118 protein-coding genes (2 of these 118 only partly in view) are annotated in these 110,343 nt (G+C 68.9%); 61 read left to right on the top strand and 57 right to left on the bottom strand.

Annotated elements, in window-relative coordinates; genetic code table 11:
- The 3 genes from ACIA58_RS36555 to ACIA58_RS36545 form a co-directional block, all read left to right on the top strand.
- Positions 1-313: the 3' portion of a Bax inhibitor-1/YccA family protein gene (locus ACIA58_RS36555; RefSeq protein ID WP_396408429.1), read on the top strand. 512 nt of this gene lie to the left of the window's left edge; 313 of the gene's 825 nt are visible here — the last part of the coding sequence; the start codon falls outside the window, past its left edge; its stop codon occupies positions 311-313.
- Positions 314-452: 139 nt separating this feature from the next.
- Positions 453-1,595, top strand: a complete 1,143-nt coding sequence (locus ACIA58_RS36550; protein WP_396408428.1) for a VOC family protein — start codon at positions 453-455, stop codon at positions 1,593-1,595.
- 5 nt (positions 1,596-1,600) lie between these two features.
- On the top strand, positions 1,601-2,440 hold the full coding sequence (locus tag ACIA58_RS36545; RefSeq protein ID WP_396408427.1) for an LLM class F420-dependent oxidoreductase: 840 nt from the start codon (positions 1,601-1,603) through the stop codon (positions 2,438-2,440).
- A 99-nt stretch (positions 2,441-2,539) separates the two neighbouring features.
- Here the strand turns inward: ACIA58_RS36545 and ACIA58_RS36540 are convergent, their stop codons facing one another.
- Both ACIA58_RS36540 and ACIA58_RS36535 read right to left on the bottom strand, forming a co-directional pair.
- Entirely contained in the window at positions 2,540-2,770 is a 231-nt protein-coding gene (locus ACIA58_RS36540) for a DUF4287 domain-containing protein (protein WP_396408426.1), read from the bottom strand.
- A gap of 114 nt (positions 2,771-2,884) precedes the next feature.
- A complete protein-coding gene (locus ACIA58_RS36535) occupies positions 2,885-3,913 on the bottom strand; it encodes an SGNH/GDSL hydrolase family protein (RefSeq protein ID WP_396408425.1) in 1,029 nt (342 codons plus the stop codon).
- Between the two features lie 90 nt (positions 3,914-4,003).
- Here ACIA58_RS36535 and ACIA58_RS36530 point away from each other — a divergent pair, with 90 nt between their 5' ends.
- Positions 4,004-5,377 (top strand): cystathionine beta-synthase, encoded by a 1,374-nt coding sequence (locus tag ACIA58_RS36530; RefSeq protein WP_396408424.1) that lies wholly within the window; start codon positions 4,004-4,006, stop codon positions 5,375-5,377.
- Between the two features lie 248 nt (positions 5,378-5,625).
- Here ACIA58_RS36530 and ACIA58_RS36525 read toward each other — a convergent pair whose 3' ends face one another.
- Both ACIA58_RS36525 and ACIA58_RS36520 read right to left on the bottom strand, forming a co-directional pair.
- Positions 5,626-7,077 (bottom strand): flavin-containing monooxygenase, encoded by a 1,452-nt coding sequence (locus ACIA58_RS36525; RefSeq protein ID WP_396408423.1) that lies wholly within the window; start codon positions 7,075-7,077, stop codon positions 5,626-5,628.
- A 22-nt stretch (positions 7,078-7,099) separates the two neighbouring features.
- A complete protein-coding gene (locus ACIA58_RS36520; RefSeq protein WP_396408422.1) occupies positions 7,100-8,323 on the bottom strand; it encodes a lactate racemase domain-containing protein in 1,224 nt (407 codons plus the stop codon).
- A 78-nt stretch (positions 8,324-8,401) separates the two neighbouring features.
- Here ACIA58_RS36520 and ACIA58_RS36515 point away from each other — a divergent pair, with 78 nt between their 5' ends.
- Entirely contained in the window at positions 8,402-9,757 is a 1,356-nt protein-coding gene (locus ACIA58_RS36515; protein WP_396408421.1) for an FAD-binding oxidoreductase, read from the top strand.
- On the opposite strand, the gene ACIA58_RS36510 is transcribed toward ACIA58_RS36515, so the two are convergent.
- Entirely contained in the window at positions 9,723-10,472 is a 750-nt protein-coding gene (locus ACIA58_RS36510) for a hypothetical protein (protein ID WP_396408420.1), read from the bottom strand. The two genes, ACIA58_RS36515 and ACIA58_RS36510, sit on opposite strands and share 35 nt — an antisense overlap.
- Positions 10,473-10,491: 19 nt before the next feature.
- Here ACIA58_RS36510 and ACIA58_RS36505 point away from each other — a divergent pair, with 19 nt between their 5' ends.
- Positions 10,492-10,971, top strand: coding sequence for an NUDIX domain-containing protein (locus ACIA58_RS36505; RefSeq protein WP_396408419.1), 480 nt, complete (start codon positions 10,492-10,494; stop codon positions 10,969-10,971).
- 30 nt (positions 10,972-11,001) lie between these two features.
- Positions 11,002-11,841 (top strand): AAC(3) family N-acetyltransferase, encoded by an 840-nt coding sequence (locus tag ACIA58_RS36500; protein WP_396408418.1) that lies wholly within the window; start codon positions 11,002-11,004, stop codon positions 11,839-11,841.
- On the opposite strand, the gene ACIA58_RS36495 is transcribed toward ACIA58_RS36500, so the two are convergent.
- From ACIA58_RS36495 to ACIA58_RS36480, 4 genes are all read right to left on the bottom strand, one after another.
- A complete protein-coding gene (locus ACIA58_RS36495; RefSeq protein WP_396408417.1) occupies positions 11,825-12,847 on the bottom strand; it encodes an NADPH:quinone reductase in 1,023 nt (340 codons plus the stop codon). The two genes, ACIA58_RS36500 and ACIA58_RS36495, sit on opposite strands and share 17 nt — an antisense overlap.
- A 9-nt stretch (positions 12,848-12,856) precedes the next feature.
- The gene (locus tag ACIA58_RS36490) at positions 12,857-13,357 is read right to left on the bottom strand and encodes a GNAT family N-acetyltransferase (protein WP_396408416.1); all 501 of its coding nucleotides are present in this window, start codon (positions 13,355-13,357) and stop codon (positions 12,857-12,859) included.
- Between the two features lie 152 nt (positions 13,358-13,509).
- Positions 13,510-14,325, bottom strand: coding sequence for an alpha/beta fold hydrolase (locus ACIA58_RS36485; RefSeq protein WP_396408415.1), 816 nt, complete (start codon positions 14,323-14,325; stop codon positions 13,510-13,512).
- A 73-nt stretch (positions 14,326-14,398) separates the two neighbouring features.
- Positions 14,399-15,223: an alpha/beta fold hydrolase gene (locus tag ACIA58_RS36480; protein ID WP_396408414.1), complete on the bottom strand. Its 825-nt coding sequence runs from the start codon at positions 15,221-15,223 to the stop codon at positions 14,399-14,401.
- Between the two features lie 303 nt (positions 15,224-15,526).
- On the opposite strand from ACIA58_RS36480, the gene ACIA58_RS36475 reads away from it, so the two are divergent.
- Entirely contained in the window at positions 15,527-15,667 is a 141-nt protein-coding gene (locus tag ACIA58_RS36475) for a hypothetical protein (RefSeq protein WP_396408413.1), read from the top strand.
- Between the two features lie 74 nt (positions 15,668-15,741).
- Positions 15,742-16,260, top strand: a complete 519-nt coding sequence (locus ACIA58_RS36470) for a DinB family protein (RefSeq protein ID WP_396408412.1) — start codon at positions 15,742-15,744, stop codon at positions 16,258-16,260.
- On the opposite strand, the gene ACIA58_RS36465 is transcribed toward ACIA58_RS36470, so the two are convergent.
- Positions 16,231-16,836: a chloramphenicol phosphotransferase CPT family protein gene (locus tag ACIA58_RS36465; RefSeq protein ID WP_396408411.1), complete on the bottom strand. Its 606-nt coding sequence runs from the start codon at positions 16,834-16,836 to the stop codon at positions 16,231-16,233. The two genes, ACIA58_RS36470 and ACIA58_RS36465, sit on opposite strands and share 30 nt — an antisense overlap.
- A 136-nt stretch (positions 16,837-16,972) precedes the next feature.
- On the opposite strand from ACIA58_RS36465, the gene ACIA58_RS36460 reads away from it, so the two are divergent.
- The 5 genes from ACIA58_RS36460 to bfr all read left to right on the top strand — a co-directional run bounded on the left by ACIA58_RS36460 (position 16,973) and on the right by bfr (position 21,321).
- Entirely contained in the window at positions 16,973-18,925 is a 1,953-nt protein-coding gene (locus ACIA58_RS36460; RefSeq protein ID WP_396408410.1) for a heparinase II/III family protein, read from the top strand.
- A 218-nt stretch (positions 18,926-19,143) separates the two neighbouring features.
- Positions 19,144-19,914, top strand: a complete 771-nt coding sequence (locus ACIA58_RS36455) for a class I SAM-dependent methyltransferase (RefSeq protein ID WP_396408409.1) — start codon at positions 19,144-19,146, stop codon at positions 19,912-19,914.
- Positions 19,915-19,973: 59 nt separating this feature from the next.
- On the top strand, positions 19,974-20,597 hold the full coding sequence (locus ACIA58_RS36450; protein ID WP_396408408.1) for a histidine phosphatase family protein: 624 nt from the start codon (positions 19,974-19,976) through the stop codon (positions 20,595-20,597).
- 48 nt (positions 20,598-20,645) lie between these two features.
- On the top strand, positions 20,646-20,855 hold the full coding sequence (locus ACIA58_RS36445) for a bacterioferritin-associated ferredoxin (RefSeq protein ID WP_396408407.1): 210 nt from the start codon (positions 20,646-20,648) through the stop codon (positions 20,853-20,855).
- Positions 20,842-21,321 carry a bacterioferritin gene (bfr, locus tag ACIA58_RS36440; protein ID WP_396408406.1) on the top strand — a complete coding sequence of 160 codons (480 nt, stop codon included), beginning with the start codon at positions 20,842-20,844 and terminating at the stop codon, positions 21,319-21,321. The genes ACIA58_RS36445 and bfr overlap by 14 nt, the downstream gene beginning before the upstream one ends.
- A 42-nt stretch (positions 21,322-21,363) precedes the next feature.
- Here the strand turns inward: bfr and ACIA58_RS36435 are convergent, their stop codons facing one another.
- The gene (locus tag ACIA58_RS36435) at positions 21,364-23,664 is read right to left on the bottom strand and encodes a CDP-alcohol phosphatidyltransferase family protein (protein ID WP_396408405.1); all 2,301 of its coding nucleotides are present in this window, start codon (positions 23,662-23,664) and stop codon (positions 21,364-21,366) included.
- Between the two features lie 135 nt (positions 23,665-23,799).
- Between ACIA58_RS36435 and ACIA58_RS36430 the strand changes: the two genes are divergently transcribed.
- Positions 23,800-24,834, top strand: a complete 1,035-nt coding sequence (locus ACIA58_RS36430) for a glycosyltransferase family 4 protein (RefSeq protein ID WP_396408404.1) — start codon at positions 23,800-23,802, stop codon at positions 24,832-24,834.
- Between the two features lie 90 nt (positions 24,835-24,924).
- Positions 24,925-25,836 carry a YbhN family protein gene (locus tag ACIA58_RS36425; protein ID WP_396408403.1) on the top strand — a complete coding sequence of 304 codons (912 nt, stop codon included), beginning with the start codon at positions 24,925-24,927 and terminating at the stop codon, positions 25,834-25,836.
- Between the two features lie 43 nt (positions 25,837-25,879).
- On the opposite strand, the gene msrA is transcribed toward ACIA58_RS36425, so the two are convergent.
- Positions 25,880-26,524, bottom strand: coding sequence for a peptide-methionine (S)-S-oxide reductase MsrA (msrA, locus tag ACIA58_RS36420; protein ID WP_396408402.1), 645 nt, complete (start codon positions 26,522-26,524; stop codon positions 25,880-25,882).
- 88 nt (positions 26,525-26,612) lie between these two features.
- Positions 26,613-28,055, bottom strand: a complete 1,443-nt coding sequence (locus ACIA58_RS36415; protein WP_396408401.1) for a PLP-dependent aminotransferase family protein — start codon at positions 28,053-28,055, stop codon at positions 26,613-26,615.
- Positions 28,056-28,119: 64 nt separating this feature from the next.
- On the opposite strand from ACIA58_RS36415, the gene ACIA58_RS36410 reads away from it, so the two are divergent.
- Positions 28,120-28,782 (top strand): YitT family protein, encoded by a 663-nt coding sequence (locus ACIA58_RS36410; RefSeq protein ID WP_396408400.1) that lies wholly within the window; start codon positions 28,120-28,122, stop codon positions 28,780-28,782.
- An 86-nt stretch (positions 28,783-28,868) separates the two neighbouring features.
- Here the strand turns inward: ACIA58_RS36410 and ACIA58_RS36405 are convergent, their stop codons facing one another.
- Positions 28,869-29,450 carry a TetR/AcrR family transcriptional regulator gene (locus ACIA58_RS36405; protein ID WP_396408399.1) on the bottom strand — a complete coding sequence of 194 codons (582 nt, stop codon included), beginning with the start codon at positions 29,448-29,450 and terminating at the stop codon, positions 28,869-28,871.
- Positions 29,451-29,553: 103 nt separating this feature from the next.
- Between ACIA58_RS36405 and ACIA58_RS36400 the strand changes: the two genes are divergently transcribed.
- Together ACIA58_RS36400 and ACIA58_RS36395 are read left to right on the top strand one after the other, a co-directional pair.
- Positions 29,554-30,627, top strand: a complete 1,074-nt coding sequence (locus ACIA58_RS36400) for a Gfo/Idh/MocA family protein (protein ID WP_396408398.1) — start codon at positions 29,554-29,556, stop codon at positions 30,625-30,627.
- A gap of 424 nt (positions 30,628-31,051) precedes the next feature.
- Complete coding sequence (locus ACIA58_RS36395; protein ID WP_396408397.1) at positions 31,052-31,453, top strand: hypothetical protein; 402 nt, start codon at positions 31,052-31,054, stop codon at positions 31,451-31,453.
- Between the two features lie 319 nt (positions 31,454-31,772).
- On the opposite strand, the gene ACIA58_RS36390 is transcribed toward ACIA58_RS36395, so the two are convergent.
- Both ACIA58_RS36390 and ACIA58_RS36385 read right to left on the bottom strand, forming a co-directional pair.
- A complete protein-coding gene (locus ACIA58_RS36390; RefSeq protein ID WP_396408396.1) occupies positions 31,773-33,569 on the bottom strand; it encodes a hypothetical protein in 1,797 nt (598 codons plus the stop codon).
- Positions 33,570-33,579: 10 nt separating this feature from the next.
- Positions 33,580-34,161 (bottom strand): hypothetical protein, encoded by a 582-nt coding sequence (locus ACIA58_RS36385; protein WP_396408395.1) that lies wholly within the window; start codon positions 34,159-34,161, stop codon positions 33,580-33,582.
- Positions 34,162-34,339: 178 nt separating this feature from the next.
- On the opposite strand from ACIA58_RS36385, the gene ACIA58_RS36380 reads away from it, so the two are divergent.
- From ACIA58_RS36380 to ACIA58_RS36370, 3 genes are all read left to right on the top strand, one after another.
- Positions 34,340-35,494: a cystathionine gamma-synthase gene (locus tag ACIA58_RS36380; RefSeq protein ID WP_396408394.1), complete on the top strand. Its 1,155-nt coding sequence runs from the start codon at positions 34,340-34,342 to the stop codon at positions 35,492-35,494.
- Between the two features lie 302 nt (positions 35,495-35,796).
- Positions 35,797-37,167, top strand: a complete 1,371-nt coding sequence (locus tag ACIA58_RS36375; protein WP_396408393.1) for a glutamate mutase L — start codon at positions 35,797-35,799, stop codon at positions 37,165-37,167.
- 30 nt (positions 37,168-37,197) lie between these two features.
- A complete protein-coding gene (locus ACIA58_RS36370; protein ID WP_396408392.1) occupies positions 37,198-38,418 on the top strand; it encodes an AI-2E family transporter in 1,221 nt (406 codons plus the stop codon).
- A 71-nt stretch (positions 38,419-38,489) separates the two neighbouring features.
- Here ACIA58_RS36370 and ACIA58_RS36365 read toward each other — a convergent pair whose 3' ends face one another.
- From ACIA58_RS36365 to ACIA58_RS36330, 8 genes are all read right to left on the bottom strand, one after another.
- On the bottom strand, positions 38,490-38,846 hold the full coding sequence (locus tag ACIA58_RS36365; RefSeq protein WP_396408391.1) for a hypothetical protein: 357 nt from the start codon (positions 38,844-38,846) through the stop codon (positions 38,490-38,492).
- A gap of 12 nt (positions 38,847-38,858) precedes the next feature.
- Positions 38,859-39,509 carry a nucleotidyl transferase AbiEii/AbiGii toxin family protein gene (locus ACIA58_RS36360; protein ID WP_396408390.1) on the bottom strand — a complete coding sequence of 217 codons (651 nt, stop codon included), beginning with the start codon at positions 39,507-39,509 and terminating at the stop codon, positions 38,859-38,861.
- Positions 39,510-39,583: 74 nt separating this feature from the next.
- The gene (locus tag ACIA58_RS36355) at positions 39,584-40,759 is read right to left on the bottom strand and encodes a hypothetical protein (protein ID WP_396408389.1); all 1,176 of its coding nucleotides are present in this window, start codon (positions 40,757-40,759) and stop codon (positions 39,584-39,586) included.
- An 8-nt stretch (positions 40,760-40,767) separates the two neighbouring features.
- A complete protein-coding gene (locus tag ACIA58_RS36350) occupies positions 40,768-41,349 on the bottom strand; it encodes a hypothetical protein (RefSeq protein WP_396408388.1) in 582 nt (193 codons plus the stop codon).
- Between the two features lie 111 nt (positions 41,350-41,460).
- On the bottom strand, positions 41,461-41,763 hold the full coding sequence (locus ACIA58_RS36345; RefSeq protein ID WP_396408387.1) for a hypothetical protein: 303 nt from the start codon (positions 41,761-41,763) through the stop codon (positions 41,461-41,463).
- The gene (locus ACIA58_RS36340; protein WP_396408386.1) at positions 41,760-42,347 is read right to left on the bottom strand and encodes a hypothetical protein; all 588 of its coding nucleotides are present in this window, start codon (positions 42,345-42,347) and stop codon (positions 41,760-41,762) included. Before ACIA58_RS36340 ends, ACIA58_RS36345 begins: the two co-directional genes overlap by 4 nt.
- A gap of 201 nt (positions 42,348-42,548) precedes the next feature.
- Positions 42,549-44,168 (bottom strand): MDR family MFS transporter, encoded by a 1,620-nt coding sequence (locus tag ACIA58_RS36335; RefSeq protein ID WP_396408385.1) that lies wholly within the window; start codon positions 44,166-44,168, stop codon positions 42,549-42,551.
- Complete coding sequence (locus ACIA58_RS36330) at positions 44,165-44,764, bottom strand: MarR family winged helix-turn-helix transcriptional regulator (protein ID WP_396408384.1); 600 nt, start codon at positions 44,762-44,764, stop codon at positions 44,165-44,167. The genes ACIA58_RS36335 and ACIA58_RS36330 overlap by 4 nt, the downstream gene beginning before the upstream one ends.
- A 239-nt stretch (positions 44,765-45,003) precedes the next feature.
- Between ACIA58_RS36330 and ACIA58_RS36325 the strand changes: the two genes are divergently transcribed.
- Both ACIA58_RS36325 and ACIA58_RS36320 read left to right on the top strand, forming a co-directional pair.
- Positions 45,004-45,780, top strand: coding sequence for a type II CAAX prenyl endopeptidase Rce1 family protein (locus ACIA58_RS36325; protein WP_396408383.1), 777 nt, complete (start codon positions 45,004-45,006; stop codon positions 45,778-45,780).
- Entirely contained in the window at positions 45,777-46,556 is a 780-nt protein-coding gene (locus ACIA58_RS36320; protein ID WP_396408382.1) for an SDR family oxidoreductase, read from the top strand. Before ACIA58_RS36325 ends, ACIA58_RS36320 begins: the two co-directional genes overlap by 4 nt.
- Here ACIA58_RS36320 and ACIA58_RS36315 read toward each other — a convergent pair whose 3' ends face one another.
- Entirely contained in the window at positions 46,557-48,143 is a 1,587-nt protein-coding gene (locus ACIA58_RS36315) for an amidohydrolase family protein (protein ID WP_396408381.1), read from the bottom strand. It lies immediately after the preceding gene.
- Between the two features lie 58 nt (positions 48,144-48,201).
- Here ACIA58_RS36315 and ACIA58_RS36310 point away from each other — a divergent pair, with 58 nt between their 5' ends.
- The 7 genes from ACIA58_RS36310 (at position 48,202) to ACIA58_RS36280 (ending at position 54,630) form a co-directional block, all read left to right on the top strand.
- Entirely contained in the window at positions 48,202-48,999 is a 798-nt protein-coding gene (locus ACIA58_RS36310; RefSeq protein WP_396408380.1) for a MerR family transcriptional regulator, read from the top strand.
- Between the two features lie 10 nt (positions 49,000-49,009).
- Positions 49,010-49,957 carry an ABC transporter ATP-binding protein gene (locus ACIA58_RS36305; protein WP_396408379.1) on the top strand — a complete coding sequence of 316 codons (948 nt, stop codon included), beginning with the start codon at positions 49,010-49,012 and terminating at the stop codon, positions 49,955-49,957.
- On the top strand, positions 49,957-50,742 hold the full coding sequence (locus ACIA58_RS36300; protein ID WP_396408378.1) for an ABC transporter permease: 786 nt from the start codon (positions 49,957-49,959) through the stop codon (positions 50,740-50,742). Before ACIA58_RS36305 ends, ACIA58_RS36300 begins: the two co-directional genes overlap by 1 nt.
- On the top strand, positions 50,742-51,545 hold the full coding sequence (locus ACIA58_RS36295; protein WP_396408377.1) for an ABC transporter permease: 804 nt from the start codon (positions 50,742-50,744) through the stop codon (positions 51,543-51,545). Before ACIA58_RS36300 ends, ACIA58_RS36295 begins: the two co-directional genes overlap by 1 nt.
- A 38-nt stretch (positions 51,546-51,583) precedes the next feature.
- Positions 51,584-52,705, top strand: coding sequence for a hypothetical protein (locus ACIA58_RS36290; protein ID WP_396408376.1), 1,122 nt, complete (start codon positions 51,584-51,586; stop codon positions 52,703-52,705).
- A gap of 56 nt (positions 52,706-52,761) precedes the next feature.
- Positions 52,762-53,805, top strand: a complete 1,044-nt coding sequence (locus tag ACIA58_RS36285; RefSeq protein ID WP_396408375.1) for a hypothetical protein — start codon at positions 52,762-52,764, stop codon at positions 53,803-53,805.
- Positions 53,806-53,874: 69 nt separating this feature from the next.
- Positions 53,875-54,630, top strand: a complete 756-nt coding sequence (locus ACIA58_RS36280; protein ID WP_396408374.1) for a hypothetical protein — start codon at positions 53,875-53,877, stop codon at positions 54,628-54,630.
- Here the strand turns inward: ACIA58_RS36280 and ACIA58_RS36275 are convergent.
- Entirely contained in the window at positions 54,627-55,775 is a 1,149-nt protein-coding gene (locus ACIA58_RS36275) for a phosphotransferase (RefSeq protein WP_396408373.1), read from the bottom strand. The two genes, ACIA58_RS36280 and ACIA58_RS36275, sit on opposite strands and share 4 nt — an antisense overlap.
- 43 nt (positions 55,776-55,818) lie before the next feature.
- On the opposite strand from ACIA58_RS36275, the gene ilvA reads away from it, so the two are divergent.
- Complete coding sequence (gene ilvA, locus ACIA58_RS36270; protein ID WP_396408372.1) at positions 55,819-57,021, top strand: threonine ammonia-lyase; 1,203 nt, start codon at positions 55,819-55,821, stop codon at positions 57,019-57,021.
- Here ilvA and ACIA58_RS36265 read toward each other — a convergent pair.
- Positions 57,006-58,025, bottom strand: coding sequence for an alpha/beta fold hydrolase (locus ACIA58_RS36265; protein ID WP_396408371.1), 1,020 nt, complete (start codon positions 58,023-58,025; stop codon positions 57,006-57,008). The two genes, ilvA and ACIA58_RS36265, sit on opposite strands and share 16 nt — an antisense overlap.
- A complete protein-coding gene (locus ACIA58_RS36260) occupies positions 58,018-58,461 on the bottom strand; it encodes a MarR family winged helix-turn-helix transcriptional regulator (RefSeq protein WP_396408370.1) in 444 nt (147 codons plus the stop codon). The genes ACIA58_RS36265 and ACIA58_RS36260 overlap by 8 nt, the downstream gene beginning before the upstream one ends.
- A gap of 133 nt (positions 58,462-58,594) precedes the next feature.
- On the opposite strand from ACIA58_RS36260, the gene ACIA58_RS36255 reads away from it, so the two are divergent.
- Positions 58,595-60,058, top strand: a complete 1,464-nt coding sequence (locus tag ACIA58_RS36255; RefSeq protein ID WP_396408369.1) for an MFS transporter — start codon at positions 58,595-58,597, stop codon at positions 60,056-60,058.
- A 131-nt stretch (positions 60,059-60,189) separates the two neighbouring features.
- A complete protein-coding gene (locus ACIA58_RS36250) occupies positions 60,190-61,239 on the top strand; it encodes a hypothetical protein (protein WP_396408368.1) in 1,050 nt (349 codons plus the stop codon).
- A gap of 156 nt (positions 61,240-61,395) precedes the next feature.
- Here the strand turns inward: ACIA58_RS36250 and ACIA58_RS36245 are convergent, their stop codons facing one another.
- Positions 61,396-62,625, bottom strand: a complete 1,230-nt coding sequence (locus ACIA58_RS36245; RefSeq protein ID WP_396408367.1) for an MFS transporter — start codon at positions 62,623-62,625, stop codon at positions 61,396-61,398.
- 136 nt (positions 62,626-62,761) lie between these two features.
- Here ACIA58_RS36245 and ACIA58_RS36240 point away from each other — a divergent pair, with 136 nt between their 5' ends.
- Both ACIA58_RS36240 and ACIA58_RS36235 read left to right on the top strand, forming a co-directional pair.
- Positions 62,762-63,370: a TetR/AcrR family transcriptional regulator gene (locus ACIA58_RS36240; RefSeq protein WP_396408366.1), complete on the top strand. Its 609-nt coding sequence runs from the start codon at positions 62,762-62,764 to the stop codon at positions 63,368-63,370.
- A complete protein-coding gene (locus ACIA58_RS36235) occupies positions 63,367-63,801 on the top strand; it encodes a VOC family protein (protein ID WP_396408365.1) in 435 nt (144 codons plus the stop codon). Before ACIA58_RS36240 ends, ACIA58_RS36235 begins: the two co-directional genes overlap by 4 nt.
- An 84-nt stretch (positions 63,802-63,885) precedes the next feature.
- On the opposite strand, the gene greA is transcribed toward ACIA58_RS36235, so the two are convergent.
- Both greA and ACIA58_RS36225 read right to left on the bottom strand, forming a co-directional pair.
- Entirely contained in the window at positions 63,886-64,398 is a 513-nt protein-coding gene (greA, locus tag ACIA58_RS36230) for a transcription elongation factor GreA (RefSeq protein WP_396408364.1), read from the bottom strand.
- 217 nt (positions 64,399-64,615) lie between these two features.
- Positions 64,616-65,056 carry a DUF4307 domain-containing protein gene (locus tag ACIA58_RS36225; RefSeq protein WP_396408363.1) on the bottom strand — a complete coding sequence of 147 codons (441 nt, stop codon included), beginning with the start codon at positions 65,054-65,056 and terminating at the stop codon, positions 64,616-64,618.
- A 58-nt stretch (positions 65,057-65,114) separates the two neighbouring features.
- Between ACIA58_RS36225 and mca the strand changes: the two genes are divergently transcribed.
- From mca to ACIA58_RS36210, 3 genes are all read left to right on the top strand, one after another.
- Positions 65,115-65,978, top strand: coding sequence for a mycothiol conjugate amidase Mca (gene mca, locus ACIA58_RS36220; protein WP_396408362.1), 864 nt, complete (start codon positions 65,115-65,117; stop codon positions 65,976-65,978).
- 31 nt (positions 65,979-66,009) lie between these two features.
- Entirely contained in the window at positions 66,010-66,327 is a 318-nt protein-coding gene (locus ACIA58_RS36215) for a hypothetical protein (RefSeq protein ID WP_396408361.1), read from the top strand.
- A 138-nt stretch (positions 66,328-66,465) separates the two neighbouring features.
- The gene (locus ACIA58_RS36210) at positions 66,466-67,500 is read left to right on the top strand and encodes a copper resistance D family protein (protein ID WP_396408360.1); all 1,035 of its coding nucleotides are present in this window, start codon (positions 66,466-66,468) and stop codon (positions 67,498-67,500) included.
- An 11-nt stretch (positions 67,501-67,511) separates the two neighbouring features.
- Here the strand turns inward: ACIA58_RS36210 and ACIA58_RS36205 are convergent, their stop codons facing one another.
- Positions 67,512-68,039: a nitroreductase family protein gene (locus tag ACIA58_RS36205; RefSeq protein WP_396408359.1), complete on the bottom strand. Its 528-nt coding sequence runs from the start codon at positions 68,037-68,039 to the stop codon at positions 67,512-67,514.
- Positions 68,040-68,088: 49 nt separating this feature from the next.
- On the opposite strand from ACIA58_RS36205, the gene ACIA58_RS36200 reads away from it, so the two are divergent.
- The 3 genes from ACIA58_RS36200 to ACIA58_RS36190 all read left to right on the top strand — a co-directional run bounded on the left by ACIA58_RS36200 (position 68,089) and on the right by ACIA58_RS36190 (position 73,857).
- Positions 68,089-70,050 carry a thioredoxin domain-containing protein gene (locus ACIA58_RS36200; protein WP_396408358.1) on the top strand — a complete coding sequence of 654 codons (1,962 nt, stop codon included), beginning with the start codon at positions 68,089-68,091 and terminating at the stop codon, positions 70,048-70,050.
- Positions 70,051-70,275: 225 nt separating this feature from the next.
- Entirely contained in the window at positions 70,276-72,357 is a 2,082-nt protein-coding gene (locus ACIA58_RS36195; protein ID WP_396408357.1) for a M4 family metallopeptidase, read from the top strand.
- 84 nt (positions 72,358-72,441) lie between these two features.
- Entirely contained in the window at positions 72,442-73,857 is a 1,416-nt protein-coding gene (locus ACIA58_RS36190; RefSeq protein ID WP_396408356.1) for a M28 family metallopeptidase, read from the top strand.
- Here ACIA58_RS36190 and ACIA58_RS36185 read toward each other — a convergent pair.
- The gene (locus tag ACIA58_RS36185) at positions 73,854-74,342 is read right to left on the bottom strand and encodes a hypothetical protein (RefSeq protein ID WP_396408355.1); all 489 of its coding nucleotides are present in this window, start codon (positions 74,340-74,342) and stop codon (positions 73,854-73,856) included. The two genes, ACIA58_RS36190 and ACIA58_RS36185, sit on opposite strands and share 4 nt — an antisense overlap.
- 93 nt (positions 74,343-74,435) lie before the next feature.
- On the bottom strand, positions 74,436-75,587 hold the full coding sequence (locus ACIA58_RS36180; protein ID WP_396408354.1) for a phosphotransferase: 1,152 nt from the start codon (positions 75,585-75,587) through the stop codon (positions 74,436-74,438).
- A 53-nt stretch (positions 75,588-75,640) separates the two neighbouring features.
- Between ACIA58_RS36180 and ACIA58_RS36175 the strand changes: the two genes are divergently transcribed.
- On the top strand, positions 75,641-76,090 hold the full coding sequence (locus ACIA58_RS36175; protein WP_396408353.1) for a MarR family winged helix-turn-helix transcriptional regulator: 450 nt from the start codon (positions 75,641-75,643) through the stop codon (positions 76,088-76,090).
- 143 nt (positions 76,091-76,233) lie between these two features.
- Here ACIA58_RS36175 and ACIA58_RS36170 read toward each other — a convergent pair whose 3' ends face one another.
- On the bottom strand, positions 76,234-76,929 hold the full coding sequence (locus ACIA58_RS36170) for a hemolysin III family protein (protein ID WP_396408352.1): 696 nt from the start codon (positions 76,927-76,929) through the stop codon (positions 76,234-76,236).
- Positions 76,930-77,189: 260 nt separating this feature from the next.
- Between ACIA58_RS36170 and ACIA58_RS36165 the strand changes: the two genes are divergently transcribed.
- The 4 genes from ACIA58_RS36165 to ACIA58_RS36150 all read left to right on the top strand — a co-directional run bounded on the left by ACIA58_RS36165 (position 77,190) and on the right by ACIA58_RS36150 (position 82,279).
- On the top strand, positions 77,190-77,969 hold the full coding sequence (locus ACIA58_RS36165) for an isoprenyl transferase (protein WP_396408351.1): 780 nt from the start codon (positions 77,190-77,192) through the stop codon (positions 77,967-77,969).
- 1,430 nt (positions 77,970-79,399) lie between these two features.
- Positions 79,400-80,731 (top strand): PhoH family protein, encoded by a 1,332-nt coding sequence (locus ACIA58_RS36160; RefSeq protein ID WP_396408350.1) that lies wholly within the window; start codon positions 79,400-79,402, stop codon positions 80,729-80,731.
- Positions 80,732-80,927: 196 nt separating this feature from the next.
- Positions 80,928-81,620 (top strand): hypothetical protein, encoded by a 693-nt coding sequence (locus ACIA58_RS36155; RefSeq protein WP_396408349.1) that lies wholly within the window; start codon positions 80,928-80,930, stop codon positions 81,618-81,620.
- A 17-nt stretch (positions 81,621-81,637) separates the two neighbouring features.
- Positions 81,638-82,279, top strand: a complete 642-nt coding sequence (locus ACIA58_RS36150; protein ID WP_396408348.1) for a hypothetical protein — start codon at positions 81,638-81,640, stop codon at positions 82,277-82,279.
- Here the strand turns inward: ACIA58_RS36150 and ACIA58_RS36145 are convergent.
- Positions 82,264-82,641: a DUF3224 domain-containing protein gene (locus ACIA58_RS36145; RefSeq protein ID WP_396408347.1), complete on the bottom strand. Its 378-nt coding sequence runs from the start codon at positions 82,639-82,641 to the stop codon at positions 82,264-82,266. The genes ACIA58_RS36150 and ACIA58_RS36145 overlap by 16 nt on opposite strands.
- A 78-nt stretch (positions 82,642-82,719) precedes the next feature.
- On the opposite strand from ACIA58_RS36145, the gene ACIA58_RS36140 reads away from it, so the two are divergent.
- The 4 genes from ACIA58_RS36140 to ACIA58_RS36125 all read left to right on the top strand — a co-directional run bounded on the left by ACIA58_RS36140 (position 82,720) and on the right by ACIA58_RS36125 (position 85,517).
- Positions 82,720-84,123 carry a class II fumarate hydratase gene (locus ACIA58_RS36140; RefSeq protein ID WP_396408346.1) on the top strand — a complete coding sequence of 468 codons (1,404 nt, stop codon included), beginning with the start codon at positions 82,720-82,722 and terminating at the stop codon, positions 84,121-84,123.
- Positions 84,124-84,206: 83 nt separating this feature from the next.
- Positions 84,207-84,785, top strand: coding sequence for a DUF402 domain-containing protein (locus ACIA58_RS36135; RefSeq protein ID WP_396408345.1), 579 nt, complete (start codon positions 84,207-84,209; stop codon positions 84,783-84,785).
- Entirely contained in the window at positions 84,785-85,303 is a 519-nt protein-coding gene (locus ACIA58_RS36130) for a hypothetical protein (protein ID WP_396408344.1), read from the top strand. The genes ACIA58_RS36135 and ACIA58_RS36130 overlap by 1 nt, the downstream gene beginning before the upstream one ends.
- Before the next feature lie 55 nt (positions 85,304-85,358).
- Positions 85,359-85,517 (top strand): hypothetical protein, encoded by a 159-nt coding sequence (locus tag ACIA58_RS36125; RefSeq protein WP_396408343.1) that lies wholly within the window; start codon positions 85,359-85,361, stop codon positions 85,515-85,517.
- A gap of 2 nt (positions 85,518-85,519) precedes the next feature.
- On the opposite strand, the gene ACIA58_RS36120 is transcribed toward ACIA58_RS36125, so the two are convergent.
- Positions 85,520-85,846 carry a nitroreductase/quinone reductase family protein gene (locus ACIA58_RS36120; RefSeq protein WP_396408342.1) on the bottom strand — a complete coding sequence of 109 codons (327 nt, stop codon included), beginning with the start codon at positions 85,844-85,846 and terminating at the stop codon, positions 85,520-85,522.
- 26 nt (positions 85,847-85,872) lie between these two features.
- Positions 85,873-87,540 (bottom strand): fumarate hydratase, encoded by a 1,668-nt coding sequence (locus ACIA58_RS36115; RefSeq protein ID WP_396408341.1) that lies wholly within the window; start codon positions 87,538-87,540, stop codon positions 85,873-85,875.
- 164 nt (positions 87,541-87,704) lie between these two features.
- Here ACIA58_RS36115 and ACIA58_RS36110 point away from each other — a divergent pair, with 164 nt between their 5' ends.
- Both ACIA58_RS36110 and ACIA58_RS36105 read left to right on the top strand, forming a co-directional pair.
- Entirely contained in the window at positions 87,705-88,409 is a 705-nt protein-coding gene (locus tag ACIA58_RS36110) for a DUF1707 domain-containing protein (RefSeq protein WP_396408340.1), read from the top strand.
- Positions 88,410-88,519: 110 nt separating this feature from the next.
- The gene (locus tag ACIA58_RS36105; RefSeq protein ID WP_396408339.1) at positions 88,520-88,876 is read left to right on the top strand and encodes a helix-turn-helix domain-containing protein; all 357 of its coding nucleotides are present in this window, start codon (positions 88,520-88,522) and stop codon (positions 88,874-88,876) included.
- Positions 88,877-88,892: 16 nt separating this feature from the next.
- On the opposite strand, the gene ACIA58_RS36100 is transcribed toward ACIA58_RS36105, so the two are convergent.
- On the bottom strand, positions 88,893-89,669 hold the full coding sequence (locus ACIA58_RS36100) for an ABC transporter ATP-binding protein (RefSeq protein WP_396408338.1): 777 nt from the start codon (positions 89,667-89,669) through the stop codon (positions 88,893-88,895).
- The gene (locus ACIA58_RS36095; protein ID WP_396408337.1) at positions 89,657-90,985 is read right to left on the bottom strand and encodes a 2-isopropylmalate synthase; all 1,329 of its coding nucleotides are present in this window, start codon (positions 90,983-90,985) and stop codon (positions 89,657-89,659) included. The genes ACIA58_RS36100 and ACIA58_RS36095 overlap by 13 nt, the downstream gene beginning before the upstream one ends.
- A gap of 193 nt (positions 90,986-91,178) precedes the next feature.
- On the opposite strand from ACIA58_RS36095, the gene ACIA58_RS36090 reads away from it, so the two are divergent.
- Entirely contained in the window at positions 91,179-91,847 is a 669-nt protein-coding gene (locus ACIA58_RS36090; RefSeq protein ID WP_396408336.1) for a FadR/GntR family transcriptional regulator, read from the top strand.
- Here ACIA58_RS36090 and ACIA58_RS36085 read toward each other — a convergent pair.
- The 3 genes from ACIA58_RS36085 to glpX are packed head-to-tail and all read right to left on the bottom strand — an operon-like array spanning position 91,844 to position 94,294.
- Positions 91,844-92,314, bottom strand: a complete 471-nt coding sequence (locus ACIA58_RS36085; protein ID WP_396408335.1) for a hypothetical protein — start codon at positions 92,312-92,314, stop codon at positions 91,844-91,846. The genes ACIA58_RS36090 and ACIA58_RS36085 overlap by 4 nt on opposite strands.
- Before the next feature lies 1 nt (position 92,315).
- Positions 92,316-93,263 (bottom strand): carbohydrate kinase, encoded by a 948-nt coding sequence (locus ACIA58_RS36080; protein ID WP_396408334.1) that lies wholly within the window; start codon positions 93,261-93,263, stop codon positions 92,316-92,318.
- Positions 93,260-94,294 (bottom strand): class II fructose-bisphosphatase, encoded by a 1,035-nt coding sequence (gene glpX / locus ACIA58_RS36075; RefSeq protein ID WP_396408333.1) that lies wholly within the window; start codon positions 94,292-94,294, stop codon positions 93,260-93,262. Before glpX ends, ACIA58_RS36080 begins: the two co-directional genes overlap by 4 nt.
- A gap of 229 nt (positions 94,295-94,523) precedes the next feature.
- Here glpX and ACIA58_RS36070 point away from each other — a divergent pair, with 229 nt between their 5' ends.
- Positions 94,524-95,138 carry a DUF4245 domain-containing protein gene (locus ACIA58_RS36070; protein ID WP_396408332.1) on the top strand — a complete coding sequence of 205 codons (615 nt, stop codon included), beginning with the start codon at positions 94,524-94,526 and terminating at the stop codon, positions 95,136-95,138.
- 166 nt (positions 95,139-95,304) lie between these two features.
- Complete coding sequence (locus ACIA58_RS36065) at positions 95,305-95,961, top strand: NTP transferase domain-containing protein (protein WP_396408331.1); 657 nt, start codon at positions 95,305-95,307, stop codon at positions 95,959-95,961.
- A 108-nt stretch (positions 95,962-96,069) separates the two neighbouring features.
- Here ACIA58_RS36065 and ACIA58_RS36060 read toward each other — a convergent pair whose 3' ends face one another.
- Complete coding sequence (locus ACIA58_RS36060) at positions 96,070-96,390, bottom strand: DMT family transporter (RefSeq protein ID WP_396408330.1); 321 nt, start codon at positions 96,388-96,390, stop codon at positions 96,070-96,072.
- Positions 96,391-96,415: 25 nt separating this feature from the next.
- Entirely contained in the window at positions 96,416-97,021 is a 606-nt protein-coding gene (locus tag ACIA58_RS36055) for a flavodoxin family protein (RefSeq protein WP_396408329.1), read from the bottom strand.
- A 40-nt stretch (positions 97,022-97,061) separates the two neighbouring features.
- On the opposite strand from ACIA58_RS36055, the gene ACIA58_RS36050 reads away from it, so the two are divergent.
- Positions 97,062-97,688 (top strand): TetR/AcrR family transcriptional regulator, encoded by a 627-nt coding sequence (locus ACIA58_RS36050; RefSeq protein ID WP_396408328.1) that lies wholly within the window; start codon positions 97,062-97,064, stop codon positions 97,686-97,688.
- On the opposite strand, the gene ACIA58_RS36045 is transcribed toward ACIA58_RS36050, so the two are convergent.
- From ACIA58_RS36045 to xseA, 3 genes are read right to left on the bottom strand one after another with little or no spacing between them, the layout of a single operon-like run.
- Complete coding sequence (locus tag ACIA58_RS36045; RefSeq protein ID WP_396408718.1) at positions 97,666-98,196, bottom strand: GNAT family N-acetyltransferase; 531 nt, start codon at positions 98,194-98,196, stop codon at positions 97,666-97,668. The two genes, ACIA58_RS36050 and ACIA58_RS36045, sit on opposite strands and share 23 nt — an antisense overlap.
- A complete protein-coding gene (locus ACIA58_RS36040) occupies positions 98,193-98,387 on the bottom strand; it encodes an exodeoxyribonuclease VII small subunit (protein WP_396408717.1) in 195 nt (64 codons plus the stop codon). Before ACIA58_RS36040 ends, ACIA58_RS36045 begins: the two co-directional genes overlap by 4 nt.
- A 17-nt stretch (positions 98,388-98,404) precedes the next feature.
- Positions 98,405-99,622 (bottom strand): exodeoxyribonuclease VII large subunit, encoded by a 1,218-nt coding sequence (xseA, locus tag ACIA58_RS36035; RefSeq protein WP_396408327.1) that lies wholly within the window; start codon positions 99,620-99,622, stop codon positions 98,405-98,407.
- A gap of 45 nt (positions 99,623-99,667) precedes the next feature.
- Between xseA and ACIA58_RS36030 the strand changes: the two genes are divergently transcribed.
- Together ACIA58_RS36030 and ACIA58_RS36025 are read left to right on the top strand one after the other, a co-directional pair.
- Positions 99,668-100,189, top strand: coding sequence for an HAD domain-containing protein (locus ACIA58_RS36030; protein ID WP_396408326.1), 522 nt, complete (start codon positions 99,668-99,670; stop codon positions 100,187-100,189).
- Positions 100,190-100,349: 160 nt separating this feature from the next.
- Positions 100,350-101,390 (top strand): 4-hydroxy-3-methylbut-2-enyl diphosphate reductase, encoded by a 1,041-nt coding sequence (locus ACIA58_RS36025; protein WP_396408325.1) that lies wholly within the window; start codon positions 100,350-100,352, stop codon positions 101,388-101,390.
- On the opposite strand, the gene ACIA58_RS36020 is transcribed toward ACIA58_RS36025, so the two are convergent.
- From ACIA58_RS36020 to ACIA58_RS36010, 3 genes are all read right to left on the bottom strand, one after another.
- Entirely contained in the window at positions 101,383-102,024 is a 642-nt protein-coding gene (locus tag ACIA58_RS36020) for a hypothetical protein (RefSeq protein WP_396408324.1), read from the bottom strand. The two genes, ACIA58_RS36025 and ACIA58_RS36020, sit on opposite strands and share 8 nt — an antisense overlap.
- A 3-nt stretch (positions 102,025-102,027) precedes the next feature.
- The gene (locus ACIA58_RS36015) at positions 102,028-102,558 is read right to left on the bottom strand and encodes a SigE family RNA polymerase sigma factor (protein WP_396408323.1); all 531 of its coding nucleotides are present in this window, start codon (positions 102,556-102,558) and stop codon (positions 102,028-102,030) included.
- A 94-nt stretch (positions 102,559-102,652) separates the two neighbouring features.
- Entirely contained in the window at positions 102,653-103,012 is a 360-nt protein-coding gene (locus ACIA58_RS36010; RefSeq protein WP_396408322.1) for a winged helix-turn-helix transcriptional regulator, read from the bottom strand.
- A 36-nt stretch (positions 103,013-103,048) separates the two neighbouring features.
- On the opposite strand from ACIA58_RS36010, the gene ACIA58_RS36005 reads away from it, so the two are divergent.
- Positions 103,049-103,696 carry an NAD(P)-dependent oxidoreductase gene (locus tag ACIA58_RS36005; protein ID WP_396408321.1) on the top strand — a complete coding sequence of 216 codons (648 nt, stop codon included), beginning with the start codon at positions 103,049-103,051 and terminating at the stop codon, positions 103,694-103,696.
- Here the strand turns inward: ACIA58_RS36005 and ACIA58_RS36000 are convergent.
- From ACIA58_RS36000 to ACIA58_RS35985, 4 genes are read right to left on the bottom strand one after another with little or no spacing between them, the layout of a single operon-like run.
- Complete coding sequence (locus ACIA58_RS36000) at positions 103,680-104,798, bottom strand: SRPBCC family protein (protein WP_396408320.1); 1,119 nt, start codon at positions 104,796-104,798, stop codon at positions 103,680-103,682. The genes ACIA58_RS36005 and ACIA58_RS36000 overlap by 17 nt on opposite strands.
- 7 nt (positions 104,799-104,805) lie before the next feature.
- Positions 104,806-105,255: an SRPBCC domain-containing protein gene (locus ACIA58_RS35995; protein ID WP_396408319.1), complete on the bottom strand. Its 450-nt coding sequence runs from the start codon at positions 105,253-105,255 to the stop codon at positions 104,806-104,808.
- Entirely contained in the window at positions 105,252-105,590 is a 339-nt protein-coding gene (locus ACIA58_RS35990; protein ID WP_396408318.1) for an ArsR/SmtB family transcription factor, read from the bottom strand. Before ACIA58_RS35990 ends, ACIA58_RS35995 begins: the two co-directional genes overlap by 4 nt.
- Before the next feature lie 39 nt (positions 105,591-105,629).
- Complete coding sequence (locus ACIA58_RS35985; RefSeq protein WP_396408317.1) at positions 105,630-106,802, bottom strand: glycoside hydrolase family 64 protein; 1,173 nt, start codon at positions 106,800-106,802, stop codon at positions 105,630-105,632.
- Positions 106,803-107,072: 270 nt separating this feature from the next.
- Between ACIA58_RS35985 and ACIA58_RS35980 the strand changes: the two genes are divergently transcribed.
- Positions 107,073-108,029: a hypothetical protein gene (locus ACIA58_RS35980; RefSeq protein ID WP_396408316.1), complete on the top strand. Its 957-nt coding sequence runs from the start codon at positions 107,073-107,075 to the stop codon at positions 108,027-108,029.
- A gap of 114 nt (positions 108,030-108,143) precedes the next feature.
- On the opposite strand, the gene ACIA58_RS35975 is transcribed toward ACIA58_RS35980, so the two are convergent.
- Together ACIA58_RS35975 and ACIA58_RS35970 are read right to left on the bottom strand one after the other, a co-directional pair.
- Positions 108,144-109,313, bottom strand: a complete 1,170-nt coding sequence (locus ACIA58_RS35975; RefSeq protein WP_396408315.1) for a DNA recombination protein RmuC — start codon at positions 109,311-109,313, stop codon at positions 108,144-108,146.
- A 40-nt stretch (positions 109,314-109,353) separates the two neighbouring features.
- Positions 109,354-110,343, bottom strand: the 3' portion of a protein-coding gene (locus ACIA58_RS35970) for a methyltransferase (protein WP_396408314.1). It continues 15 nt past the right edge of the window; 990 of the gene's 1,005 nt are visible here — the last part of the coding sequence; the start codon falls outside the window, past its right edge; the stop codon is at positions 109,354-109,356.

Here is a 110,343-nt window from a genome sequence, read left to right as displayed (position 1 = left end):
GAAGTTCACCCGGATGGTGATCATCGGGACGATGGGCTTCGCCGGCGTGGTGGTCATCAACGTGCTGCTGAGCGTGTTCGGTGTGCAGACCGGGATCGGCGGCTTCGGCGCGATGGGCCTGATCTTCGCCGCGATCGGCGCAGGTCTCGCGGTGTTCAACCTGATTCTCGACTTCGACATGATCGAGCAGGGCGTCCGCCACGGCGCCCCGCAGAACGAGGCCTGGCGCGCCGCGTTCGGCCTGACCGTCACGCTGGTCTGGCTGTACTGGAACATCCTGCGCATCCTCGCGATCCTCCGCGGCGGCGACTGAACCGCGGCGGCACGACAGCCGTAATGTCTACGGAAGGGCCGGTTCAGGTGGACCGGCCCTTCCGGCACGTCCGGACGGAGTCCGGTCACTTGACACTTCCGGACGCAGTCCGTCCGGTTCCGGCTCTACCGTGGATCCCATGACGGACTGGCGGCTCCTCGATGACACCCTGACCACCTGGTACGACGCTCCCTCGCACTCGGCCGGTGCCGCGCTGGTGGAGCGTCTCCCCGCCGGGACGGAGGCGGACCTCCGTGCGAACGGCCTGCGTCTGCGGACCGGCAATGAAGAGTCCGCCCGAGAGATCTCGGCAGCAGCCCGCGATCTGGGCCTGACCGCAGATCCGAGCGTGCTGCAGCAGGTCCACCTCGCATTCGAATCGTCCGATCCAGCCCCAGTGGCGAGCTTCTGGCGTGCGGCGCTCGGCTACGAGAATGCGCCCAACGGCCTCCGGGACCCGCTCCGGCGCGACCCGGCCGTCTCCGTCCGCCAGCTGGCCGACTCCCGTCCGCTCCGCAACCGCATCCATGTCGACGTCGTTCGGCCGTCCGATGCGGTGGACGCGGTCCGGGCCGAGGCCGCCCAGGAGCCGTACGGCGCCTGGGGCGTCGCGCTCGCGGATCCCGAAGGCAACGAGGTCGATCTGGTCCCGGGTGACGAGCTGTCGCCGGATGCCGCCGACTGGTGGACCAACTTCGCCGCGATGGTCTTCTACCGGACGGCGTCTTCTGCGCAGTCGGCCCGGCTGGCCTCCGCGGTCGCGAAGCTGGCGGACGAGGCGAGCACCCCGCTGCAGATCGACCTGCGACCGGCAGGCGTGATGATCGACGGCAGCAAGGACCAGTGGGAGGACGACGCGCCGACGGGCGGCCCGGCGTTCGTCGAGCTGGCCCGGCGCATCCAGGACGTGGCGTACGACCTCGGCCTCACACCGGACGCGCGGCCGCTGCGCTTCGTCCAGCTCGGCATCGATGCGGTCGACGCCGACGCGCTGAGCACCTTCTGGCGGACGCTGCTCGGTTACCAGCCGGATCCGCGGGCCCAGGTGTCCGACATCTACGATCCACGTCGCCTGAACCCGGTCCTGTTCTTCCAGCAGCTGGATCCGCACGACGAGCGGACGAAGCAGCGCAATCGCATCCACCTGCAGCTCGTCGTACCGCAAGATCAGGTGCAGGCTCGCATCGGGACAGCGCTGGCTGCCGGTGGGCGGGTACTGGATCAGACCTCAGAACGGTGCCTTCTCAGCGACCCGGAGGGCAACGAGGTCGACATACGATGAGGGTCATGCGATTCGCGATCAAGACCTCGCCCCAGAACACCGAATGGGCCGACATGCTCGCTGTCTGGCAGGCCGCCGACGAGATCGAACTGTTCGAGTCGGGCTGGACCTTCGACCACTTCTATCCCATCCACTCGGATTCGAGCGGCCCGTGCCTGGAAGGGTGGGTGACGCTGACCGCGCTCGCGCAGGCGACCAAGCGGCTCCGGATCGGCACGCTGGTCAGCGGCATCCACTACCGGCATCCCGCGCTGCTCGCGAACATGGCCGCGACGCTCGACATCGTTTCCGGCGGCCGGCTGGAGATCGGCATCGGCGCAGGCTGGAACGAGGAGGAGTCCGGCGCGTACGGCATGCGGCTCGGCTCGCTGAAGGAGCGCAGCGACCGCTTCGAGGAGGCCTGCGAGGTGCTCGTCGGTCTGCTGACACAGGAGACCACGACGTTCCGGGGCGAGCACTACGAGTTCACGGAGGCCCGCTGCGAGCCGAAGGGCGTGCAGAAGCCACATCCGCCGATCTGTATCGGCGGCAGCGGGGAGAAGCGGACGCTCCGGACGACGGCGAAGTACGCCCAGCACTGGAATTTCGTCGGCGGGACGCCCGAGGAGTTCGCCCGCAAGCGCGACGTGCTGTACGCCCACTGCGAGGACGTCGGCCGCGTTCCGAGCGAGATCACGCTGTCGTCACACGTCCGGCTGGGGCCCGACGGTGACTACGCCAAGGTCGCCGAGCAGGCGGCGGCTCTCGGCGAGGTGGGGCTCGACCTGGCCATCGTGTACCTACCGCCGCCACACACGCCGGCCGTGCTCGAGCCGCTCGCGAAGGCCCTCGCACCTCTGCGCTGAAACAAGCCGCTGAGACAAGCCGCTGGAACATGCCCGGGAACGTGAAAGACCTGCCCCTCCACCTGAAAGGGCAGGTCTTTTCGTTGTCTCCTTTGCGGCTCAGCCCATTCGCCGGTGCGCTTTGACCAGGTCGTACTCGTGAACGATGGCGGTTGCGTGCCCGTGCGCGAGCGCATACTCGCTGGAGAGCCACCGCACTCTGTCGTCGAAGCGCAGGAACGACGGTCCGTCGTTCATCAGCCGGAACCACTCGGTCATCTGGCGTCCGGTGCACCTGGGCACGGCCTCCACCAAACGCTGGTGTGTCTCCTCGGAGTGGTTCAAGCCCATCTTCGCCTCCCGTCATCGGGGTACCGCGTAGTTATCGACTGTGCACCACCCGGCCGCCCGGAGGCAAGACTCCCGACATGAAAGGTGTCGCTCAGCGGACGCACAACCCAACAACTATTGGCCGACAGGCACTGTCCCGGCTTGCTCCTTCGTCTCCTCGTCGACCCGCTCGACGTCGGCCTTCGGGTGCCGGCGGCGATGCCGCAGCGCCGCCCAGCGACCGCGCGGACCGCGCTCCCGGCCGGCGACCTCGGTGGCCGCCACCTCGGTGCCCGCCTTGCGCGCAGCCTGGACGGCGGCTTCCGCGATCGGGAGGATCGCCTCGCCGCGGAACGGCTCCGGATGCACGAACGACTCCGGCCCGACCCCCATCGCAGCCGCCACCGACGGCAGCAACGCGGCCGACGCGGCCGCGTACCCGGTGGCGGACGGGTGGAAGTTGTCCCGGCCCCACATCGACGGGTTGGTGCGGAACACCTCGCCGAGCAGCGAGCCGAGTGACACGGACCGGCCGCCTGCTTCGACCACTGCGATGGTCTGAGCGGCGGCCAGCCGGTGACTCCAGGACCGGGCGACCTGCCGCAACGGCGGCATGATCGTCCGGACCACGCCCAGGTCTGGGCAGGTGCCGACCACCACCTCGCAGTTCGCGGCCCGCAACCGGCGGACCGCGGTGGAGAGCAGCCGGACCGAGGTCGACGGCGGCATCTTCGCCTTCACGTCGTTGACGCCGATCAGGATGACCGCGATGTGCGGCCCGGCCTGCAGCGCGGCGTCGACCTGGCCGGCCAGATCGCTGGACTTCGCGCCGGTCTTCGACACGTCGACCAGCCGCACCGGGCGTTTGGCCAGCTCGGCCAGACCGGAGGCGAGCAGCACCCCGGGAGTCTCGTCGGGCGACTCGGTGCCGTAACCGGCCGCGCTCGAGTCGCCGATCATGGCGAAGGTGATCGGATGTCCTGGATACCGGCCGTACAGACCGTCGCCCGGAGTGGGGTAGTACCTCGTCGGTCCGATCACGCGCTTCGCGTACTCGGCCTCAGCGGTCAGTACGCCGTAGAACGTGGCACCGATGAGTCCGAGTCCCCCGCCCCCGAAGGCTGCGGCCTGGGCCAGCTTCTTGGCTGCCCGGGCTCTACTCATAAGTACAAGGATTACACGGCGTTACGACGACGCAAGTGAAAATAGGGTCCGTGTCCTTCATTTGGCACGAGCATCACTACAGTAAAGATCGTGCGCTACGCAGAATCACTCCTGGACCTGGTCGGCAACACTCCGCTGGTGCGGTTGTCGAAGACAACAGACGGCGCGAAGCCGCTCGTGCTCGCGAAGGTCGAGTACTTCAACCCCGGCGGCTCGGTGAAGGACCGGATCGCGGTCCGGATGATCGAGGCCGCGGAGGCCTCGGGCGAGCTCAAGCCCGGCGGCACGATCGTCGAGCCGACCTCCGGCAACACCGGCGTCGGACTGGCGATGGTTGCCCAGCAGAAGGGCTACAAGTGCGTCTTCGTCTGCCCGGACAAGGTCAGCGAGGACAAGCGCAACGTGCTCAAGGCGTACGGCGCCGAGGTGGTGGTCTGCCCGACCGCGGTCGCGCCCGAGCACCCGGACTCCTATTACAACGTCTCCGACCGTCTGGTCCGCGAGATCGAGGGCGCCTGGAAGCCGAACCAGTACGCGAACCAGAACAACCCGCGCTCGCACTACGAGACCACCGGCCCCGAGCTCTGGGAGCAGACCGAGGGCAGGATCACGCACTTCGTCGCGGGTGTCGGCACCGGCGGCACGATCACCGGCACCGGCAGGTACCTCAAGGAGGTCTCCGGCGGCCGCGTCCAGATCATCGGCGCCGACCCGGAGGGCTCGGTGTACTCCGGCGGCACCGGCCGGCCGTACCTGGTCGAGGGCGTCGGCGAGGACTTCTGGCCGGAGACCTACGACCGCGAGATCTGCGACCGCGTCATCGAGGTCTCGGACGCGGACTCGTTCGCGCTCACCCGGCGGCTGGCCCGCGAAGAGGCGATGCTGGTCGGCGGCTCCGCGGGGATGGCAGCCGCGGCCGCGATCCGGCTCGCGCACGAGGTCGATGACCCCGAAGCCGTCATCGTCGTCCTGCTGCCGGACGGCGGCCGCGGCTACCTGACCAAGGTGTTCAATGACGACTGGCTGGCGCAGTACGGCTTCCTCGCGCACGCCCGCCAGGGCAAGACGCTCGGTGACGTGCTGGCCGGCAAGGACGGCAGCCTGCCGGGGATGGTGCACACCCACCCGCACGAGACCGTCGCCGAGGCGATCGCGATCCTGCGCGAGTACGGCGTCTCGCAGATGCCCGTCGTCCGCGCCGAGCCGCCGGTGATGGCGGCCGAGGTGGCCGGCGCGGTGTCGGAGCGGACGCTGATGGACGCGTTGTACTCCGGCAAGGCGCGGCTGGCCGACATGGTCGAGCAGCACATGGACCCGGCGCTGCCGTCCCTGGGCGCCGGCGAACCGGTGACCAAGGCCGTCGAGCTGCTCGAAGGCCGGGACGCCCTGATGGTTCTGGACGACGGCAAGCCGGTGGGCGTGCTGACCCGGCAGGACCTGTTGGTCCATCTGTCCGCCGACTGACTCCCCGTGCGGGGAGACTTAACGGTCTACGACCGAAGGCACGATGGCGATCAGCGCCGTGATCACGATGCCGATCACGATGACTGCCGCTCCGGCGATCTGAAGGATTTCCATGTCTCAAGAGTCCTTCAGCATCGCCGCTGAGACATCGGCCTCCGGATCGGTCTTTCGCTCATCCCAAGGTCGTAGGTCGGCATCCCTGGACTCCTACTGGAGGAGTCCGGGCCATCACCTAGGGGATACAAAACCTAGTGGACCACCGCGAAGTCGCTCGGATCGAGCCTTCGGGTGCGGCGCCAGTAGGCGAACGTCCACTCGGGCCAGATCGTGGAGTTCCGCCCGGAGCTGTCCATGTACCAACTCGTGCAGCCCGAGTCCCAGACGCTGTCCCCGAGTTCGCCCTGCACCTGGCTGACGAACTGCTCCTGGGCGTCCTCGCGCACCTCGACGTACGACGCGTTGCGCCGGCGGAGCAGATGCAGGGCCTGCATCACGTACCGGACCTGGGCCTCGATCATGAAGATCATCGAGGAGTGGCCGAGGAGCGTGTTCGGGCCGACCAGGAGGAACAGGTTCGGGTACCCGGCGACCGTGATGCCGAGGTGTGCGCCGACGCCGTCGCGCTTCCAGTGCTCGGCGAGGTCGAGGCCGTCCTTGCCGAGGATCGGCATCCGGGTCAGGTTCGCCGAGACCGCGAACCCGGTGCCGTGCACGATCGTGTCGCAGGCTCGCTCGGTGCCGTCGGCGGTGACCACGCCGGTCGGGGTGACTCGCGCGATCGGCGTCGTGATGACGTCGACGTTCGGCCGGGTCAGCGCCGGGTAGTAGTCGTTCGAGATCAGCACGCGCTTGCAGCCGATCTGGTAGTCCGGGGTCAGCCTGGCCCGTAGCTCGGGATCGGTGACCTGTTTGCGCAGGTGCCGTTTCGCCTGTATTTCAAGGCCTTTCATCAACTTCGGGTTGCCCGCGAATCCGGCGCCGCGGCCTTCGAGACCCCAGTAGATGACGTTGCGGATCGTCCGCTGCCCGGCCGGGAACCGCTCGTGCAGCCGGCGTTCCCAGCTGCCGATCGCGCGGTCCGGCTTCGGAGTGACCCACGGCGGCGTCCGCTGGTAGAGGTCGAGTTGCGCGACCTCCCCGGCGATCTGCGGCACGAACTGGATCGCCGACGCCCCGGTCCCGATCACGGCGACATTGCGCCCCCGGAGGTCCGCCGAGTGATCCCAGACGGCGGAGTGGAACGTGGTGCCCCCGAAGGAGTCGAGGCCCGGGAGGTCCGGGAGCTTCGGCTCGTGCAGGCTGCCGACGCCGGTGACGAGCGCCTGGGTGTCGATCGTCTCGTCGCCGTTCACCGTCACGGTCCAATGGCCGGTCGCCTCGTCGAAGACGGCTTCGGTGACCTCGGCGCCGTACCGGATCTTCTCCGCGATCCCGTACTTGTCCGCGCAGTGCCGCAGGTAGGCGAGGATCTCGTCCCACGGCGCGAACATCCGCGTCCAGCGCGGGTTCTGCTCGAACGAGAACGAGTACAGGTACGACGGGATGTCGCAGGCGCAGCCGGGATACGTGTTGTCCCGCCAGGTGCCGCCGAGGTCGTCCGCCTTCTCGAGGATGACGAAGTCCTCACACCCGGCCTGCTTCAGTTTGATTCCCATGCACAGCCCGGCGAACCCGGACCCGATGATGACGACCTCAGCCATACCGCCTGAGGTTACCGGCGGGTCACTGAAGCCGGTAGAGGGTCTCGCCGGCGTTCGGTACGACGAACGTGTCCGGGTCGGCCTCGTACGCCGCCAGGTCGAACGCCGCGGGGTCCAGATAGCCGAGGTTGGCCGCGAGTACGACGTCCTCCGGGATGCCGGTCGCGAGCGTGACCTGGACGCGGAGGTGCTCGCCGCTGGCCGGGTCCCAGGTGCCCGCGCCGCGCAGATGGGTGGAGTGCGCCAGAACGCCCCAGTGCAGGTCGCGGAACTTCTCCCACTGACCGAGGAAGTAGTCGCGGCAGTGGTAGCCGATCTCCTCGATCTCGGGGTGCATCGCCGCCAGTTGGGTGACGTGCGGCGCGTAGAGGATGACCTCGCCGCCGTCCGCCACGATCGGCTCGACCTTGTAGAAGCCCTTCGCCGCGGTCCAGATGTCGGCGTACTTCGGTGGCATCACCGACACGACCCGCTGAACCGGATGCTCGAGGTAGCGGACGTGGGTCTGCGCGGAGATCTCGGCGGCCGCCTGCCAGGACGAGATCGTGTCGCCGAACGCGACCGCGTGCAGGGCGTCCGACCCGGACTGCGCGACCACGGACAGCGCGAGCTTCTCGGCCGGGATCAGTGCCGCGGCCTCGTCGATCAGGGCGCGGACCGGCGTGATGCCCGGCGTACCGATGATGTTGGCGCTGGTGATCAGGGCGCCGAGCCAGTGGGAGAAGTCGATCACCTCCTGGCCGGCGACGCCCGGGAAGAAGTACTTGTTGCCGCCGGAGAAGCCGACCACCTCGTGCGGGAACACCGGGCCGACGACCAGCGCCACGTCGTGCTCGACGACGGCGCGGTTCAGCCGGACCGGGACCTCGTCGCGGAGCATCTCGCCGGAGATCTCGCCGACCCGCTCGGAGCCGATCGTGCCGAGGTCGACGAAGGTGTCCGGCTTCCACCACTCGTGGTTGATCACATTCGGGTAGTCACCGCCGAGGTGCTTGCGCAGCTGCTCCGGCGTCATCTCCGCATGGGTGCCCAGGGCAACCAAGACCGTGACCTGACTGCCCTTCAGGGCGTCCGTGACGGCCTTGAGCAGCATGGGCAGCGGGCAGCTGCGGGTCGCGTCCGGCACGATCACGCAGACACTGCGGCCCTCCAGCCCGGCGCCGGCGAGCGCCTCGCCGACGAACGCCGTCACCTCGTCCTCGGTCAGGACCTGGCCCGCACCACCGATCACCGCCGCAGTCGTCACACCTCGACCCTACCTATCCGTGATGTTGACCGGGGCAAAGGTCCCGGCGCACGATCACGGGGGGAGTGGGGGATCTGGATGAGACCAACGGGGTTCGGTGGCATTCTGTTGCATTCCGGGGACGCGGAGTACGAGGCGGCCCGGGCGGTGTTCAACGCGATGGTCGACCGGAAGCCGGCGATGATCGCGCGGTGCGAGTCGGCCGCGGACGTCCAGGCCGCGGTCCGGTACGGCGTCGAGAACGAGCTCGAACTCGCGGTCCGCTCCGGTGGTCACGCGGTGACGGGAGCCGGCGTCTCGGACAGCGGTCTGGTCCTCGACCTGCGCCGGATGAATCGCGTGCAGATCGATCCGTACGCGCGGCTCGCTCGCGTGGGCGGCGGCGCGACCTGGCGCGACCTGGATCGCGCCGGGCAGCGGTACTGCCTGCTGACGACCGGCGGGCGGGCGTCGTCGGCCGGGGTGGCCGGGGTGGCGCTCGGCGGCGGCTCCGGATGGCTGGAGCGGAAGCTGGGGCTGACGTCGGACGCGTTGATCTCGGTCGAGCTCGTGACGGCGGACGGGCGGTTGCTGATCGCGGACGAGACGAAGAACACCGAGCTGTTCTGGGCGCTGCACGGTGGCGGCGGGAACTTCGGAGTGGCGACCGCGCTGACGTTCCGGCTGTCGCAGGTGGTGACGACGACGCTGGCGTTGCTGGTCTGGCCGTTGGCGGCCGGCCCTTCGGTGGTGCGCGCGTACCGCGACCTCCTGGAAGGCGCCCCGGAGGAGCTCGGTGGTGGGGTGGTGTTCCTGACCGCGCCGCCGGCCCGGTTCGTGCCGGAGAGCTTGCAGGGGCAGCCGGCTGTGCTCGCGATCGCCGTGTACGCCGGTGAGGTGGACGAGACTCGTGAGGCCTTCGCGCGGATGTTCGCGCTCGCCCCGGAGGGGCAGTTCGTCGCAGAGTTGCCGTACGCCGATCTGCAGGTCGCGCTGGACAGTCCGTCCGGGTTCCGCAACTACTGTTCCGCGGAGCCCCTGCGCGAGTTCCCGGATCCCGCCGTACTCGCGTTCTGCGACCGGGCCCGCGAGATGATCACGCCGTCACCGTCACAACAGGTCGTGTTGCCCTGGGGTGGCGCCGTACGCCGTGGTGCCGGCGACTGGCCGCAGCCGTACCGGGACGCGGCCTGGGTCGCGCATCCGTTCGGGGCGTGGACGGATCCGTGCGCGGACGCGCAGGCGATCCGTTGGGTCCGGGACGTCTGCGCGGATCTCGAACCGTGGTCGACCGGTCACGTGTGCCCCAACTTCATCGGGTACGAGGGGCAGGACCGCGTGATCGCGGGATTCGGTGCGGCGAACTACGACCGGCTGGCCCGGGTGAAGTGTGAGTACGACCCCGAGAACGCGTTCCACCTCAACCAGAATATTGAACCTGGTTGGCGCTCGTAGTCGCGCGATGCCACTGCACGGCGACGACCGCGGCGTACGCGATCCCGCCCAGCGGGACGGACCAGAGCCGGAAGAACGGGAGCCCGCCGCTGACGGCGGTCGCGGCGAAAACCACCGCGTAGATCGTGACGCCTGCGATCGTGCCGCGGCGGCGGCTGTCGAGGGCACTGCTCGGAAGCGGGCCCATGTGACGGTCCAGGGCGGTGCAGATCGCGCTCAGACCGACGAGCGAGGTCACGATGAACAGGATGCCGCCGGGGATGCCGCCGAAGACGATCGCGACTGCGTTGAGGAAGGTCAGCGGCGCGAAGACGACGGCCAGGTCGAGCGCCCCGAAGGCCAGGTGGGTGATCCGCCGTTTGCGGAGGTCGAGGTCGCCGGCCGCGCGGATCGGTCCGGAGTCGCCGGTCAGGCGCCGTACGGTCAGGATCAGGGCGGGCACGATGACGATCACGAGCAGTACGGCGATGATCGTCAGGACGACCGATCGCGTCGTCGACATGTACTGGCGGGACTCGTCGCCGTACAGGCAGGTCGCCGTCGGCGGGAACCAGGAGGTGTGGAAGCCGGTCGGGTCGACGCCGAGCTTGCGCGAGCAGTCCCTGGTCGGGTCGTACCAGCCTGGCTGCGACAGCGTGACGACAGCCGTCCACGCCAGCCCGCCGATCAGTCCCAGCCCGAGCACCCAGCCCGCATGCCGCCTCACCCAGTCCACGGGTCCTACCCTCTCATTGGTGGACTCCTACCTCGCCCAGCTCCGTCGTGACGTCGGCTCCCGCCTCCTCCTGCTGCCCGGCGCCCAGGTACTCGCGGTGGACCCGGCCGACCGCATCCTGTTCCAGCGCAGTCGCGACACCGGCCTGTGGGAGCTCCCGGCCGGCGGCGCCGAGCCCGGGGACAGCTTCCGGGACGCGGCCGCTCGTGAGTTCAACGAGGAAACCGGTCTGGTGGTAGCGCCGGCCGATCTGATCCCCTTCGCCAGCCTCTCCCGCGCCGACGTCCACACCCTCACCTACCCCAACGGTGACGTGGTCCAATGCTTCGCCCTCTGCTTCGAAACCCACCACTGGACCGGCACCCTCAGGCCCGGCACCGACGAGGTCCTCGAGGCCGGCTTCTTCGCCACACCACCCGGCCCTCTGCACCCACCGACCGAGGTGGTCCTGCGGTTGCACGCGGCCTATCGGGAGTCCGGGCTCTTCCAGGCGCGATGATCCGCAGTTCCGTGCCGATAGGTTGGCGGCATGCCTGGAGCGGAAGTTGTGAATCGGGCGGACCTTGTCGACGGGCTGCGGCAGCTCGGGCTGGGGCCCGCGTCCGAGGTGATCGTGCATTCGTCGTTGAGTTCGTTCGGGTCCGTCGACGGTGGGGCGGAGGCGGTTTGTGCTGCGTTGACGGAGGTTTGCGGGACCGTGCTGATGCCTGCCGGGAGCTGGGATCTCACCGGAATCCCCGCGCCGCCAGGGCTTGTGCGGCCGGACAACGCCTACTGGAACGCGGCCGACTGGGCGGAGTTCGACGAGAAGTTGTCGCAGGCAACTAGCTTTCGGTCCGACCTCCCGATCGACCGCTGGCTCGGGCGGGTACCGGAGGTGTTCCGGCAGACCTGCTCGCCATTGCGCACCACCCATCCGCTCTTCGCGTACCAGGCCGCCGGGCCGGCGGCCGAGCGTCTCCTCGAGGCACAGCGGCCCGACTGGCCGCTCGGGCCGATCGAGGCGCTCGACGGCGACGTGCTGCTGCTCGGCGTCACCCACACGTCCAACACCACGGTCCACCTCGCCGAGCAGTACCTCGGCCGGTCCCGCTTCTACCGCTATGCCAAGAACGCCGACGGCCTGTGGATCGAGCTGCCCAACATTCCGGGCGACAGCCACAGCTTTGACGACCTCGAGCCTGTACTGCGTTCTGCGACCAAGGAGATCCGGATCGGACAGGCGCGCGTACTCCGGATCCCGAAGGACGCTGTACTCGCGGCAACTCGCCGGCTGATCGAGGCCGATCCGGCCGCACTGCTCTGCACCGACAACCCTGAATGCCGGTGCGCGGCTGCCCTGCGGCAGCGGCTCAGAGCACGTCGATGAGGACCTTGCCGACGATGCTCTGCTCGACGGCCGCGTGTGCCTCGGCCGCCTGCTCGAGCGCGTAGTGATGCAACGGCAACCCGGCCTCGGGACCGACCCGGACGGCACCGGTCCGGACCGCTTGCTGGAGGTCGCCCAGGGCGCGGGGGCGCCATGACTCCGGAGCGTTGTACAGCAGGACGAACTGCCAGCGCGCGTTCGGCACCATCGACGGGCGCACCGGAAGCTCGAACGTCTCGCCGCCGTCGGTCGCGTAGACCGCGACGGAGCCGTGCATCGCGATGATCTGGGCGTCGATGGCTGCGTTCGCGGCGGGTGAGACCTCGACGATCGTGTTCACGCCGTGCGGCACGATCTCCCGGATCTCCCCGGCCACGTCCTGCTGCTTGTAGTTGATGACGTGGTCGGCACCCGCGAGCGCGGCCAGGTTGCCCTTCTCCGGGCTGCTCACGGTGGTGATCACGGTCGCGTCCGACCACCGCGCGAGCTGGATCGCGGCGTTGCCGACCGCGCCGGCGCCGCCCGCAACCAGCACGGTACGACCGGCCAGCCGGCCCGGGCCGAGGTGATCAGGTCCGTCCTCGGTCACGGTCAGACAGCGATGAGCGGTCAGGAACGGTACGCCGAGAGACGCGCCGAGGTCGTACGACGCTTCGTCCGGCAAGGGCACCACGTGGCGGACCGGCACCACGGCGTACTCCTGGGCGGTTCCGCCGGAGGGTCGCTGGTACGCGGCCTCCCAGATCCAGACGCGGCGACCGACGAGGCCCGCGTCGACACCCTCGCCGACCGCGTCGACCTCGCCGGAGCCGTCCTGGTTCGGCACTTGGGGCGGGTCGACCGGCGTACCGGCCTCGCTGCCGCGGCGCGACTTCCAATCGGTCGGGTTGACGCCCGACCGGTGGATCCGCACGCGCACCTGTCCTGGTCCCGGATCGGCCGTCGACCGGTCCACGAGGGTCAGGACGTCTGGTTCACCGGTTCGCGAGTACTCGATCGCACGCACGCCACGACGCTACCTCAGTTGTTTGGTGAACATCAGGCAGGCGCTGTCGTCATTGCGGATCGTCTCCATCGGCGGGACCTGCCGGTTGTCGTAGATCAGCCCGCGGCCGTCCGGGAGGTACCCGCGCCGCACGTACATCCGCTGCGCCTGCCCGTAGTCCGGGTACAACCCGACGCCGATCCCCACCACCGGGGACCGCTCCGCCACCTTGGCCTCGGCGGCGTCCATCAGCGCCGACCCGATCCCGCGCCGCCGGTACGACGGCAACACGTTGAAGTCCGAGATCTCCGGGATGGTCCCGAAGTACGGCGAGATCCAGTAAACGGTCACGTAGCCGACGTACGCGTCGTCGACGGTCGCGACCAGCACGTCCCGTGTCCCGTCGGCCTGCTCGGCGACGTACCGCTGGTACTGGCTCTCCGGCTTGTCCCAGCCCAGCGCTGCCATCGCCGCCGCGATCACCGGCGGATCGTCCCGCCGCAACGGCCGGATCTCCAACCCGTCAACCATCCGCCCTCCCCAAAGGTGGCGGCAGCCTAGCCCACAACCCGCCGAGTCGTGGCGAATGGTTCCCACCCCCAACCGCGAGTCGTGGATCGAGGCGAATTTTGCGAGCCGATATCCACGACTCGGCGGAAGGGTGTCGAGCCGATTGCCACGAGTCAGCGGGAGGCGCGGGCCGCGGTTTCGATGACCTTGGTGATCGGGCCGGGGTCGGAGATCAGGCCGAGGTGGCCGGTCGGGATCCGGGTGATGATCGAGTGGGCCCGGGTGGCCATGAAGTTCTGGGCGGTGGGCGTGATGATCAGGTCCTTCGTGCCCAGGACGTACCAGGACCTGATCGAGGCCCAGGCCGGCGGACCGGAGGTGCCGTTGCCGGCGCTGAGGGTGAGCGGTCGCTGCGACGGGTACAGCTTCTCGGCCGCGCTGCGCGACAGCCCGGACGCGAACGACTTCACGAACGTGTCGTGCTTGAGGTACAGGTCGACGTCACCGGCCGGCGCCCCGGGGTACGGGACGAAGTCGAACACCGTCGACGGGTCGGGGACGGCGAGCGCGGAGTCCATCCCGGCGAGCGGGAAGATGACGTCTCCGTCCGCAGGTGCGAACGCGTCGACGTACACGAGTGCTTTGACGTTCGCGTTGCCGGTGGCCGCATTGGTGATCACCGCGCCGCCGTACGAGTGACCGACGAGCACGATCGGACCGGACAGCGTCGAGAGGAAGTCCCGGATCGTCTCGGCGTCGGTCTGGAGGTTGCGGAGCGGGTTGGGTGGGACGCGGACCGTGTACCCGTCGTCGAGGAGTTTGTTGGTGACCTTCTGCCAACTGGATCCGTCGGCCCACGCGCCGTGGACCAGGACGATGGTGGGCTTGGGGCCGCTCGGGTGGGATGCCGCCGCCGGCGTCACGGCGGCAAGCACGAGGGCGAGTACTGCGACCAGTACGGCGAGTACTCGCGTGCGGTGCTGATGCATGGATGAGCCTTTCGTCAAGCGACTGTCGCCGGGAGGGCGCGCGGGAGCGTGACGAAGCCGATGGATCTGGGGACTACGACTGGAAGAACTCGAGCAGGTCGGCGTTGACCACGTCCGCGTGCGTCGTGGGCAGACCGTGGGGGAGATCCTTGTACGTCTTGAGGACCCCGTTCTTGAGCAGGGCGGCCGACTTCGGGCCGGAGTCGGCGTACGGGACGATCTGGTCGTCCTCGCTGTGCACCACGAGCACCGGGATGGTGATCTGCTGCAGGTCCTGGGTGAAGTCGGTCTGGGAGAACGCGACGATGCCGTCGTAGTGGGCCTTCGCGCCACCCATCATGCCCTGGCGCCACCAGTTCGCGATGATCGCCTCGGAGGATTCCGCGCCGGGCCGGTTGAAGCCGTAGAACGGGCCTTCCGGGAGCGCGCGGTAGAACTGCGAACGGTTGGCGGCGAGCTGGTTCTGCAGGTCGTCGAAGACCTCCTTGGGCAGGCCCTCGGGATTCGCGTCGGTCTTCACCATCAGTGGCGGGACCGCGCAGAGCAGCGCGGCCTTGGCGGCCCGGTCCTCGCCGTGCCGGGCCAGGTAGTGCGTGACCTCGCCGCCGCCGGTCGAGTGACCGACGTGGATGCAGTCGTGCAGGTCGAGGTGGTCGACGACCGCCTTCAGGTCGTCCGCGTAGTGGTCCATGTCGTGCCCGTCACCGGTCTGCGTGGACCGGCCGTGTCCGCGGCGGTCGTGCGCGACGACGCGGTACCCCTTCGAAGCGAAGAACAGCATCTGGTTGTCCCAGTCGTCGGCCGACAACGGCCACCCGTGACTGAAGACGATCGGCTGCCCCTCGCCCCAGTCCTTGAAGAAGATCTCGGTGCCGTCGCTGGTCGTGATAGTTCCCATTGTTCGGACCCCCTCAGCTCGAAAACCCCTTGTGTACAAAGGTTGTCCCCCAGCCAGCCCCGGGTCACGATACCCGCGACGACCCGTCCGTGCCACCGTCGCGAGTTACGCTGACCGGCATGCAGCTGAGGGTGCTCGGCGCGCTCGAGGTGTGGGTCGACGGCGAGCGGACAGGTCTCGACGCGGCCCGCCAACGCGGCGTACTGGCACTGCTCGCCGTGCGTCCCGGCGCGCTGGCACCGCGGGTCGGCCGGCTCGGCCTCCGCCAAGCCCGTCGACCGCGACCTGAGCAGCGGCAACCAGATGGCCGTCGCGGCCGATCCCATCCAGACCCTGAAGAACAAGGCGACCAACCGCTGCCTCGACGACAGCGGCAAGGGCCTGCGGACGCTCGCGTGCTACCCGAACTCCAGCCCGAGCCGGAAGTTCCAGAGCTGGTCGTGACCTCGGCCGCAGGTCCTGGCCTCTTCGTCGAGAAGAGGTCAGGACCTGTCCGCTTCTGTCCCTAGAGTCGGGGTATGACGACGAACCAGAGCGGTGAGCGGCAAGACATCCTCGACTTCCTGGCCAAGCACCGGTCCTTCCTGCGGCACACCGCGCAGGGCCTCACCGACGAGCAGGCGAACACCCGCAGTACGGTCAGCGAACTGACGGTCGGCGGGTTGATCAAGCACGTGTCGACCGTCGAGCAGCATTGGGCCGAGTTCGCGCAGGGCAACGGGCAGTCGACGCCCGGCGCGACGGAGTACACGCCGGAGGTGATCGCGGCGTGGCAGGACCAGTTCCGCCTGGTTGAGGGCGAGACGCTGGCCGGCGTACTCGCGGAGTACGAGAAGGTTGCGGCTGCCACCGACGAGTTGGTCCGCACCCTCGACCTCGACGCTGCCTACGAACTGCCGGCCGCTCCCTGGCAGCCCCCGGGCGTCTTCTGGACCGTCCGCCGCGTCTTCCTTCACATCACCGCGGAGACCGCCCAGCACGCCGGCCACGCCGACATCCTCCGCGAATCAATCGACGGCCAGAAAACCATGGGCTGATCGCAGTTCGTCGAAGGCTGTCGGCGGCGCCTGGTGCAGGCGGTCGCGGATCCGGGCGGCGCACTCCTCCGGGGTGTTGTGCTCCGAGTCGACCTCTACGTCGTACCTGCCGTGCTGGTGTACCAGCGGGAACTGGATCGCGGCTCGGCCGACGGTCCGGTTCCCGCGGTCGCGTTCGCGGCGTTCCAGTTCGGCGAGGGAGCAGCGGATGCCGACGAAGAGGACCGGTAGGCCTTGGAAGACGGTCAGGCAGTCCTCGAGGCGCCAGCGTTCGCCGAGGATGTGATCGACGACGACGTCGTTGCCCGCCGCGGCCATCCCGGCGACGGCTCGGTGGAAGCCGAGGACCGTTCGCTGGAAGACCGGCAGAAAGGTCTCGTCGGTCCATTCCCGCCGGGCGCGAAGGCTGTGAAACCGGTCGACGGGCAGGTGGAACCACGCGCCGTCCAACGTGGCCAGCAGTTGCTCGGCAATGCTCGACTTCCCGGAACTCGACGTACCGTTCAGCAGGATCAACCGCCCGGGCCGGCCGGTGCTGGTCTCTGGAGTCAGCTCATGCGTTGCGGTGATCGACACCGCCCCATTATCCCTGCCGCAACATTCCGCGGTGCGGCTGCATCGAGGTACGTAGGGAGAACTTAACCTCGGAGAGCTGACCGCCCCCGCGAACTCTGCGTGCCGACCGATGGTGCGAGCGTGGGGGGACGACATCATGCGATTCAGGGGTGCGGTCGGCATGGCCGTGGGGATTGCCGTTCTGGTGCTGGGGGCCGGAACGGCAACAGGTGAGACTCGTACGCCGGCGGAGCTGCCCGGCATCCAGATCGTGCCGGGGCCGGAGGATCCGGCCGAGGCGCAGTTCGTGCCGGGGGCAAGCAACGTCGTACCGGCGACTGCCCCGCCGGCCACGGACATCGGCACGAACAAGATCCAGTCGCTCGTGGCGCCGTTCTACGCGTGCCCGGGTTTCAGCGGGATCGAGAAGACGAACCCGGTGGCGAACCTGTACGCCGACAAGTTCCAGTGGGGACCGTACGCGGCGTACAAGGTCGGCAACGGCGGCGGCAACATCAACTGGGCAGCGAACCCGTACAAGAACGCGAGCTGGTACATGTGGTTCCACTCGCTGCGTTGGCTCGGCCAGGGGATCGTTGCCGCGAGCAAGGGTGATCTGACCGCGCTGACGCGGGTCAACACGATCGCGTACGACTGGTACCGCGACAACCCGTACTCGTGGAAGGCGAACGTCGGCGCCTGGGAGTCGACCATGCACCGTACGAACGTGCTGATCTGTCTGCGCCAGGCGATCCTGTCCGGTCTCCAGGTCACGACACTGCCGACCCGCTACGCCTGGCTGGACGCCGCGCTGCTGAGTCACGCGAGGTTCCTCACGAACTACTGGAGCGGTGCGTGGAACCACGGTACGGACGAGAGCATCGCCCTCTTCGGCGTCGGCTGCACGCTCGGCCGCGCCGACTACAGGAACCTCGCCCAGCAACGGTTCGCGGCCGGCATCACCACGTCGATCGACACGCAGGGGGCGACCAACGAACAGTCGACGGGGTATGCGTCGTTCAACTACTCGCTCTGGGGACGCGCGATCGCGGTGATGCAGAACTGCGGCGTCAGTCCCGGTACGACGATCTCCACGCGGAGAGCGTTGCTGGCAAAGTTCTTGACCTTGGCAACGAACTCGCTCGGCAAGCTCCATCAACTGGGCGACACCGAGGTGCAGGCGACGTACCCGTGGGTGGGTACGCCGTTGGAGTACGCCGGCTCGTTCGGCGCGCAGGGTGTGGCGCCGCCGTGGCGGGTCGGGATCTACTCGGCCGGGTACGTGTTCGGGCGGACCGGATGGGGGACCGATCCGACGCGTGGGTTCGCGGGCGAGTCGTCGTACAGCATCAGGTTCGGTCCGCCGCGGGCGTTCCACGGGCACTTGGACCACACGAGCATCACGTACACGGCACGCGGGCGGGACATCATCGTCGACGGCGGGTACGCGGCCTACAACGCCGGCGCCTATCGCACCTGGGCCGTCAGCCCGAGCGCGCACAGTGACATGACGACGCCGATGTCGACGTACCTGAACCCGACGACGCGACTGACCGCGTCATCGGTGCTCGCGAACGCGGAGTCCTATGTGTTGACCGACGCTCCCGGGAGCGGGATCAGCCGCGCGCGGTCGGTCCTGGTGCTGAAGGACCCGGATCTGCTGGTGACCTGGGACCGCGCGTCGGCGAAGACCGCGCAGGCGTTCCAGACGCTGTGGCATCTGCCGTCCGATCAGCGGGCGAGCGTCTACTCCCGGACCACCGCGGTCGCTGCCGCACCCGGTGACACGACGAAGACGATCCTGTTCCAGATCCCGTTCAAGCAGGCGCTGCCGGCGGGCGCGATCCTGGTCAAGCAGGCCCAGACCAACCCGATCCAGGGCTGGCAGTACCCGTCCAGCTACGTGCGCAAGTCCGCGCCGACCCTCATGCTGGCCCGCTCCGGGACGACGGCATCGATCCTGTCCTTCGTCGTCCCGGTCCGATCCACGGGCTCGGTCACCTACACCGTCCGCCAGTCCGGTACGACGTTCATCATCAACCTGAACGTCGCCGGCAAACCCGTCACCATCGCCATCTCCGGCGGCGGCTCCCTCTACCGCGCCGGCTGAGCGGGGGTTGGCTCTGACGGCCTGACCGGTGCGCGGCTTCGTGAGGCTATTCGCCGGTCAGGTCGTACGAGGCGTACGTGCCGCAGTGTTCGACGAGCAGGGACTCCGATGACGGCCATCGGCTTGAAGCTTGTCTGCCCGCCCCCGAGCTTGGTCGCCGTCACTCGTGCCCTACTCCGGGGAAAATGACAGGCGCCTGGGGTATGGAAGGTGCCAGGATGCCGGGCATGGTTGTGCGGGCGTTGAGCTTCGGGGCGGTGGCGGAGGCGTACGAGCGGTACCGGCCCGGGTACCCCGTCGAGCTCCTCGAGTTGGTGACGGCGTACGCCGGTGGGCCGATCCGGACCGCGCTGGAGATCGGCGCCGGGACGGGCAAGGCGACGCGTCTGTTCGCTGACGCGGGGATCGCGGTCACGGCGACCGAGCCCGATCCGGCCATGCTCGCGGAGCTGCGCAAACACGTGCCGACCAACGTGTCCACCGTGCAGGCCGCCTTCGAGGACCTGCCGCTGGATTCGTCGTACGAGCTGGTGTATTCGGCGGCCGCGCTGCACTGGACCAGCCCCGAAGGCCGCTGGGACCGCATGGCCGCCCTTGTCCAGCCCGGTGGCGTGTTCGCCTCCTTCGGCGTACCGATCCAGCTGGCCGACCCCGCCCTCCAGGAAGCCGCCCGCGCGGCTCGCGCGCCGTACCTGGACGACGACGGCGTCCCCTCACCCGACGGCACCCTCGCCGACCTCCCCATGCAATGGCCCGGCACCGAACTCGAGCAATCCGAGTGGTTCACCGACGTCCGCCAGGCGGTCATCGAACGGTCCGTGACGATGACCGCCTACGACTACGTCGGCCAACTCTCCACCGTCTCGGCGTACGTCATGCTCCCACCCACCGCCCGAGCCGAAGTCTTCCGCCGAACCCTCCAAGCCCTCCCCGAAACCGTAGAAGTCAACGCCCAGATCCACACCCACCTGGCCCGCCGCACCCGATAGAACCAGGCAACCGGCGAACCAGCGCGGGCTGGATGGCGTCCACCAGGCATGGACGAGTCATGAGCGCGGCGGCCACGCGTTACCTGTACCTGGTCAGGCATGGCGAGGCGCTGCCGGACGGGAGTGGGCTGACCGACAGCGGCCGGCGCCAGGCAGTGCGGCTCGGTCGGCGGCTACAGGACGTCTCGTTCTCCTCCATTCATCACGGTCCGCTGCCTCGGGCAGCCCAAACCGCACGCCTGGTCAAGGAGCAACTGAAGAATGACGTCGCGCTGGAGGTCTCAGAGGCCGCCGGGGACTATGTGCCGTACGTACCGGACAGGGCCGAATTACCAACGGATTCCGCTGACTACCTGCTCGGGTTCCTCCAGCAGTCCACGCCTGAGGAGCTGAGGCGCGGACCGGAACTGGCTGCTCAGGCCGTACGGCGCTACGCCGGGCCGACGGACGGCGAGGAGGAACAGCACCAACTCGTGGTCACTCACAACTTCTTGGTCGGCTGGCTCGTACGAGATGCCATGGACGCGCCGAGGTGGCGGTGGCTGAGTCTGAACCATTGCAACGCCGCGCTCACCATACTTCGGTACACGCCTGGCCGCCCGTCTTCCGTCCTCATGTACAACGACATGCAACATCTGACCGCCGAACTCCGCTGGACCGGCTTCCTCCAGGTGACCATGTGACGGACGTGACCGTGCTTAACCGGGCATGGTTAGGCTAGCCTTTCCTGTGTGATCGTCTGTCACTGCGAGGTCGTCAGCGACCGGGACGTCCGTCGGAGCATCGACGGCGGCGCCCGGACGCTTGCGCAGGTGTGTGGGGTGACCGGGGCGGGGCGGAATTGCGGCGGCTGTGTGTTCTCCGTGAAGCGATTGTTGTGCGAGCATGAGAGGCCTGTCGCGGCACCCTCGCTCACGGAGGTGGCAAGTGCAACCGGTTGACCCACGCGTCGTCGTGCTGCTCAACGAGGCTCTGACGCTCGAGCTGACGGTCATCAACGGGTACTTCCTGGAAGCCAGGATGCTCGACAACTGGGGCTTCGGCCGGCTGGGCAAGGCGTTCTACGACCTGTCCATCGACGAGATGAAGGATGCTGACGACCTGATCAGCCGCATCCTGCTGTTCGACGGCCATCCGAACCTCCAGAAGCTCGGGGCCATCGCAGTCGGCGAGGACGCCCAGGAGATGCTTCGCCTCGGTCTCGACGGCGAGCTCGCCGCGGTCGCGCAGTTCAACGCCGCCGCGAAGGAGTGCCACGACCTCGGCGACCACGGCTCCGCGGCAGTCTTCGAGGAAATGGTCCGCGACGAGGAGAACCACGTCGACTGGTTCGAAAGCCAACTCGACGCCGTCAACCGCATCGGCCTCCAGCAATACCTGGCCCAGCAGCTCACCCCCGCCAAGTAGTCTCCGCGCCCGTCCAGCCCGCGTACGATCGCGGCACGGGCGCTAGCGGCCGTAGGTGGTGAGGAAGCGGTCGCGGAAGGTGTCCATCGGCCAGACCGGAGCGCCGGCATCGGGCCGCAGCCCGGTCTGCCAGCCCCAGTCCGCTGCCCGATCGGTCACCGCTGGGTCGGCGGCGATGATGCTCACGGGCACGTCGTGGCTCGCCCCGTTGCCCGACACGATGCTGGCCGGCTGATGGTCGCCGAGGACGACGAGCACCAGGTTGCGGTCGTGGAGCCGCTGTACGAACGAGGTCAGGGCGTCGAGCGAGTAGGCGATGGACTGCGCGTAGGCGGCCTTCACACGGTCCGGCTGCCGCCAGACGTCTTCCGGCGAGTCGCCCGCGGCCGGCATCGGGTCGAAGACCGAGCCGTCACCCAACTGGCTCCAGTCGACCAGCCGGGGGAGCGGCGCCCAGGGCGTGTGGCTGGAAACCAGGTCGAGCTCGGCCATGACGGGAGCGCGGTTCGGCTTGTCCAGCTCCAGCCGCTGGAAGGCGGCCAGGGTGTACTGGTCAGGCATCGAGGCATAGCTGAACGACGGCCCGGCGTACCCCACGTTCCGCCGGTCGTAGACCATGTCGTAGTGGTAGTACGTCTTCGCCACCGACCAGTCCTTGCCGTTGGACGGTACGTCGGCGACTGTCCGCCAGCCGGCCCGTCCGAACGCGTCGGTGAGGGTGACCCGGTCGAGGGTGACGAGGTGGTCGTACCGCTGCTGGTTGTTCACCCAGAGCCCGGACTGCAGGGTGGAGTGCGCCAGCCAGCTGATGCCGCCGAAGGTCGGCGAAGTGAGGAAGCCGCTACGCGAGGAGAAGCCGGCCTGCTGCAGCCGCCGGTCCCCGGCCTCGAGCGCCGACCCGACCACAGGAGAGTCGAGCGCCGTGCGTCCGTAGCTCTCGACGAAGACCAGGAGCACGTCCTTGCCCTTCAGGCCGGTCAACAGGTCGTTGCCCGGGGTGTTGCGGAAGGGATCCCGCTTGAGCGCCTGTACGAACTCCCGCTGGTCGCGAAGGTCGTCGCGGACCTGCGTGACCAGCCGGCCTGCGGAGGAAGAGGCGGGCTGTCGTACGGGCTCCGGCCCGGCGCCGGTCAGCGCGGGCACGAGCGAGATCGCGGCCAGGGCGGCTCCGATCCGGATCACCGGCCGCCGGTGTCTCGCCACCAGCCGGGTCACCCGCACCGCCGACAGCGGCAACAGGGCGAGCAGGGCCAGGAGGAGGATTCCGGCTGCGATGAAGACTGCGATGGCGCCGATGCGGCCGATCGAGTCGCCGAGCAGGCCCAGCGCGGAGCCGACGTACGCCGCGTCGTAGACGGGGTGGAAGCCGCGGTCGAAGGCGAAGTAGAAGCCTCTGTCGAGCAGCCGCAGGATCAGCAGCACCCCGAGGACGAGTCCGCCGATCAGTGCGAGGACCCGCGCGAGTCTCGACGGCCATACGCAGACGAGGAGGACGAACACCAGGCCCTCGAGCGGGATCCGGAGGAAGGCGGCCGGCGACAGGCCGCCGGTGTGGTCCGGCACGAGGAGCGCAACCCAGACCAGGAGCACCGCGAGCACCGACGTCACGGTGGCACGGGTGCCGCGCGGGCTTCCGGCCTGGCGCCACAGCCCCCAGATCTGACGGCCGAACGACTCGGCCAGCAGTCCCAGCGCAATCAGCAGCACCACTGTGGTCACGGCATCGGGCAGGAGGCCGGCCGCCGCGACCGCCAGGGTGATGCCCTGGATCGCGGCGACCACCTTCGCCCAGTAGCGAGGCGGGAGCGAGCCGCGCAGCCACGGCAAGACCCAGCTCGCGGCCACGAACACATAGCGGGCCAAGCCGATCGCAAGGACCCACCAACCCGTCGTGCGGGCGACGTACACACTCAGGACCAGGATCAGGAACGCGTCGACTTCCATGTCGAAGCGCGCCCCGAACGCCGAAACGGTGCCGGTACGCCGAGCGACCTGACCATCTACCCCGTCGAGGACCAGCCCGATCGTCGCGAGCGTCACGAGGATCGTCACCGGCGCCTGGCCGCCGAACGAGTCCGCCGTGAGCGCCGCGACCCCGCAGGCGAGGACTGCGCGAGCCAGTGTCACCCTGTCCGCGGGTCCCAGCCCGTCACGACGGTGATGCACCATCGCGCGGGCGAGCACGGCGGCAAGGCCGGCTCCCGCGGCGACACCGGTCACCCAGCCGGCGACGTCGAGGCCGGTGACCGCTGCGAGCACACCGAGGAGCACGAGCAGGCAAGCGAAGCCGACGAGCGGGCCGGTCAGGATGCGGCTGCGCACTCGACCCTGAACCAGACGCACAATGCCTCCGTATCTACGGGCTACGCCAGTCATACGACAACAGCGTCGCACCGGTTCATCCGGGCGGGAGACGGAGGCTGCGGTGCCGATCGAAGCACGCCCGTTCTGGATCCGCGAACCCGGCGAGCGGCCGTTGTGAAGCAGGTGCACGTCCTGGTCCCGGATGGGATCGACGACCCGCGGCGGCCGAGCGGTGGCAACGTCTACGACCGCCGGGTCTGTCGCGGGCTGACGGCACTCGGCTGGTCGGTTCACGAGCACGCCGTGGCCGGCCAGTGGCCCCGCCCCGACGCGGCGGCCCGCTTGGCCGTGGGCGCGGCGCTGGCCCGGGTTCCGAACGGTGAGGTGGTGTTGATCGATGGCCTGCTGGCGTCCGTGCTCCCGGAGGTGCTGGAGCCGGAGGCCGGCCGTCTGCGGCTCGTCGTACTCATGCACATGCCGAGGGACGAAGCGCGCGAGGTCGCCGCGCTGTCGGCGGCATCCGCGATCGTGGCCACGAGCGACTGGACCCGGCGGTGGCTGCTCGACCACTACGCGCTGCCCAAGGATCGCGTGTACGTCGTGCGGCCGGGCGTCGACCTGGCTGACCTGGCGTCGGGTTCGGTGTCCGGCGGGCGGTTGCTCTGTGTCGGAGCGATCACCCCGGCCAAAGGCCCCGACCTCCTGCTCGAGGCACTGGCCACGGTGGACGATCCGGCTTGGCGGTGCGTCTTCATCGGTTCGTTGAACCTCGATCTGGAGTTCGTCGACGAACTGCGCCGGCGGGCCAAGGACCGGCGCCTGGCCGACCGGGTGTGCTTCGCCGGCCCGCTCACGGGTGCCGAACTCGAGCGCGCTTACGCAGAGGCGGACGCCTTGGTGCTGGCCTCCCAGTTCGAGACCTACGGCATGGTCGTCACCGAGGCGCTCGCCCGCGGCCTGCCGGTCGTGGCCACGCAGGTCGGCGGCGTACCGGAGGCTGTCGGCCACGCCCCCGACGGCAGCCGACCAGGCCTGCTGGTCGTGCCGGGCGACCCACACGCTCTCGCGCAGGCGCTGCGTCAGTGGCTGGGTGACCCCGTGGAGCGCGCCCGGCTGCGCGCGGCGGCCAGATCGCGGCGCCTGACACTGTCCGACTGGACACAGACTTCACGCGAACTGTCGGCCGTGCTGTCGGAAGTCGCTGACTGAACCAACGGCGGGTGAGAGCCGTGTCATTGGTACAAGCGCAACTAAGAGATCGGAACTGCCATCAGCCGAAGCCTCTGGACCTGGGCCCGCGTGACGGGCGGTGCCGCGATCCTCGCCGTTCTCGTGTGGCGGGTCGGCACGGGCCCGTTGGTGGACGGGCTCCGACTGACGACCGGCTGGCCGATCGCCGCCGCGCTCGCAATCACCTCGCTGACCACGTTGTGCTGTGCATGGCGGTGGAGGCTCGTCGCCGGCGGACTCGGCGTCCAGCTGCCGCTGACGACCGCGGTGGCGGCGTACTACCGGTCCCAGTTCCTTAACGCCACGCTGCCTGGCGGGGTGGTGGGCGACGTACACCGTGCCGTGCGCCATGGGCAGGAGGTTGGCGACCTGAGCCGCAGCCTGCGGGCCGTCGCCTGGGAGCGGGCGTCGGGATTCGCAGTACAGATTCTGCTGACGGTGGGCGTGTTGCTCCTGCTGTCCTGGCCCGCCGGCTCCTTCGTTCCCTCGGTCGCCGTGACGGTCGTGGTCGTCGCCGGTGTGGCGCTGATCGCCGTACCCCTGTGCCTGAACCTTTCCTCGCGCATCGGACGCGCCTTCACCAGCGATCTCCGCGACGCGGTCCTCGCGCCACGGGCCTGGCCGGGAATCCTGCTGGCCTCCACCGGCGCCGTACTCGGCCACGCGTCCGTGTTCCTGATCGCAGTGAGAGCGACCGGAGCAGACGTACCGTCGGCTCGGCTGCTGCCCGTGGCACTCGTCGTGCTGACGGCCTCGGCGCTACCGACGAATATCGCCGGCTGGGGCCCACGCGAGGGCGCGGCCGCATGGGCGTTCAGCTCGGTCGGGCTTGGCGCGGCGCTCGGCGTCACCGTCGCGGTGGTGTACGGCATGCTCGCCCTGGTCGCAACGCTCCCTGGAGCCGTCGTCCTGGTGGTTGCCCGTCGGCGCGCCCGCGACAGTGCAACCAGCCCGGCCGATGTGCAGCCGGAACACGCCTGATGCCCCCGAACTCAGAGAGTCCAGGGGCATCGCGCTAGATCTGTCAGACGTCAGCCGGGAACTTGGCCCCGGTGTTGCTGTGGCAGCGATAGCCGTTCGGGTTCTTGAACAGGTACTGCTGGTGGTAGCCCTCGGCGTAGTAGAAGGTGGTGGCGGGGGCGATCTCGGTGGTGATGTCGCCGTAGCCGAGGGGCTTGATGACGGGCGCGTACAGGTCGCGGGTGCGCTCGGCCTCGGCGCGCTGGGCGTCGGTGGTGTAGTAGACGGCCGAGCGGTACTGCGAACCGAGGTCGTTGCCCTGGCGCATGCCCTGTGTCGGGTCGTGGGTCTCCCAGAAGACCTTCAACAGGTCCGTGAAGGTGGTCTTCGTGGGGTCGTAGACGACACGGACGGCCTCGGTCTGGCCGGTGCGGCCGGTGCAGACCTCTTCGTACGTCGGGTTGGGGGTGTAACCGCCCGCGTAGCCGACGGCCGTGGTGTACACGCCGGGCTGCTGCCAGAAGATCTCCTCGGTGCCCCAGAAGCATCCGGTGCCGAACCAGACCTCCTCGAACCCCTCGGGTGCGGCGGCGGTCTGCGGCGTGTGCAGGACGATGTTCTCGTCCGGTACGGCGAACCCGGGGGTCTCCCGCCCGGGCAGGGCGGACGACGGCTCGACCATGGCGGTGTTGCGGGTGAAGAACGACATTCTCACGCCTCTCGCAGAGTGACTCTCATAGTCTCTCAACGCCTGTTTTAAGGCGAACCTTCCCCGCACCCCTTACGGCGCGATGACGTCAGGCGATCATCGCGGCCGAGCGGCGGGTGCGGGGTAGACCGCTGGTGAGGGCCGCGGACGACGCTGCGAGCCGGCGTACGCCGTCACGGAGCGCATCCACGGGCAGCGTGTACGGCAACCGGATGAACGACTCCAGCCCGCCGTCCGGCGAGAACCGCGCACCGGCCACCAGCAGTACGCCGTTCCGCTCGGCCAACCCGACCAGGCTCGACCCGACCGGCTCTGGCAGTTCGCACCACAACGACAACCCGCCGCCCGGCAGGCGGAACCGCCACGACGGCAGCTCCTCGGACACGGCCTGGGCGAGGGCGTCGCGCTGCCGGGCGATCATCAGCCGGCGGTCGGGCAGCAATGACGCCCGCTGCCGGAGTAGTTGCGCTGCAACTAGTTGCTCGAGCACGGGCGCACCGAGATCGAGCGACGCCCGCGCGTCGAGCACCTGCGCGACCAGCGCCTCCGGCACCCGCATCCACCCGATCCGCAGGCCGCCCCAGAACAGCTTGCTCGCCGAACCGACCGTGATCACGCCGTCCGGGTGGTACGACGCGAACGGCGGCGGCATCTCCTGCCCGTCCAGCGACAACCCGTACAGCGTCTCGTCGACGATCGCCGTCGTCCGGCTCCGGGCGAACGCGGTGGCCAGCTGCTTGCGCTCCGCCGCCGGCATCAACCAGCCGGTCGGGTTCTGGAAGTCCACCACCATCCACGCGGCCCGTGGCGCGGTCTGCCTGATGGTTGCCTCCAGCAACGGCAGGTCCCAGCCGCCCGGGCTCATCGGGGTCGCGACGATCCGGCAGCCGCTGTGCCGGATCGCGTCGACCGAGTTGGGATGGGTGGGGCTCTCTGTCAGCACCCGGTCGCCGATCTGGGTCATCGCCCGGATCGCGATCGAGGTCGCGGCCAGCGCGCCGGCGGTGATGATGATCTGGTCCGGCGAGGTCGGCAGCCCGCGTTCGGCGTACGCCGCCGCGACCTCGATACGCAGCTCCGGCAGGCCCTGCGGATGGTACCCGGGGGTGGCGAGCTGCGCCGGGAGCTCGTGCATGGCCGCCGCGAAGGCCGCGCTGATCCCTGGGATGGCGGCAGGCGCGGCCGCGGTGAAGTCGTAATGCCCGTCGGTCTCGAACGTCGGCGCGTGATGCCGGCTCAGCGCGGGCTGGACCCGCCCCGGAAGAGCCGTCACGCTGCCCGAGCCGCGGCGGCTGATCAGGTACGCGCGGTCGCGCAACTCCCGGTACGCCGACGCGACCGTCGTACGGCTCATGCCGAGGGCGTCGGTCAGCTCACGCTCGCTCGGCAGCCGCGAACCGGGCGTGATCCGGCCGTCCGCGATCAGCAACCGGAGGCGCTCGGCGAGCAGCCGGTACGCCGGTCCGGTGCCGTCGGCCCAGGCGCCGAGCAGGCCCACGAGCGTGGTGGCCGGGAGATATTGCCCCTTCATGCAGTCCACTATGACGTAATTGGCTATCGAATACCAGGCCACTTTCTACGGACACTTGGGTACTGTGACCGCTACCTCCTCCGAAGCCCCGCCGCGTCAGCTCGCGCTGATCAACCCGATCCAGCAGCTGAAAGCAGGCCACCTGCCGCGCCGCCTCGTGCAGCTGTACGTCGGGCTGACCCTGTACGGCGCCTCGATGGGCCTGATGATCCGTGGCAACCTCGGACTCGACCCGTGGGACGTGTTCCACTCCGGCATCACCAAGCACCTCCCGCTCAGCTTCGGCACGGTGGTCATCGCGGTCAGCTTCGTCGTACTGCTCGCCTGGATCCCGCTGCGGCAGTGGCCCGGCCTCGGCACGATCAGCAACGCCATCGTGATCGGCTTGGTCACCGACCTGACCCTGGCCACGGTCGACCGCCCGGACGCGCTCTGGCTCCGGATCGTCTTCATGCTCGCCGGCGTCGTCGTCAACGCGCTGGCCGGCGCGCTCTACATCGGGGCCCAGTTCGGTCCGGGTCCGCGCGACGGGCTGATGACCGGCCTGGTACGCCGTACCGGCCTGAGCGTCCGCCTCGTCCGTACGTCGATCGAGCTGACCGTCCTGGCCACCGGTTTCCTCCTCGGCGGCTCGATCGGCGTCGGCACCGTCGTCTACGCGCTGTCGATCGGCCCCCTCGTCCACTTCCTGTTGCCGATCTTCACCGTCCGGCTGAAATCGTCGTGAGGTTCACGCGGCTACGGTCGGGAAGTTGCCGACGGCCACGATTACTGCAAGGTCACATCGCGGCCCGATCCTGACCTCGCAGCAGATCACGCGCGGACGCCGTCGAGCACGATCCGCAAAGTCGTCCGCCATTGCGCCGGCCCTGCGGTCAGCCCGAGCGTCCGCGTTTGCGGCACAACGCCTGCCAGCGCGAACGCAACGTCGCGGTTGGTGAGCCCCTCTCGGAGCGCGCCGGTGGCCTGCAAGCGCCGGACGAGCCTGCGGAACTCATTCCGCAGTTCACCAATGCGATCAGACAGGGCGAGCCCGCCCGCTCCGGCCAGCGCCTCATTCAGACCACAACTCGTCGCCCGCAGGCGTACGTAGTCCTCCGCGAAGCTGCAGAAGGCCGGCCAAGCATCATCCGCGGCGCGCGCACCACGGGCGAGCTCGATCATCTCGTCGATCGCTCCGGCGAGCACCGCCTCGAGCAGCGCGTCACGAGACGGCACCCGGCGGTAGAACGTACCGATCCCGACGCCGGCTCGCCGGGCGATCTCGTGCGCGGTTACTGCCGTCCCGACCTCGTCGACGGCGGCCCGGGCAGCGGTCACCAGTCGCTCGACATTCCGCCGCGCGTCGGCTCTCGGAGTAGCCCCGTCCAGCAACCGGACGACTGCAGTTTGCATGGCCCCAGTCTAACCGGACGCTCGGCATCCGGTTAGACTGCCTGCAGAATCGGACGCCGGACGTCCGCTTAGGTCGGACGTCCGCTTGGATCGGAGGGTGAGCATGCGGGTCGGTATCATCGGGGCGAGCCCGGAGCGTGGGTGGGCACCCCGCGCCCACATCCCTGCACTGCGGGCCCTTCCGGACTTCGAGCTGGTGGCAGTCGCTACCAGCCGGGAGGAGTCGGCACGACAGGCCGCCGAGGTGTTCGGCGTACCCCTCGCCTTCACCAACGCGACCGAGCTTGCGCAGCACCCTGCCGTGGACCTCGTGGTCGTGACCGTGAAGGTCGCCGCACACGCAGGGCTGGTGCGCGCTGCGATCGCGGCGGGCAAGGATGTGTACTGCGAATGGCCGTTGGCCTTGTCTGTCGGCGACGCAGCGGACCTGGAGCAGGCTGCGCGCGAAGCCGGCTCGCGTGCGTTCGTGGGGCTGCAGGGCCGCTTCTCCCCCGGCGTGGCGTACGTCCGGGACCAGGTTCGCGCGGGAGCGATCGGCCGAATCACCTCGGTGCGGCTGAGCAGTTCCAGGTCGAAGGGATCAGCCACGGCCGTCCCGGGCTGGACGGCCTACACCTACGACGATTCCTCCGGCGCTGGGCTGGTCGAGGTCCTCGGCGGACACGCGCTCGACCTGATCGAGCATGTCGCGGGACCGATCGGCCGCCTTGTCGGGCACGCGACGGTCCAGCATCCGGACCACACGATCGCGGAGACCGGTGAACTCATCCACGTCACGGCGCCTGACACGCTCGACGTCATCGGCGAACTCACCGGGGGCGCCGCGTTCTCGGCGCATCTCCACGACGGCGAGCCCGGCGTCCCCGCGACCCGACTGGAGATCACGGGCACTGACGGCACGATGACCGTCGAGTCTGCACCGGACGACAACCCGTGGGCGGCCCAGCTTCAGATCTCAGACTTCGTCGTCCGGAGAGACGCCAAGCCACTCGACATCCCGGCGAGCTATCGGACCACGCCTGGCCTGGCGGTCGAGCCTGCGAGTGTCGCCAGGCTGTACCGACAGATCGCCCGCAGTCCCGGTGACGTGCCCACGTTCGCTACCGCCGTACGCCTGCATCGCCTGATCGACACGGCTCGGCGCCGGCCGTCGGTGCACGCGCCGGTCCTGCGATAGGAAGTGAGCACGGGTTTCCGGGACCTGTGCGAACCATCCCGCAGTGACACCGACATGCCGGCGAAGGCACGAAGCCGGGTGCCGCGGCAGGACTAGGGCTGTTGGGGTCCTGGGGCGCGGGAGCCGCAGTACGGCGAGCTGGTGTACGACGAAATCCGCAGAGGTGCTGCGGTACGGCGCGCGCGTCGGGGAGGGCGAGCTGGCTGCGGCGTACGTGGTGAAGGGTTTTGCGGTGCGAGGGACTGCGGGGCAGGTCGTGCGGTACGGCGTGTGCGTCGGGGGAGGACGGACTGGCTGCGGCGTACGTGGGTGGTGAAGGGGTTTGCGGTACGGCGGACTGCGGGGTGCGTCGTGGGGTGCTGCGGTACGGCGTACGCATCGGGGAGGACGAACTGCCTGCGGCCTACGTGGTGAAGGGGTTGCGGTGCGGGGGACTGCCGGGGTGCGTCGTGGGGTGCTGCGGTACGGCGTGTGCGTCGGGGAGGACGGACTGGCTGCGGCCTACGTCGTGAAGGGTTTGCGGTGGGGCGGACTGCGGGGTGCGTTGTGGGGTGCTGCTGTACGGCGAGCGGTGGGGTCGTGCAGTGCGTGGGCTCGGGGCGCCGGTCGTGGGGTGCTGCGGTACGGCGTGCGCGTCGGGGAGGACGGACTGGCTGCGGCGTACGTGGTGAAGGGGTTGCGGTGCGGGGGACTGCGGGGTGCGTCGTGGGGTGCTGCGGTACGGCGTGCGTGTCGGGGACGACGAACTGGCTGCGGCGTACGTGGTGAAGGGGTTGCGGTGCGGGGAACTGCGGGGTACGTCGTGGGGTGCTGCGGTACGGCGTAGGCGTCGGGGAGGACGAACTGCCTGCGGCGTACGTGGGTGGTGAAGGGGTTGCGGTGCGGCGGACTGCGGGGCAGGTCGTGCCGTTCGGCGTGTGCGGCGGGGGAGGACGGACTGGCTGCGGCGTCGGTGGTGAAGGGGTTGCGGTGCGGGGGACTGCGGGGTGCGTCGTGGGGTGCTGCGGTACGGCGAGCGGTGGGGTCGTGCAGTGCGTGGGGCTGGGGCTTGGGGTCGGGGAGTGCGGGAGTGGCGGACGTGGTGGGTGCCGGATATGACGAACGCCGCCGGGTTGGGGCGGCGTTCGTCGTGTGGTGGGTCGTGGTCAGTTGCCTCGGCCGGTGCCTTTTGGGGATTTGTTTGCGAGTTGGCCGGCGCGTCGGGCGGAGTCTGGCCGGGCGCCCTGGCCTGACTTGTTGTCTGTGGTTGGGGGCGTTTTGTCTGTGGTTGGGGGCGTTGAATTCCAGTCGCCGACGCCGGCTGCGTGAGCGGCTCGGGCGGATTCCGCCTTTGCCCTGAGTTGCTTGGGATCTGCGGTGTTTTGCTGTCCTTGCGCGGGGGGCTGGCCGTTGCGCTCGGCGTGGTCCTCCGGGGTCTCGGCGATCCCCGACCAGACCTCACCTCGGCTCGGCCGCAGTGCGGCTCGCTGCTCGGCAGTGTCGACCTGCTGACTGCCTTGCTGACCGCCCTCGACGACCTGCTGCTGACCGGCCTCGGCGACTGGCCGCTGTGCGACTGCCTCACCAGCCTGCTGACCGTCCGGGATTTGGTGGCCCTCGACAACTTGTTGCTGGCCGGTCTCGGCGACTGGCTGCGGTGCGGCCCCTTCGCCTGCTTGCGGGCCTTCGGCGGCCTGGTCGCCCTGGGGATGTTGCTGGGCGGACTCGTCGATCGGAACGATGGGGTGCTGGCCGACGTTATGGAGTTCCGGGTCGGGCTGTGCCCCGGCTTCCGGCTGCTGTGCGCCGGCCTCGGGCTGTGCCCCGGCTTCCGGCTGCTGTGCCCCGGCCTCGGGCTGTGCCCCGGCTTCCGGCTGCTGTGCGCCGGCCTCGGGTTGCTGGGGCGCGGCTTCCGGCTGCTGTGCGCCGGCCTCGGGCTGTGCCCCGGCTTCCGGCTGCTGTGCGCCGGCCTCGGGTTGCTGGGGTCCGGCTTCCGGCTGCTGTGCGCCGGCCTCGGGTTGCTGGGGCCCGGCCTCCGGCTGTTGAGCTCCGGCCTCGGGCCGTTGGTTCAGTTGGGGGGCGGGTTGCTGGTTGAGTTGCTGGCCGGACTGTTGGACCTGGTTCAGCAGGGCGCTCAGGTTGGTGTTTTCCTGCTGGATCTGGGCCATCCGGGTCTCGATCAGCTGCTTGATCTCGCCCTGCAGCCGCTGGAACTCGGCCAGTGCCTGGAGCAGCGCCTGCTCGGTGTCCCCCTGCCCGGCCGCTCCGAGTTGGACCGCCGTGGAGGCAAGCTGCTGCATCGCCGACACACCCCGCTGCGGCTGAGCCCCCTGCTGCTGCCCCTGCACCAACTGCCCCTGACGCGGCTGCCCCTGGACCTGACCCTGCTGGCCCTGCACTTGTCCCTGCACCTGACCCGGCTGCTGGCCAGGACCCTGCTGAGCCCCGTAAACCTCAGGCTTGAAGACCTGCTCCATCCGCCCCTGGACCGTGTTCGCGATCTGGGTCTTGGTCATGGTGCGGTCGTTGCCGATCGCGAGCCTGACGTTGGGGTCGGCGTTCTTGGCTTCCTTCATCGCCAGGACCATCGCGGACTTGACCATCTTCGTGCCGTGCCGCACGTCCCGCCACCGGGAGATCCCTCTCGCCGCCTGGCGGAACGGATTCCTCGTCGGAGCCTGCTGGCGCTGGGTCCGCTGCATCCGGTTGGTCGCGCGCTCGCCCAGCTGCTGCGCGGGGCCGGTCTGCCCGCCGTTCTGCGCGTTGACGGCCGTCTGCGCCAGCCGCTGCAGGTGGGACGGCGTCATCCGGGAGCTGCCGATGCGAGCCAGGACGTCCTTGTCCCAGTTCTTCACGTCGCGCGCGGCCAGTGCGTACCCGGCCTTCATCGTCTTGGTACCGCGTGACCTGGCGCGCCAGCGGGAGATCCGCCCCTGGCGGGGTTCCGAGGAGGGCTCGCTCATCAGGGGTCTCCTAGTCGATGTACACGGCGTAGTTGACCCCGACAGACGTCGTCAGCGGGTCCTTGCTGGGCTTGTTGCTGTACAGGTGGATCTGAGCGCCCGGGCGCAGCCAGACAGCCAGATGCCGGCGACCGGTCCCGGCGCCTGGCTCCCACTCGTCGGCGAACGTGACACTGCTCTCATCACCGACGTAGTCGGGCTGACCCCAGTGCCTGGTGGCGAGCGCGAGGTGGTCCGGCCAGTGCTCGTCGAGCCCGGCCTCCGCGGCGGAGATGTCGTCCGGACCGATCTCGTACGCCGACCAGCCGCTGTCGGGGCAGTCCGGGAACGCGAGCCCGTCGAACACGATCATCGTCGTCCCGCGCCGGGTGGTGAAACCCCAGGAGACCATCTCGGCGCCGATGACCTCGCCGGCCTCCAGCGGCCACGGCTGCCAGGACGTCTGGCCCATCACCCGCTGCACGAGCGCGCGCACAACCTGCGGACCGGCATCGTCGCCGTCCGGACCGGCGATCACGCCCCAGTCCAGGATCTCGGCAAGGTCCGCCATCGCCAGGTCGTCCTGGTCGAGCGGCCTGTCCTGCGTCTTCATCCGGCCCCGTCGTCCTTCCTCTCGGTCCCCGGCGGCAACCACTGACCGCAACCGTAGGCGGCGCAGTGGGTCATTCGCCAGCCAGTACGACGCGCCTGTGGACAACCCGGATCCCTCCAATAGTCCCAGCTGTGGACGGCGTGCACGGCCGGATAGGACCAGGCCGTACGCTGGTCCGGTGAACACGGAACACCACTACGGCTTCGAGACGCTCGCCATCCACGCCGGGAACGAGCCGGATCCGACCACCGGCTCGGTGGTCCCGCCGATCTATGCCACCAGCACCTACAAGCAGGACGGTGTCGGCGGGCTGCGCAACGGCTACGAGTACTCCCGGTCGGCGAACCCGACCCGGACGGCGCTCGAGGAGTGTCTGGCCGCGATCGAGGCGGGCAACCGCGGGTTCGCGTTCGCCAGCGGCCTGGCGGCCGAGGACACGCTGATCCGCTCGCTGTGCGTGCCCGGTGACCACGTGGTGTTCCCCGACGACGCGTACGGCGGCACGTTCCGGCTGTTCGCCAAGGTGCTCGGCAACTGGGGCGTCGAGATGACGCCGGCCGCGGTCACCCACCCGGAGGCGATCCGCGCCGCGATCCAGCCGGGGAAGACCAAGGTCGTCTGGCTCGAGACCCCGACCAACCCGTTGCTGAACGTCGCGGACATCGCCATCGTCGCCCAGATCGCGCACGACGCCGGCGCCCTGCTGGTGGTCGACAACACGTTCGCCTCGCCGTACCTGCAGCAGCCGCTGGAGCTCGGCGCGGACGTGGTCGTCCACTCGACCACGAAGTACATGGGCGGCCACTCCGATGTCGTCGGCGGTGCGTTGGTTGTCCGCGACACCGAGTTGGCCGAGAAGATCGCCTTCCACCAGAACGCGATCGGCGCGGTCGCGGGCCCGTTCGACTCGTGGCTCGTGCTGCGCGGCATCAAGACGCTCGGCGTGCGGATGGACCGGCACAGCGACAACGCCGAGAAGGTCGTCGAGTTCCTGCAGCGGCACAACTCCGTCAGCCAGGTGCTGTACCCCGGGATCGACGGCCACCCGGGTCACGAGACCGCCGCGAAGCAGATGAAGCGGTACGGCGGGATCGTCAGCTTCCGCGTCGCCGGTGGCGAGAAGCAGGCCCTCGACATCTGCAACAAGGCCGAGGTCTTCACGCTGGGCGAGTCCCTCGGCGGCGTCGAGTCCCTGATCGAGCACCCGGGCAAGATGACCCACGCCTCGGTCGCCGGTACGCCGCTGGAGGTGCCGGCCGACCTGATCCGGCTGAGCGTCGGCATCGAGACGATCGACGATCTGCTCCAGGACCTCGACAACGCCCTCTCCTGACCCACCCCCCTCGCCGGTGGCGAGCTGCCGGCCGGTGGCGAGCTGCCGGCAACACGAGGGGATAACCCCTCGCGTTGCCGGTTCTCTGCCGGTGTAAAGGGGGAGAAGGGGCAACTCGACGGGATATCCCCTCGAACGCCCCAAGGCCGGGCGGCCGGGAGCCGGGCGGGAGTCGGGCGGCCGGGCGGGGTCGGGAGTCGGGCGGGAGTCGGGAGTCGGGTGGGAGTCGGGCGGCCGGGCGGGGGTCGGGAGTCGGGCGGGAGTCGGGAGTCGGGTGGGAGTCGGGTGGAGGGTGGGTGGTTGTGAGTCTTGTGGTGGCGGTTGATTTCGGGTCCACGTTCACGAAGGCGGTTGCGGTGGATGTGGGCTCGGGGGAGTTGGTGGCCCGGGCCGAGCACCGTACGACGATCGACAGCGACGTGATGGACGGGTGGAATGCCTGCCGGGTCGCGCTCGAGGATGTCGACCGTGGGGTGAGGAAGGCCGAGGTGCTGGCCTGTTCGAGTGCGGGCGGCGGGCTCCGGATCGGTGTCGTGGGCAACGAAGAGCTCGTCACGGCGGAGGCGGGCAAGCGGGTCGCGCTGTCGAGCGGCGGCCGGGTGGTTGCCGTTGTCAACGGTGGGCTGACGGCAACCGGTCAGAAGGAGCTGCGCAAGGACCGCCCGGACGTCGTACTGCTGCTCGGCGGTACCGACGGCGGCAACTCGGCCGTGCTGCTGAAGGCGGCCGAGACGCTGGCGAAGTACAAGTGGCGTAAACCGATCGTTGTCGCTGGCAACATCGACGCGCGGGCCGAGATCCGCGACATCCTCACCGATGCCGCCGTACCGCACGTGCTGGCGGACAACGTCGTACCGGAGATCGGCGTGTTCGCACCGGACAGCGCCCGGGCGGCGATCCGCGAGATGTTCCTCGAGCATGTGATCGGCGGCAAGAACCTGTCCCGCGATCCGTCGTTCGCCGCCATGATCCGCGCCGCGACGCCCGACGTCGTACTGCGCGGCGTCGAGGTGCTGGCGGGACTACACGGCGACGTCGCGGTCGTGGACATCGGCGGCGCGACCACGGATGTGCATTCGGTCATCGAGCTCGACCCCGAGGACGCGAACCTCGGCCGCGAGGTGGTCGCCACCCACCCGGTCACCCGGACAGTCGAAGGCGATCTCGGCATGCGCTGGAGCGCCGTACCCGTGGTCGCAGCTGGAGTCGAGGCCGGCCTGATCACCAACGTGGACCAGATGCGTGCCGCTGCCGAACGCCGGCACGACGATCCGTCGTACCTCCCCGAGAACGACGCCGAGAAGACGTACGACGAGACGCTGGCGAGTGTCGCCGCGACCGTGGCGCTCAGGCGGCATGCGGGACGGCAGCGGATCGTGTTCGGGCCTGGCGGCCGGGTGATCGAGCGATCGGGGAAGGACCTGCGCGAGGTGGACCTGCTGGTCGGGTCCGGGGGAGTGCTGCGGCACAACCCGCCGGAGGTCGCGGCCCGGATCCTTGGCGCGATCGGGACGAACGCGCAGGAGGAGGGCTGGCTCGTCCCGCAGCGTGCGGAGGTGTGCGTGGACGCGGACTACGTGCTTGCGGCCGTCGGTCTGCTCGCGGACGACGAGCCGAAGGCGGCGGAGGGGTTGGCAGCGCACATTCATGGAACCGGAACTACCGGGCACTAGTCTCAGCAGCAACCGAGCTGCGGAGGTGTGATGAGCGAGGCGGGGCGGGACGACCTGGCGGGGGCCGAGGACGAGAGCCCGGTGGCGGACAATCAGGTCCTCGAAGAGGCCAGCGAGCCGGAGCAGAACCTTCCGGACGACGTGGCACCGGTCGACGACGCCGGGGTGACGCGTGGAATGTACATCGCGAGCACCTGGGCGTGGCGGTTCCTCGTGATCGTGGCCGCCGTGGTCGTGATCGGGTACGGCATCCGGTACCTATCCGAGGTCGTTGTACCAGTGACGGTCGGCGTACTACTGACCGCGCTGCTCGTGCCCGTCACCAACGGCCTGCAGAAGCTCCGCCTCCCACGTGGTCCGGCCGCCGGCATCACAGTGATCGCCACCATCGTGGTGGTCGCCGGCCTCCTCACCCTGGTCGGCACGCAGATCGCGGGTCAGTTCGACAGCCTGTCGACCCAGGTCGGCGAAGGTGTGCAGAAGCTGCGCGAGCTGGGCCGGATCAACTTCGGGCTCACCGACCAGGACGTCACGAACGCCATCAAGACGCTGCGCGAACAGATCACCTCGGGCGGCGCGATCGGTCAGCAGGCGGCAGCGGTCGGTACGACGGCCACGCATGTCGTCGCGGGCCTGTTCATCGCCTTGTTCTGCCTGTTCTTCTTCCTGTACCAGGGCGAGCAGATCTGGGCGTGGCTGATCCGCCTGTTCCCGCGCCGGGCCCGGGAGAAGGCGGACTCGTCCGGCCGGCGCGCCTGGGTCTCGCTGACCGCGTTCGTCCGCGCGACGATCGTCGTCGCCGCTGTGGACGCGATCGGCATCTCACTCGGCGCCGCGATCCTCGGCCTGCCGCTGGTGAGCGCGATCGGCATCCTGGTGTTCGTCGGCGCGTTCGTCCCGGTGGTCGGGGCGCTGGTCAGCGGCGTGGTCGCCGTGCTCGTCGCTCTGGTTGCCAAGGGCCCCATTGTCGCGATCGTCATGCTCGCGGTCGTGATCGGCGTACAGCAGTTGGAAGCCCACGTCCTGCAGCCGTTCCTGCTCGGCCGCGCGGTCAGCGTCCACCCGCTCGCCGTCATCCTCTCGATCGCCACCGGCGTAGTCATCGCCGGCATCGTCGGCGCCCTGGTAGCCGTCCCCACCGCCGCCGTCCTCAACGCCATCGTCAACCACCTGGCCGGTAACGACGCAGAGCCCGAACCCCTACGCCCCCTCCCCAGACGCCGCCCCCACCCCAGACCCACCGAGGACTGACTAACTAACGCCCCCGCTCACTTCGCACGCTCCTGACTGAGGGAGGGCGGCGCGCTCGTGTTCCGGCTTCATCACCGCGTTCCGTCGGCGGGACCGGCCGTGGCGAGTTGCGGGAAGGCCTGGTTCCACATCTCGGCGCACCGGCGTGGGAGCCGGAGGCGCTGCCAGACGGCGACCAGTACGTCCCGGCTGAGGAACTCGGTCAGATCGTCCTGGGTCGACGCTTCGCTGATCACCTTGCTGTACAGCGCGATCGCGTCGTCGACGCTCGCCAGGTCGTACGTCCGGTGCGGACCCCAGTCGAGGCGGCTCGGCAGGTCCACGACACCGCTCGTCGGCCCCTGCAGGAGATCCAGCGAGGTGGGAACGATGTACGGGATCTTCGAGGCGTAAGTGTCGCCGGGCTGGGCCTCGTGCTTGTCGCTCATCGGCTCATCGTCTCAGAGGACCGGCCCATCGGTTTGCCGTTCGAGTTCTTCGGCCCAGTCGGTCGCCGTACGCCGGATGCGCGCGATCTGCTCGGGAGCGGCGCCGTACCGGGTGAAGCCGGTGTCCGGGAGCCGGGCGCCGGCCCGGAGCTGGGCGGCGAACATCTTGCGGTCGAGCGGGTTCGCTTCGCGATGATCGGCAAGCGCCAGCAATGCCTGCGGGGTATAGCGCCCGCTGTCCAGGACGAACTGGACGTCCATGAAGTCGCGCGGTTCGAGCCGTGAGTAGACCGCGCCGACTTTGCTCCCGATCGCGTCCGCCTCCGACAGCACGGAGCCGACCGCTGTGGCCACTGGCGGTTGCTGCCGATGATCCACTCCCAGATCGACCTTTGCGACCGAATCGACGACGAGCCGGGCGAACAGCGGTGCGCGCCTGGTGACCTCGATCGTGAGGCGGGCGGCCTGGTAGGCGGTGACGAGGTGGTCGACTGCCTGGGCGAAGTTTTCTGGGTCGAGGTTGTTGGTGAAGAGGTCTATGTCGTCGGATTCGCGGGTGCCGTACCCGTGGGTCTGGAGGGCGTAGCCGCCGGCCAGGACGAAGCCGTGGGGGGCCAAGGCTTGGAGGCCGAGGGTGGCCAGCTTGGTTTGGAGCGGGTTCACGACCGTCAGTCTGCCTGGTCCAACGGACGAAAGACGCCGCCGAGCGTGGCTCGGCGGCGTCTCGGGTGATGGGGTCAGCGCTTGAAGCCGTCCTTGTCGTTGTTCTTCGTGAGATTGGCCTGCTGGCCCTGCTTGCCCTGTTGTCCCTGTTGTCCCTGGTCGGGGGACTGCGGCTGGGCCTGCCCCGGGGCGCCTGTGGGCGAGGCTACGCCGACCAGGCCGGCGCGGACGGCGGTCTGCGTCTCGAGCCGGGCCTGGGACTGCTGGGCGAGGTTCTGGATGGCGTCGTTCGCCTCGACCGAGATCGGACCGCGGAGCTGCTGGCTCCACTGCTGGATCATCGCGAGCCGGCTCTTGTCGTCCATCACCTGCGACATGTCGGCCTGCAGGTCCGGATTGTTCCGGCCGGCGTTGAACGTCGCGAGCGAGCTCTCGGCCTTGAGCATGGTGTTGTTGAACTTGGCCTCGAACCACCGGCCCACCTTGCCGGGCGCCGCGGCGACCGCGTCCCGGGCGTTCCGGGCACCGCCGACCACAGCGTCGCGGGCGTCGCGAGCCCCACCGACGACCGCGGTCCGGGCATCCCGAGCGCCTTGGGCGATCTGCTGGCCGGTCTCGTTCAGGCGGTCGGCGCCGGCCTGCCACGCCTGGTCGAGGCGGACCTGTCCGCGCTGCGCCGCGTCGACGACGGTCTCCCGGGCGCCCTGGTAGGTCTCGGCGATCTGTCGGCCGGCCGCGTTCGCGCGATCCACGCCGCGGTTGTACGCGCCGGCAACCTGCTGACCGAACTCCTCGGCCCGGTCCCCGACGGCGTTCGCGCCGCGGACGACGGCAGCCTGGGTGTCGCGGGCACCTTGTACGACGGTGTCGCGGGCGCCTTCGTAGGCACGCGTTGCGCCGCCTACCGCCGCGTCGCGGTACTCGCGGGCCTGGGTCGCCAGCGTCTGGGCGGCCTCACTCAGCCGGTGCTGGGTGTTGTCGTAGGCCAGCTGAACCCGCGCGACGACGCCACGGACCGCGGCGTTCACCCGGTCGCGCAGCGGGTCGGTGTTCGCCGCCCGCATCAGGTTGGCCTGCTGGCGCGTGTCCAGATTCGCGTACTCGAGGGTGGCTGCCCGCTGCTCCGGGGACATGCCGACGAACGCACGGAGATTCTGCTGCTGGTTGGCGTCCAGGTTCCGCAGCCAGTCGCCGGATTCCATCCAGCTGCCCTGCTGCCACGCGGGGCCTTCGTTGGAAGGGGTCGTCATTCCGTCTCCTAGTTGATGTAGACCGCGTAGTTGACGCCGACCGCGGTGGTCAGCGGGGAGCTGGCCGGCTTGGTGCTGAACAGCCGGAGGTGCGCGCCCGGCAGCAGCCAGGCGGCCAGGTGGCGCTTGTCGGAGCCGGCGCCCGGACCCCATTCGTCGAGGAAGCCCGGACGGCTGTCGTCACCGACGTACGCCGGCTCGCCGAAGTGCTTGCGGGCCAGTTCCAGGTGGTCCGGCCAGTGGGCGTCGAGCCCGGCCTCGGCCTCTGCGAGGTCGCCCGGCTCGAGGCCGTACGCGCACCAGCCGCTGTTCTTGGCATCCGCGAACGCCATGCCCGGGAACACGATCATCGTGCTGCCGCGCTTGGTGGTGAAGCCCCACGAGGCCAGCACCGGGTCGATCTGCTCGCCGGCGGCCAGCGGCCAGGGCTGCCAGTCGGTGGCTGCGGTGACCCGCTGCACGATGGCCCGCACGACCTCCGGCCCGCTCTTGTCGTTGTTCGGTCCGGCGATCGCCGACCAGTCGGCGACCTCGGCGAAGTCGGCGAAGGCCCGGTCGTCCTCGTCGAGTGGCCTGTCCTGCGTTTTCATTCCGGGCTTGTTCCTTCCGTCGGTGCTCAAGCCGTCGTCGGCAGAACCGTACGGCGGTGTCAGGGTCATGGAATGTGCTGAAAACCAAGGCGTTTCCGGGCTGCTCCGGAGTCAGCGGGCACGGCCCTTCCGGTCGTTTCCGCGTGCTGTCGGCCCACCGGTCTGCGGGCGTGCGCCGGCGTTGCCGGCGGCCCGTGTCTGGCCCGGTGGCAGCAGTCCGGCCCGGAGGTTCGCGTCCAGTTTCGGCGACCTGGCCGTCGGACCGGCCACGGCCGCGAGGCGTTCGTGCGCGAGGGCGGTGAGCGAGGCGCCGGACACACTGCTGTCGACGGCTCCGGTGGGCGCCGGGTTCCCGACGTTCGAGAACCTGTCGTCGCGCTGCTGGTCGCGGGCTGCGGCTTTGGCGTTTCTCATGTCCCCTCCTCGTTGAGGTAGACCGAATAGTTGATTCCGACTGACACCGACACGCGCGTCGGCTTGTTGCTGTACAGATGGATCTCGGCGCCGGGCGGCGTCCACACGGCCAGGTGCCGCCGGTCGGTGCCCGCGCCGGGCGACCAGTCGTCGACGAAACCGGCCTTGCTCTCGACTCCGACGTACGCGGGCTGTCCCCAGTGCCGGCAGGCGAGGTCGAACTTCTCCGGCCAGTGTTCGTCGAGTCCGGCGGCCGCGGCCTTGACGTCCGCGGGCTCCAGCGCGAACGCGACCCAGCCGCTGAACGGGCTGTGCGGCAGCACCTGGTCGTCGTACACCGCGAGCTCGGTGTTGCGCCGGGTCAGGAAGCCCCAGCCGTCGAGCTGGTCGTCGATCACCGTCCTGCGGTTGATCGGCCACGGCTTCCAGTTGGTCGCGGACCTGACCCGGCGGATCAGCCGGCGCACCGGCACCGGGCCGGTGCTGCCGGCCTGCGGGCCGCCGAGGCGTCGCCAGTCGCGGACCTCGGCGAGGTCCGCCATCGCACGGTCGTCGTCGTCCAACGGCCGGTCAAGAGTCTTCATCCGTGAGGCTGTCCCTGTCCTGTGACTGTTACCGCGGTCCGTCACACTCTGCTGTCGAAACTAAGACCCCGGCGGGGTCAGGCGGCACGTTCGTCTCACGTACAGCAGAAGAACAGCCGCCCTGGGAAGCTTCCCAGGGCGGCTGTCGGGTAGGTCAACCGGAGTTTGGTCTCAGTGCGGTAAACCTCGCTGCGGTAAACCTCAGTGCATCGCGGCCGCGGCAGAGGACTCCAGCGAGTCCTCGGGCTCACCCTCGGCCTTGGGGCCGTCGTGGCGGCCGGCCAGCCGCTGCTCCGGCGTGATGATCGCCAGCACCAGCGCGATCGCCAGGAACGGCAGGGAGACCAGGAACACGTCGTCCATCGCGTCGACGAGCCCGTGCAGGGCGAAGCCCTTCAGCGGCTCCTTCAGCGAGTGCAGCGCCTGGACGCTGTTGGCCGCCTTGGCCAGTCCGTCGACCATCGACTGCGTGGCGTTCGGGATGATGTCGCCCAGGTGGACCTTCAGACGGCTGGTCAGCACTGCGCCGTAGACCGCCGTACCGATCGCGCCGCCCATCGAGCGGAAGAACGTCATCGTCGAGGTCGCGCTACCCATGTGCTGCCGGGGAACGCTGTTCTGCGCGGCGGTGACGGTGATCTGCATCGACAGACCCAGACCGGCGCCCATCACGAACATGTAGATCGCGAGCTGCCAGTACGGCGTGCTCAGGCTCAGCGTGGACAGCAGCACCATCGCGCCGCTGACCAGGACCGCGGAGATGATCGGGAAGTGCTTGTACCGGCCGCTCTTGCTCATCATCTGGCCGCTCGGGATCGACGCGGAGAAGATACCGACGATCATCGGCAGCAACGCCAGGCCGGAGCGGGTCGGCGACAGGTCCTTGACCGCCTGCAGGTACAGCGGCAGGAAGATCAGCGCACCGAACATCGCGAAGCCGAGCAGGAACGCGAACCCGGCGTACCCGGAGAAGATCCGGCCCTTGAACAGGTCCATCGGGATGATCGGCTCGGCCACCCGCAGCTCGATGATCACGAAGGCGACGGCGAGTACGACGGCTGCCGCCAGCAGGGCGATCGTGGTACCGGTACCCCAGCCGTTGGTCGGACCGCTCCAGGAGATGGCCAGCAGCAGCGAGGTGACCGCTGCGGCAATCGTGGAGGCGCCCAGGTAGTCGATCTTGTGCGAGCGCTTCACGTGCGGCAGCCGCAGTACGGCGGCAACGATGCCCAGGGCAACGAGACCGATCGGGACGTTGATCCAGAAGATCCAGCGCCAGCCGGGACCGTCGGTGAGCAGACCGCCGAGCAGCGGGCCGGCCACCGAGGACAGGCCGAAGACGGCGCCGAAGTACCCCATGTACTTACCGCGCTCGCGCGGCGGGATCACGTCGCCGATGGTGGCGAAGGCCAGTGACATCAGACCGCCGGCGCCCAGACCCTGGACGGCGCGGAAGCCGATCAGCTGCTCGATGTTCTGCGACAGCGCGGACAGCACCGAGCCGCCGAGGAAGGTGACGATCGCCGCGATGAACAGCGGGCGGCGGCCGTAGAGGTCGGAGATCTTACCCCACAGCGGCGTGGAGGCGGTCGAGGTCAGCAGGTACGCCGTGACCACCCAGGACAGCTTGTCGAGGCTGTTGAACTCGCTGACGATCCGCGGCAGCGCGGTACCCACGATGCTCTGGTCGAGCGCAGCCAGGAACATGCCGGCCATCAGTCCGCCGAGGATGACCAGGATCTGCTTGTGGGACAGGTAGTTGGGGCCGCCGTCCGAAGTATTTGAGGCTCCGCCGGCGGTGGCGGGCTCTGTGGTGCTCATCTGGTGCTCTCCAGGTTCTTGTCGGTGTTCTCACTGCTGACGGGATCGCCGTCGGCGGTGAAGTCTTTGTCGGTACTGCGCTCGGCCCCGGCGGAAGGTCTCGGGGCCACAGCGGCCCACCCCTTGTCGGCCCAGGCGGCGCTGGTGGGTACTTCGGTCCGGGCGGCGACGCCGTCCGCGAAGCGGGTCATCAGCCGCTCGAAGGTCTGCACGTCCTCCTCGGACCAGCCCTCCATCGCGGCACTCAGCAGCTCCATCCGGTGGCGGGCGCTGGCCTCCCACTGCTCGAAGCCTGCCTCGGTCAGCTCGACCCGGAAGGCCCGGCCGTCGTCGGGGTCGGGGGAGCGGCGGACCAGGCCCAGCTGCTCCAGGGACCGGACGTGCCGGCTCGTGGTCGAGGCGTCGAGCTCCAGCTTCGAGGCGAGGTCGGACAGTCGCAGTGCGCCGTTGCACCGCAACGCGAACATCACGACGTGTGCGCTGTGGTCGATCGTGTCGCCGGGCTGCTTGGCCTTGAGCCGGCGTCCGATCCGGGTGAACGCGTGCATGACGCCCTCGATGGGGGTCTGCGGTGTGTACGCGTCGTTTACTTGCATGCTGCAAGCATATACATGCTTGCGTGATACACGCAAATGAGTTTCCAAGATGTTCAAGTGAGTCGCCACTCATTTGCTCTTAGTCGCTGGATGGTCACTGTCCGCAGTGGAAATGGAATCCCTTACATGCTTTCGACGGCGGAGGGGTGTGTTTTGTGACGCGAGGTAGTGCTGGCATCCCCTCCAGGGGTCGGTCCAGCACCCTGGCCGCACTGCCGCGCCCGCACGAGGCTTGGGCGGTGATCAAGAGGCGATTGGTGGAGTTCGGAGCTATCTGTCTTGCCCTGACGTGGGTGCCGTGGGCCGTTCTCGGCGTACTCGGGGTGGATCTCGACGAAGGCGTGGGCGTGCTCGTGTTCTCGCTCGCGGCGGCCGGTCCGTCGTTGGCGGCGCTGGTGATGTGGCTGCGGTACCGGGAGCGGCGGCGCGTCGTCCGCTGGTCGCCGGTCTGGCCGGTGGCTGCCGTCGTACTAGGTGCGCTGGCATCGCTGGTGGCGTCGGCGCTGATGGGGGATCTGCCGGCGCTGCCGGACCACGCTGCGTCCGTGGTGTCGGGTGCGGGCGGTCTGCTCGGCGCGGCGGCGTACACGTTTCTGGCTGGGCCGGTGGCCGAGGAGTTCGGGTGGCGGGGGTACGTGCAGCCGCGGCTGCGTGAGTACTTCGGGCCGCTCGGGACTACTGCGGTTCTCGGGGCGGCGTGGGGGCTGTGGCATGTGCCGCTGTACTTCCTGAACGGGACCGGGCAGCACGACGACGGGTTGTTCACGCAGGCGGGGCTGACGTTCTTCCTGGAGCTGTTCCCGCTGTCGTTCGTGATGTTGTTCGTGACCGAGAAGCTGCGCGGAGGCGTGCCGGCGGCGATCCTCGTGCACGCCGCGTGGAACCTGACCCAGGAGTTGGTGCCGCCGCTGGGTGGCGGGGTCTGGCTGGAGTTCCTGGTCATGACAGCGGTCGCGGCCGCGTTGCTGCCATCCTGGACGGCAGTCGAACGAGGTCGGAGAAAGGTGGCGCGATGACGCAGGTGGCCGTGGTGACCGGTGGCGGGTCCGGACTGGGGCGGGAGATGGCGCTGGCACTCGCGGCGGCTGGATACCGCGTGTGGGTGACGGGCAGGACCAGAGAAAAGCTTGAAGAAACCGCCGCGGCAGCCGCTAGCTCGGCTGCGGCGGCGGGAAGTGGGGAAGGTGGCGGGGGCGCGGGGTGGGGCGTGGTGGAAGGTGCTGTGCTGGATGTAACTGATGGGGGAGCGGTTCGGGGGTTCTTCGGGGGGCTGGACCGGATTGACGTGTTGGTGAACAACGCGGGGACCGGGTCGCCGGCGGCGGGGGTCCAGGACGTGCGGGAGGAGGACTGGCGGCGGGTGGTGGACACCAATCTGACCGGTTCGTTCCTGTGTGCGCAGGCGGCGTTCGACCTGATGCTGCGGCAGGATCCGAAAGGTGGCCGGATCATCAACAACGGGTCCATCTCGGCGCACGTGCCACGGCCGCAGGGCATCGCGTACACCGCCAGCAAGCACGCCATCAGCGGCCTGACCAAGGGACTCGAGCTGGAAGGCCGCGCGCACGGCATCACCGCCTGCCAGATCGACATCGGGAACGCCGCGACCGCGATGACCCGCCGGATGGAGCAGGGCGTGCTCCAGCCGGACGGTTCGATCGCGGTCGAGCCGACGTTCGACCCGAAGATCGTCGCGGACTTCGTGGTCCGGATCGCGCAGCTGCCGACCACGGTCGCCGTACCGACCCTGACCGTGATGGCCGCCGGCATGCCGTACGTCGGCCGCGGTTGATCAGGCGGGGCGGGTCCGCGAGACGTCGAGGTCGATGACGTCGTACCACCGGCCGCTCGGCGGTTGCTCGAGGAGCGGGTCCTTCCAGCGCAGCCGGACGCGATCCGGCTGCGCTTCGACCAGCACAGCCTCCTGCCAGTCCGGTCCGTCGGTCCGCGCCCACCACGTCTCGCCAAGGCTCGCGAGTCCCTCACGCTCGACGGTCTCGACCGCACCGTCGCGATCACTCACCGGTCCGAGCGCAGCACCGAACACAGTCGTCGGCAACCACCCACCTGTCACCGGCACGATCCGTCCGAGCACCTCCCCGTCGTCCCGCACCACATCCACTGGTGCCGGGAAACCCGGCCACTGCTCCTTCAGCGCAGCAACGATGCGCTGAGTGGTCTCCCCAAGGAACAGCACTCCAGCCTGCTCCGTCTCGCTGCCCGCGTAGTGCGCTGGTGCCTGACCGGCGATCCACGTACGACGTACCCGCTGTGTGGCGGCAATGTCGGCCAGGGGATCCCCATCCACCTGCACGAGGTCGGCGCGCGCCCCCACCATGAGCCGGCCGCGGTCTGCAAGTCCGAAGACCTCAGCCGGCGCACTGGTCGCCGCAACAAGCGCCTCGGCCGGTGTGAGACCTGCTGCAACCAGATGCCCCAGTTCCCGATGCAGCGAGGCTCCGAAGACCAGGCCAGGGTTTGGCGCGTCTGTCCCCGCAAGGACAGGTACTCCGGCCCGCAGCAACGCCAGCGTGTTCGCCCGAGCCGGACCACCGTCCGGCGGCTGTGGCGGCATCCAACGACGAGACTGCCGGTCCAGCACCCGCCGCCACCGCGCGGGCATCCGTGCCATCAGCTCAGCCTCGTCCAGCAACGGCAACCGCCCGGATGGCCCGTTGAACCCGTCCACGATGTCGAGCGTCGCAATCACCGCTACGCCCGCGTCAGCAATCGCTGCGACGTCGCTCGCAGACATCAGGTCGGAAGGCGCATGTGCGAGTACGTCGCCTCCGCACGCCGCAACGGTGATCGCACCGGCCGCCGTGGACACGTGCGCTACCACAGTGAGCCCGTGTGCGTGGGCCTCGTCGGTCAACGCTCGGACCGTCGCGGAGTCCAGCGTCGGGATGTTCAACATGGCACCCGAGCCGTCGTCGTAGATCAGCTTGAGGTGGTCCGCGCCCTCGGCGACCCGGTCGGCGACGAACTGCTTCGCGTCGTCCGGACCGGTGACGTAGGGGAACGGTGGGTACGCGATGGTCGGGTGGCCGCCCGGAGCGGTCGCCCCGATGCTCGACGTCCGGAAGTCCGGCCCGAGCGCCCGCTCCGCCTCGATCACCTCGGGCAGGCTGAACTGGTCGATCAGCGTGGTCACGCCGAACGTCGCCGCCAGCTGGGTGCACCCTGGCACGAGGTGGACGTGCGCATCGATCAGGCCGGGGAGCACTGTCGAGCCGGCGCCGTCGACGAGCGCGTCGCCCGGCTGCGCGATCTCCGGGCCGCCGATGGCCGCGATCCGGCCGTCCGCGACGCGCAGGCAGTCGGCGGTCAGCGTCGCGCCGCGGTCGACCAACTGGGTGTGCAGGATGGTGAATGCCATGCGCCGGACGCTAAAGGGTGACGTAACGTCATAGTCCAGCCCGATTTCCGGAGGTGTCGTGGAGCGCACGGTCAGCGAGGTGGCCAGGCTCGCCGGTGTCTCGGTGCGGACGCTGCGCCACTACGACTCCATCGGCCTCCTGCCACCCGGTCGGGTCGCCGCGAACGGCTACCGGTACTACGGACGCCCCGAACTGCTCCGCCTGCAACGGATCCTGCTGCTCCGCGAGCTCGGCGTACCGCTGCCCGCGATCGCGCGGATCCTGGACGAGCAGGACGACGAGGTCGTTGCGCTGCAGGAGCATCGTGAGCAGCTCCTCCACGAGCGGCGGCGGCTCGACGACATGCTCGGTGCCATCGACCGGACGATCTCCGGGCTGTCCGGCGACGAGACGGTGACCGACGAGGAGTTCTTCGCCGGGCTGTCACAGGCGCGATCCCGGTTGCGGGACGACCTGGCCGAGCGCTTCGGTGAGGCGGCGGCCGAGGGGTTCGAGAAGGCGGTCCGGGAGACGGGCGGCTGGACCCGTGAGGACTACGAGCGGCTCGGGGACGAAGGGCGCCGGCTGCTGCTGCGGATGGCAGCGGCCCGCGACCGCGGCGTACGGCCGGACTCTGCCGAGGCGCTCGAGCTGGCCGAGCAGCATTACGAGGGGGTGCTGGAGCTGTGGCCCGCCACGCCCGCGTCGTACTACGCGCTCGGTGATCTGATACTCGAGAACGCGGACCAGCGCTCGATCATCGCCTCCGTGGACGACGAACTGCCCGAGTGGCTGGCCGCCGCGGTGAAGGCCTACGCCGTGCAGCGGCTCGGGTACGCCCAAAACAACAAGAAAACTGTCCGTCGGGGCGTCTAGTGTCTGGAAGGTGAGCGAGCAGCGGGAGTCCTTGGTCCATGTCCGCGACCTGCGGAAGTCGTACGGCGACTTCGAAGCGGTCCGCGGCATCGACCTGGATGTGTGGCGGGGCGAGGCGTTCGGGTTCCTCGGGCCGAACGGCGCCGGCAAGTCGTCGACGATGCGGATGATCGGCGCGGTCTCCCCGACCAGCGGCGGCACCCTGCGCATCCTCGGCCTAGACCCGGCCACCGACGGCCCGGCGATCCGCGCCCGGCTCGGCGTCTGCCCGCAGGACGACACCCTCGACACCGAGCTGAGCGTCCGGGAGAACCTCACGATCTACGGGCGGTACTTCGGGCTCAGCCGGGCCGAGTGCCGCGAGCGGGCGGACGAGCTGCTCGAGTTCGTCGCGCTGACCGAGAAGGCGAAGGTCAAGGTCGACGAGCTGTCCGGCGGGATGAAGCGGCGGCTGACGATCGCCCGCTCGCTGGTCAGCAAGCCCGACCTGCTGCTCCTCGACGAGCCGACCACCGGCCTCGATCCACAGGCCCGGCATCTGTTGTGGGACAAGCTGTTCCGGCTCAAACAGGCCGGCGTGACGCTGATCATCACCACCCACTACATGGACGAGGCCGAGCAGCTCTGCGACCGGCTCGTGGTGATGGACGGCGGTCTGATCGCGGCCGAGGGGTCGCCGGCCGAGCTGATCCGGGACTACTCCACCCGCGAGGTGACCGAGCTGCGGTTCGGCCCGGATGTGATGCTCGCCGACCACGACGCCCTGGCCGGCAAGGTCGAGGATCTTGCCCAGCGCATCGAAGTGCTTCCGGACCGCCTGCTGCTCTACACCGACGACGGTGAGCGCGCCGTGGCCGCCGTGCACGAGCGCGGTCTCGAGCCGGCCGCGGTGCTGGTTCGCCGTTCCACGCTCGAAGACGTGTTCCTGAGGTTGACCGGCCGGACGTTGGTCGACTGATGGCCGTAGTAGCTCTGGAGAACGGCCGCCGGATGTTCGACTACTGGCTGACCGTCTACAAGCGGACCTGGAAGGGCACGATGATCAGCAGCTTCCTGCTGCCGATGCTCTACCTGGCCGCGATGGGGATCGGGCTCGGCTCGTTCGTCGACAGCAACGGGACCGGCGCGCTCGGCGGGGTCAGCTACCTGCAGTTCATCGCGCCGGGGTTGCTGGCCTCGACCGCGTTGCAGATCGCGGTCGGCGAGTCGACGTACCCGGTGATGTCCGGGCTCAAGTGGCAGAAGTTCTTCCACTCGATGATCGCGACGCCGCTGCGGCCGGCGGACGTGGTGTACGGGCAGCTCGCCTTCATCGCGTTCCGGGTGCTGAGCTCGTGTGCGGTGTTCCTGGTCATCATCGCGTTGTTCGGCGGGCTGAAGTCGCCGCTCGGGGTGCTCGGGCTGCCGGTCGCGCTGCTCGTCGGGATGGCGGTGGCCGGCCCGATCGCGGCGTACGCGACGACCCTGGAGAACGACTCCGGCTTCGCGATGGTCTTCCGCTTCGGTGTGGTGCCGGCGTTCCTGTTCTCCGGCGCGTTCTTCCCGGTCTCACAACTGCCGAACTGGATCGAGTGGCTCGCGTACGTCAGCCCGCTGTGGCACGCGGTCGACCTGTCCCGCAACCTGAGCCTCGGCACCGTGAATCCGTGGCTCGCGCTCGTCAACGTCGTCTATCTGCTGGCCTGGTTCATCGCCGGCACCTGGCTCGCCGTCCGCGGCTTCACAAGAAAGTTGATCCGCTGATGGCGACCATCGCTGCCCGGGTCGTCCCGGTTCCGGTCCGGCTCGGTGGGGGCCGGCACATCGTCGAGCGGAACTTCCTGCTCTACCGGCGGTCGTGGGTCGTGTTCCTGTCCGGGTTCTTCGAGCCGGTGTTCTACCTGCTGTCGATCGGCATCGGCGTCGCTCACCTGGTCGGCGACTTCACGCTGTCCGACGGGACCACGATCGCGTACGCCGCGTTCGTCGCGCCCGCGATGCTCGCCAGTTCGGCGATGAACGGCGCGATCTTCGACTCGACGTACAACATCTTCTTCCGGATGAAGTACGCCAAGCTCTACGACTCGATGCTGGCGACGCCGCTGCGGCCGTGGGACGTGGCGACCGGCGAGATCACGTGGGCACTGCTGCGCGGAGCGATCTACTCGGCGATGTTCGTCCTGGTGATGCTGATCATGGGCCTGATCTCGTCGTGGTGGGCGCTGCTCGCGCTGCCGGCCTCGGTGCTGATCGGGTTCGCGTTCGCAGGTGCGGGGATGGCGCTGACGACGTTCATGCGCAGCTGGCAGGACTTCGAGTTCGTGCAGTTGGCGATCATGCCGATGTTCCTGTTCTCGGCCACCTTCTACCCGGTCGAGACCTACCCCGGCGCGATCCGCTGGCTGGTCGAGATCACCCCGCTGTACCAGGGCGTCGTCCTCGAGCGCGCCTTCACCACCGGCACCGTCAGCTGGTTCCTCCTCGTCCACGCCCTCTACCTGGCCGCCCTCGGCACCCTCGGCATGTACGTCGCATCCCGCCGCCTCGGCAAACTCCTGCTGAAGTGACCGGAACCGCAACGCCTCCGGCCGCCGTCGGAGTCACCATGACGGACATGTCCTTCCTCGACTTCGTGCGGGCGCCGAAGATCGAGTTGCCCGGTGGAGCGCGGCAGTGGGTCGAGGACTCGCTGCGGTTGCTCATCGAGCACTTCGGGACCGATCCGCTGCGCCGGCCCGCCGTCGTGCCGGGAGAGTTCGTGCCGGTCGGGTACGACGGGTCCGAGTCGGCCGCGCGGGAGTTGTGCCTCAAGGTGAGTGACCGGATGGGCATCGCGTCCGAGCGGATCCGGTTCAGCTTCCGGCTCGAGAAGGTGGTCGAGGCCGGGCAGTTGCTGGGGGCAACGCTGGTCGATGCCTACGTCGCGCAGAGCCTGCCCGCCTTCCGCGGTGCGGCGCCGGCGGACATCGCTGCCGTCCGGAAGTACTCCCGGCTGCTGGGCGCCGCGCCGAACGACCGGTTCGGAGAGCTGCTGGCCGAGTGCGGGGTAGGCGCCCCCGCGCCGGAGGACCCGGACGGCACCGATCTCGGGTTGCTGCCGGAGATCCAGCGGTTCGCCTTCCTGGACTTCCTCACCGAGTTGGTTCGATGCCGCGAGATCGCGGCCGAGCCGGACCCGGTCCGGCGGGCCGAGCTCGAGCAGCAGTTGGATCGGCCGGACCCCGAGACCGCCGGCCTGGAATCGTCGTCGGCCGGGCGATGGACCGACCTGACCTATTGCCTGCCGGGTGTCGAGCTGCTGCCCGGATCCACCGCCATCATGCTCGGTTCCCACGTTCTCGCGGATCCGACGGTTCTGATGGCCGCGGCGTCGCACGAGCTTGGTCATCAGGTCCTGATGCCGTCGGACGTGCCGGGTGCCACCGGCGTACTGCGGGAGCCGCTGACCGATCTGTTTGCCGTGCTTCACGGATTCGGCATCGCGCAGGCGAATGCCGCGCTCGACGAGACCACGATCGGCACCCCGACCGTGGAGACCTTCGGATACCTCGGCGAGACGGCCATCGCCGAGGCGCTCGCGGCGTACCGTTTCCAGCAGCATCGCGTGCTCCAGGACGGACCGCTCGTCCCGGCCTGGCACAGGGTCCTCGACCCCGAGCCGCGCGCCCGTTTCGCCGCCCGGCTCGACGAGCTGATCGGAGGCCCGCCCACCGTCCTCGGCTGGTGATCCAACCGCAATGTTCGCGATGGAACGGGCAACCGGCGGGTCGCGTCAGTTCGGGTATGAAACTGATCGGTGCGTGGCGGCGCCGGCAACGGGACCGGGAGCTGCTGTACGGGCCGAAGGTCATGCTGCCCGGGGGACCCGAGCAATGGATCGAGGACTCGCTCGACTGGCTGACCGGCCGGTTCGGCGTCGAGCCGCTTCGCCGGCCGCCGGTGCTGCCGAGCGATTTCGTGCCCAGGGGGTACGACGGCTCGGCGCATGCCGCCCGTGAGCTCTGCCTGAAGGTCTGCGCCTGGATGGAGGTGCCCGACGACCGGATCCGGTTCGGCTTCCGCATGAACGAGGTCCGCGCCGCCGCCCGGAGCGCTGCCGTCCACCGGCTCCAGGCTGAGCAACGCCCCGGCATCGTCGCGGTATCCGGGCTGAAGGCAACGATGACGGCGGCCGAGGTGGATACCCTCGCCGCGGCGGGTTTCGCGCCCGAGATCGAGGTGCTCGCCGAGCGCGAGCTGCAGGCCGAGCTGAAACGCAGTACTGCGATCGTCCAGGAGACCGACCCGGATCGACGAGGCGAACTGTGCGCACGCGCCGAGGCGGTCTGGTCTGTGCTGCCCGGAAGCGGGTCGCGCGCCTGCTGGCTGGATCTGCGCGCCGGCGGATACGACGGTACTGCGGTGATGCTGTCGGGCGATGCGCTCGTCGACCCGGCCGCGGTGGTGGCGGCGACGGCCCATGAGCTCGGGCACGAGGTGCTCTGGGGATATCACCTGATCGATCGGCAGCGGCCGGATGCCGAGGCGGTGACCGACCTGTTCGCTGTGTTCCACGGGTTCGGGGTCTTCATGGCGAACCAGGCGGTCGAGCGGGTGCCGGGCCGACGCTCTGCTCTGCAGACGCTCGGCTATCTGGGGGAGCGCGGGGCCTCGGACGCCTTGGCGGCGTACTGCTTCCGTCGGCACGAGTTGTGGCCGGTCTCGATGTTGCCGGTGATGCCGGCCGAGCTTGACCGGGCGGTGCGGATCCGCACCTTCGCGCGGCTGGCGTCGATGGTGAAGGACGCGGAGATCGCGTCGATCCAGGAGGGCGCGCCGCTCACCTGATTGTCGACTCACGGTGACCCGGCGACCCCGGAAGGTTTGCGCGCACGCCGGGCAGGCATGATCCGGCGGGTGAGGAATCCGATCGGGATGATGCGACGAAGTCAGCAGGTACGGTCCCAGCTGAAGGCTCCACGCGAACGGTTGCCGGGCGGCAGCCGGCGATGGATCCGCTCGTCGATGGACTGGCTGGTGGGTGAGTTCGGCCGGGACATCCTGCTCCGCCCGATCGCGCTGCCGGACGACGTCATCCCCGACGGGTACGACGGCAGCCGGGAAGCCGCGACGGAGCTCTGTGGCCGGGTGGACGGCCGGATGGATCTGCGGCCGGGGCAGTGCGGGCTCAGCTTCGAGCTCAACGGAGTACGTCGACCGTCGAACCGCGGGACGACTGTGGTGGTGAAGGAGCAGCACGGTCGCTGGAGCCGCGGGACCGGCCAGAACCAGATCGAGCTGTCGCCCACGCTGGCCGATGATCCGGTCGCGCTGATCGCGATCTACGCGCATGAGGTCGGGCACGAGTTGCTGCTCGGCGGAGACCGGATCTCGCTGAACCGCCGCCCTGATCACGAGCCGCTGACCGACCTGATCACAGTCTTCTACGGTCTCGGCATCTTCACCGCGAACGCGGCGTACGAACGACGTCCCCGCGCCAACGGCCGCGGCAAGCAGCCGGTCGCGCGCGGCTACCTGCGCGAGGCCGCCTTGTCCGAGGCGCTCGCCTACTACGCGCTCCTACGTGGCGAACGCCGCCCGGACTGGGACCGCTACCTGGACCCACCCGTACGCCGAGGCATGCGCAACCAACTGGCCGTCCTCCACCGCTAAGCAGGGGAGCTGCTGAGAAGTCTCCGGAGCCACCAGAGGCCGCCGCGAATCATGGAGGCTTTGCTGGGGCCGGTGAGGTGGCCGGGGAGGTGGGCGTAGGTCATGGTCTGGTGGAGGGCGCCGAGCTCCGTCGCCAGGGCGAGGGCTCGGCGAAGGTCTGGGAGAGTCGCGTAGTCCTCCCACTCGTTCAAGTACGCGTCCAGCACCTGCTGGTCGGCCGACAACGGGGACCACTGCTGCTCGGAGAACGTCACCAGGTCCAGGAACGGGTGCGACAACGATGCATCGGTCCAGTCGAAGGCCAGCACCTGGTCACCGCGGACGGCGATGTTCCGGGGGTGGAGGTCGCCGTGGAGGAGCGTCTCGGGGATGCCGATCGCAGCCAGTTCGTTGATTGCCTCGCGCAACTGTTTCGCGCGGTCCGGGAGCAAGCCGCGCTCATCGGGCTCGAGTTGGTCGGTCATCGGGTTCGGGCCCAGCAACCCGTCCAGCTCGGCGTCGAGTACGGCGAGGCGTCGGTCGAAGCAGGTGAGATCCAGCAGTCGTCCGGGCTGATCGGCGTAACCACGTTGCAGACGTGCATGGCGGCGTACGGCGTTGATCCACACGTCGATGTCGGTCTCGGCGGCCAGCGGGGTGCCCAGGTCGGGAAGGAGCATCCACGCGCGCTTCTCGTCGATCGCGATCGGCGCCGGGACCTCGCCCGGGTGGTCCGACGAGGCCTGCTGGAGGAACAGAGGCTCGTGGGCGAACAGGAGCGGCAAGGCGTCTGGGCTGGGTGGCTCGATGGTGGTGGAGTGGGCGATTGCCTTGAAGTACACGTCGCCGTCAGCGGTTGGAATGCGCAGCACGTTCGACAGTCCCCAGGAGCGCACCTGCGTCCACGGACCGGTCGGCTCTACGTGCTCAGCGATCCACGGGAGCGCCTCGTCGTACCACTCTGGCTTCGTCCAGGCGGGGAGGTCCGAGTTGCCGGCGCCGGGGAGCACGTCATACGTGAGCGGCTCCTCGGAGAGGCAGGTCAGTACGGCGGTCTCGATTCCCTGCGAACGCAACGCGAGGATGGTCGGTTCGACATCGGGGAACCACGTGCCGTCCGGGACCTCGACGGAGGTGTCTGACACGCCGACAACCGTGACTCTCATGTGCTGCAGCGTATGTGCCCACCGCGAAACGTAAAGTGATTTTGTGATCGATGCCAGGGACATTGCGCGGGCGGCCGATCTGTTGCACGACGTGGTGGCGCCGACGCCGTTGGAGTACTCGCGGTGGTTGAGCGAACTCGTCGGCGGCGACGTGTTCCTCAAGTGCGAGAACCTGCAGCGGACCGGATCGTTCAAGCTGCGTGGCGCGTTCGTGCGGATGGCCCGGTTGTCCAAGGCCGAGCGCGGCCGGGGCGTGGTCGCGGCCAGCGCCGGCAACCACGCGCAGGGTGTCGCGCTCGCGGCGCAACTGCTCGGCATCAAGTCGACCGTGTTCATGCCGCACGGTGCGCCGATCCCGAAGGAGAAGGCGACCCGGGCGTACGGCGCGGAGATCCGCTTCGTCGGCACGTCGATCGACGACTGCCTGATCGCGGCGCGGACGTTCGCGGCCGAGACCGGCGCGGTGCTGATCCATCCGTTCGACCATCCCGACATCGTGGCCGGTCAGGCGACCGCGGGACTCGAGATCGTCGAGCAGTGCCCGCAGGTGCGGACCGTCGTCGTACCGACCGGTGGCGGCGGGTTGCTGGCCGGGATCGCGGCCGCGATGCAGCGCGACGGGATGCCGATCGAGGTGGTCGGCGTACAGGCGGCCGGCGCGGCGGCGTACCCGGCGTCGCTCGCGGCGGGGGAGCCGGTGCAGTTGGAGCGGATGGCGACGATGGCGGACGGGATCGCGGTCGGGCTGCCCGGGAAGGTGCCGTTCGAGGCGGTGCAGGCGTACGTCGGTGACGTGCGGACCGTCGACGAGGACTCGTTGTCCAAGGCCCTCTTGCTCGTACTCGAACGGGCGAAGCTGGTCGTCGAACCGGCCGGCGCCGCCGCGGTCGCCGCCGTACTCGACGAGCCCAAACGGTTCAAGCCGCCGGTCGTCGTGGTGCTGTCCGGCGGCAATATCGACCCGCTGTTGCTGATGCGCGTGATCCGGCACGGTATGGCGGCGGCCGGGCGGTACCTCTCGCTGCGGGTGCGGATCCCGGACACGCCCGGCGGACTGGCCACGTTGCTGACCCAGTTGGCCGCGCTGGACGCGAACATCATCGAGATCGTGCACGAGCGGATCTCGGAGACGTTGAGCCTGGAGGAGGTCGAGGTCGCCCTGCAGCTCGAGCTCCGCGGCGAGGAGCATCGCGAACGCGTCCTCGCCGGACTCGTTGCCAACGGCTACAGCTACTCGCTCAACTGACGGACGTGGTCCACCAGGCTGATCAGGAACTTGCCGGGCTCCTCCCACGGCGCGAGATGCGCCGAGTGCTCGAACCAGATCGCTTGTTTATAAGGCGCTTCGACTGCCTCGAGCCACGCCTCTACCGGTTTCGTCGGCGTCGTGTAGTCGTGCCGTCCGAAGAACATCAGCACCGGGATCGGGAACTCGGTCACCCCGGAGTAGTCGATCGTGAGCATCTCGTCGAGAACGCGGCCCAACGTGAATTCGTTGCCCTCACCAATCGTCTCGCTCTCCTCGACCGTGTACTCCGGTGACAGCAGCGGCGCCTGGAAGTAGTACAGCGAGTCCTCACGGTACGCCGACAGGCCGCCGCGGTACTGCGCCCATTGCCGCGCGATGATGATCCGCTCGCGGGTCACCGGCCCCTCACCCGGGTACGGCGCGATCGACGCGAGCTGCTCGAGCGCCTCGGTGTGATTGTGCTCGCGGGCCTGCTGCATCGCGTACTCGAAACACAGACCCTCATTGGCGCGGCCGTCGACGATCTGGCCGATCCCGACGTACGCGTAAAACAGGTCAGGGCGGGTCAAGGCAGCCTGCATGGCGACGATGCTGCCCCAGCTGTGGCCGAGCAGGATCAGCTTCTCGACGCCGTACCGCTCCTTGACCTGCTCGGCGAGCTCGATGGCGTCCGCGGCGTACTGCGCGACCGTGAGCGTGTCCGAGATCGTGCTCGGGTCGACGGCGCGCAGGGTGCGGCCGGCCGCGCGCTGGTCGTAGGTGACGACGGTGAAGTACTCCTCGACGGGTCGCTGGAACTCCCAGGCCGCCGGGGCGAGCGGCGAGGCCGGACCGCCGTGGACGAAGAAGATGACCGGGTTCGAGCGATCCTGGCCGCGGGCATAGACGCAGTGGTCGATGCCACCGGCCTTCAGTTCGTAGCTCTCCTGGACGCCCGACGGCGTCACGATGCGATGCAGGTCCGCGATGACCTCGCGGGCGTCGTCGAAGGTCTCAGTCACTCGTCGAGGGTAGAGGCTCGCAGCTCTTCACGAGAGGTGCGTGCAGGCGCTCCGCGAGCACACGGCGCTGGGTCGGCTGCGCCTCGCCCTGAAGCTGCAGACCCTCGTCGGTCAGGCGGACGTTGATCGCGCGGCGATCCTCCGGGCACATGTGGCGCTCGACCAGGCCGGCCACCTCGAGGCGGCCGATCACCCGGGAGAGGGCGCTCTGGCTGAGGTGCACGGACTTGGCGATCGTCGCCACCTTCGCGGAACGCTCCGGCAGCTCGGCGAGCCGCTCGAGCACCTCGTACTCACTCATGCCCAGCGAGTGGCCCACCTGCAGCGCCCGGTCGAGGGCGCAGGTCAGGTCTGCGTGGCGAGCCAGTAGCTCGCGCCATTCGCGCACATCGGCGTTGGTCTCACCAGTCCCAACGCTGACCTTCGTAGCGGTCATGTCGGCGACCATAGCATGCACACGCATTCAATGCAAACGCATTTAATGCCTAGACATTAGATGCACATGCATGAAATAGTCCTTCCTCGTGACTACGCAAACCCCATCACCAACCAGCACTGCACCGGCCCGCATGACCTGGGACGCACGTCTCTGGGGCGCGCTCTTGGTGGTCTGCGGCGTGATCTTCCTCGACGGCCTGGATGTGTCCATGGTCGGCATGTCCCTGCCGTCCATCGGCGCCGACCTGGGCGTCTCCCTTTCTTCTCTCCAGTGGGTCGTGACCGGCTACGTGCTCGGGTACGGCGGTCTGCTGCTGCTCGGCGGCCGGACGGCTGACCTGCTCGGCCGGCGTCGCGTCTTCCTGATCGCGCTGGCCGTCTTCGCCGTCGTCTCGATGCTGAGCTCACTGGCGAGCAACCCCGAACTGCTCATCGCGGCGCGGTTCGTGAAGGGTGTTGCCGCGGCGTTCACCGCCCCGGCCGCGCTCTCGATCATCACCACCACCTTCCACGAGGGCCCGGATCGCAACCGCGCCCTCAGCATCTTCACCACCTGCGCCGCCAGCGGCTTCTCGATGGGCCTGATCCTCGGCGGCGCGCTGACCGAGGTCGGCTGGCGCTGGACCTTCCTGATGCCCGGCCCGGTCGCCCTGATCGTGCTGCTGTTCGGCCTCAAGCTGATCCCGAACAGCCCGCGTGACGACGCCGCCGGCGGGTACGACGTACCGGGCGCCATCACCGTCACCGGCGGAATGCTGTCCCTGGTGTACGCCGTCGTCGGCGCCGAACACGCCGGCTGGGTGTCGGTGCAGACCTTCGGGCTGTTCGCGCTCGCGATCGTGCTGCTGGCGGGGTTCGTCGCGATCGAACTGCGGACCAAGCACCCGCTGGTCCGGCTCGGCATCCTGCGCAACCCGTCGCTGCGGCGGGCGAACCTGGCCATCCTGACCGTCTTCGGCTCGTACGTCGCCTTCCAGCTGATCGGCACGATGTACTTCCAGAACCTGCTCGGCTGGTCGTCGTTCCAGACCGCGCTGGGCTTCCTGCCGGCCGGCCTGCTGGTCGCCACCCTCTCGCCGAACGTCGGCAAGATCGTGGACCGGGTCGGCACCGAGAAGATGATCATCCTCGCGATGGGGCTGTTCGTCGCCGGCTATGCGCTCAGCCTGCGGATCGGGCCGGAGTCGGCGTACTTCTCGACCGTCTTCCCGACGATCATGCTGCTCGGTCTCGGGTTCGCGATCGGGTTCCCGTCGCTGAACATCCAGGCGGTGTCCGGGGTGCCGGACCACGAGCAGGGACTGGCGTCCGGGCTCTTCAACACCTCCAACCAGGTCGGCGGCGCGGTGGTTCTCGCGATCGTGACCGCGGTGATCAGCGGCCGGTCGGTCGGCGCCACCACTCCGGCCGACGTGCTGCCGGCGTACAAGTCCGGGCTGGGAGTCGTGACGGGGATCGCGGCGCTCGGACTGGTGATCGCGCTGACCGGTCTGCGCGGGCTGAAGGCTCGCCGGGCCGTGGAGGAGGACGAGGCGGCCGAGCTGACCGCCGTACAGGACGAGCTGGCGTCGGAGGAGATGACGCCGGCGGCGTGACAACAACCAGCTCCCGCGCGGGGCTGTGCGGTTATAGATGAGTGGTGCGGACTTCTCTCGGGGGTCCGCACCACTGCTTTTCGGGGGATTCCCCGATTGGTTTCGACCCGTCGGGGTGCTGCACTTGGGGCATGAGCAACCAGAGCTACGACCAGCAGGTCAAGGACATCCTCGACCGGGTCGCCAAGGGCCACCTCTCCACCGAGGAGGCCACCACCCTGATCGCCGCCATCAAGACCACTCCTTCCGAGCCCGAAGCTCCGGCGGCAGAAGCTCCGGTTGCCGACAGCGCGAACGGCAAGCCGCCGTGGCCGACCGGCGACGATGTGCCGAACTCGGCCGTGTGGGCCGACGCGGTCGACTCGCCGACCACCGAGCCGCCGGCTGAGCAGGCGAAGGCTGAGCCTGCCGCGGAGCCGGCCGAAGCCGCGGAGCCGGCCGAGCCCGCGGAGCCGGCGCGGCACGCGGCCGAGGCCGCAGAGGTGCAGGACGACACGGTGTCCGACGAGGAGGTCGAGCCGGTCGAGGAGGAGCACAGCAACGTGCCGGTTCCGGCGGGAGTGCAGCGGGTCACGGTGCGGGCGATCGGGCGGCGGGTGAGGCTGATCGGTGAGCCGGCCGTGAACGGCGTGGCGGTCGACGGTCCGCACGTGATCAAGCGCGACGGCGACACGCTCGCCATCAGCAGCGAAGGCGACATGGGCGTCTCGATCGACGGGTTCAGCATGCTGCGCAACCCGACCGACCTGAAGGCGCACGTCAACGGCCTGGCGAAGGAGCTGTCCGTCCGCGTCAACCCGAGCCTCCAGGTCGAGGTCGAGGTGACCGGCGGCAGCGTCAACGCCGAGCGCCTGCCCGGTCTGACCCGGGTCCGCGTCACGGCCGGTACGGCGAAGGTCACCGACGTCGACGGCCCGATCGACGTACTCGTCCAGGCCGGCTCGGCCAACCTGGACGCCCAGCTCACCAAGGGCCGGTCCCGTGTCCGCGTCGAGTCCGGTACGGCGCAGGTCGCGCTCCGCCGCGGCTCCGACGTCCACGTCCACACCGAGGCCCAGCTCGGCCGCGTCACCTGGTCCGGCGCCGTCTCCGGCCAGTCCAAGGACGTAGAAATCGGCCGCGGCCGAGCCGCCCTCGACGTAGAGGTCCTCGTCGGCACCGCCCAGATCGCCTCCGACTGACCACACTCCCCCATCCACCCGCCCCGCGACCGACCGCGTCCCGTTTCAGGGGTTGTGCCCCCCGGGGGGGGGGGGGGGGGGGGGGGGGGGGGGGGGGGGGCGCGCCCCCCCCCCCCCCCCCCCCCCCCCCCCCCCCCCCCCGGGGGCCCCCACCCCTCAGACGGTCAGCTCGGCCGGGATCGTGCGGAGGGTGCGGAGTGGGGAGAAGTAGAGGACGGTGTTGCCGGCGAGGGTGCCGAGGCCTGCGATCCACAGGGTGGTGTGGAGGCCGAACGCCGTGCCGAGGGCGCCGCCCAGCAGGCTGCCGATGGGAGCGGCGCCCCAGCTGACGAAGCTGATGGTGGCGCTCACCCGGCCTTGCAGGTCGGGTGAGCACAGCCGTTGCCGGGTGCTCACCTGCAGGATGTAGCTGACGATGATGCAGAAGCCGGCCAGCAGCGTGCCGGCCAGGAACCAGCTGACCTGCCAGCCGGGCGCGGTCAGCGCCTGCACGGTGAAGGCGACACCGATCCCCGTGGACGACAGCAGCAGCGTCCGCGCATCGCCGTACCGGTTGCTGAGTCTCTCGGTGACGGCCGCGGCCACGACCGCGCCGCCGAGGCCGATCATGCTGAGTACGCCGATAGTTGCCGGCTGCAAATGAACGGCGCGCACCAGGTACACGATCATGATCGCGCCGGCCGCCGCCTGGAAGAGCATCGTCGCCATCATGTTGAGGGCGATCGGCCGCAGTAGGGGGTGCTGGAACACGTACCGCAGCCCGTCGCCGATCTCGCGGCGCAGGTCGGGGCGTTCCGGCTTCACCGGCCCGGCCTCGGGGGTCCGGATCGAGCGCAACCAGACGGCTGACCAGAGAAAGCTGAGCGCATCGAAGCCGATCGTCAGCGCCGCGCCGAGCCACTGCACCAGGATGCCGCTCACACCGGCTCCGACGACCGCCGCGATCGAGTGATTGGCGGCCAGTTTGGCGTTGCCCGGCAGCAGGCGATCCCGGTCGAGCAGCCGTGGCAGGTACGAGTTGTGCGCCACGTCGAACAGCACCGTGAGTATCCCGGCCGGCACGAGTACGGCGTACACCTGCGTGAGGGTGAGTACGTCGAACCACCAGGCGATCGGGATCGACGCGTAGAGCAAGGCCCGGAGCAGGTCGGCGTACACCAGGACCGGGCGGCTACGGACCCGGTCCGCCCATGCGCCCGCGAACAGGCCGAGGACGAGCCACGCCGCCGTCTCGCAGGTCCGCAGCAGCGAGACCTCCAGGGTCGACGCGTTCAAGGTCAGTACGGCGAGCAGCGGGATCGCGCTCATGCTCAGGCGGGAGCCGAGCTGACTGAGCAGATCGGCGGCCCACAGCCGGCGGAAATCTGGGTGACGCAGGATGCCCATTCCGTGACCGTAGAGGCTGACTTGAGTCTTGTCGACTCAAGTATCAACAAAGTTGAGTCGAGGAGACTCAACTTAATTCGCGCGACGCGACGCGGGGCATTGACATGATTTAGACACCGTACAAATAATCCGAACTGTGTTAAAGAGTTCGGACGGCGACTGGCGCGCGGCCCGCCGGGCGAATGCCCGGGCGGCCGTGCTGGAGGCTGCCTGGGGTCTGGTGCGGGACAACGGGCTGGCCGCCCTGTCGTTGCGCGAGCTGGCCAAGCGTGCCGGGATCACCACGCCGACCGTGTATGCGTACTTCGAGTCCAAGAACGCGATCCTGGACGCGATGTTCGCGCAGGCCGCGCAGTCGTTCGTGGAGTTCATGAGCTCGTTGCCCGGGAGCGACGATCCGGCGGCGGATCTGGCCGCCGCGGTCCGGGCCTTCATCGACTTCTGCGTCTCCGACGTACCGCGGTACCAGTTGTTGTTCCAGCACTCGGTCCCGGGCTTCACGCCGTCGGCCGAGTCGTACGAGGCCGCGGTCAGCGCGCTGGCGCTGGCCCGCGACCTCCTCGCACGCAACGGCGTGCACGATCCACGGCACCTCGACATTTGGACCGCGATCACCACCGGCCTGGTCGGCCAGCAGATCTCCAACGACCCGGACGGCGACCGGTGGACGCGGCTGGTCGAGGACGTGACCCGGATGTTCCTCGCGCAGTACGGGGAAACCACGGAGTACAAGGGGGAATCATGACCACTGTCCCGCAGCCCAGGCTCCATCACCTGGCGCTGACCGTGACCGATCTCGATTCGAGCGTCGAGTGGTACGGCGAGGTGTTCGGCGTACGGCCGGTGCTCGACGTGCCGCACCAAGGTGGTGTCGGGCGCATCCTCGCCGACGCGGACCGGCAGCTGATGATCGCGCTGCACCACCACGACACCAACGACGGGGCTCTGTGCGCCGAGACCGTGACGGGGCTGGATCACGCCGGCTTCACGGTCGCGGCGCGTGCGGACCTCGAGACCTGGCAGGACCACCTCGAGGCCCACGGCGTCGTCCGCGCCGACGCCGCCGACAAGCCGCTGACCCAGTCGCCGATCACCGACGAGCCGTACGCCTCGGTGCTCGTCTTCCGCGACCGGGACAACATCCAGCTCGAGCTCTTCGCCCCGGCCCAGCACTGATCCCGTCGCCGGCACCGAACCAGCGCTGACCGCAAAAGCAAGCGCCCCGGTGGCTGTCCACCGGGGCGCTCGGAGCTTGGTGGGTCAGCCGGTGAAGGGTTCCGCGGCGACGATCTGGACCGTGACGGGCTTCCCGTTGGGTGCCTCGTAGGTGGCCTTGTCGCCCTTCTTCTTCCCGAGGATCGCGGCGCCCAGGGGTGACTGCGGCGAGTAGACATCGATGTCCACCGACGCGTCCAGGGCGAGCAATTCGCGGGAGCCGAGCAGGAACGTCTCGACGTCGTCGTCGCCGGCGAACTTGATCGACACCTTCATGCCGGGCTCGATCTTGCCGCCGGCCTTCGGGGTCTCGCCGACCCGGGCGCGACGGAGCATGTCCTCGAGCTGCCGGATCCGGGCCTCGATCTTGCCCTGCTCGTCCTTGGCGGCGTGATAGCCGCCGTTCTCCTTGAGGTCGCCCTCGTCCCTGGCCTCGCTGATCCGCTGGGTGATCTCGGCGCGGGCCGGGCCCTTCAGGTGCTCGAGCTCGGACTTCAGCTGGTCGTAACCGTCCTGCGTCAGCCAGACAACGCTGTCCTCATCGATCCTCTGCGTCACGGGCTGCTCCTTGTGTCGGTGGATGGGCAGGAAAATACTGCTGGCCGCCGTCGTCGACGGCGACCAATCCAACGAGCGTAGCAAGAGACCGCAGATCACGCAGGGGTTCTCGACCTGCGCAAGCACGGGGAAAGCGCTTGCCTTGAAGGTTTTTCCCCTTAATCGTTCAGAGCTACGGCAACCGGTTGCCGCGCCGAGTCGGCCCGGGGGAGCAGGGTCAGTGCGGGCGGTGCTGGTCGGCCGTCGTACACCCGACGAGGACGACGGCGGTCGCAGAGCGTTGCGTTGTCAGTGTGACCGGCAACACCTGGTGGCGGGGCGCATCCGCCTTCACCGTCACGGTCACCTCGCCGACGATCGAGAAGTCGGCCGCCTTCGCCTGCAGCCGGCAGCTGGCTTCCACCGACTTGGTCCGATCCACCTGCATCGTGGCCTTCGCGCTCGTCGGCGAGACGATCTCGAACCCGTTCAGTTGCGACGTCACTGCCGGGTTCGACTGGACCCAGGCCGCCCACACCAACCACGCCAGTCCGGCCAGGATCACGACGCCCAATCCACCAATCACGAGCGGTCGCCGGGACGGCCCGCGCCGTCCGTACCGGGCGTTCAGGTCGGGGGCCGGGGCGGCGGCAGATGACGCGGCAGATGACTCGGTCACAGGTTGTCCAGGGGGTCGGTCGTGGGTTTTGGCGGAGGTTGGAGGACCATTGTGTCTTGTGAGTGGAGATCTTCGGTTGTTGCATGTGCACGCCCACCCGGATGACGAGTCGAGCAAGGGAGCCGCGTCGACCGCCAGGTACGTGGCCGAGGGCGTCGAGGTGATGGTCGCCACCTGTACCGGCGGGGAACGCGGATCGATCCTGAATCCGAAGATGGACCGCCCGGAGGTGCTGGCGAACATCACCGAGATCCGGCGCAAGGAGATGGACGCGGCGCGCGAGATCCTCGGCATCCGGCAGGAGTGGCTGGGCTGGGTCGACTCGGGATTCCCCGAGGGCGATCCGCTGCCGCCGTTGCCCGAGGGCTGCTTCGGCGTGCTCAAGGTCGAGGACGCCGCGGCCCCGCTGGTGAAGCTGATCCGCGAGTTCCGCCCGCAGGTCGTCACGACGTACGACGAGAACGGCGGCTACCCGCACCCGGATCACGTGATGTGCCACCAGATCGCCGTGGCGGCGTTCGAGGCGGCCGGTGACAAGGACGCCTACCCGGAGCTCGGCGAGCCGTTCCAGCCGCTGAAGCTGTACTACCACCACACGTTCCACTACGAGCGGATGAAGGCGCTGCACGACGCGATGGTCGCGCGCGGCCTCGAGTCGCCGTACGCCGAGCGCCTGAAGGACTGGAAGCCGGACCCGGAGAACGAGCGCCGGATCACCACCCGGGTCGAGTGCGCGGAGTACTTCGCCACCCGGGACAAGGCGCTGCTGGCGCACGCCACGCAGATCGACCCGGACGGCGGCTGGTTCACCGTTCCGCTCGAGGTGCATCAGGCGGCCTGGCCGACCGAGGACTACGAGCTGGCTCGGAGTCTGGTCGAATCGGAGCTGCCTGAGAATGATCTGTTCGCGGGGCTGCGCTGACGGGCGGCGACGACAGTGAGAGACTGGTGGCGTGACAGCGACGACCTCCCTTCTGACGGCCGAGATCGACCCGAACACGGTGAAACCCGGTTGGGTCGCGCTGTTGATCGTGCTCGCTCTCGCTGCCGCCACGGTGCTCCTGTGGCGCAACATGGGCAAGCAACTGAAGCGCATCGACGTGGACCGCGATGGTGCGGACGACCCAGCACCGTCCGGCGACCCAGCGACTCCGGACAGCTCGCAGTCCCCGGATGGCGCTGCACCGCCTACGACTTCGGAGCCGACAGCGACGGCGACCTCGACGGAGAAGCCGACACCGACTGACTCGAAGGAACACTCTCAGCACTGACGCGATGACAGTGCGGTAACTGATTCCTGGTAGCTCGGATACACCCTGGTCACGAGATGGTGTCGGACTGGGCTGCCCACCTCTGCGTGACCCTATAGTGAGCCGCGTGCTGAATGGTGCCCACGCCCGGTCCGCTCGGTGAGCGCGACACGCGCGACCCGCGCCGCCCGGCATCGCATGCCCGGACGTCTGGTCGCCGCAGGGGCTGGTGCGGTCGTCATCGCCTCGGTGGCTCTGGTGGTCGCGTTGTTCGCGGCCGGGAGCCGGCCGCGCGACCTCGGCGGTATCGGCGGTCCGGACCTCTTCATCTCCTGGCTCCTGCCACTGCTCAAACTGATGTCGACGCTGGCGACGGTCGGCTGTGCCGGCGCGCTGCTCGCCGCGGTGGTGCTGCTGCGGATCGAGGGCGGTCCGCTCGGAGTGCAGGGCCGGCGTGCGGTCCGGGACGCGAGCAACTCGGCGATCATCTGGGCGGTGTGCGCGTTCGCCAACGCGGTCGTCACGGCGGCGATCCTGCTCGACACCCCGGTCCGCCTGCTGCGGTTGCGGCTGGACGACGCTCTCGGCGTACCCGAGGTGAAGGCGCTACTGATCACGGGCATCCTGGTGCTCGCCCTGGCGATCGGCATCCGCCGCGTACAGACCTCATCGGCGGCAGGGCTCGGCGTACTCGTCGCGATCGCCGCGTTGATCCCGACCGCGGTCACGGCGTACCCGCGGAACGAGTCGTACGTCGTGCTGGCTGGTGCGGCCTTGGTGCTCCACGTGATCGCGGCGACGACATGGGTCGGCGGGCTCGCGGGCCTGGTCCGGTACGGGCGGGCGAGCCGGACCGGTCTGCCGATCGTGCTGGAGCGCTACGGGCAGGTCGCCTTCTGGTCGTCGATCGCGGTGCTCGCCAGCGGCCTGATCAGCGCCGCCGGACGCCTGGCCGCGAAGGGCGGCGGCTGGGGCTCGATCCTCGACCCGCTCACCGGTGACGCGTACGGCGCCTTGCTGATCGTGAAGATCGCCGCCTTCCTGCTCCTCATCATCCTGTCCGCCCTGCATCGCGGGCGGGCCCAGGAGGATCTCCTCGACGCGGGCCAGCCGTTCTGGCGCCTTGTCGGCGTAGAACTCTTCGTCATGGCGTTGGCCATCGGCTTGTCGATCGCCCTGTCCCAGACGGTCTAGTCCCAGACGGTCTAGTCCCAGGGGGCGGTCCGCAGTTCCGCGGTACTGCGGCGCTCGCGGTCGGCAGGCCGGTCCTCGGCGGCGCGGCCGATGGCGATCATGGAGACGATGTGCCAGCCGGCGCCCGGATTCAGGTCGTCGGTGAGGGCGTCGAGGTCGAAGGCCCGGAACTGGCGGCAGGCGAGGTCCATCGCGTGGGCCTGCAGGGTCAGATGCGCGACCGACTGACCGAGGTCGTAGTCCGCGAAGTCGGAGTAGGCCCAGTCGGTGTCCTCGACGTACCGGTGCGCCATCGTCGCGATCAGCAGCGACGCGCTCGGCGCCCACCGGGCCGAACTGCGGGCGAGGTGCTTGACGATGCGGTCGTGATCGGGCTCGCCGCGGCGGGCGACGAAGTACGCCCACGGCTGGGAGTTGCCCGCGGACGGCGCCCAACGGGCCGCGTCGAGGAGCAGTTCGACGTCGTCGTCGGTGACGGCCCCGCTGGAGTCGAACCACAGCGGGCTGAAGCGGCTGGCGAGCAACGGGTGCACGGGCATGCACCAGTCCAACTGCTGCGGGCGGCGGTGCATTCCGTACGGTTGGAGCATGGCGAACGAGCTCGGGCGATCGACCAGTCCTTACCTGCGGCAGCACGCGGGGAACCCGGTGGAGTGGCGGGAGTGGTCGGAGCGGGCGTTCGCCGAGGCTCGCGAGCGGGATGTGCCGATCTTCCTCTCGGTCGGGTACTCCGCGTGCCACTGGTGTCACGTGATGGCTCATGAGTCGTTCGAGGACGGCGAAACCGCGGCCTACCTGAGCGAGCACTTCGTCAGCGTGAAGGTGGATCGGGAGGAGCGGCCGGACGTCGATGCCATCTACATGGCGGCGACGGTGGCGATGACCGGGCACGGCGGCTGGCCGATGTCGGTGTTCCTGACGTCGGCGGGGGAGCCGTTCTTCTGCGGGACGTACTTCCCGAAAGACGCGCGCGGTGGGATGGCCTCGTTCCGGCAGGTGCTGGAGGCAATCACCGACGCGTGGACGAACCGGCGCGAGCAGATCGACGGGATCGGGAAACGGGTCGTCGAGCAGCTCGGCGCCCAGCAGCAGCCGGCCGGGGGAGAGATCGACCTGGATCGGGCGGTCCAGCTGCTGAAGACCGATTTCGACCCGCTCGACGCGGGCTTCGGGCCGGCGCCGAAGTTCCCGCCGTCGATGGTGCTCGACTTCCTGCTCCGCCACCACCGCCGGACCGGGGACGACAGTGCCGGCACGGCGCTCGCGATGGTCGCCCACACCTGTGACCGGATGGCCCGCGGCGGCATGTACGACCAGCTCGCCGGCGGCTTCGCGCGGTACTCCGTCGACGGCCAGTGGATCGTGCCGCACTTCGAGAAGATGCTGTACGACAACGCGCTCCTGCTCGACGTCTACACACAATGGTGGACGACCTCCGCCGATCCGCTCGCGCGGCGGATCGCCGAGGAGACTGCCGACTTCCTGCTCGACGAGCTCCGTACGCCGGAAGGCGGGTTCGCGTCGGCGCTCGACGCCGACACGGACGGCGAGGAGGGCAAGTACTACGTCTGGACGCCCGAGCAACTGCATGAGGTTCTGAGCGCGGAAGATGCCGACTGGGTCATCGGACTCTGCGATGTCACCGGCACCTTCGAGCAGGGCGCGTCGGTCCTCCAGCTCCGGCAGGACCCAGACGACGCCGAGCGTTGGCAGCGCATTCGGCAAGTGCTGAAGCAGGCACGAAGCAGCCGCACCTACCCGGGCCGCGACGACAAGGTGGTTGCCGCCTGGAACGGTCTGGCGATCACTGCGCTGACACGCGCGGGTGTTGTGTTCGGCAAACCGCAGTACGTCGAGGCTGCTGCGCAGGCGGCTGGATTGATCCGGGACGTGCATCTCGACGGGCGGTTGTACCGAACGTCGCGGGATGGTGTGCGGGGGACTGCGGACGGCGTACTCGAGGACTATGCGGCGTTTGCCCTGGGCTGCTTGACCTTGCTGGGCGCCACCGGCGAGATTCGGTGGTTCGAGACCGCTGAGGCCTTGCTGGACAGGGTTCTGGAGCAGTTCGTTGCTGATGGCTCCTATTTTGACACCGCGGCGGACGCGGAGGCACTGGTCTGGCGGCCGCAGGATCCGACGGACAACGCCACTCCGTCCGGGGTCAGCCTGGCCGCGGAGGCGTTCACCACGCTGGCGAGTCTGACCGGATCGGTCCGGTACGAGACCGCTGCCGCCGAAGCGTTGAAGGCGTCGGCGGCGATCGCCGAGCGCGCGCCCCGGTTCGCCGGCCGGGCGCTCGCGGTCGCCGAGACGGTTGCCGGCGGCCCCCTCGAGATCGCCGTCGTCGGCGATCAGCCCGAGTTGACCAGGACCGCGTTCACCGACGCGCCATGGGGTACGGCGATCGTCACCGGCGAGCCCGGTCTCGCCGTACCGCTGATGGAGGGGCGGCGGCAGAGCGCGGCGTACGTATGTCAGAAATTCACCTGCCGGCTGCCTGTGACGTTGCCGGAACACCTTCGGCGCGAGTTGCGCCCGGCGGACTGACATCACGCGGGGCGCAGGTTTTCCCCTTCGTTTGGGTCACATCCCTTGACTCACGGCGACCGGGCCGCAACAGTCGGTCCTCAAGTCGGATGTAACAGATCTCGCACGAATCGACACGCAGTGTCACAAATGAGGCAGTGGCACTGCTGGGTCAGCATCCGGCCCGTCCCCAACTGAATTCGGTCGCTGCGCCCAAACAGCGACCACACGTGAGGAGATGTTGTCTTGAGACGACTGACATCAGCAGGGGCGGTGGCCATCGTCGCGGCAGCGGGTCTTGCCACGACGTTCACCGCTTCGACCGCGGGTGCCGCCGACCGGGCGGTTCCGCTTCCGCCGTCCGGCTTCAACCAACCGGCCGCCGTCAAGGCCGAACAGGCGCTGGCCCCGCAGACCGCCGCCGCTCTCGGGCTCGGCAAGGGCGAACAGCTCAAGGTTCACGACGTGGTCAAGGACGCGGACGGTACGGAGTACGTCCGCTACGACCGCACGTACAACGGCCTGAAGGTCGTCGGCGGTGACCTGATCGTCAAGCAGAAGGGCGAGTCGATCGGTCAGGTCACGTACAACCGCGGCGCGAAGGCCGTCGAGGTTTCCACCAAGCCGACCCTGTCCCAGTCGGCGGCTCTGGCGAAGGGCGCGAAAGCAGCGAAATTCAAGGCTTCCGGCAACAAGGGCCAGCTGGTCGTCTTCGTGACGCCGACCAAGCCCGTGCTCGCCTACGAGGTCGTCACCACCGGTGTGAAGCCCGACCAGACCCCGTCGGTGCTGCACTCGTTCATCGACGCCAAGACGGGCGCCGTTCTCGACCAGGACGACGAGGTCAAGACCGGCACCGGCAACTCGATGTACGCCGGCACGGTCACCATCGGTACGTCGGGATCGTCCGGCAACTTCTCCATGACCGACCCGAACCGCGGTGGCAACTACACCACCGATCTGAACGGCTCGACCTCCGGCAACGGCACCACGTTCACCGACGCCGACGACACCTGGGGGACCGGCGCCGCGTCGAACCGCCAGACCGCCGGTGTGGACGCGCACTACGGCGCCCAGCTGACGTGGGACTACTACAAGAACGTCCACGGCCGGAACGGCATCTTCAACAACGGCCAGGGCGCTCGCTCCCGCGTGCACTACGGCAACGCCTACGTGAACGCGTTCTGGGACGGCACCCAGATGACGTACGGCGACGGGATCAGCAACACCCACCCGCTGACCGCCATCGACGTCGCCGGCCACGAGATGAGCCACGGTGTCACCGAGGCAACCGCCAACCTGAACTACTCCGGTGACGCGGGCGGCCTGAACGAGTCGACCAGCGACATCTTCGGCACCATGGTCGAGTGGTACGCGAACAACTCCAGCGACCCGGGTGACTACCTGATCGGCGAGAAGATCAACATCAACGGCGACGGTACGCCGCTGCGCTACATGGACAAGCCGTCGAAGGACGGCGCCAGCGTTGACTGCTGGTCGACCAGCACCGGCGGGCTCGACCCGCACTACTCCTCCGGCCCGCTGAACCACTGGTTCTACCTGGCCTCCGAGGGCACCGGCAGCAAGACCATCAACGGCGTGACCTACAACAGCACCGCGTGCAACGGCACGACGTTCGCCGGTGTCGGCCGCGACGTGGCGTCCAAGGTCTGGTACCGCACGCTGAGCACCAAGCTCAGCTCGGGCAGCACCTACAAGGACGCCCGTGAGGGTGCGATCACCTCCGCCAAGGAGCTGTACGGCGCGGACTCCGCACAGTGCAAGGGCATCGAGGCCGCCTTCAGCGGTATCGCGGTCCCGGCCGGTTCCGCCGCCTGCGGTGGTGGCACCACGCCGCCGCCCACCGGCGACAACCTGCTGCAGAACCCGGGCTTCGAGTCCGGCGCGGTGAACTGGACCGGCACCTCCGGCCCGGTCACCAACAACACCGGCCGCCCGGCGCGCACCGGTAGCTGGAAGCTGTGGCTGCAGGGCAACGGCCGCGCCACCACCGAGAACGTCGGCCAGTCGGTCGCGATCCCGGCGTCGGCGACGACCGCGACCCTGTCGTTCTGGATCCGGATCGACACCGCCGAGACCACCACCTCGACGGCGTACGACACGGCGAAGGTGCAGGTCGTCGACGGTTCGACCACCAGCACGCTGGCGACGTACTCGAACCTGAACAAGACCACGTCGTACGTGCAGAAGACGGTGAACCTGTCGCAGTACAAGGGAAAGACGGTCACGGTGAAGTTCGTCGGCCAGGAGGACTCCTCCGCGCAGACCAGCTTCGTCATCGACGACACCTCCCTGACCGCGAGCTGATCGGCTCACGGTGACTCGTCCGGGGCGCGGCGCCACCGCCCAAGGTCCGCGCCCCGGATCCTTTTGGCCGAAGGAGATCGGTCCATGAACAAGCCCCTCGTCGCCGCGCTCGGCACCGCACTGGCTGCCGGCGCGCTGATTGCCCCAGGCAACGTCGCAACCGCGGCGGAGTCTCCGGACATCTCGGTCACCAACACCAAGGCCCACCTCGACCAGTTGCAGTCGATTGCCACCAGCAACGGCGGCAACCGCTACACCGGCCGGCCCGGGTACAAGGCGTCGGCCGACTACGTGAAGGCCAAGCTGGACGCGGCCGGGTACACCACCACCCTGCAGTCGTTCAGCACCTCGGCGGGTACGTCGTACAACGTGATCGCGGAGTGGCCGCACGGCGACGCGAACCACGTCGTGATGACGGGCTCGCACCTGGACAGCGTCAGCGCCGGTCCGGGAATCAACGACAACGGCTCAGGCAGCGCCGGCGTACTCGAAACCGCCCTCGCTTACGCTGCCAGCGGCCAAACGCCCAGGAATCGTTTGCGTTTCGGGTTCTGGGGATCCGAAGAGCTCGGACTGCTCGGCTCGAAGTACTACGTCAACAACCTGCCCGCGGCCGAGCGGGACAAGATCGAGCTGTACCTGAACTTCGACATGATCGCATCGCCGAACCCGGGGTACTTCGTGTACGACGACAACCCGGCCGGCGACGGCGCCCGTGACGACCTGGTCTCGTACTTCACCGGCAAGAGCGTGCAGACCGAGTTCATCGACGTACAGGGCCGGTCCGATCATGCGGCGTTCCGTTCGTTGGGGATCCCAACGGCCGGGACGTTCTCCGGCGCCGAGGAGATCAAGTCGTCCGCGCAGGCGGCGAAGTGGGGAGGTACCGCGGGGCAGGCGTTCGATGCGTGCTACCACCGGTCGTGCGACACGATCAGCAACCTGGATCTGACCTCGCTGGACCGCCAGATCGATGCCATCGGCTACATGATCTGGGCGTACGCGCAGAAGGACTACACCGGCGGCCCGCCGCCGACCGGTGACAATCTCCTGCAGAACCCAGGCTTCGAGTCCGGCACCGCGAACTGGACGGGGACGACCGGCGTGATCACCAGCAACACCGGTCGACCGGCTCGCACCGGCAGCTGGAAGGCCTGGCTGCAGGGGAACGGCCGGAGCAGCAGCGAGAACATCGGTCAGGCCGTGGCGATCCCGTCCTCGGCGACAGCGGCCGCGTTGTCGCTGTGGGTCCGGATCGACAGTGCCGAGACCACGTCGTCGACCGTGTACGACACGCTCAAGGTGCAGGTCGTCAACGGGTCGACGACGAGCACCTTGGCGACGTACTCGAACTTGAACAAGAGTGCGTCGTACGTGCAGAAGACGCTGGATCTCTCGCCGTACAAGGGAAAGACGGTCACGGTGAAGTTCGTCGGCCAGGAGGACTCGTCCTTGCAGACCAGCTTTGTGATCGACGACGTCGCGGTGACTGCCGGTTAGATCTTGGTGCAGAGCTTGCCCGGTGGGATGGCGGCTTCGGTGAGCAGTTTGTCCACCGGGGCCGCCAGCGGCTTGAGTTTCGGGTCCTCGATCCGGGCGGTCTTCCCGTTCGCCGTCACCGCGAGGATCATGTCGTCGGGGTGCTTCGTCGTCGGCTTCGTCGCGACCAGACCGGCCCAGTCGACCTGCTGAGCGGCCGTGGTGATCGTCGTCAGCAGGCTCGGGTCGAGCTTGCACCGGATCGTCTCCTTGCCGCGCGAGCTCACGGTCGCGACGCCGTCGGCGCTGATCAGCACCTGGTCGTCGAAACCGCCGAACCCGCCCTTGCGGCTGACCGTCAACGGCAGACCCGCGCCGACCGGCGTCGACTGCGTCACGCTCGCGGTCGGCAAGGTCGGTGCCGTTGGCGTCGGGGTCGTGGGTGTGCCGGCGGAACCGGACTCGTCACCGCACCCGGTCAGCACGAGTCCGGCCGTCACTGTCATGGCTGCCACTGCTGCGTATCTGCTCAGGTTCGTCACGCACTATGGATACACGTCGGCAGGGCGTTCGTTGCAGCTGTGACACGACTGAAATGTTCAGATCACAGGCGAGACCAGGTCGACCATCGCACGGGTCAGCTGCACCCGCTGCTCGAACAGTTCCCTTGACGCGTCGGCCTTGCCGAACAGCTCCAGTGGCAACGCGGTGAACGCAGCCCGGACGAGCAGCGAGCCGAGGTACCCGTACAGCACCTCGTCCTCGGACACCTGCATCCCCTCGGCCTTGAGCCCGTCCTGGAACGACTTCAGGATGACTTTGTGCACCACGGGCAACGCCTCCGGCGCCAGCTCGCCGGCGTGTGCCAGTCCGATCAGCAGCTGCCCCAGGTCGAACCCGACGGCCTGTGGGCAGTCGAAGCCCCAGTCGATCACCACGAACTCGTCCGGCTCGTCCTGCGGGACAAGCAGGTTCTGTGGGCTGGCGTCGCCGTGCTGGTAGCACTGCGGCAACGCCTCGAGCGCATCCAGTACGGCGGGAATCCGCTCGCCCAGCTCGAGCAGGTCGTCCCGCAGGCGGTGGTCGCCGAGGTTGCACACCGCCGCGCTGAGCAGGGGATCCCTCCAGGTCTGTGGATCCGTCAGTGCAGGCAGCGCGGCACGCCGTACCCGGCCCTCCGAGTAGAAGCGCAGTCCGATCCCCGGTGTGGTGACGTGCTCGCGCGGGAGGAACGGCTCCACCAGATGCGGCTGGCGGCGCGCGGACAGCTGCCCCAGCAGGTACGCCGCCCGCTCGAACCGCTCCATCGGCCACGGTCCCGGTTGCTGGACGACGTTCTCCATCCACAGGGTGGCGCGGTCGTCGTCGTACACGTCGATCCGGTACGACGCCGGCAGCCGCATGCCCTCGGGGAGGACGTCGGCGACGTCACTGCGATGGACGGCGATCTCCAGCTGCCAGGGCAGGTTGTGGACGAAGGGCTCGCGGACGTCCTCGGGCAGCAGGTGCATCATCGGCCAGTACCGGACGGACTGGAACTTCTTCACGAAGCACGACCACTCGACACCGCGCGAGGTCCCGAAGACCCGGTTGAGCGACTCGGTGCTCGGCGTACCGATCGGGTAGTCGACCGGCTCGACCCGGACATCGGCGGGCACGGCCCCAGGATCGCCGGTGATCGTCCGGACCAGGGCGATGAAGTCGTCGTCGGGCAGGGCATCTCGCCCGAGCGGTTCGAGTGCGGTGATCATGTTCCCCCCAAGGAAGTAAAGCCACCTTACTAACGGCATAGTAAAGTGGCTTTATGACTTCCGTCAACGACCTACCGAGCACGCTGCCGGGGCCGTGGTCCGGCCACATCGCCGGTCTGCTCGGCGCCGCACTCAAGCGGATCCGGGAGGAGATCCTGGCCAGCTCGGAGGAGCACTACCCCGGCCTGCGCGTCTCGCACTACCGCCTGCTCGACCTGATCCCACCCGACGGCGCCCGGATCACCGATCTCGCGGAGGTCGCGACGATGACCAAACAGGGCCTCGGGCAGCACGTCGACTACCTGCAACGCCTCGGGTACGTCGAATCCGACCGCCTCCGCGCCGACCGCCGCGTCCGCCTGGTCCGCCGCACCCCCAAAGGCGACGAAGCTGTCGCCTTCAGCCGAGCCGCCATCGAACGCGTAGAAGACCTCTGGTCCGCCCGCCTGGGGCCCGCCCGCTACGAGGTCCTCCGCGAAACCCTCCACGAACTAGGCGGCTAACCCCACCGCCACACCGCCGAGTCGTGGCAACCGGCGAGCACCGCCATCACCGAGTCGTGAGATTCGGCTGCTGCGAGCGACCTCTGTCCACGACTCGCGATCGGGGACGTCCGCCGTACGCCACGACTGGGCGAGGCGGAGTGCTAGCCGGCGTGGTAGGTGGCGATGGATACGGCTATGTAGTGGCAGATGAAGGCGGCCACGGTGAAGGCGTGGAAGATCTCGTGGAAGCCGAACCAGCGGGGGGACGGGTTCGGGCGCTTGGTGCCGTAGACGACGGCGCCGAGGGAGTACAGGCCGCCGCCGACCGCGATCAGGGTGACGACCGCGGCGCCGCCGGAGTGGTAGATGTCGCCCATCCAGAAGATCGCGACCCAGCCGAGGGCCAGGTAGATCGGGGTGTAGATCCAGCGCGGTGCGCTCAGCCAGAAGATCCGGAACAGGATGCCCGCGGTCGCGCCGCCCCAGACGAGGCCGAGCATCAGCACCCGGTCCTCGCCGTGCAGCAGCACCATCCCGAGCGGCGTGTAGGTGCCGGCGATCAGCAGGAAGATGTTGCTGTGGTCGAGCCGGCGCAGGATCGCCTCGCCGGTCGGGCCCCAGTAGAAGCGGTGGTACAGCGCGGAGATGCCGAACAGCAGCATCGCGCCGGCGGTATAGACCGCGGCGGCCAGCCGGGCGTTGGCGTGCGGGGCCAGGCAGATCAGGACGATGCCGGCGGCGGTGGCGAACGGAAACGTGCCGGCGTGCAGCCACCCGCGGAGCTTGGGCTTGAGCGGGCCGAGCCGGCCGGAGAGCCGGTGGCCGAGTTCCTCTGGCTGGGCGCTGGTAGCGGTCATCGCCGTCCTTTCCAGGGGTGCCGGGCGGTTTGTACCTACGCAACCGTAACCTACGGAACCGTAGGTTGCATGGGTCGGAAGGATGAAATGTAGGCGACGTCACCCGGTCGGCGCACCACCACCCGTGCTTACGATGCACGAACTGCGAGGAAAGTTCGACCTTCCTGACAGCTTTCTGTGAGCCACTCCGAGGGCTCTCACCCGCACCGAGATGTGGGCTAGCCTCGTGACCGAGAGTCTTCGAGGAGAGCACCCTGCCCATGCGGACACCTGGCAAGCAGAAGCTGCGCGACGCGGTCTACGGCCTGTACGAGCGCCGCCTGATCCGATCGCTGTCGCCGGACCGGATCCCGCGGCACATCGGCGTCATCATCGACGGCAACCGCCGCTGGGCCCGCCAGGGCGGCGACCCGGTGTCGCGCGGCCACGAGGCCGGGGCGAACAAGATCTCCGAGTTCCTGGAGTGGTGCGACGACGTCGGCGTCAAGGTCGTCACGGTGTGGATGCTGTCCACCGACAACCTGACCCGTCCGGCCGACGAGCTGGAGCCGCTGCTGCGGATCATCGAGCAGACCGTCGAGGAGCTGACCGCGATCGGCCGCTGGCGGATCCACCCGGTCGGCGCGCTGGACCTGCTGCCCGGCAGCACCGCGGAGGCGCTCAAGGCGGCCGAGACCGCGACCCACGACAACAAGGGCATGTTCGTCAACGTCGCCGTCGGGTACGGCGGACGCCGCGAGCTCGCCGACGCGGTCCGGTCGCTGCTCCTCGAGGAGGCCGCGAAGGGCATGTCGATCGAGGAGCTGGCCGACCGCGTCGACGTCGAGCACATCGCCCGGCACCTGTACACCAAGGGCCAGCCGGACCCGGACCTGGTCATCCGGACGTCGGGTGAGCAGCGCCTGGGCGGCTTCCTGCTGTGGCAGAGCGCGCTGAGCGAGTTCTACTTCTGCGAAGCCCTGTGGCCGGACTTCCGGCACGTCGACTTCCTCCGCGCGATCCGGAGCTACGCCCAGCGAGAGCGCCGCTTCGGTACGTGAGGCCGCGTCCGCAGCGGGCACACGTCGTACGCCGGCGCAGGTAGTACGCGTACGTCGCCGTACCGAGAGCCGCGCCCCACACGACCCAGAGGATGCCCGGGGCATTGATCGCCCAGTTGTCGCCGTCGAGCGGGAGTTGGGTGTTCATCAGGCCGGCGGGGACGAGTACGACGGCCACGATCGAGGCCGGGACGATCGCGAGCAGGGGCGGGACGCGCTTGCCCGCCTTGAACCAGATCCAGCGCGGGTAGACCTCGCCCCAGCGGTGCACCAGCCCGTGGGTGAGGACGCCGCCGGCCAGCCCCATGACGGCCAGCCCGAGGCCCATCTCGAGCATGCCGGGCGTGTCGGCCATCATCTGGTGGAAGTCCTTGCTGATGCCGACCGGCCAGCCGAAGTACCAGGCGACCCGGGTGAACTCGTACGGAAGGTTCGCCACCACCGCCACGCCGACCGCCCACTTCCCCCACCGCAGCGCAGCCGCAGGGCTCTGCCAGGCCCGTTCTCGCTCGCCCCGGCCGCACGACACGCAGACGTCCCGGGTACGCCGGTGGTACGCGAGCGCAGTCGCCGCCCACAGCACACCGCCGATGAACAGGATGATCAGGTTCACCCGGTGCCAGTACAGGATGTCGCCGATCCCGCCCTGCGCGCCTGGTACGCCGGTGAAGGCGAACACCACGATCGCGGGGGAGAGGGCAACGACTGCGATCAGTGTGTAGTCAGGGATCACGAGCGCGAGCCCGACCGCGAGGACGGCGGCGATCGCCTGCAGGACCGATCCGCGCGGCCGCATCCGGGTCATCGTGACCGCGAGTACGGCGCCGGCCAGGCCGATCGTTGCCATCACCGGCGCGACCACGTGTGCCGGAGTGCCTTCCAGGACCGAGGCGGTGGCGCGGTCGTTCGGTACGTGCGCGAACGGGTAGCCCGCTCCGCCGAAGGTCCAGTACAGCCCGAGTACGCCGTACACCAGGGACCAGGTCGCGGTGGCATACCCGGTCCACGACGGCCAGTTCTTCCTCATGCACCGAGCGTCGCCGCATGGGCCGGGGTACCGGATCACCCCTGGGAGTGAGCGTGTTCCCTCGGGCGATTGAAGGTGTAACGCCCTGTTAACCCCGTGGCCGGGCGTGTCGGGCTGCGCCGTTTGCAGGAGGCTCCTACCCTGACATTGACGGTCGGAGGGGAAGCCGGCTGTCACGGGAGGCCCGATCAGTTTGAGAATCTCGTTCCAGCCGGTTGCCCCATGAGGGGCCGAACGGAGTACCCGAGACCTCAGGTCTCGAGCTCGCTGATCGCCGTCGCCGTTCGTGCGACGGCTCGGATGGGGTCTGCACCGGGCCCCGAGGGCAGCACCCGGTCCATCACCTAACCACTGGCGGGCCGGGGCGAGGGTGAACGTCACGGCCTAGAAGAGGACGTGCGACATGGCCATCCACGCCAAGGCGTCAAGTACCTCATCCACACCGGACCAGCGCACGTTCGTGCTGGACACCTCGGTGCTCCTCTCCGACCCGCACGCGATGCTGCGGTTCGACGAGCACGAGGTGGTCGTCCCGGTGGTCGTTGTCACCGAATTGGAGGCCAAACGGCATCACCCGGAACTCGGCTACTTCGCTCGCACGGCGCTGCGGCTGCTCGACGAGCTCCGGATCCTGCACGGACGTCTGGACGCGCCCCTGCCAGTGGGGGAGAAGGGTGGAACTCTTCGGGTCGAGCTGAACCACACCGACCCGCAGACCCTGCCGGCCGGTTTCCGGCTCGGCGACAACGACAGCCGGATCCTGGCCGTGGCCTGCAACTTCAAGGCCGAGGGCAAGGATGTGACGCTGGTCTCGAAGGACCTGCCGATGCGGGTCAAGGCATCGGCGTGCGGCCTGCAGGCCGAGGAGTACCGGGCCGAGCTGACCCTGGAGTCGGGCTGGACCGGGATGGCCGAGCTCGAGGTCGAGACGCATGTCGTGGACGACCTGTACGAGAACGGCTCCGTGGAGCTGCCGCAGGCCGGTGAGTTCCCGACGCACACGGGTCTGGTGATGCTGTCCGACCGGGGCAGCGCGCTCGGCCGGGTGATGCCGGACAAGCGGATCCGGCTGGTCCGCGGCGACCGGGAAGCGTTCGGGATCCGCGGGCGGTCCGCCGAGCAGCGGGTCGCGCTCGACCTGCTGCTGGACCCGGACGTCGGGATCATCTCGCTCGGCGGCCGTGCCGGTACCGGTAAGTCCGCGCTGGCCCTGTGTGCCGGCCTGGAGTCGGTGATGGAGCGGCGCCAGCACAAGAAGGTCATCGTGTTCCGGCCGCTGTTCGCGGTCGGCGGCCAGGAGCTCGGGTACCTGCCGGGCACCGAGTCCGAGAAGATGGGGCCGTGGGCGCAGGCCGTCTACGACACGCTCGGCGCGCTGACCAGCGGTGACGTGATCGACGAGGTGATGGACCGCGGCATGCTCGAGGTGCTGCCGTTGACCCACATCCGCGGGCGGTCGCTGCACGACGCGTTCGTGATCGTGGACGAGGCGCAGTCGCTGGAGCGCAACGTGCTGCTCACGGTGCTGTCCCGGGTCGGGGCGAACTCGCGGGTCGTGCTCACCCACGACGTGGCCCAGCGCGACAACCTGCGGGTCGGCCGGCACGACGGCGTGGTCGCGGTGGTCGAGCAGTTGAAGGGGCACCCGCTGTTCGCGCACGTCACCCTGACCCGCTCGGAGCGGTCGCCGATCGCGGCGCTGGTCACCGAGATGCTCGACGACCTGCAGCTGTGACCGGGGCGGGGAAGGTGTTTGTAAGGAGCGTTACATCTTTTAGCTAGTAGCTTTCTGTAAAGCAACGGTAAGAACGGTGCGGTCGCCACGCGGCGACCGCACCGTTCGTTTGTGACCTGCTTGTGATCACGCACGGTTTACGTCAGAGTATGTTCTCGTTGCAGCCGACGGGGGTCGGGTTTTCTCGGAAGGACAGATGAAAGCGAAGCGCTCCGTCGCGGCTCTCGCAGTAACAGGGGTCGCCGTCGTCTCCGTTGTCGCAGGTATCGACCTCTTCAGCTCTCCCGGGAGCAGCAGTGCCTCGGAGAAGGTCTCAGGGCGAGCAGAGATGGCCGTCATCAACAGTGGGAAGGTGCTGTCCAGCGCCCCCACGCCGTCGGCCGCCTCGAAGTCGGCGGCCTCCGACGCCGCTGCCGACGCGATCCAGATGCGGAACCAGGTCGAGTTGATCGTGGCAGCCCAGGACGCGGCCGACGTCAAGATGAAGGCCAAGAACGCGGCGCTGATGCGCTACCGGGCGCTCCAGGAGGCCGACCGCTCGGTCCAGGAGGAGCGGGCCAGCCGGGACGCCGAGCGGAAGAAGTACGAGGGCACGCCGAAGGAGGTCGCGATGAACCTCCTCCCCGACCACGGCTGGAGCCAGAGCCAGTTCAGCTGCCTGGAGAAGCTCTGGAACAAGGAGTCCCGCTGGCGCACGGACGCCGACAACCCGACGTCGACGGCGTACGGCATCCCGCAGGCGCTGCCCGGCAACCGGATGGCGGCGTACGGCAAGGACTGGCGCACCAACCCGGTCACCCAGATCAAGTGGGGCCTGGACTACATCGAAGCCACCTACGGCTCGCCCTGCTCCGCCTGGGGCCACTCGCAGGCCAAGGGCTGGTACTGATCCCTTAGGGTCTGACGGTGGAGTTGGCACGGGCGGTCGGTCCGCGTGGTGAGCTTGTACTGCGTCACCGCGACGACGGGGCCTTGGAGTTGCGGGTGAACGGCGTCTTCGTGATGGACGATCGGGAGACGTCCAGCGAGGAGCTGCTGGCCTCGGTGGCGCTGGAGGCGGTGCATCACCCGGACCGGGTGCTCGTCGGCGGGCTCGGACTCGGCTACACGGTCCGCGCACTGCTGGCCGACTCCCGCCTCGGTCAGGTGATCGTCGCGGAGATCGAGCCTGAGCTGGTGGCGTGGATGCGCTCCGGTCTGGTCCCGTCGATACTCGACGATCCTCGGGTCGGTGTGGTGGTCGGCGATGTCCGGGCAGTCGTCACCGACCTTCCGCAGGCGTCCGTCGACGCCATCCTTCTGGATGTCGACAACGGCCCGGACTTCCTTGTCTACAACGAGAATTCGGCCATCTACACCTCCGGCTTCCTCGCCACCTGCCACACCAAGCTCCGTGCCGGCGGTGCCCTGACAGTCTGGTCGTCGTCGCCATCCGCTGAGTTGGAGTCAGCCGTCACGTCGGTCTTCGGCAAATGCCAGGTCAGCCCAGTCCCGGTCCGCTTGCAGGAGCGGGACGAGACCTACTACGTCTATCAGGGCAGCTCGTAGTCGACCGTGACCCGAGCACCCTGCTCGTCATGCACGTACTCGACCGTCCCGGTCAGACCGGCCAGGTCCCCCTCGGCAGCGACGATCCGGCCAGGAGCCGAGCTCTGGTCGGTCGTAGCTCCATGCAACAGGACGAACGATCCCTTCCGCCCGCCGAGCGCCCCGGTGAACCGCTCCATCGCCGTGTACGCCGCCGGGCCGTCCGCCGTCCCCACCATCAACAGCTCGGCCGAGCTCGTGCCGTCGAGCTCGCCGCCGGTGAACGTCTTCCCGACCGTCGCCCGCCCGAGCTGGATCGAACCGGTCTCGTCGTACGCCGCCTGGTCCCACTGGGTGATCTCGAATGCCTGGGTGAACCTCATCCAGTCCCCTCCTGTGTCGTTGTCCACAGCTTGTCTATCAGGCGCTTCCGACAACGCTCAGCGACGTACTCTGCAGGTATGGGTGATGATGTGGAATTCAGGATCGAGCACGACACGATGGGCGAGGTCAAGGTGCCTCGCGACGCGTTGTGGCGGGCGCAGACGCAGCGCGCGGTGGAGAACTTCCCGATCTCCGGGCGGCCGCTGGCGCCGGCGCTCGTGCACGCGCTCGCACAGATCAAGGCTTCGGCCGCGGTGGTGAACGCCTCGCTCGGCGTCATCGACGCGGGCCGGGCAGACGCGATCGTTGCCGCGGCGGACAAGGTTGCCGCGGGGGAGTTCGACGACGAGTTCCCGATCGACGTCTTCCAGACCGGCTCGGGGACGTCGACGAACATGAACGCCAACGAGGTCCTGGCCACCCTCGCCACCCGCTCGCTCGGCGACGACGTGCACCCGAACGATGACGTCAACGCCTCCCAGTCGAGCAACGACACGTTCCCGTCGGCGATCCACGTCGCCGCCACCGCCGGCGTCGTGCAGGAGCTGTTGCCGGCGCTCGAGCACCTCGCGGATTCCCTGTCTCGTAAGGGATCTGAGTTCGCCGAGGTGGTGAAGTCCGGCCGGACGCACCTGATGGACGCGACACCGGTGACGCTCGGCCAGGAGTTCAACGGGTATGCGCAGCAGATCAGCCGAGGTGCTGCGCGGGTGCGGGCGACGCTGCCCCGGGTCGCCGAGCTTCCACTGGGCGGGACCGCGGTCGGGACGGGGATCAACACACCGCCCGGATTCGCCGCCGCGGTCATCACCGAGCTGAACCGGCGGACCGGTCTGGAGCTGACCGAGGCCGAGGACCACTTCGAGGCGCAGGGCGCCCGCGACGGCCTGGTCGAGCTGTCCGGGCAGCTGAAGACAGTCGCGGTGAGTCTGACGAAGATCTGCAACGACCTGCGCTGGATGGGTTCCGGGCCGCGGGCCGGGCTCGGCGAGATCGCGCTGCCGGACCTGCAGCCGGGCTCGAGCATCATGCCGGGCAAGGTGAATCCGGTGATCTGCGAGGCGACGCTGATGGTTGCCGCGCAGGTGATCGGCAACGACACCACGATCACCGTGGCCGGTGCCGGCGGCAACTTCGAGCTGAACGTGATGCTTCCGGTGATCGCCCGCAACCTGCTCGAGTCCATCACCTTGCTGGCCAACAGCTCCCGGCTGCTCGCCGACCGCTGCGTGGACGGGATCACCGCGAACGTCTCGCACGCGCGCGAGCTGGCGGAGTCGTCGCCGTCGATCGTGACCCCGCTGAACCGCTACATCGGGTACGAGAATGCCGCTGCCGTGGCAAAAAGTGCTTTGAAACAAGGGAAGACCATCCGCGAGGTCGTGATCGAGAACGGTCACGTAGAGAAGGGAGACCTGACCGAGGAGCAGCTGGACGCGGCGCTCGACGTACTGTCCATGACCCGCCCGGCCGACGCGTGACGGGCTATTGGGAGCCGGGGACAACGATCGAGTGGGTGTACGAAGGGACCGGGAAGCACGCCGACAAGCCGACTGTGCGACCGATGACGGTCGTGCGCGACGACGCGGACGCGCTGGTCGCCTGGCTCGCGCCGGGTACGCCGTTGCTCAAGGCGGTGCTCGTCGACGGGCGGGAGACGCGGCACGCCGGTCCGATCGGGATGTTCACCGAGGAGCGGGTGCTGAAGCTCGACATCTGGCACGGGACCGGGATCCTCAAGGTGTCGCCGCCGGGGAAGCCGTGGTCCGTCTGGTACTTCTGGGGCGAGGACGGGACGTTCCACGGGTGGTACGTGAACCTCGAGCAGGAGCACGTCCGCGACTGGGCATCACGCCGTACGAGCACCGTCGACCATGTGCTCGACCTGTGGATCAGGCCCGATCGCACCATCGAGTGGAAGGACGAGGACGAGCTGGAGGGAGCGGTCACCGCCGGGCGCTTCACTGCCGCCGACGCGGAGCGGATCGTTGGCGACGCCCACGCCGCCATCCGCGACATCGAGGCGTGGACGGCCCCGTTCTCCGACGACTGGCAGTTCTGGACCCCGCCGCCGACCTGGCGCGTGCCCGCCGCACCGACGACCCACCAGCCCACCCTGATCGCGGAGGAGTTGCACAGTTGATGCCGCGCGCTTTGCTTCTCACCGGAGGTGGTGGCGTCGGCAAGACCACCACGGCCCAGGCGATCGGCGGTGCGCTGACGGGCGCAGGCCACGCCACGGGTGTGCTCGACCTGGACGCCGTCGCCCAGTTCGGCGGTCCGGCCCGCGCCGCGCCGAGCTCCGGCCTGCGGTTCAGCGACCACCTGCGCATCGACAACCTCGCGGCCGTCTGGCGCACGTACCGAGCCGCCGGCGCCGACTTCCTGATCGCCAGCGGACCTGTCTTCACGACCGAGCTCCGCGCGGCCTACACCGCGGCGCTGCCCGACTGCACGGTCCAGGTGGTGCGTATCGTCACCGGGCCTGACCTGATCGCCGCCCGCACCCGCTCCACCCGCGGCCCCGAGTGGGATCTGGCCACGGCCCTTGCCCATGCTGAGACACATCAGCCGGTCGAGGACTTCACCGTCCGCAACGACGGCGCGGTCGCGGACACGGCGGCGGAGATACTCACGTTGGCGGGCTGGCCGGGTGGCTGACAACAGGTCGGTCACGAGCGGGTGCAACTGCGCCGAACAGGCTTAGCTTGGGAGTATGTACACCATCGAGTTGGAGGCCGAGGAGCTGCAGTTGGTGCGCTCGGCTCTTGGGTGTTATCTCCAGGCCTTCGGCCACAACGAAGCGGACCTGGTCAAGGCCACCCGTGCTCTGCTGGCGAAGCTTCCAGAGCAGATCGAGACCAAGGCCGGCTGAGGTCACTCCTCCAGCGGTTCGAGTACGGCGACCGGGATCGTCCGCCGTGCCTTCGTCGCGAACCGGCCGATGCCCGGATCCTCGCGGAGGATGACGTCCGTCCAGATCGTGCTTCGCTCGGCGCCGGCCGGCTCACGCGCCCGCAGTTGCGTGTGCTCGGCGCCGATCCGCACGGCAGGCGCGTCCGCGGCGCGCAGGTTCCGGAACCAGTCCGGGTCCTGGCGCGATCCCGGCCCGGTTCCCCACACGAGGATCCCGTCCGTGGTCTCGATGTACCGCACGCAGGTCGAGCGCGGTTCGCCGGTCCACCGTCCGGGCGTGGTGAGCATCAGGTCCAACTCCCGGAGACGGACCGTCAGCTCCTCGGGCGCACGGTCAGCGGGACCGGCTTGCGGGTGTCGGTGAAGAAGTCGTTGCCCTTGTCGTCCACCACGATGAACGCCGGGAAGTCCTCGACCTGGATCTTCCACACCGCTTCCATCCCGAGCTCGGCGTACTCCAGGACGTCCACGGACTTGATGCAGTCCTGCGCCAGCCTCGCCGCCGGCCCGCCGATCGACCCCAGGTAGAACCCGCCGTGCTCCTTGCACGCCGCCGTCACCTTCGCCGACCGATTGCCCTTGGCAAGCATCACGAACGAACCGCCGGCCGCCTGGAACTGGTCCACGTACGCGTCCATCCGCCCCGCGGTCGTCGGCCCGAACGACCCGGAGGCGTATCCCTCCGGCGTCTTCGCCGGCCCCGCGTAGTAGACGGCGTGATCGCGCAGATACGAAGGCATTTCCTCGCCCGCGTCCAGTCGCTCCTTGATCTTCGCGTGCGCGATGTCCCGCGCCACCACGAGCGGCCCGCTCAGCGACAGCCGCGTCTTCACCGGCAGCTTCGACAGCTCCGCGCGGATCTCGCTCATCGGCCGGTTCAGATCGATCCGTACGACGTCGCTCGCGTCGTCGAGGTGCTCGTCGGTGGTGTCCGGCAGGAACCGGGCCGGGTCGCGTTCGAGCTGCTCCAGGAACACACCCTCGGGTGTGATCTTCGCCAGCGCCTGCCGGTCCGCCGAGCACGACACCGCGATCGCGACCGGGCAGGACGCGCCGTGCCGGGGCAGCCGGATCACGCGGACGTCGTGGCAGAAGTACTTCCCGCCGAACTGCGCGCCGATCCCGAACTCCTGCGTCAGCTTGAAGACCTCCTCCTCGAGCTCCACGTCCCGGAATCCGTGTCCTACCGGCGATCCCGTCGTCGGCAGCGTGTCGAGGTAGTGCGCGGAGGCGTACTTCGCGGTCTTGAGCGCGTACTCCGCCGAGGTGCCGCCGACCACGACCGCCAGGTGGTACGGCGGGCAGGCCGCAGTACCGAGGGAGCGGATCTTCTCGTCCAGGAACTCCATCATCCGCGCCGGGTTCAGGACCGCCTTGGTCTCCTGGTAGAGGAACGACTTGTTCGCCGAGCCGCCGCCCTTGGCCATGAACAGGAACTTGTACGCGGGGTCGCCGGAGCCGGCCGGCGTCGAGTACAACTCGATCTGGGCCGGCAGGTTGGAGCCGGTGTTCTTCTCGTCCCACATGTTCAGCGGGGCCATCTGCGAGTAGCGCAGGTTCAGCTTGGTGTAGGCGTCGTACACGCCACGGCTGATCCACTCCTCGTCGACCGCGCCGGTCAGCACGCCCTCGGACTTCTTGCCCATCACGATCGCGGTGCCGGTGTCCTGGCACATCGGCAGTACGCCGCCGGCCGAGATGTTCGCGTTCTTCAACAGGTCGAGCGCGACGAACCGGTCGTTGCCGGACGCCTCCGGATCGTCGATGATCCGCCGCAGCTGGGCGAGGTGCGCGGTCCGCAGATAGTGCGAGATGTCGTGCATCGCCTCCGCGGTCAACGCCTGCAGTACCTCGGGCTCCACCTGCAGGAACGTCCGATCGCCGGCCGTGAAGGTGCTGACACCTTCCGTCGTCAGCAGCCGATACTCCGTCTCGTCAGCACCCAACGGCAACAGATCGGAGTAGTTGAAGTCGGCAGACACCGCACATACCTCCAGAAGGAGCGAACTGGACGGCTAAAGCCTAGTTCTCCCCGTCCGCCCTCCCGACGCGACCTCCGTCTCACCCGGAGATCAGGGTTGTGGTCAGGGGTGAATCGGGGGAGAAACGGGCGGCGGTGGGATAGGGGCGCGCGTATGGTTTTGCCGTGGCTCAGGATGACGTTCCCCAGGAGAACCGACCGCAGGATGCCGTGCCCTCGCAGGCCGCGACCGGTGATGAACTGGCGTTGCGGCGGCGGGTGTCCGACCTCGAGCGGGAGGAGGTCGCCGACGTACTGCGCGAGGCCGCGGGCGAGGGCCGGTTGTCGTACGGCGAGCTGGAGGAGCGGCTCGAGACGCTGTACGGCTCCAAGACGTACGGCGAACTCGTCGAGCTGACCGCCGACCTGCCGAACGGCCCGCGGGCACCGGGCGCGTCGGGCGTCCCGTCCGTCACCCCGCAGTACAGCGGCGCGATGGTCGAGACCGGGCCGGTGATCAACGTGTTCATGTCCGAGACCAAGCGGATGGGCAACTGGCTGGTCCCGCAGCGGCAGGAGGTGAATGCGGTCCTCGGCGACGTCACGCTGGACTACACCGAGGCTCAGATCCCGTACGACGACATCCAGGTCGACGTGAAGTCGATCCTCGCCGACGTGAAGATCCGCGTACCGCAGAACGCGATCGTCCTCCTCGACAGCAACCCCATCCTCGGCTCCGTCTCCGAACAGGAAGCCGGCCTCAAAGCCGTCCCCGACCCGAACGCGCAGCCCACCGCCCCGAAACGCTTCCACATCCGCGGCACCGCCATCCTCGGCGAAATCAAAATCAAACGAGGCCCCCGCCTCACCAAACGCCTCGGCCTCACCTGAAGCCCCGCCGGCGTGCAGATCGAGCTGATCTCGCTCCACGCAACCAACCGCCGGCGCCCGCGGTGGATTCCGCGCTGGTCAAGGAACATGACCGGCCGCTGCGACGGAGAGTGGTCGTTCCTCTGCTGGGCGCGCCGTACACAAAGCAGATCGAGGGAAAGCTTCGAGAGTTGCGCTTCTGGCTCGAGCAGGACGCGATGCGAGTGACGTACCGGATCGCATCAGATCGGCGGATCGTGCTGCTCACCGTGTTCAGGAAGAGTCGGATGCGGGCAACACGAGAGATCCGCGAGCAGCGCGGTTGGACGCAGACCACGCTGGCCGACGCTGCCGGGATGACCCAGTCGGCGCTCGCACGTTTCGAGGCCGGTGGGACAGTCCCAACGCTTGCTCTGCTGGAGCGCATTACTCACGCATTCCACGCCCAGTTGGTCGTTCGCTTCGACGAGAGCACCCCTGCCGCCTAGCCGAGGGTCCGGCTCCCTACCTTCTCCCGGCGGTGGCGGTCCAGCGGCCTGTGTGGTGGGTGATTTGGATGGGGTGGGCGAAGGTCTTCGAGATGAGGTCGGTGGTGATCGTGTCTTCGACGGGGCCGGCGGCGAGCAGGCGGCCCTCGTTGAGGAGGGCTGCGTGGGTGGTGCAGGTGGGGAGTTCTTCCAGGTGGTGGGTTACCAGGAGCCAGGCGAGGTGGGGGTGACTGGTGTGGATGTGGTCGAGGGTCTCGAGGAGTTGTTCGCGGGCGGCTACGTCGAGGCCGGTTGACGGCTCGTCCAGAAGCAGCAGTCGAGGGTCGGCGATCAGGGCTCGGGCGATGAGCGCGCGGCCGCGTTCACCTTGGGAGAGGGTGGTCCAGGGGGAGTGGGCCAGCGCGCTGATGCCCAGCAGGTCGACCAACTCCAGGGCGCGCGCCGTCTGAGCGGGCGTCGGTTCCCAGCGCGGCATGCGCTCGATGGTGCCGGTCAGGCCGGTGAGGACGATGTCGACCACGGACAGCGGCGAGCGCAGCGGGTGCCGCGGATTCACGTGGCCGATGGACTCGCGCAGGGTGCGGATGTCGACCGTGCCGAGCCGCTTGCCGAGGATCTCGACCGTGCCGCGGGTGGGGTGGGTGATCGCGCCGCACAGACCGAGCAGCGTGCTCTTGCCCGCGCCGTTCGGTCCGAGCAGCGCCCACCGCTCACCTTCGCCGACGGTCAGCGACACCCCGGCCAGCAGCAGTTTGCCGTCCCGGACGAAGTCGACGTCTTTCAGTTCGAGCACCCGTAAACCTCCTCGTACAACGCCTTCAACTCCTCCGCGCTCGCTTCCCGACCGGTCTCGTCCGTACGCCGTTGTACGTGCCGCGCGAACTCGCGCTCCTGCTCGGGCGACAGCCGTACGCCGTACACAGACTCCAGGACGTGTGCGATACCACCCTTACCCGACTGGCTGTTGACCCGGACCACCGCCTCGTAGCCGCGCCCGACATCGGCCGGATCGATCGGTAGATAAGGCACGTCCCAGAACCCGTCGCCCTGTACTGCGAAGCCCTTCCGGATCGCGTCCTGATGCGTCCCGGAGAAGGCCGTGTAGACGAGCTCCCCGACGTACGGGTGCCGCGGGTGGATCGGCATCCGCGTGCAGTGCTCCACCACCGAACGGATCCGGTCGATGTCGGAGAAGTCGACCATCGGATCCACGCCCTGCGCGTGCAGGTTGAGCGCGAGCGTCGCGATGTCCACGTTCCCGGTGCGTTCGCCGTTCCCGAAGATGCAACCCTCGACCCGCTGCGCACCCGCGAGTACGGCGAGCTCCGCGCAGGCGATCCCGGTACCGCGATCGTTGTGCGGATGCACCGACAGGATCACGCCGTCGCGCCGCGGCAGGTTCTGGTGCATGTACTCGATCTGGTCGGCGTACACGTTCGGCGTCGCGACCTCGACTGTCGCCGGCAGGTTCATGATCACCGGCCGGTCGGCCGTCGCGTCCCACTGCTTGGTGAGGTGGTCGGCCAGCTCGAGCACATAGTCCGGCTCGGTCAGGTTGTAGACCTCGGGCGAGAACTGGAACCGCACCGAGTCCCCGGCCAGCCGCAGGATCTCCTCGGACCCGGCGTAGATCATCGACGCCAGCTCGTCGCGCGAACGCCGCAGTACGACGTCCCGCCAGGTCGGCGCGGTCGCGGCGTACATGTGGATCACCACGTCACCGCGCATCCCCGCGACGGACTCGACGGTCCGCTCGATCAGATCGGCCCGCGCCGGGGTGAACACGACGATGGTGACGTCGTCCGGGACGAGATCGGAGGTGGCCAGCAGCCGGACGAAGTCGAAGTCGGTCTGCGACGCGGACGGGTACCCGACCTCGATCTCTTTGTAGCCGATGGCAACCATCAGCTCGAAGAAGGCTTGTTTCCGGGCCGGATCCATCGGCTCGGCCAGCGCCTGGTTGCCGTCGCGGAGGTCTACCGGCACCCACAGCGGCGCGGTGGTGATCCGGCGGTCCGGCCAGGTGCGGTCGGCCGGCGCGACCGGGACCTTGGCGAAGATGTCGCGATAGCGGTGGCTGGGCATGGGGGACGGCTGCTGACGGTTCATGGTCTGGTCCTTCCGGGGAGTGGGGAGGACCGGCAGACGAGTGCACTCCACGGAGGGAGCGCCGGTCGAATCAGCTCCCGCCGTGGCGGCCAAGAAGGAGGAGGCCCGGAAGCAGGCGCAGGAGTGACGACATGCGAGCACGGTATCAACTCCTCAGACAAGCTGACAACCTGAGTAGCCCTAGAATGTGCGGATGATTCGCCGTCACCCGCTGGCCGAGCAGGCCGCCGAGGAGCTGTTGCGCCGGATCGGGAGCGGTGAATGGACGCTCGGCGCCAAGCTCCCCGGCGAGACCACACTGGCCGCGCAGCTCGGGGTCGGCCGGTCGACGATCCGCGAGGCCGTCCGCGAGCTGGCCGGTCGCCGCGTGCTGGAGAGCCGTCAGGGCGCGGGCGTGTTCGTCATCGCGCTACAGGCCGCCGAGGACTGGGACAAGGTACTGCGGAAGGCCGACATCACCGACGTCCTCGAAGGCCGGCTCGCGATCGAGACCGAAGGTGCCCGGCTGGCAGCGTCCCGTCGTACGCCGGCCGATCTGAAGAACTTCCGCTACACGCTGACGGACCGCAAGCGCGCGGCGGTGAGCGCGCCGGACGACTGGTACATCGAGGCCGACCTCGCGTTCCATCGCGCGGTCGTGGTGGCCGCGCACAACGCCGTACTGACGGAGCTGTTCGACACGTTCGTGCCGCGGATCCGGCGGGCGATGATCGACATGCTGAAGCTCGACGACCAGCACCGTCACCGGCACGACCAAGCCGCGCACGAGGCGATCGCCGACGCCATTCGCGCCCAGGATCCCGACCTCGCCGCGGCCCGCTCCCGCGAACACCTCAGCGCGGTCCGCAGCACCGTCGCCTAGGTGCGATGCTGATCGAGGAGCGACCTCAGCCAGCGAGTGAGGGCATCGAGGTCCTCGACGTTGTCCTGCGGGATCGAGATCGGCCGCGTACGGCGGTTCGCCGGGTTGACCTGGACCGCCCGGGCCAGCGGGAGGCCGGTCGGGTCGTCGATGCTCGTGATGGACGACCAGGGCAGGTTGCGGCCGCGGGTGATGCCGTCGGCGTCGACCGTGATGACCGGGCGGTTCGCGATCAGCTGCCACGTGGTGAGCGCCGTGCCGTACACGAAGGCGGCCAGCGCAGTCAGCCGCAGTACGCCGAGCGCGCCGGAGACACCGTCCGCGCGCAGATGATCGATGTTCGTCCACGCGGACAGCACCATCAGCAGAGCGAACCCGGCCAGTCGCACCGCCAAGCGGCCGCGGCGCGGCGGGAACTCCACGCTGCCTTTGGACTCCAGCTCGGAGGTCCAGGTCTCGGCCGACATGTCAGGCGCCCCACCGCGCAGCGTGCTCGGCCTGGGTCGGCGGGTCCGCGCCGTGCCGCGTGCAGGTGATCGCGGCCGCCTTCACCGCGTAGTCCACGACGTCGCGCAGGTCCTCCGAGGTCAGTCCGGCCAGTCGCCGCTCGCCGAGCAGATCGCGCTTGAGCAGACCGGTGATGAGCGCTGCCATCAGCGAATCGCCCGCGCCCACGGTGTCGACCACCTCGATCGCCGGCGCCTGCACCTCGACCCGCACGTCCCGGCTGACGCCGATCGCGCCTTCGCCGCCGCGCGTGACGACCACACACTGCGTCCGCTTCTCGGTCAGCAGCTCAGCGGCGATGTCGTCCAGCGACATCCCGGGCCGGAAGAACGCGCAGTCCTCGTCGCTCAGCTTGACCAGGTCAGACAGCGCGGCGAGCTTGCGCACGGCGGTCCAGGCGACCGCCGGGTCGGGCGTGATCGCCGGCCGCGCGTTCGGGTCGAGCGTGACCGTGACGGGCTGGTCGGCGACCGACTCCAGGAACCTGTGGATCGCCGTCGCGCCGGGCTCGAGCATGGTCGCGATCGAACCGGTGTGGATCGCCGGGCAACCGCGCGTCAGCGACAACGCCGGCGGGTCCCAGGTCATGTCGAACTGGTAGGACGCCACGCCCTCGGCGTCCAGCGTCGCGGTCGCGGTGCTGGTCCGGAACGCGGGATCGACCGTCCCCGGGGCGAGTTGAACGCCGTTCCCGAACAGGTGCGCGCCGAGCAGGTCGCCGTACTGGTCGGTGCCGAAGCGCGCCACCAACTCGGTCGGCACGCCCATCCTGGCCAGTCCGACCGCGACGTTCGCCGCGAACCCGCCGGGAATCGCCTTGCCCTTGCCGTTCCCGTTGCGGGTGGTCTTGGCCGCCGTACCGACGATGTCGACAAGAGCCTCGCCGATGACGAGGACGGGTGCGCTCATCGGGCGTGCTCGAAGTCGATGGTGGAGTACGCGCGCAGCTTGGACAGCTGATGCTCGCTCTCGATGCTGCGGATCGTGCCGCTGCGCGATCGCATCACCAGGGAGTGCGTCCGCGCGGTGGATCGGCCGTACCGGACGCCGCGGAGCAGTTCGCCGTCGGTGATCCCGGTCGCGACGAAGAAGCAGTCGTCGCCGCTGACCAGGTCGTCGGTGTCGAGCACGCGGTCCAGGTCGTGACCGGCGTCGAGCGCCTTCTGCCGTTCCTCGTCGTCGCGCGGCCAGAGCTTGCCCTGGATCTTCCCGCCGAGGCATTTCATCGCACAGGCCGCGATGATGCCCTCCGGCGTACCGCCGATGCCGAGCAGCATGTCCAGACCGGTGTCCGGCCGCGCCGCCTCGACCGCGCCGGCCACGTCGCCGTCGGAGATGAACTTGATCCGCGCGCCGGTGGCCCGGATCTGCGTGGCCAGGTCGTCGTGCCGCGGCCGGTCGAGCAGTACGACGGTGACGTCGTCGACCGTGGAGCCCTTCGCCTTCGCGACCCGGCGGATGTTCTCCGCGACCGGGAGCCGGATGTCGACCACCTCGGCCGCCTCCGGGCCGACGACGAGCTTCTCCATGTAGAAGACCGCGGACGGGTCGTACATCGAGTTCCGTGCCGAGACCGCCATCACGGCGATGCCGTTGTTCATGCCCTTCGCGACGAGCGTCGTACCGTCGACGGGATCGACCGCGACGTCGCACTCCGGGCCCTCGCCGGCGCCGACCTGCTCGCCGTTGTAGAGCATCGGGGCGTTGTCCTTCTCGCCCTCGCCGATCACCACCACGCCGTTCATGCCGACCGTGCCGATCAGCGTGCGCATCGCATTCACCGCCGCGCCGTCGGCGCCGTTCTTGTCGCCGCGGCCGACCCAGCGCCCCGCCGCCATCGCCGCGGCCTCGGTGACCCGGACCAGTTCGAGGGCGAGGTTCCGGTCGGGCGCGTGCGCTTCGACCTCCAAGTGGGCCGGCGGCGTGGTCGGGTCGCTCATGCTTCCGCCTCGCTGGCGCTCGGCTCCAGCATGAGCGACAGGTCGGCTCTGCTGATTGGTCGCTCGCTGCGCTCGCTCATGCTTCCGCCTCGCTGGCGCTCGGCTCCAGCATGAGCGACAGGTCGGCTCTGCTGATTGGTCGCTCGCTGCGCTCGCTCATGCCAACGGATCGTAGCCAACGCCCCTGACCGGTGTTCGGGCGGATTGCGCCTCGCGAGACACTGTGCGTATGAGTTCGACAGGTCAGGGTGCTTCCAACGAGGCTGCGGCGCGGGAACGGGCGCAGATCCAGGCGGAGGCGAACGAGTACCGCCAGGCGTACCGACGGGACAAGCGGAAGTCACAGACCGTCGGGAACATGGTTTTCGCGCTGGTCATCTGCCTGGTGGTGGTCGCGTTCCTGATCCTGGTCACCTGGCGGTCGAAGCCGGCCGAGACGCCCAAGGCCGTCGAGTACACCGCGCAACTGGAGGACGCTCGCACAGCCGCGCCCTGGGTGCGCGGCCCGGAGCCGATGCCGTCCGGCTGGACGGCGACCAGCGAGGAATTCCGCAAGCCCGAGCAGGAGCCGATGACCTGGCACCTCGGCGTCGTCACCACCGCGAAGAAATACGTCGGGCTCGAGCAGTCCAATGTCACCGGCGGCAAATTCCTGGCCGAGAAACTCGGCCGGACCTCCGACGACGGTACGGCGACCGTGGCCGGTGTCACCTGGCAGCGCAAGGTTCTGCTGGACCGCAAGGGCGAGAACGCCTTGGTCCTGATCGGTAGCGGAGTCACCACCATCGTTACCGGAAATGCGGGTTATCCCGCACTCGAAACGTTTGCTTCCGCCTTGCACTGACCAATTTCCGGGCAGTTCCGACCACTTTCCGGACGGTCGTTGACACGTGCCCGCGGCAGAGGGTTCGATCGAAGCTCGGCTTTGTACGCTCGGGGACTAGCGGAGAGGGCCCCGCCAGCCATGCCCACGATTCTCACGCCGTCCCGGGCGGGGAGTTGATCCGCCGATGTTCGTCACCGGGCTCCTCCTGGGCGCCGACGGCTCACCCCACCTCGGCGCTCCCTGGCAATTGCTCGCCTATCAGGGCGGCACACTTTTCGGTTCGACGCTCGAGTCCGCGCGGGAGTGCGGGTTCGACCAGTTGGTGGTGACGCTGGGCAGCTCGTCGGAGCAGATCCACGACCGGGTCGACCTCGACGGGGTCCGGGTGGTCGAGTCGCCGCACGCCGACACCGACAGCTCGTCGATCGTGCCGGCCCTGGACGCGGTCGACCGGCGGGCCGACGGGATCGTCGTACTGCTCGGTGACCAGCCCGGGATCACCTCGGCGGCCGTGTGGTCGCTGGTCGCCGAGGCCGCCACCCCGATCGGCGTCACCAGGTACGACGACGGCGAGAGCTACCCGTGCTGGTTCGGCCGCGAGCTCTTCGGCGAGCTTCGCGCCCTGCGCAGCGACTCCGACCTGTGGAACCCGATCCACAACGGCGCCCACCCCATCACCAAGGTCGATGCCATCGGCAACATTCCGCCCCGGGCCACGACCTGGGCGGCGTACCACGGGATGCTCTCCGGCGCGACCGCGGCCGCCGAGGAACTACCCCTCGACACGCACCCGATCCCGCTCGCCAACCACCCTCGCAGGCGCCGCCGCGCCTCCAGCTGATCCTGGACTTCCAGCACTCACCAACGGCCCGCACGCGCCCACCTGCACGCTCAGCGGCCCTCGTGAACCGGCCGAGGCGGCTGGTTGATGAGTGGTGCAGGTCCGCCCCTACTCGGCTCCGGCCAGCCGCAGCCCGACGATGCCGGCCACGATGAGGCCGATGCAGGCGAGGCGTGCCGGCGTCGCAGGCTCGTTGAACAGGATGATGCCAAGCGTCACCACCCCGACTGATCCGAGCCCGGTCCAGATCGCGTACGCCGTGCCGACCGGGAGGCGATCGAGCGTCTTCGCCAGCAGCACGACCGAGATCACGCCGAACACCAGCACGCCTGCTGTCGGCCACAGCCGGCTGAATCCCTCACTCGGCTTGAGACTGAGTGCAAACGCGATCTCGAACGCCGCTGCCGCGAGCAGGACAAGCCACGCCATCAGTCAGCCCGGCTTAGGTATGTGCTCACGCGGCCAGGGCTCCTCGGAGGTGTCGGTGTGTCACCTGCGCGACGCGAGCGCCGAGTGCGGCCGCCGTACGGAGATCGGTGGCCGGCGGTGCCTTCTCGGCTGACAGGTCTGCGTCGGACTGGGCCATCGCACCCATCCAGCTGCCGAGCCGGTTGAGGTCCTCGATGCTCGCGGTGCTCTCCGCCCAACCCGGGTAGATGTCCAGTCCGACCCAGATCATCCCGTGCTGCGCGGCGAAGACGGCCAGATCGACCAGGCTGTTCAGCTTGTCGCCGGACATCGCCTTGGAATTGGTGAAGCCGGCCGCGATCTTGTCCCGCCAGCCGAGGTCGGCAGCCCAGATCCGCACGCTCTCCTCGGCGAACTTCTTGAACACCCAACTCGGACTCCCCATGTACGTCGGCGCGCCGAAGATGATCGCGTCCGCCGCGGTCAGCCGCTCCCACACGTCCTCGGTCAGCTCATCGAGCGGAACGAGCTCCGTCACGGTCGCCGGCACCGACGCGGCACCGGCCGCAACCGCCTCCGCCTGCTTCGCGGTGTGCCCATAACCCGAGTGATACGCAACCGCGACGGTCGCGGTGCCAGGTGTCGTACTCATGTGCTTCCTCCTGAAGGCTTAGCGGACTACAGTCCGTCTTATGAACGACAGTACCGGACCGCAGTCCGCTTCACAACGGGGTCTGCCGGTGGTGGGTGAACCGCGCCCGGAACGTGCGGACGCCCGGCGCAACCGGCTGCGCGTCCTCGAGGCGGCCGACCGGCTGTTCACCGAGCACGGGGTGAAGAACGTCTCCCTCGATGCGATCGCCGCAGAGGCAGGCGTGGGGAAGGGAACGGTCTTCCGCCGCTTCGGCGACCGTGCCGGCCTGGCGGTCGCGCTGCTGGACGAGCGCGAGCAGGAACTCCAGGCGAAGATCCTCAGTGGCCCGCCGCCACTCGGCCCCGGAGCGCCGCCGGTTGTCCGCGTGATCGCGTTCCTCGAGGCCTATCTCGATCTGCTCGACCGGCACGACGAACTGTTCATGGACAGCGAGAACGCGTCGGACGGCGCGCGGTACCGGATCGGCTCGTACCACCTCTGGCACCGCCATCTGTCGCACTTGATCGAGACGGCTCGCCCGAACCTCGACGCCGACTACACCGCTCACGTCCTGCTCGCACCGCTCGCGGCGGACCTGCACAACGCCCTTCGCACGCAGGGCTTCGACCTGGAACGGATGAAGGACGGTCTGCGCGCGGTGGTTACAGCTTTGCTGCCAGCCTGAGCTCGGGGAGCTTGTTCAGCGAGGAGTGGGTCCGGTCGCCGGTCTCGACGAAGCCGTACGTCGCGTAGAACCGGCGCGCCCGAGCGTTTGCCTCCAGCACCCACAACCACACGGACGCGCAGCCGGCGTCACGGAGGTCGGCGCAGGCGGCGTCGGCGAGCGCTCGCCCGGCGCCGGTGCCCCAGTGCGAGGGGTGGACGAAGAGGGCGTACAGCTCACCTGTGTGCGGTGGCGCTGAGGGATCACGCTCGGGGCCGACGCCGGCGTACCCGATCACCTGCTCGCCAAGCGCCGCGACGTACAGGCGGGAGCGGCCCGCCGCGATGCTCTGCGCCCAGGAGGCGGCGATCGACGCCGGATCCATCGCGTCCAGGAAGTCCTGCGGCACCAATCCGGTGAACGCACCTCGCCAACTGGCTACTCGCGCGTGAGCAGCCCCGAGCAGGTCGTCGGGGCGAGCCGGCCGGGTCGTCGGCCCTGGGTGTCGGTGGGAGCCGGGGGTGGTCAGTCGGGCTTCTCTTCGTGGGTGGCCTGGGCTTTGGCGAGGCGTTCGCGGGCGCCGTCGAGCCAGCGCTGGCAGGTGGTGGCCAGTTCTTCGCCGCGCTCCCACAGGGCGAGGGATTCCTCGAGGGAGGTGCCGCCGGCTTCCAGTTTGCGGACTACCTCGACGAGCTCCTCGCGGGCCTGCTCGTAGGTCATCTCGGGTCGGTCGGCGCTCACTTCTTCTTCTCCTCGGACTTGACTTCGACCGCGAACCGGCCGTCGGTGACCCGCGCCTGCAGCAGGTCACCCGGCGCGACCTGCGCCATTTCCCGTACGGCGGTGCCGTCGGCCAGCTGCAGCACGGAGTACCCCCGCTCCAGCGTCGCCTTCGGGGACAGCGCCCGCACGCTCGCCAACCGGTGCGCGATGTCGTCGCTCGCCCGGTCCAGCCGATGCGTCAGCGTACGGCGGCTGCGCTCGACCAGCGCCGCAACCTCGTCGGAGCGTCGCTGCAGATCCGTCACCGGCGCCGCCAGCGACGGTCGCGAACGGATCGCCGCCAGCGCGTGCGTCTCACGATCCAGCCACGAGGTGATCGCCCGCAGACCGCGCTCGCGCAGCAGCCGCACGCCGTCCAGCTCCTCGCGGACATCCGGCACGATCCGCTTCGCCGCGTCGGTCGGCGTCGAGGCGCGCAGGTCCGCGACCAGGTCGAGCAGCGGCGAGTCGGGCTCGTGCCCGATCGCGCTGACCACGGGCGTACCCGTCTTCGACACGGCCCGGATCAGTCCTTCGTCGGAGAACGGCAGGAGATCCTCGAGCGATCCGCCGCCGCGCGCGATGACGATCACCTCGACCGAGTCGTCGGCGTCCAGCTTCCGCAGCGCCGTCATCACCTCGCCGGCGGCCGACGGACCCTGCACCGACGCATACTCGATCCGGAACGTGACGGCGGGCCAGCGGCGTTTCGCGTTCTCGAGCACATCGCGCTCGGCCGCCGAGTCGCGCCCGCAGATCAGCCCGATCGTGTGGGGGAGGAACGGCAACCTCTTCTTCCGGTACGGCTCGAACAGCCCCTCGGCCGCGAGCAACTGCTTCAGTCGCTCGATCCGCGCCAGCAGCTCGCCGATGCCGACGTGGCGGATCTCGCTGACGGCGAGCGCGAGCGTGCCGCGGCGGGCGAAGAAGTTCGGCTTGGCGTGCACGAGCACCCGCGAGCCGTCCCGCACCTCGACCGTCTCGAAAACCCGCCGGTTGCAGGTGAACCGCAGCGAGATGTCCGCGTCCGTGTCCCGCAGCGTGCCGAACACGGTCGTCGTCCCGCGGCCGATCGAGACGTCCGTCAGCTGCCCCTCGACCCACACGGCGCCGAGCTGGTTGATCCAGCCGGCAATCCCGTTCGCGATCGTGCGAACGGCCGCGGGTGCTTCCGGCGACGTCTCCAAAGCCACTCCCAGACCCTACGACCCGCCACCGACATTCCCTAACGTTGAGTAATGCGCCCACTCCTGCTGCTCGATTTCGACGGCCCGCTCAACCCGCACCGGGCCAGAGAGATCCCACCCGGCTACCGGATGCACGAGATTGTCGAAGGTGCGAAGGTCTGGCGGGTGCTGGTCAACCAGCAGCATGGCGCCGAGCTCTTGGCGCTTGCCGAGATCTACGACCTGGTGTGGGCGACCAGCTGGGAGCACGGCGCCAACCGCCTCCTGTCACCGATCCTCGGCCTGCCGTCGGACCTCCCGACGATCCTGTGGCCCGGCCGCCCGTCGGTGGCCGACGTTCGCCGGGGCTCCTGGAAGACCTCACACATTGCGGACTGGGTGGGCGGCCGTCCGTTCGCGTGGGTAGACGATGAGGTGAACCGGCACGACCGGTTCTACCTCGAACGCCTCGGACAGCCGCACCTGGTGCTTCGAGTCGAACCCCACCTCGGACTGACGGCGGAGGACTTCGCCGTGCTCCGCGGGTGGGGCCGAAAACCCTTTGTGGACAGGGGCTGCGGCACAGATACTTGAGGAGCTGGTAACACCTCCCACGGAGGAGCCGTCCGGACAGGGCGGACGGCTCCCCAAACACGTTGCCTAAGGCAACCCGCTTGGCTGCGAGTGATCCTGCTCACAGGCCGGCGACCGGGCTGTCCGACGCCTGGCTGCGGCTTGAACGAGGGCCCGTACCATGGGGAGCGTGACTGCCCAGCCTGAGGACACCGGTACGACGACCGCCGTGCAGACCAAGCGGGTGCTGCTTGCAGCGCCGCGGGGGTACTGCGCCGGCGTGGATCGGGCTGTCGTCGCGGTCGAGAAGGCGCTGGACCTGTACGGGCCGCCGGTGTACGTGCGCAAGGAGATCGTGCACAACAAGTACGTCGTGGAGACGCTGCAGAAGCGTGGCGCGATCTTCGTCGACGAGACCTCCGAGGTGCCGGAGGGGGAGACGGTGATCTTCTCCGCGCACGGTGTCGCCCCGGTCGTGCACGAGGAGGCGGCCACGCGGCAGCTGAAGACGATCGACGCGACCTGCCCGCTGGTGACCAAGGTCCACCACGAGGCGAAGCGGTTCGCCGCGACCGACTACGACATCCTCCTGATCGGCCACGAGGGCCACGAAGAGGTCATCGGCACCTCCGGCGAGGCCCCGGAGCACGTGACGCTGGTCGACGGGCCGGACGACGTACCCAATGTCACCGTCCGCGACCCGGAGAAGGTCGTCTGGCTGTCCCAGACCACGCTGTCCGTCGACGAGACGATGGAGACGGTGCGCCGCCTGCGCGAGCGGTTCCCGAGCCTGCAGGACCCGCCGAGCGACGACATCTGCTACGCGACGCAGAACCGTCAGGCCGCGGTCAAGAAGCTGGCCCCGGAGGCCGACCTGATGATCGTCGTCGGCTCCCGCAACTCGTCGAACTCGGTCCGCCTGGTCGAGGTCGCGGTCGAGCACGGCGCGAAGGCCGGCTACCTGGTCGACTACGCCGCCGAGATCGACGAGGCCTGGCTCGAGGGCGTGGACTCGGTCGGCGTCAGCAGCGGGGCAAGCGTCCCGGAGGTCCTGGTCCGCGACGTACTGCGCTGGCTGGCCGAGCGCGGGTATGCCGACGTGAAGGAGATCACCACCGCGGAGGAGAGCCTCACCTTCGCCCTCCCCCGCGACCTCCGCACCGACCTGAAGGCCGCCGGCCTCGCCACCACCGGCACCTCGGACCACGCCTGGACTATCTGACCACCAACTGTGTGGTCGCGGTGGTGGGGAACCAGCCCTTCGTGCCGCAGTACCGGATCGTGTACGTGAACTTGTAGGTGCCCGGCTTCTTGAAGACGTGCGTCTCCGGGATGACATATGTCTGGGAGCCCGTGGTCAGCTTCTTCCGGGTGCAGTCGATCGAACCCCCGTCGGAGCCGCCCGGGTCGCCTTCGCCGAAGGAGTAGTCCGTGCCGCCGGACAGGTCTACGAACGGCGTGTTCGCGTCCAGCAGTGTGCCTTCGGGGATTCCCGTCGGGACGAACGCCTTCCCGGACACCGTGACCGTCATCCCGACCGTTCGGCCCTTGATCGAAGGCTTCAGGGCGACCTTGATCGGGGGTGGTGGTTTCGGTGCGACCGTCGGCGGGCCGGTGATGACCGACTTCGGTGCTCCTGGCGTGTTGGTGACGGGCGGTGCGCCGCCGATGTTCGTGACGTTGCCCAGGGCAAGGGCGATGGCGACGACGCCGGCCGCGGCGACGGTGATCACGCCGGCCGTGCGGCGTCGGCGTACCGTCCGGACGCGGGCGAACACTGCCTCACTCGGTACGGCGCTCGGCGGCGGCGGGTCCGCGACGAGCTGATCGAACCGGGTCTTCAGGTCTTCGGTCATGACTCAGCCCTCCTTCTGGGCAGGGGCGGAGACGGCGGCCACCAGGTGGTGCTCGCGGAGCTTTGCCAGCCCGCGGGAGACGTTGCTCTTCACCGTGCCGAGCGAACAGCCCATGATCTGGGCGATCTCGGCCTCGGGCAGGTCCTCGAAGTACCGCAGGACCAGCGTCGCGCGGGTCCGGCGGGGGAGCGTGGCGAGGGCCCGGAGCAACAGGTCGCGGTCGTCCACGACGCCGTACTCCGACTTCCCCGAGGAATGGCTCTCGGGCTCGGGGAGATGCTCGGTCGGCGTCTCGCCCTTCCACTTGCGTCGCCACCACTGGGTGCTGGTGTTGACCATAACGGTGCGGGTGTAGCTCTCCAGCGCGTTCCCGCTGCGTAACGAGTTGCGGTGGAACCACACCTTGGTCAGCGAGGTCTGCACCAGATCCTCAGCCAGATGCCACTCCCCGGTCAGCAGATAGCCGAACCGCTGCAACGCCGTGAACCGCCCGTCCACGAAGTCCGCGAACTCCCGATCCCGTCCTGGATCCATCCCACACCCCTCGCTGTCATCCCGGTCAGGAGTGTGATGAGGCGAAGGTTCCGAAAGGTTGAGCTGTAATCCGACAGTGCGGAGCTTGTGATGTTCAGACCGCGTCGTACTGCGTCTGGGCCTTGGTGATGGCGGGCATGTGGGTCTCGGCCCAGTCGGTGAGGACCTTGATCGGCTCGATCAGGGAGGCGCCCATCGGAGTGAGGGTGTAGACGACGCGGGGTGGGATCTCGGCGAAGACCTCGCGGGTGACCAGACCGTCGCGCTCCATCCGGCGCAGGGTCTGGGTGAGGACCTTGGGCGCGACCCGGCCGATGCCGTCGCGGAGCTCGGTGAAGCGGAGCGGGCCGTCGCGCAGCAGCAGGACGGCGAGCACCGTCCACTTGTCGCCGATCCGGTCCAGGATGACCCGGGTCGGGCAGTTCGGGTCGAACACATTGCCTTTAGTTACCACAAGGTACTTATAGCACGTTGAAGTAGCCAGTTACCAATGGATACCGTCGTCGACAACGACGACGAGAGGACAACGATGAAGATCGCGGTATACGGGGCAAGTGGCATGGTCGGGAGCCGGATCGTGGCGGAGGCGGTGAGTCGCGCCCACGAGGTGACCGGCGTCACCCGCTCGAGCAGCGAGCTGCCGGGCGGCGTTCGCGCGGTGCAGGCGAACGCGGACGACGTCGCATCGGCCAAGGAGCTGGCGGCCGAATCGGACGCGCTGGTCGCGGCGATCGGACCGAGCCGGACGGGCGGCGACCACCAGGAGTACCTGGACGCGGTCGACAACCTGATCGCCGCGGTGCGGGGGACGGCGACCCGGCTGATCGTGGTCGGCGGCGCCGGCAGTTTGGTTGTCAACGGCAACCGAGTCGTGGACGGTCCGGACTTCCCGGCCGAGTACAAGAACGAGTCGCTGACCGTTTCGCGGGCGCTGGAGAACCTGCGGGCGAGCGACGTGAACTGGACGATGCTCTGCCCGGCCCGCGTCATCGCGCCTGGCGAGCGCACCGGCGTCTTCCGTCTCAGCCTGGACGAGCCGATCGGCGACCACATCTCCGCCGAGGACTACGCGGTTGCCCTGATCAACGAACTCGAGACCCCGGACCACAACAAGCAGCGCTTCACGCTGGGCTACTGAGGGGCTTGCCGAGGTACCCGCGGGCCAGCATCGTCACCCACTGGTAGACGGCGTCCTCCGCGGGCGCCAGCGGGCCCGGGCGGAAGTGCGGGGACTCGGCGCCGCGTTGGACCGACTCGCAGGCGGCCCAGTCCTCGCGGTTCGTGATGTCCCAGAACTCCACGGCGTACGACGGATCCGTGACCTCGGGGCGGAAGTACCACGAGCACTCGATCGCGGTGAGGCTCGGCGTACGCGGCTCCAGGCGATGCGTCATCACGTAGTCGGGGTGCAACGAGATCAGCAGGTTCGGGAACAGGCCGAGGTAGTTCACCCGCCGCTGATCGACACCGTCGAGCATGACCCCGTGCGACCGGCCGTCGAGCGACATCGTCTCGGCGTCCGGTCGCAGGTCCATCAGTCCGCCGATCCACGCGCCGGGCAGGTTCCAGTTGTCGCCCGACGTCGGCGGCGACACCTTGCACAGCTCGGGATGGATCAGCGGGCAGTGGTAGCACTCGTGGTAGTTCTCCGCGATCGTCTTCCAGTTCGCCGCCACGTCGTACGTGTGCCGCGCCTTCAGGGCCAGCGTTTCCGGCGCGTACGGCGCGACCAGCTGGGTGAGCCCGCCGACGTGATCCGCGAACGACGTCGCCGTACCGGTCGCGTTCACGAACAGCCAGCCCTGCCACACCTCGGCCGGCAGCTCGACCAGACCATACGGTTTGGTATGGAAGTCGTCGCCCATCCGCGGCGCCGCCTTCACCGAGCCGTCGAGCTCGTACGACCAGCCGTGGTACGGGCAGACCACCGCCCGGCGATCGCTGGTCTCGTCGCGCTGCAGCAGCTCGTGACCCCGATGCCTGCAGGTGTTGGCGAACGCACGCGGTCGCTCGCCGAACGTCACGACCGTCGCGATGTCGCCGACGGTCACCTCCCGATGCGTCGTACCGTCCGCCAACTCGTCGACGCGCCCGAGGCAGGTCCAGGTCCCGGCGAAGAAGTGCCGGCGCTCCCACGCGAGCACGGCGGGATCGGTGTACGCCTCGCGCGGCAACATGACCGACTCACCATGCGGCCGCAGCGAGGCTTCCAGGGCGCGCGCGTCAACCGGAGAAGTCATCTGCCCACTATCGGGCGAACTCCACATATTTGCCCAGCACGTAGTCCCAGCCGGTGTCGTAGCTGAGGCGGGCGCGACCGCTGTCGCCGCGGCGCTCCCAGCCGGAATGGACGAGCTGTACTTCGGTGCCGTCGGCCGTCGGGGTGAACGTGACGGTCACCTGACCGGCCTCGCTCGGATCGCCGCCCGGATGCCAGCTGAAGCCGACCGTGGTGGGCGGGTCCCAGTCCGACAGCGTGCCCCAGGTCGCGAGCTCGCCCTCGGCGCCGAACTCGACGATGCGGCCGCCGACGGCGCCCTCCATCCGGACCTCGTTGGCCGCCGCTTCGCCGACCGAGTGGCTGAACAGCGGCCACCACGCCGACGTCTCCGCGGTGAAGGCCTCGAACGCCCGCTCGACGCCGACCGGTACGACAACGGTCTTCACCAGCGGTGAGATGTCGTGTTCCACGCTCATTTCCGTTCCTCCTCGGTCCGCCTGACGTGGTCTGCGTACGCATCGAGCGCGTCGCCCCAGAACCGGTCGAGCCAGCTGCGCAGCTCGTCGAGACCGGACTGGTGGACCCGGTAGATGTTCCGGGTACCACGCGACTCGTGCCGCACCAGTCCGACCGCCCCGAGCACCTTCAGGTGCTGGGAGATCGCGGGCCGGCTGACGGGCACGCGCTCGGCCAGAACACCGACCGAGCACGGCCCACCGGTTCGCAGCGTCTCGAGGATCACCCGTCGCGTCGGGTCGCCGAGCGCATCCAGCACCGGGTCGGCCGCTTCGAGTGATCCGTAAGTTCCCACGAACGGTAAGTTGCCACTAACGGATCGCGGAGTCAAGCCTCAGTTGAACGGATCGAGGATCAGCCCGGCCTGTTGCGGGTTGCCGTCGTGGACCAGCGCCTCGTGGTTGCCGACGTCGTCGAAGGCGAACCCGTACGCGCGGCCGTCGGCCATCTGGGCGTGGATGTTCTTGGAGTACTGGTTGGTGACTGCGTCCTGGTAGAAGTTCGCGTCGCTGGGGTCGGGCTGGTTCGGGTTGGTCAGCAACGTTGAGCGGTTGTAGCCGGCGCACAGCGTGCGGGAGATCGGCCCACGGACCTGGTCGTTCGGTGCGTCGAGCAGGTTGAAACAACCGAACACGCTGGCCGAGTCGGGCTTCTGGAACGACGTGACCACCGCACCGGAGCCGTCGGTGAAGTTCATGACGTTGCCGGAGACGCGGCCGAAGTACTTCGTGTTGGGCTGGTCGCCGAACGGCGTGACCGTCAGCGTTTCCGAGCTGTACTTCGACCAGACCCGGTTGATGTAGTCGTCCATCGCACTTGCCGGGAGCGCGCCGGTCTCGACGCCGTACAGCGGGGAGAGTGCCCGCAGGACCGAACCGTCGGGTGCCTTCTGGATCAGGCCGCCCCAGCCACTGGCGTTGAGTGCGTTGTAGACCGCGTTGTAGCCGCCCGCCTTCAGGTGGCCGGTCGTGTTCCCGTTGACGCTCACGGCGTACGGCGCGCTGAACATGTCGACCTGGGTGCTGTTGATCCACAGCCCGCCGTCGTTGAGCGTGTACTCCGACCAGCTGAACAGGATGTTGCGGTTGGGGTCGCTCGGGTTCTGCACAGCGGGCTGCACCAGGCCGCCCGTGGTCAGTTTGAAGACGAGCTTCTGGCCGTAGGAGAAGTACACCCGGCCGGAGAACTTCGGCATCTGGATCGTGACGGACTGCCCGTTGGACGGCCCGGCGATCGATGCGTCCGGCGCCGGAGTGGGCGGGTTGCCGCCGGCCGGCCAGGCATGGAAGGCGCCCGCGGCATCGGCCCAGCCCTGCTGGCCGGTCGCCAGGTTCGTGCCGAGGTTGTAGATGTAGACCGCGTCACCGCGGCCCGAGTTGTTCGTGATCGTCAACGGGATCGTCGCCGGGACGGCCGCGTCGGCCGGCCGGTTCGCGTTCGCCGCCAGTGCGCCGGCCATAGTGACAGCGGCCGCGACGACAGCCAGCATTCGCGTTCTGAACCGCATGGTTCCTCCTCACGTCGGCCCCCCGAGAGAGCGCTCTCATCGTGTCGTGAGGTGACCACCGACTGTCAACAGCCCACCACTGTCGGCTTTCCGACAGATGCCTACATCAGGAGCGCTCGCGAGGAGGGTGGCTGTCGTGTCGAACTACTGGGTCAGCGCTCATCGGGTGGTGGAGCTGGTGGGTTCGTCGCCGAAGTGCGACGGCCCGAGACCCTCGGCCAGGTCTAGTCTCAGCGACCTGCGCCACTGACAGACACGGAAGGGCAACTGATGGCACTGATGGCACTGAGGGCACCACATCTGCATGCTCTCCTCGACACTGTCGCGCGCAGGTTCGGTCGCGAGCACGACCCGCGGTCGAGGGTGTTTGCGGACCCCGCAGACGGAGCGCGGTCTGCTGTCGGTGGTGCGGATGGGTCTCTGGTCATGGGCGAGCAGACGTCCAACCGCCTGGAAACGCTGACTGACCCCTTCGGAGTCGGGCCGGCTGGGATGTCATTCGAGGATCTGCGTGCGGCGCAGCAGGACCTCGGCGACGCCACCACACAGGCGGTGTTGACCGCGACTGACAGTGGTATGGGCTCGGAGCAGTCGGGCGACGAGCTCGACAGGCAGCTCGCGGTTGGACTCGCCGAAGGCTGGACGCATGCCCAGGGTCGGGACCTCGCAGACAGCATCGGCGTCGGCCAGAACTTGTACCGGGATGGCCACTCGCCGTATTTCGGGCCCAGCGGAGCCCAGCCCGCTGCCGACGGTCTGCTCCTCAGAGTGGCGGCGCTTCGCGGCGTGGACCTCGGGTATGACGACTCACTCCATTCGACCCGCGACGATTTGCTGGCGGTTCCGCCCGGCCAGCGGTTCGACGCTGTCGCCAAGACTGTCCTCGAGACGCACGGCGCGACGCACATGCCGCCGGAGGCGAGGGCCACGCTGGTCGCCGACCTGAAGGCGGGGTTCGGTAAGGCGGTTGCCGCGACAGATACGTCCGTGAGTGAACACTTGGCGAGCGGTGCCGTCGACCGTGCCTCCATCCGGGCGAGGCAATTCGCGCAGCAGACACCGGTCGACCCGGCCCTGCAACACGTGGCGCATCTCGCAGGAGCAGGCGTTGCAGGGCCTGGAGGGGGCGAGCCCTCCTCAAGTCGGCGGGAGGAGGCACCTGGCACGACCCCGACAGCTACGCCGGTCAGCCGGACGAGCTCCGCCACACCGGCGATCGGCACCTGACGCGGCACAGCTGCGGGCCGGCGGTCAAGCCCGCGGAGGTGGCGTCATGGCTGCCGGTACGGAAAGGCGAACAGACGGCAGGCAAGCACGAAGTCCCGAATTCGGGCCGTCCCGTCAGCCCGCTTGTGGAGGCGGCCACCTTCGAGTCGTCGCAGACTCTTCGATGGCCAGGAACTCGGGTGCGGTCAGTGGGCGGACGGAGGCTTCGATGGACTCCATCGCGGTCAGTTCGGACTCGGTGACGTGCAGATCGCGGAGCTTCCGGGCCGTGATGAAGACGCGGCGCTCGAACGAGCCGACCGTCCCGTTGTACGCCTCGACGGCTGACGTGAGCGACCGGCCGACCCGGCCCAGGTGCTCGCCCATGGTGCTGAGCCGCTCGTACAACTCGCGGCCGAGCTCGAAGACCTGCTGGGCGGACTCGGTCAGCGCCGACTGGTTCCACGCGTACGCCGCGGCGCGCAGCGTAGCGATCAGCGTCGTCGGCGTCGCGAGGATCACCCTGCGCTCAGCGGCGTACTCGAGCAGGGACGGCTCGGTCTCGAGCGCCGCGGACAGGAACGACTCGCCCGGCACGAAGAGGATGACGAACTCCGGCGACGGCGACAGCCTGGTCCAGTACGCCTTCGACGCCAGTTGGTCGACGTGCGTGCGCAGATGGCGGGCATGCGCGCGCAGCCGGTCCTCGCGGAACGCCGCGTCGTCGGACTCGCTCGCATCGAGGAACGCGGCCAGCGGCACCTTGGAGTCGACGACAATATTCTTGCCCTCGGCAAGCCTCACGACGAGGTCGGGACGCAGTACGCCGTCCTCGCCGAACGTCGTCGTCTGCTCGGTGAAGTCGCAGTGCGCCACCATGCCGGCCAGCTCGACCGTACGTCGCAGGTGCAGCTCGCCCCATCGTCCGCGGACCTGAGGTTTTCGCAACGCGGTCGACAACGACGCCGTCTCGCGCCTGAGCGCCTCGCCACTCATCCGCACCTCGTTGACCTGTTGGTGCAGCTGACTCTGCCAGGCGGCGCGGCCCTGCTCGAGCTGATTCAGCTGTGCGTGCAGCCGATCCAGCGCCTCCTTGACGACGGCCTGGCCACCCATCTGCTGGCCGACGGACGTCCGCTCCTGGGTCAGCTCGACGACGCGATCCTCGGCCGCATCCCGCTCGGCCGTGATCCGCGCGAGCGCGGCGCCGTCCCGCCCGCGCACCCACAGCACGCCGAACACAGCACCCAGCAGCAGCCCCACCGCGAGGAAGAGCAGCACCAACAACACCGTCGTACCGGACATGTCACTGATAGTGCCTAAGCCCACCGACAGTTTCTGAGAACTACGCCTGCTGTCGGGGTGTCGCCTCGATGATGAACGACTGGCCGGGCGTCGGAACGACGTCGGTGAGATCGAGCCCGGCCGCTGCGAGCAGGGCCCGGTACTGGTCCGTTGTGCGCTCGCGCCCGCCGGTCATGACGAGCATGTTGAGGTCGGAGAACGCCGTACCGACGGGGTCGGGGGAGCGGTCCAGGAGCTGCTCCACCAGGAGCACGCGGCCGTCGGCGGGCAGCGAGCGGTGGCAGGTGCGGAGGATCTCGATCGACTCGGCATCGGCCCAGTCGTGGATCACGGACTTCAGGACCAACGCGTCTCCCGCGGGGACGCTCTCGAAGAAGTTGCCTCCGACGACTTTGCAGCGCACCGCGACACCGGAGGCCGCGAGCAGGTCGTCCGCACCCGCAACCACGTCGGGCTGGTCGAACAGCACCCCACTGACCGACGGATTGCGCTCGAGGATCCGGGTCAGCAACCGCCCGCGGCCCCCGCCGATGTCGACCACCGTGTGGCAGCCGCTGAAGTCGTACGCCGCCGCCACCGCGTCGGCCACCGCATCCGACCTGGACGTCATCGCCGCGTCGAACGCTGCTTGTTCCTCCGGATGCTTGGCGCGGTATTCCCACACCGGCTCTCCATGCACGGCCGAGAAAGCGGTCTCGCCGGTCCGGATGCTCTCTTCGAGGCCGGTGTACGCCTCCCAATGCGACCCGATGCCGATGAACCGGGCCCAGCCGGCGACCGAGTGCGGTGCGTCGACCCGCAGCGCCGCGCCGAGCTCCGTGTTGGCAAAGGCGTCACCGTCGGCCGTGTAGAGGCCGAGTGCGGTGAGCGCGTGCATGAGCCGGGCCAGCGCCTCTTCGTCGGCACCGGTCGCCGAGGCGAGCTCGGTCGGGCTCTTCGGGCCGGTCGCCAGCAGATCGCTGATTCCCAGCCGGGCGGCGACGTGGATCGCCTGTGTCACCTGGTACCCGCTGGCCAGGCGTTGCAGCTC

Origin of the sequence: Kribbella sp. NPDC051586, assembly GCF_044453965.1 — a bacterium.
In the GTDB taxonomy this organism is placed as follows: domain Bacteria; phylum Actinomycetota; class Actinomycetes; order Propionibacteriales; family Kribbellaceae; genus Kribbella.
The sequence above is the reverse complement of the archived record's forward strand: the minus strand, read 5'-3'. Positions and strand labels throughout refer to the sequence as shown.

Coding starts and splice junctions, on each gene's coding strand:
- ACIA58_RS36095 (WP_396408337.1), bottom strand. CDS start 90,985: ATGAACCGTCAGCAGCCGTCCCCCATGCCCAGCCACCGCTATCGCGAC.
- ACIA58_RS36370 (WP_396408392.1), top strand. CDS start 37,198: ATGAGCGAGGCGGGGCGGGACGACCTGGCGGGGGCCGAGGACGAGAGC.
- ACIA58_RS36185 (WP_396408355.1), bottom strand. CDS start 74,342: ATGACAGTGACGGCCGGACTCGTGCTGACCGGGTGCGGTGACGAGTCC.
- ACIA58_RS36290 (WP_396408376.1), top strand. CDS start 51,584: ATGACGGACATGTCCTTCCTCGACTTCGTGCGGGCGCCGAAGATCGAG.
- ACIA58_RS36335 (WP_396408385.1), bottom strand. CDS start 44,168: ATGAGCACCACAGAGCCCGCCACCGCCGGCGGAGCCTCAAATACTTCG.
- ACIA58_RS36080 (WP_396408334.1), bottom strand. CDS start 93,263: ATGAGCGCACCCGTCCTCGTCATCGGCGAGGCTCTTGTCGACATCGTC.
- ACIA58_RS36190 (WP_396408356.1), top strand. CDS start 72,442: ATGAACAAGCCCCTCGTCGCCGCGCTCGGCACCGCACTGGCTGCCGGC.
- ACIA58_RS36180 (WP_396408354.1), bottom strand. CDS start 75,587: ATGATCACCGCACTCGAACCGCTCGGGCGAGATGCCCTGCCCGACGAC.
- ACIA58_RS36540 (WP_396408426.1), bottom strand. CDS start 2,770: ATGGGCTTGAACCACTCCGAGGAGACACACCAGCGTTTGGTGGAGGCC.
- ACIA58_RS36205 (WP_396408359.1), bottom strand. CDS start 68,039: ATGCCCGTGCACCCGTTGCTCGCCAGCCGCTTCAGCCCGCTGTGGTTC.
- ACIA58_RS36145 (WP_396408347.1), bottom strand. CDS start 82,641: ATGAGGTTCACCCAGGCATTCGAGATCACCCAGTGGGACCAGGCGGCG.
- ACIA58_RS36350 (WP_396408388.1), bottom strand. CDS start 41,349: ATGAAAACGCAGGACAGGCCACTCGACGAGGACGACCGGGCCTTCGCC.
- ACIA58_RS36260 (WP_396408370.1), bottom strand. CDS start 58,461: ATGACCGCTACGAAGGTCAGCGTTGGGACTGGTGAGACCAACGCCGAT.
- ACIA58_RS36295 (WP_396408377.1), top strand. CDS start 50,742: ATGGCGACCATCGCTGCCCGGGTCGTCCCGGTTCCGGTCCGGCTCGGT.
- ACIA58_RS36250 (WP_396408368.1), top strand. CDS start 60,190: ATGAGCAACCAGAGCTACGACCAGCAGGTCAAGGACATCCTCGACCGG.
- ACIA58_RS36455 (WP_396408409.1), top strand. CDS start 19,144: ATGCCGGGCATGGTTGTGCGGGCGTTGAGCTTCGGGGCGGTGGCGGAG.
- ACIA58_RS36460 (WP_396408410.1), top strand. CDS start 16,973: ATGCGATTCAGGGGTGCGGTCGGCATGGCCGTGGGGATTGCCGTTCTG.
- ACIA58_RS36130 (WP_396408344.1), top strand. CDS start 84,785: ATGCCGCGCGCTTTGCTTCTCACCGGAGGTGGTGGCGTCGGCAAGACC.
- ACIA58_RS36535 (WP_396408425.1), bottom strand. CDS start 3,913: ATGAGTAGAGCCCGGGCAGCCAAGAAGCTGGCCCAGGCCGCAGCCTTC.
- ACIA58_RS36475 (WP_396408413.1), top strand. CDS start 15,527: ATGGCCGTCGCGGCCGATCCCATCCAGACCCTGAAGAACAAGGCGACC.
- ACIA58_RS36025 (WP_396408325.1), top strand. CDS start 100,350: ATGGGGAGCGTGACTGCCCAGCCTGAGGACACCGGTACGACGACCGCC.
- ACIA58_RS36300 (WP_396408378.1), top strand. CDS start 49,957: ATGGCCGTAGTAGCTCTGGAGAACGGCCGCCGGATGTTCGACTACTGG.
- ACIA58_RS36405 (WP_396408399.1), bottom strand. CDS start 29,450: ATGCAAACTGCAGTCGTCCGGTTGCTGGACGGGGCTACTCCGAGAGCC.
- ACIA58_RS36200 (WP_396408358.1), top strand. CDS start 68,089: ATGGCGAACGAGCTCGGGCGATCGACCAGTCCTTACCTGCGGCAGCAC.
- ACIA58_RS36450 (WP_396408408.1), top strand. CDS start 19,974: ATGAGCGCGGCGGCCACGCGTTACCTGTACCTGGTCAGGCATGGCGAG.
- ACIA58_RS35980 (WP_396408316.1), top strand. CDS start 107,073: ATGGCACTGATGGCACTGAGGGCACCACATCTGCATGCTCTCCTCGAC.
- ACIA58_RS35985 (WP_396408317.1), bottom strand. CDS start 106,802: ATGCGGTTCAGAACGCGAATGCTGGCTGTCGTCGCGGCCGCTGTCACT.
- ACIA58_RS36385 (WP_396408395.1), bottom strand. CDS start 34,161: ATGAAGACGCAGGACAGGCCGCTCGACCAGGACGACCTGGCGATGGCG.
- msrA (WP_396408402.1), bottom strand. CDS start 26,524: ATGTCGTTCTTCACCCGCAACACCGCCATGGTCGAGCCGTCGTCCGCC.
- ACIA58_RS36550 (WP_396408428.1), top strand. CDS start 453: ATGACGGACTGGCGGCTCCTCGATGACACCCTGACCACCTGGTACGAC.
- ACIA58_RS36015 (WP_396408323.1), bottom strand. CDS start 102,558: ATGGATCCAGGACGGGATCGGGAGTTCGCGGACTTCGTGGACGGGCGG.
- ACIA58_RS36515 (WP_396408421.1), top strand. CDS start 8,402: ATGAGACCAACGGGGTTCGGTGGCATTCTGTTGCATTCCGGGGACGCG.
- ACIA58_RS36545 (WP_396408427.1), top strand. CDS start 1,601: ATGCGATTCGCGATCAAGACCTCGCCCCAGAACACCGAATGGGCCGAC.
- ACIA58_RS36245 (WP_396408367.1), bottom strand. CDS start 62,625: ATGGGCATCCTGCGTCACCCAGATTTCCGCCGGCTGTGGGCCGCCGAT.
- ACIA58_RS36330 (WP_396408384.1), bottom strand. CDS start 44,764: ATGCAAGTAAACGACGCGTACACACCGCAGACCCCCATCGAGGGCGTC.
- ACIA58_RS36065 (WP_396408331.1), top strand. CDS start 95,305: ATGTTCGTCACCGGGCTCCTCCTGGGCGCCGACGGCTCACCCCACCTC.
- ACIA58_RS36120 (WP_396408342.1), bottom strand. CDS start 85,846: ATGCTCACCACGCCCGGACGGTGGACCGGCGAACCGCGCTCGACCTGC.
- ACIA58_RS36235 (WP_396408365.1), top strand. CDS start 63,367: ATGACCACTGTCCCGCAGCCCAGGCTCCATCACCTGGCGCTGACCGTG.
- ACIA58_RS36000 (WP_396408320.1), bottom strand. CDS start 104,798: ATGACTTCTCCGGTTGACGCGCGCGCCCTGGAAGCCTCGCTGCGGCCG.
- ACIA58_RS36480 (WP_396408414.1), bottom strand. CDS start 15,223: ATGGGAACTATCACGACCAGCGACGGCACCGAGATCTTCTTCAAGGAC.
- ACIA58_RS36415 (WP_396408401.1), bottom strand. CDS start 28,055: ATGAAGGGGCAATATCTCCCGGCCACCACGCTCGTGGGCCTGCTCGGC.
- ACIA58_RS36525 (WP_396408423.1), bottom strand. CDS start 7,077: ATGGCTGAGGTCGTCATCATCGGGTCCGGGTTCGCCGGGCTGTGCATG.
- ACIA58_RS36165 (WP_396408351.1), top strand. CDS start 77,190: ATGCGGACACCTGGCAAGCAGAAGCTGCGCGACGCGGTCTACGGCCTG.
- ACIA58_RS36355 (WP_396408389.1), bottom strand. CDS start 40,759: ATGACGACCCCTTCCAACGAAGGCCCCGCGTGGCAGCAGGGCAGCTGG.
- ACIA58_RS36160 (WP_396408350.1), top strand. CDS start 79,400: ATGGCCATCCACGCCAAGGCGTCAAGTACCTCATCCACACCGGACCAG.
- ACIA58_RS36050 (WP_396408328.1), top strand. CDS start 97,062: ATGAACGACAGTACCGGACCGCAGTCCGCTTCACAACGGGGTCTGCCG.
- glpX (WP_396408333.1), bottom strand. CDS start 94,294: ATGAGCGACCCGACCACGCCGCCGGCCCACTTGGAGGTCGAAGCGCAC.
- ACIA58_RS36255 (WP_396408369.1), top strand. CDS start 58,595: ATGACCTGGGACGCACGTCTCTGGGGCGCGCTCTTGGTGGTCTGCGGC.
- ACIA58_RS36135 (WP_396408345.1), top strand. CDS start 84,207: ATGACGGTCGTGCGCGACGACGCGGACGCGCTGGTCGCCTGGCTCGCG.
- ACIA58_RS36090 (WP_396408336.1), top strand. CDS start 91,179: ATGATTCGCCGTCACCCGCTGGCCGAGCAGGCCGCCGAGGAGCTGTTG.
- ACIA58_RS36055 (WP_396408329.1), bottom strand. CDS start 97,021: ATGAGTACGACACCTGGCACCGCGACCGTCGCGGTTGCGTATCACTCG.
- ACIA58_RS36400 (WP_396408398.1), top strand. CDS start 29,554: ATGCGGGTCGGTATCATCGGGGCGAGCCCGGAGCGTGGGTGGGCACCC.
- ACIA58_RS36175 (WP_396408353.1), top strand. CDS start 75,641: ATGACTTCCGTCAACGACCTACCGAGCACGCTGCCGGGGCCGTGGTCC.
- ACIA58_RS35975 (WP_396408315.1), bottom strand. CDS start 109,313: ATGTCCGGTACGACGGTGTTGTTGGTGCTGCTCTTCCTCGCGGTGGGG.
- ACIA58_RS36140 (WP_396408346.1), top strand. CDS start 82,720: ATGGGTGATGATGTGGAATTCAGGATCGAGCACGACACGATGGGCGAG.
- ACIA58_RS36020 (WP_396408324.1), bottom strand. CDS start 102,024: ATGACCGAAGACCTGAAGACCCGGTTCGATCAGCTCGTCGCGGACCCG.
- ACIA58_RS36085 (WP_396408335.1), bottom strand. CDS start 92,314: ATGTCGGCCGAGACCTGGACCTCCGAGCTGGAGTCCAAAGGCAGCGTG.
- ACIA58_RS36030 (WP_396408326.1), top strand. CDS start 99,668: ATGCGCCCACTCCTGCTGCTCGATTTCGACGGCCCGCTCAACCCGCAC.
- ACIA58_RS36155 (WP_396408349.1), top strand. CDS start 80,928: ATGAAAGCGAAGCGCTCCGTCGCGGCTCTCGCAGTAACAGGGGTCGCC.
- ACIA58_RS36500 (WP_396408418.1), top strand. CDS start 11,002: ATGCCTGGAGCGGAAGTTGTGAATCGGGCGGACCTTGTCGACGGGCTG.
- ACIA58_RS36485 (WP_396408415.1), bottom strand. CDS start 14,325: ATGCATCAGCACCGCACGCGAGTACTCGCCGTACTGGTCGCAGTACTC.
- ACIA58_RS36340 (WP_396408386.1), bottom strand. CDS start 42,347: ATGAAGACTCTTGACCGGCCGTTGGACGACGACGACCGTGCGATGGCG.
- ACIA58_RS36345 (WP_396408387.1), bottom strand. CDS start 41,763: ATGAGAAACGCCAAAGCCGCAGCCCGCGACCAGCAGCGCGACGACAGG.
- ACIA58_RS36125 (WP_396408343.1), top strand. CDS start 85,359: ATGTACACCATCGAGTTGGAGGCCGAGGAGCTGCAGTTGGTGCGCTCG.
- ACIA58_RS36365 (WP_396408391.1), bottom strand. CDS start 38,846: ATGAGCGACAAGCACGAGGCCCAGCCCGGCGACACTTACGCCTCGAAG.
- ACIA58_RS36040 (WP_396408717.1), bottom strand. CDS start 98,387: ATGACCTACGAGCAGGCCCGCGAGGAGCTCGTCGAGGTAGTCCGCAAA.
- ACIA58_RS36490 (WP_396408416.1), bottom strand. CDS start 13,357: ATGGTTGACGGGTTGGAGATCCGGCCGTTGCGGCGGGACGATCCGCCG.
- ACIA58_RS36320 (WP_396408382.1), top strand. CDS start 45,777: ATGACGCAGGTGGCCGTGGTGACCGGTGGCGGGTCCGGACTGGGGCGG.
- ACIA58_RS36315 (WP_396408381.1), bottom strand. CDS start 48,143: ATGGCATTCACCATCCTGCACACCCAGTTGGTCGACCGCGGCGCGACG.
- ACIA58_RS36390 (WP_396408396.1), bottom strand. CDS start 33,569: ATGAGCGAGCCCTCCTCGGAACCCCGCCAGGGGCGGATCTCCCGCTGG.
- ACIA58_RS36285 (WP_396408375.1), top strand. CDS start 52,762: ATGAAACTGATCGGTGCGTGGCGGCGCCGGCAACGGGACCGGGAGCTG.
- ACIA58_RS36060 (WP_396408330.1), bottom strand. CDS start 96,390: ATGGCGTGGCTTGTCCTGCTCGCGGCAGCGGCGTTCGAGATCGCGTTT.
- ACIA58_RS36070 (WP_396408332.1), top strand. CDS start 94,524: ATGAGTTCGACAGGTCAGGGTGCTTCCAACGAGGCTGCGGCGCGGGAA.
- ACIA58_RS36005 (WP_396408321.1), top strand. CDS start 103,049: ATGGATACCGTCGTCGACAACGACGACGAGAGGACAACGATGAAGATC.
- ACIA58_RS36470 (WP_396408412.1), top strand. CDS start 15,742: ATGACGACGAACCAGAGCGGTGAGCGGCAAGACATCCTCGACTTCCTG.
- ACIA58_RS36170 (WP_396408352.1), bottom strand. CDS start 76,929: ATGACCGCTACCAGCGCCCAGCCAGAGGAACTCGGCCACCGGCTCTCC.
- ACIA58_RS35995 (WP_396408319.1), bottom strand. CDS start 105,255: ATGAGCGTGGAACACGACATCTCACCGCTGGTGAAGACCGTTGTCGTA.
- ACIA58_RS36275 (WP_396408373.1), bottom strand. CDS start 55,775: ATGAGAGTCACGGTTGTCGGCGTGTCAGACACCTCCGTCGAGGTCCCG.